The organism is Comamonas composti DSM 21721, from assembly GCF_000429845.1.
GTDB lineage: Bacteria > Pseudomonadota > Gammaproteobacteria > Burkholderiales > Burkholderiaceae_C > Comamonas > Comamonas composti.
On sequence record NZ_AUCQ01000003.1, the window covers coordinates 1 to 114,571 of the forward strand.

The window sequence follows — 114,571 nt, forward strand, 5'->3', positions numbered from 1 at the left end:
GCCCGATCTTGGCGTGCAGCTCCTTGAGATCCACCGTTGGGGCAGCAGGCCCAGGTGCTGGGCCAAACACGTCAGCCGCCCGCTCCAGCAGCAGCCGCTTCCAGTCTGCAATCTGGCTGGGGTGTACTTCGTACTGCTGAGCCAGTTCAGCGACGGTGCGCTCGCCGCGCACCGCCTCCAGCGCGACTTTGGCTTTGAAGGTAGCACTGTGCTTGCGTCTTGATTTGATGGTCATAGATTTCTCCAGATTCGGCCTGCTGTCAGGCCATTTTTACGGGAAGAAATCTCGCTTAGCCAACTGTTCAAAAAACCGGGGCCACTTCTACCCTCAGTCGCAGTCCTTCATGTGGCAATACTGCAGTGGCACGCATGCAGCACAACCACTCGCTATGTTTGAGTACCAGCCCACACGTGCTGGTGCCCATGCATTGAAATTTCTAACGGCACCTGACGGCAAGGTTTTCAATGGCTACCTGCAGGTTGATGGGTATGCGGGGTACAACACCATACAAGCAGCTTCGCGCGTAGGCTGTATGGCGCATGTGCGCAGAAAGTTTGTAGAGGTTCTGCAATCCATCCCCACTGCGAATGCAAAGGACTCGATTGCACAACAGCCTATCGGACTGATTCAAAAGCTGTACGTGATTGAAGCTCAGATGAAGACGGCAGCAGTCTCAGAGCGCAAGCGAGTGCGGCAAGCGCAAAGCATTCCAATCTTGGAGCAGCTCAAAGCGTGGCTGGACGAGCAAGTAAAGCTTGTTCTGCCCAAATCACTGCTGGGCAAAGCCATTCACTACGCACTGGGCCAGTGGTCCTACGTCATTCGCTATGTTGAAAGTGGACTTCTGAGCATTGACAACAACATCGCAGAGCGCAGCATCAAGAATCTTGTCATTGGCCGCAAGAACTGGCTGTTTTCAACCTCTGTTGATGGCGCATATGCAACGGCGGTGTTGACTACGATGGTCCGATCCGCTCTTTTGAACAAGCTCGATCCCTACCAGTACCTAGTACAGGTACTCAACAAGCTCCCGTACGCTGAGAGTGAAAAAGATTTCGAAGAAATGATGCCTTGGAATGTGAAGGCAGGAGTAGATGCGGCCGATTCACAGGGACGTCTTGCGGCTTAACCAAGAGCCACCCCGTACGTGTAGTTGTACAGCTGCTGTGCAGCGGAAGCCGTCCTTCATCACCGGCTCGCCAACGGCCGCTTGACGGCGGATCACCGGCATCGCCAGAATGGCAAGCGGTGACCGTCCGGGATACAGCTTTTCCGATCGGCCCCCAATTGCGCTTCCGGGTAAACGTAGTGACGTGACGTGGTCCTGCTCCACGTTCATCGGCGGCGTCATGGCTAAAGATCTGTGAGATGGGGTCGGCGATGTGGGTACACAGGCACGCCTATATTCACCACGTGCCGTTCAATTCAAAAGGCATCGCTTCGACGTGGATCTCTGGAAAAGTGCTCCTCCGACTTGTCCGGATCGACTCGTTCTTCCTCGGCCGGTGCAAGGGAATCCGTCAGGTTTAATGCGATTTAAATGCTGGCTCCGAAGCGGGCTGTTGCGTGGTAATTCATTCGACGATCGTCCATAAGTTGGGCTTCCACGGTTATGCCGTTAGTTCGTTCCCTGGCCGGTAGGCATGATCGCTGGTACCGGCTGCCTAGGCTGGTGTACCGTCGGCATCAGGGGTGCGATGGCCTGGAGCGCGTCGGCACGTAGCGGGTAGCGGCGGTCGTTCAGTTGGTGTAGGCGCTGCAGGTTCGCCACGCAAGCCCGCAGATCGATGCCTGCACCCCGAAGTTCGTCGCGCAGCATGGCAGCGTCGAACCGATTGGACGTACAAGCATGCAGGAGCGCGATCAGGTCGCCGGGGTCGGCCTGGAAATATTGCATGTAGGCCTGGATCAAGGTTTCGTCGCTAGGGGCGAACACTGCTGCACGGCTTGTGCCGGCAACCCGTTCATCCCCGTAGATCCGGCGCAGCGCCAGGTGCTGCAGGATGGTCTGCCAACGATCCCGGTGAAGCGTGTCATCCAACTGCGAGATCTCCATGGCGGCAGAAGTCAGGATCCGGTGCAGGCTGACCAGCTCGCCGGCCTCGACCTGATCATCCGTGCCCAACCGGCTGGCGGCTTGGTCAAAGCAGCCCAGGCCCATGCAGCCGAGCAGCAGCAGCAGGCTGCTTGCATCTGACCTGTCCGAGTAATCTTTCTCAACGGCGTCAAACGAACCGAATTCGAGCACCTCCCGCAAGTAGTGCGCGCTGTTCCAAAGCCTGAGCCACCCCGCCGCAAAGCCGGCCCGGGACGCGAGGGGAAAGACGAGAAGATGGGCGAACAGTCCGGGGATCTCGTCGCTAGGCAGCCTGGTCGATGCGCGCGCCAGCAGATCCCGCCCTTTTTGCTGGTGCCAGTCTTCGGGGGTGAGCTGCCACTGGTCGGCGAACGCCGCAAAGGGCGGTGGCTCGCCAATGCTTTCGTCAGCCAGCATGGACAGCACGCATTGGTAGCACCAGGCCTCCCAGGGCGCGGCGTCAGTGGGAGGTGCTGGTACCAGGTCCCGGTCGATCACGGCACGACCCAACCGGACCACCAGAGCCTTGTCGACATAGTCGCTCGATCGGATGTCGACTGGGTCCTCGTTACGCTGACGCAGTTGCTGGCGCATCAACCAGGTGCTCCAACGGACAAACACCCCGGGCGCGTCGGCCCGCCGGGCCAGCACATCAACAACCGCCTGCACCAGCGCATCGACCTCGCTGGTAAGAGACGCCACTTCCGCTTGTTTGGCATCGAAACGCGGGAGTTGCCTGCCTGGCTCCAGCAGCTCGTCGCGTGCGCGGAGCAGCAGCAACGGCATCAGCACGGAGCCGTTCCAGCTACCGTCCTCGGCGAACGCGTCGGGCGCGGTGCTCGCACATGCTTCCCATACGGCAAACCTGGGGGTGAACGCTCCCACGCCGGCGCTAAGGAGAGCCGCGTCCACGAGAAGCGGGTCCTGCGAGTTGCCGAGTAAACGCTGGAATACTGGTAAATCGATTTCGCTTAGAACGCCGAAGACTCGCATTTCCTCCTCGAAATTCATGAAATCGGAGCCGCGCATGCCCCACCAGATTTCCTCGAGGGATCTGTTCGCCCGCCAGTGCTCCCGGGCATTCTTCCGGTCTTGGTTCCTTCGCTCCGACGCAGCCTCGAGCTCGCCGCTCTCCAACGCTTCGAACAGCAGCACGGCAAGGGTCACGTAGGCCTGTCCAGCCGCAGCAGAGACGCGCTTATGGGCAGACATGGCCTCCCCCAGCCAGTGCTCGACCGGCCAGGAGTGGCGGGCGACCTGCCGCACCATGCGCCAGGTCGACAGGTCCGGCCTCTGGCTCAGCAGTATGGCGCATGCCATTGTCAGCACCATGTCGGCATCGAAGTCTGGCCCCCGCTGCGCGGCAAGGGTTCGCAGCGCCTCCACGCCGGCGCTGTCGTCCACCGGACCGATGGCCGCGGCTACCTCGTCGAGCAACTGCGGCTCGCGCGCATTGAGCTGAGGTACAAGCCCCAGGAAGTCATCGCACGACTTGAAACTACTATGTGTCCGAGACTCCTCGGACTCTCGCTTGAGTTCGCGAATCCAATGCGTTGTCATGTTTTTCCTTTGCTCATGGACCAGGCAAGCTCGAAGAACTCGATTGCGCCAGTGGCCCCTGCCGGCCATCCGCGGCTCGCAGCATTGACGCTGGCATGAAAGCCGCCCACGGTTGCCCCGAAATGCCAGAGCTCATCGTCAATCACCGCAAAGCGGTCGTGGATGTCGAACACACGTGACAGGTGTGTACTCACCGTGATACTGCAGAGAGGGCCACGACGGGTGAGTTTTTTGTTGATGTCGTTTTCGCGGTCTTTGAAGAGTCGCAGAGCGGCCGTCGATACTTCCTGATGGTCGCCCGTGAGAATCTTGATGTCGTTGGCAACGATATCGATATGCAACCAGTCAAGAATGGTCAATATCCGGTCGTCAGTAGAGCCTTTGTCCTTGTCCGACAGGAAGAGGTATCCGTCCAACATCCACACACGGGTCTGGGCTTCCCTGACCGCGACTCGAAAGGCATCCAGATGCCGTGGAAAAGGCGACTGGCGGCGGGCATAGATCGTGGCAATGTCTCCGGGAAAATGGGGCGTTCCGCCATTTTCGCAGGCCCACAGGATCTCGGCCGGAGGTCTTGGTGCCGGCGGTGCGAGGGCAACGGGTGAGCCGAAGCTGCTCATTCTGGGCTCTGGCCGGAAGCCGATCGATCGACCTCATCGATATAGTCCGCCAGGCTGGGCGCGTTGAGTCGCAACACATCAAGCCGCTCGATGACCTCATTCGGGTTGGGAAGCCTGACTATCATCGAAGCCTTCATCCCGAGGCTGTTGAGCGAATTCCCGACGAACCACACTTCGTCGTCCACCACCATGAAGCGGTCGTGCAGCTTCGATGCGGGCACTACCCGGACCTCGGGCTCAAGACGCTGAACATCCTTCAGGTTGGATAAGTACTTGGAAAAAATTTGCAGCTGGTCCTTCCTGGATTCCGAGGTGGTTGTCTCGAACGCCAGGGCCGTGGTCAACAGCGTAACGTTGACTTCACTGCCATAGATTACGTACAGGAACTGACCGAGCTGCAGCGCTCCGAGGTAAGGGTCGACGATCACGACCCTGAAGCGCGCCGCCCGCAGCAATCCCCGGACGAAATCAGCCGCTTCCTCTCGCGAGTTGTCGCGAAACCAGCGCTGCCCGTACTGCTTTGCAAGCGCGAGACGCTCCCGCCTCCGTGCTTCGGCTGCCACGCGCGCGCCGGGGCCAGGACTTGTGACTTCCCCCAGGATGGAGTGCGATGCCACCTCCTTTTCCACGGCCGCTTGGTATTCCATCGGTGGTGCATCCTTAGCGGAAGTGGAGGGCACACGTACTGTGACGCTCTTCCGCGGGGCCACCTGAACGCTGAAGTTCATCTGGCGGAGGAACCCGACGAAGGGCTGGTACGCAAGGACGCCTTGCTGCTCGTGCGTGACGACATACCCGTACTGGCCCGAACAGGTACCCTTGGCGACTTCCAGGATGCCGTCGGCAGGAACCTGGTGAGTGTCGAAACTTGTCAGTAGCCGCGCTTCCTTGTCGAAGGTGGTCAAGCGCAGGTGCTCGAGGTTTTGGCCCGGACGCGGTACGAAGCGGTAGATGATGCGTTCCCCACGGTCATCCTTGGCCGGCGCCATGAAATTGTCGATCTGTCGGATGATGGGGTCCGGGGCGATGTAAGCTGCGCTGCCCAGATATTCTTGGTACTCGGATAGGTTGACGTGCATGCGCCGCGCCACGAAAGCCTGAGCTGCGCGGTCCAGGAGAAATGCATCCAGGCCTTCGTGGTGGCCGAAGCGGCGGTGCACACGGCCCGGAACGCTGCCGATAAAAGGTGCAGCATCGAGCGCCTGCTGCCCGGGCCGGAAGAAAAGCTCCTCCGTGATGGGCAGACCCAGAGCAGGCCAGGGCTGGTCGTCCTGTAGCCTGGGCACCAGGAACGGTATGCCATCCGACCCTTCGCGGTCATCAAGACGAGAGGGAACCGGTGTGCACCTTTCACCCTCGCCCAGGGAGGTGTACCAAGCGACGGCATCTTCCTTGGTGAGAACTGTCCGTCGGAAGAACACCCGGTCGTCGCTGTTCGCCAGGCTGCATGCCTCGACGCCTACCATCTTGGGGGGGGCCGGCCGACTCTGCGCCAGCTCGGTCACCGTGGCGAAGAGGAGCCTTCCCTTGCATCCTCGCGTCTGGACGACCGCGAGCCGTATCACGGCCCATTCTTGAAGCGCGCTGGCAGCCATAAACCGGTTCCTGTGAGATGAGATTGCCGACGCAACTAGCGACTATTGCCTGCTAACCGGCGGTAGGGGGTGTAGTGGCCACCTGCGCCGGCTGCCTGCGCTGAGTCTGAACCCGCGCCATAACGATCCAGTGTAGCGCCAACGGAAGCGCTACCTGGGGCTGACCAAGAACACGGCCAAGTTGCACACGCTGTTCATGCAGGGCAACCTGTGGATGCTGCGCAAGCGGCCGCAGCTGTGCGGAGCATGAGTGCGTCCGCAGGCACTGAAATGGGCGTGAACGCGCCGCGGATTGACGCCGTAGGCTCCCCATATCAACTCCGCACACGAGATTCGCGGCCCTTTTGTTCGCATCGTTCAGCAAACTGGGGTTTTGAAGCGCGTCCTTAGGGAATGTCTGACTGCGTCGTGTCAGGAATCTATCCATGAACGACGGTTCACGGGCGAAGCAGCCCATCGCTAGAGGAGACGTGACCGGCAGCTCCCGGCCTGAAGCCGACAGCCACGCGTGGTTAGCCCAGCTAAGCATTTCTTCGTGAAATGGTCAGTGGCAGTTGGCATGCGCAATCTATACGTCTGGATTTTTCATTTTCATCAGGGGTGGAAATTGGCGCTTACTCAGAAATAGCATAGAAGCTCGCCAAGTCATCCTCGAACTTGCGCTGCCTAATCCATGTGCGCAACTCGCACTTGCGATCCTCCTCCACAGACAGGATGGCCTCGATGCGGGGCAGAATTCGTTTTGTTTCGTATTCGGTTGCTTTTCCCATAATTACTTCTAAGGTCTAGCTATAGAAACCTGCTATACAACTCCACGATGTACGGCAGGACAGAACTATTACTGGCTTGTATTGACTTAAAGGCCTTGGCTTCGGAGCTTATCGGGCTCCTTTTTTTGATTGCGTTGCTGCTCATCCCGAACGGCCTTATCCGAGCGCAACTTATCGCGTGCAATGCGGTTGCCTTGGAAGCCGTCGTCATTCCACTTCAAGCGCTGGACCTCGAAGTTGGCCAGTGAGAGGGCCTCCTCCTCCGTTGCCACCTTACCGCCTTGAATGAGTACCTTGGCCAAGCTGTTGGCATGTGCGATGGCGCCGAATTCGGCGATAGATTTCACGCCGTGGTAGTGGTTGTTGCCGGCCGTATACAAGCCCTTGTAGGCATTTTTTTGGGTAGTCATAGTGAACCCCTTGTTGATAAGGACCTCAGTTTCCTAGCTCTCTAATGCTTTGTGGGTCATACTCTCCCCGCTGTGCCCCAAACTACCCCTAGTTACATGAGCCGGCTAGTCCAGATTGTTGGCCGATAGGCCACTAAGCAGTGATAAGTGGCTGAAATGAATGAGCGCACACTGGCGGCATGGCATCTCTCAACGGGCTACCTACCGCTGCCGGGCGGGCGATCTCGTGGATTCGAACGACAGCAGCGGGTCGTTTGCTGCCGGTGGTCAGTACAAGCAAGCCAGTCATCGCGTATCGAAATGACGGTCAATCGAGGCCAGCGCCCGCAGTCTCATCTACCAAGATCCAAAAGCGCCGATAATTTTTGATAGATGAATTGGCCTTATCTCATCGAGATTCACCAATCTAGGAAATTTGCAACCCAATGAGAAATGTCCGCATCCAAAATCTCACGAACATCGCCAATAACAGCAGCAGACCGTCATCCGATTTGCAAGCATTTTGATAAACAACAGCGGCACGGCCCATGCATTCATGCCTCTGTCATCCGCATCCTCATGGCCCTGCCTTTTTCATGACCGCTCCTTTTTCGGCCATCCAGCCGGGTCTCAACCTCGCAGACCAGGTTGCCCAGCAACTGGAAGCACGCATCCGCTCTGGCAGCCTGCAGCCGGGCCAGAAACTGCCGACCGAGGCCGAGCTCGTACAGCAGTTCGAGGTCAGCCGCACCGTGGTGCGCGAGGCCATCTCCCGGCTCAAGTCACGCCACCTGGTCGAGTCGCGCCAGGGCAGCGGCATGTATGTCAAATCCTCCATCATCGAGCCGCTGGACTTCGAGGCGCTGCCCGCAGCCGGCAAGAATGCCGTGATACAGATCACCGAGGTGCGCCGCGCACTGGAAGCCGAGATGGCCGAGCTGGCAGCCAGGCGGCGCACGGATGAGGACTTGCAGCGCATACGCCAGGCTGTTGCCGACCTGGCCCAGGCCGTGCGCGCGGGCCATGACGGTGTCAAGGAAGACATGGCGTTTCACCGCAGCATCGCCCAGGCCGCTGGCAATCCCTTTTTGCTCAGCACACTGGACTATCTGGTGCAGTTCCTGCATGGCGCCATGCGCATCACACGCGCCAACGAGGCCAGGCGCGATGACTTCTCCAGGGCCGTCGAGCAGGAGCACGAGCGCATCGTGCAGGCCATCGAGGCCGGCGATGCCAAGGCCGCGCGGCGGGCCGCAGCCACCCACATGAAGAACGCCATAGGCCGCATACAGCGTGCCGATGCCAGCTTCTGGCAACAGGACGGCAAGCGCCTGGCCCAGGACATTCTGAGCTCAAGACCCTGACGCAACCCAGGTTCGACATGGCTGCCCGGCCCTGTACTGGCGGCTTTCGGGCCGACGCCGCGCCTCCATGCAGACCCTGGGCATTGAGCGCCCAGGGTTTTCCCTAGACGGGCAGTCTCTAGCAAATTTGTATGATGACAATATAACAAGCCAAGAATACGAGACCAACCACGGCCCGGCATTTCGCCGCTTTCTGCCAGAAAATCCGCCAGGGCCATCAGCACGACGCACCAACATGAGCGAAGAGACTCGAATCCGGGATGAAATCTGCACGGTGGGCGCCCATCTCTATGACAGGGGCTACACCGTGGGCACGGCCGGCAACATCAGTGCCCGGCTGGATGACGGCTGGCTCATCACCCCCACCGACGCCTGCCTGGGCCGGCTCGACCCCGCCGAGTTGTCCAAGGTCGATGGCAGCGGTCAATGGGTTTCTGGCGCCAAACCCTCCAAGACCCTGGCCCTGCACCGGGGCATATACAGCGGCGACGGCAAGGCACGCGGCATCATTCACACGCACTCCACCCATCTCGTGGCCCTCACGCTGGCCGGCGTCTGGCACGAGGACGAGGTCCTGCCGCCCATCACTCCCTACCAGGTGATGAAGGTCGGACGCATTCCGCTGATCCGCTACCGCCGCCCCGGCGATCCGCAATCCGCAGCCGAGGTCGCCGCACTCGCGGGCCAGGTGCGCGGCGCACTGTTCGAGCGGCTGGGGCCCGTACTCTGGGAGCGCTCCGTGGCCCATGCCAGCTATGCGCTCGAAGAGCTCGAAGAAACCGCCCGGCTCTGGTTGATGAGCGCAAAACGTCCGCAACCACTGGATGCCGCCGCCATCCAGGAGCTGCGCGATGTGTTTGACGCACGCTACTGATCACCGCCCGGCCGCTGCATCGCTGCCCATTCACCGCCGCGCCCCCGCACAGCAGAACTGCAAACGGCGCACCTTCAGGGAGACAGACCAATGACGACAAGCCAAATCGCGGCTGGTACATACCAGACGGAGTCACAGGAAACAGCTCTTGCCTATGCCAAGGTGTTCTGGCGCCTCGTGCCCTTTCTCATGCTGTGCTACGTGATCGCCTATCTGGACCGCGTCAACGTGGGGTTTGCCAAGCTGCAGATGTCCCAGGACCTGGGCTTCAGCGAAACCGTGTTCGGCCTGGGCGCGGGCGTGTTCTTCATCGGCTATTTTCTCTTCGAGGTTCCAAGCAACCTGCTGATGCACAAGCTGGGCGCGCGCATCTGGATCGCGCGCATCATGATCACCTGGGGCATCTTGTCGGCCATGTTCATGTTCGTCGAGACCCCGACGGGCTTTTACATCCTGCGCTTTCTGCTCGGCCTGGCCGAGGCAGGCTTCTACCCCGGCGTCATCCTTTACCTGACCTACTGGTATCCGGCCCACCGGCGCGCCAAGATCATCGCGCTGTTCATGTCGGCCATTCCCGTAGCCGGCATTTTCGGCAACCCGCTGTCGGGCTGGATCATGGAGGCCTTTCATGGCGACCACGGCCTTGCAGGCTGGCAGTGGATGTTTCTCATCGAGGCCATTCCTGCCGTGCTGATCGGCATCGTCACCATCATGTACCTGGACAACGGCATCTCCAGCGCCAAGTGGCTCAGCGATTCGGAAAAAAAGCTGCTGACACGCGAGATCGAGGCCGACCAGCGCCAGACGGGTGCCCAGCAGCACTCGCTCAAGGCCGTGTTCAGCGATCTGCGCGTGTGGTGGATGTGCCTGATCTACTTTGCCTTCGTCGCAGGCCAGTACGGCCTGACCTTCTGGATGCCCACGCTGATCAAGTCCACGGGCGTCACGGGCGCGCTCAATATCGGCCTGCTCAGCGCCATTCCCTTTTTGTGCGCCATCGTCGTCATGAACCTGCTGGGCCACAGCGCCGACAAGCACCGCGAGCGCCGCTGGCACCTGATCGTGCCCGCACTGATGGGGGCCGTGGGCTTTGCTATGGCCACCTTTTTCGCACACAACACCGTCCTTTCGCTGGTCTTTCTGTCGCTGGCGGCAGCCGGTGTGCTGACCTGCGCACCGCTGTTCTGGTCCCTGCCCACGGCCTTTCTGTCGGGCACGGCCGCAGCCGCAGGCATTGCCATCGTCAACTCGGTGGGCAACCTGGCCGGATTCGCCAGCCCCTACATGATCGGCGCCCTCAAGGACCTGACCCAGTCCACCCAGGCCGGCATGTTCGTGCTGGCCGGCATTCTCGTCATCGGCGCCATCGCCGTCTGGCTCACGCCGCCCAAGATGGTGAACAGATAAGCCTCTGAGCTACAGCACCTCGGCGGGCTGATTCCTAACGTGATGGAAAACAGAAAATGAAAGTACTGATCACCGGCGGCGCCGGCTTCCTGGGCCAGCGCCTGGCTCGCAAACTGCTCGAACTGGGCGCACTGACGCTCGAAGGCCGGCGCCAGCCCATCACCCACATCGACCTGCTGGACGTGGTGCGCAACGACAGCCTCGACGATCCGCGCGTGCACTGCCTGACCGGCGACATCGCCGACGTCCAGGTGCTGGGCCAGGCCCTGGACAGGGACACGGCCGTGGTCTTTCACCTGGCCGCCGTGGTCAGCGGCCAGGCCGAAGCCGACTTCGACCTGGGCATGCGCATCAACCTCGATGCTTCGCGCTCCCTGCTGGAATCCTGCCGCGCCCTGGGCCATGGTCCGCGCGTGGTCTTCACGAGCTCGGTCGCCGTCTACGGTGGCCGGTTGCCCGACAGCGTGCGCGACGACACGGCCCTCAACCCCCAGTCCTCCTACGGCACGCAAAAAGCGATTGCCGAGTTGCTGCTGGCGGACTACACGCGCCGCGGCTTCGTCGACGGACGCGTGCTGCGCCTGCCCACGATCAGCGTGCGCCCGGGCCGCCCGAATGCGGCCGCCTCGTCGTTCGCCAGCGGCATCATCCGCGAGCCCCTGGGCGGCGAAGCCGCCAACTGCCCCGTTGCTGCAGATACGCGCCTGTGGCTGCTGTCGCCGCGCCGCGCCGTCGAAGCCCTGGTCGCCGGATGCGAGCTCGATGCCAGCGCAGTTGCCGACCGCCGCCCCATCAACCTGCCAGGCATCTCCGTGAGCGCTGGCGAGATGGTCCAGGCCCTGCGCGAAGTGGCTGGCGACGCAGTCGCGGACCGCGTGAGCTGGCAGCCCGACGAGCGCATAGCGCGCATCGTGGGCAGCTGGCCCGGCCGCTGGGACTGTGCCCGCGCAGAGCGCCTGGGCCTGCAGGGCGATGGCGACTTCGCGGCCATCGTGCGCGCCTATATCGCCGACGACCTGGAGTGCACCAAACCATGAGCAGTGCCACCACTTCGCGCACCGTCGGCGTGATCGGCCTGGGCGCCATGGGCGCGGGCATGGCGCAAAGCCTGCGCCGCGCCGGCCACCAGGTTCATGCCTATGACCTGCGCCCTGAAGCCACTGCCGCCTTTGCAGCCGAAGGGGGCACGGCCTGCGCCACGCTGGCCGACATGGCCGCCGCCTGCACCATCATCGTCAGCGTGGTCGTCAACGCCGCGCAGACCGAGGCCCTGCTGTTCGGTGAAGGCGGCATCGCCGCAGCGCTGCGCCCGGGCGCAGTCTTCATCATGTGCTCCACCGTGGACCCCGCCTGGTCCATGGCGCTGGAGGAGCGCCTGCAGACCTTGGGCGTGCTCTACCTCGATGCCCCGATCTCGGGCGGTGCGGCCAAGGCCGCTGCCGGCCAGATGACCATGATGACCGCAGGCCGCCCCGAAGCCTACGCGGCCTGCGAAGGCCTGCTCGACGCCATGGCCGCCAAGGTCTACCGCCTGGGCGACAGCGCGGGCGCAGGCAGCAAGGTCAAGATCATCAACCAGCTGCTGGCCGGCGTGCACATTGCGGTGGCAGCCGAGGCCATGGCCCTGGGCCTGCGCGAAGGCGTGGCCGCCGAGGCACTTTACGAAGTCATCACGCACAGCGCCGGCAACAGCTGGATGTTCGAGAACCGCATGGCCCACGTGCTCGCGGGCGACTACCGCCCGCTGTCGGCCGTGGACATCTTCGTCAAGGACCTGGGCCTGGTGCTGGACACCGCACGCCACAGCAAGTTTCCGCTGCCCCTGGCCTCCACGGCCCACCAGATGTTCATGCAGGCATCGACCGCAGGCCATGGGCGCGAGGACGATAGCGCCGTCATCAAGATCTTCCCCGGCATCACGCTGCCGCAGGCCACACCGGAGTCTCCATGAGCATTGCACTGGGCTGCATAGCCGACGATTTCACGGGCGCCACCGATCTGGCCAACAACCTGGTGCGCGCAGGCATGCGCGTGGTGCAAAGCATTGGCCTGCCCGATGCCCCCGTCGACGATGGCGTGGATGCGGTCGTGATCGCACTCAAGTCACGCACCATCGCGCCCGAAGAGGCCGTTGCACAGTCGCTGCTGGCGCTGCAGTGGCTCAGATCCCAGGGGCCCTCAGGCCGTGCCCCGCAGATCTATTTCAAATACTGCTCCACCTTCGACAGCACGGCGCGCGGCAACATCGGCCCCGTGGCCGAGGCGCTGATGGACGCCCTGGGTTGCGGCTTCACCATCGCCACACCGGCCTTTCCCGATAACCAGCGCACCGTCTTCAAGGGCCATTTGTTCGTGGGCGATGTGCTGCTCAGCGACAGCGGCATGCGCCACCACCCGCTCACACCTATGACCGATGCCAACCTCGTGCGCGTGCTGCAGGCGCAGACGCGGCGCAGGGTCGGCCTCATCGAGCATGCCACCGTGGCCGCCGGCGAGGCGGCGGTGCGCGCGCGCATCGCCGCGCTCCAGGCCGAAGGCGTGAGCATGGCCATCGTTGATGCGGTCTCCAACGACGACCTGCTGCGCCTGGGCCCGGCCCTGAAAGACATGGCCCTGGTCACGGCGGGCTCGGGCGTGGCCATCGCCCTGCCTGCGAACTTCGGCATCCGGCCCACCCCACAGGCTGCCAGCCTGCCTGCGGCCTGCGGCCTGCAGGCCGTGGTCTCGGGCAGTTGCTCGGTCGCCACGAATGCCCAGGTCGCACATTTCATTGCCTCGGGCCGGCCGGCCCTGGCCGTGGATCCGCTGCGCATCGCGGCCGGCGAGGACGAGGTCGGCAAAGCCCTGGCCTGGGCCCGCCAGCATCTCGACAGCGGCCCCGTGCTGGTCTACTCCACGGCCGAGTCCTCGGCCGTCAAGGCCGTGCAAGGCCGCCTGGGCGCGGAGCAGGCCGGCGCACTGGTGGAGCAGACCATTGCAGCCATTGCCCGGGGACTGGTGGCGCTGGGCGTGCGCCAGCTCGTCGTGGCCGGCGGAGAGACCTCGGGCGCCTGCGTGCAGGCCCTGCAGATTGCGCAGATGCGCATAGGCCCGCAGATCGCCCCGGGCGTGCCCTGGTGCCATGCCATGCCGCCGACAGCGCCCGATGGCTTGCACATCACGCTCAAATCGGGCAACTTCGGCGCCGAGGATTTCTTCACCCAGGCCTTTGCCGCGCTAGCGCATTGAAGCAGCAGACAGGCTCCAGCCCCTTCCCGCAGACAGAAAGAGTTTCCATGCCCCGCTTCGCCGCCAACCTGTCCATGCTCTACAACGAGCTGGACTTTCTCGACCGCTTTGCCGCAGCCGCAGGCGACGGCTTTCAGGCCGTCGAATACCTGTTCCCCTACGACTTCGCACCCGAGCAACTGGCCGAGCGCCTGCATGCCAACGGCCTGCAGCAGGCGCTGTTCAACGCCCCGCCCGGCGACTGGGCTGCAGGGGAACGCGGCCTGGCCTGCATTCCGGGCCGCGAAGCGGAATTCGCCCAGGGCATGGAGCGCGCAATTGACTATGCGCGGGCCCTTGGCTGCCCGCGCATCCACGTCATGGCCGGGATCAGGCCTGCAGGCGCCAGCGAGGAGATGCTGCGCTCCACCTATGTGGCCAACATGCGGCGCGCCGCGCAACTGGCCGCACCCCACGGCATTGCCATCCTGCTGGAGCCCATCAACGGGCGCGACATGCCCGGCTTCTTTCTGAACCGCCAGGACCAGGCCCATGTTCTGGTCGCCGAGATCGCAAAACCCAATGTCCGGGTCCAGATGGACCTCTACCACTGCCAGATCGCCGAGGGCGACCTGGCCATGAAGATCCGCGCCTACCTGCCCACGGGACGCATCGGCCATATCCAGATCGCGGGCGTGCCCGAGCGCCACGAGCCCGACATCGGCGAAATCAACCACGGCTACCTGTTCCAGCTGCTGGACGAGCTGGGCTATGACGGCTGGATCGGCTGCGAATACCGCCCCGCGCGCGGCAGCGTCCCGCAGGGCACCAGCCAGGGCCTGGGCTGGCTCAAGCCCTGGTTGTGACTGCGTGTAGTTTTCCCGAAAGCTCGCAGGTCGTACTTGACGAAACGCCCGCTCATGCCCGGCGTTTCTTTTTTACTGAGATCAATGAAGAGGTCTCACGCCAGACAAGCAACGAGCAGCCGGCGATCCACGAAGATTCGTCCTGTTCGCAGAAACGTCCGGCAACTGGCGCCGATACTGCGTCGGAGAGCTGGACATGATTCTTTTGAACGCCGTGCTGAAGGAGCTCTCGGACTCGTACCCGAGCGAGAAGGCAATGGCGGCAACCGTCTCACGGCCCGAGCGCAGGCGGGAAGCTGCCACCAGCATGCGCCAGCGCGCGAGATAGTCCATCGCCGTGCTGCCCACCAGGGCCTTGAATCGTTGCGCAAACACGGTGCGCGAGATGCCGGCCACACGGGCCAACTCTTCCAATGTCCAGTTGCGAGAAGGTTCCGCGTGCATCGCACCGATCGCGGGGCTGATCTGCCGGTCGGCCAGTGCAAGAAACCACCCCTTGGGCAGCTCGCTGAAACTCTTCAGGAAAAGCCGCAGCACTTGCACCAGCATCAGATGCGCCAGATGCGTACACACCAGCATCGCGCCGGGCTGCGGGTTGCGTAGCTCGCCAGCCCATTGGTCGAGAGACCAGCGCAAGACGTCTGCCTGGCTCGACGCCTTGGGGATGTGGATGATGGGTGGGAGTGCGTCGAACAAAATGGCCGCATGGCTGTCTGCGAAAGTGAAGCGTCCGCTGATGAGAAACACCTCTCCTCCGCCGTTGTGAAGGGCAACCCCGTCACGGGAAATGGCCTCCAGAATGTCCTCGCCGCTTTGCACGGGCAGTGCCGGGTCGGAAGTCAGCACAACATGTCGCCCACTATTGAGCAAGAAGCAGTCCCCGGCATCGAAGCGAACCGGCTCGTCCAGCTCATCCGTCATGACCCAGCAAGAGCCCCGCATCACAGCTGTGAACTTGATGCCCTCATGGGGTGGAAAAGTAAATGACCAATCCCCGGCTGCGTCGAGGCCTGCATAGAACTGGCTGCGGGGCTGAAGCAGCGAGAGGATGTCGGAAAGAGGGTCCATCGCCAATCCGTACTCATGAAAAAGAAAAACGCACTTTAAAGCATGGATCGTTCGGACACCAAGGGTTAATCTCCATCCCATTCACAGAGTGCGCTGTGCCGCACTCCCCCTTGCCAATACTTTGGAGTCTGCTCATATGGTCAAGTCCGTCACCTTCAAGAACTACGGTTGGGACGTCACCGGCACTTTGCATCTGCCTGCCGATTTCGATCCCAGGCGCCCATACGCAGCCGTTGTGTGTGTCCATCCATCCGGCGGAGTCAAGGAGCAGGTCTCCGGTCTGTACGCCCAGCAACTGGCGGCGCAAGGCTTCGTCGCCCTGGCCTATGACGCAGCCTTCCAGGGCGAGAGCACAGGCGAGCCGCGTCACCTTGAAAACCCCTACCTGCGCGTGGAGGATGTCAGCGCCGCCATTGACTACCTGAGCACTCTTGCCTATGTGGACAGCGAGCGCATCGGCGCACTGGGGATCTGCGCCGGCGGCGGCTATGCCGTCCATGCGGCCATGATCGACACACGCATCAAGGCTCTTGGCACCGTGAGCGCCGTGAACTACGGCCAGCTTTATCGCAACGGCTGGGATGGCGCCGCCAATCCGCAAGACTGTCTGGCTCTGCGCGAGATGTCCGCCAGGGCGCGTACCACCGAAGCCCGCGGCGAGACCACTCAGTACCTGCCCACCGTGCCGCTCCACCGTGAGGACGCGGCCAGGATTCACCCCGACCTCGCCGAAGCGTTCGACTACTACCGCACGGACCGCGCCCAGCACGACAATGCGCCCAGCAGGTTCACCACGCGCAGTCTGGCGCAGTTGGTGACCTACGACCCCTTCCACAACGTGGAGCTGTTCCTCACTCAGCCCGTACAGATCATCGCAGGCAGCGATGCGGGCAGCCGCTGGGCCAGTGAGGAACTGCTCCGCCGCGCCGCAAGTCCCAAAAAGGACTTGTTCCTCGTCCCCGGCGCCACCCACATCGCGCTGTACGACCAGCCCGCCATGGTCGGAATGGCAGCGGACCGGCTGGCGGCCTTCTACAAGGCCCACCTGTAACCCCGGCACCGCCTCGAAAGGAGAATCCCATGACCACCATCCAATCCGTCACTTTCAAGAACCGCTCCTGGGACGTGGCCGCGACCCTGCGCTTGCCACATGGCTTCGATCCCGGCAAGAAATATGCAGCCGTCATCTGCGCCCACCCCATCAGCAGCTGCAAGGAGCAGACTGCGGGCAGCATCTACGGCGAAGGGCTGACCCAGGCAGGCTTCATCACCCTGGCTTTCGATGCTTCCACCCAAGGCGCCAGCGGCGGCACCCCGCGGTACAGCGAAGACCCGGGCACCCGTGTGGAGGACTTCCGCTGCGCGGTTGACTACCTGGTCACCCTGCCCTACGTCGATGAGGAGAAAATCGGCGTTTTAGGGGTCTGTGGCGGTGGCGGCTATGCGGCCAATGCGGCAATACCGAAAAACGCATCAAGGCCGTGGGCACGGTGGTTGCAGCCAACTACGGCCGCCTGCTGCGCGACGGTGACCAATCGCCCGATGCCGCATTGAAGACCCTGGAGCTCATCGCCCGGCAGCGCACCGCCGAAGCGCGTGGCACCGATCCCCTGATCGTGGGCTACATCCCCTTTGCCAGCCAGGCAGAGCGTGAGCAGGCCGGTGTCAGCGACATTGACCTCGAGCAGGCCATCGATTACTACCTGACACCACGCGGCCAAAAGCCAGGATCCCCCAACAAGCTGCGCCTGAGCAGCACTGGCGCGGCGCTGGGCTGGGATGCGTTTCACCTGGCCGAAGTGCTGCTGACACAGCCACTTCACGTGGTCTTCGGCAGTGTGCCTGGCGCCTTCGGCTCCTACAGCGATGGGCAAGACCTGTTCCGCCGCGCCCGCTCGGCACACAAGACAATGCAGATCGTGCCGGATGCCAGCCACTACGACCTGTACGACCAGCCCGAGGCCACCGGTCAGGCGCTGGCCCAGTTGGTTCCGTTCTTCAAAAAGCATCTGGGAGCCTGAGAACGTGTTCCAAGAGTGCGTGAGCGGTGCCACGCACACGCCCGCGCCTTGTGTCCAACCACCATTGCTCCAGGAGTTCCGATCTTGAGCCGTCGCATCATGCGCCCCCCGCCGCTTGGCGACTACACCTCATCGCCCCAATCGTTTGATGGACGCTTTCGCAACCCGTGCCCGCCGGGCCCCGGGGATATGCCTGAATCCACCCTGCGGGTCTGGTGGAATGTGTTCTTCAACAAGCCCAAGGGCACGGTGCCATCCGCGCCGATTCCGGTCCACAGGCTCGACCGCGCCGCGCTTGATCTGGCACCCGACCGCAGCCTGTACCGGCTGGGTCACTCCACGGTGCTAATGAAGCTGCGCGGCCAATGGTGGCTGACCGATCCCGTGTTCTCCGACAGGGCATCGCCACTGTCATTTGCCGGGCCCAAGCGCTTTCACGCACCGCCCATCACCATCGAGGAGCTGCCACCGCTTCGGGGCGTGATTCTTTCCCACGACCATTACGACCACCTCGACCATGCCGCCATCCGCGCACTGGATCACAAGGTCGGTCTGTTCCTCACGCCGCTGAGCGTGGGCGACCGGCTGGCCGGTTGGGGCATCGCCAGAAACAAGATCCGGCAATTCGACTGGTGGCAAGGCACCGAGGTGGATGGCCTGCGGCTGACAGCCACACCGGCGCAGCATTTCTCCGGGCGCAGCTTGCGCGATGGCAACCGCACGCTGTGGTCCTCCTGGGTTCTGGAAGACGGCGCGCTGCGCGTGTTCTTCAGCGGGGATACGGGCTACTTCGACGGATTTGCCGAGATCGGGAAACGCTTCGGCCCCTTCGATATCACGCTGATGGAAACCGGCGCCTACAACGCGCAATGGCCTTATGTGCACATGCATCCGCAGCAGACCGTGCAGGCGCACCAAGACCTGCGCGGGCGCTGGCTGCTGCCAATTCACAACGGCACCTTCGATCTGGCCATGCACACCTGGGAAGACCCGTTCGACCAAGTGCTGCAGTTTGCAGCCCGACAGGATGTGCAGGTCGCTACGCCCATGATGGGCGAACGCGTGGATATGGATGCGATGCAACCTGGCACCCGCTGGTGGCAAGCCTTGCGCACAGCGCCATCCCTGACATGACGGCTGCGGCCCAGCGGCTCGGATCGTCGCTGGCGCTAGTCACCGGGGCGCGAAGGCGCTAGCGGCCCTCAAAACGCGCCGGCAGATACGCCTGGGCCGGAACAAAGGTGGGCTCGCCATCGATTTGCTCGGCCAGCAACCGGGCCGATGCCGGGCCCAGGGTCAGGCCCTGGTGGCCATGGCCGAAGTTGAACCACAGACCCTTGTGGCGCACAGCCGGCCCTATGAGCGGCTTCATGTCGGCCACGCAGGGACGCGCTCCCAGCCACGGCATGTCCTCCACGGGCTCGCCCAGTTGCACCAGTTCACTGGCCAGCTCGGTGGAGCGCTGGATCTGCACGGGTGTTGCGGGTGCATCCAGCCGCGCGAATTCGGCCCCCGTGCAAATGCGCAGACCGGCTGTCATGGGCGCGAGCATGATGCCGTTTTCCGCGTCCAGCATGGAGATGCCGAAGTTCTGCGGCTTTCTGAAATGCCGGTGATAGCCCCGCTTGACGAATACCGGCAGCGCATAGCCGAGCTTGCGGACCGCATCGAAAGACCAGGCCCCGAGCGCCATCACGGCCTCCTGTGCGCTCACCTCAAGACCCGCGCCCCTGGCGCACCAGCCCGCACCACGCGGGCTCAGCTCAATCCCCTGGCCGGTTCGGAACTCGCCGCCGCGCTGCACGAACAGCTTCGCATAGAGATCCACCAGATCGCCGGGGCTGGCAACGCTCCAGGGGTCCTGCCACAGAATGGAGCCGGCCAGCGGCTTCTTGAGCGCAGGCTCCAGGGCGGCCAGCTCCTGCCCGCTCAATGCACGGCCCGCAAGCCCCCAGGCCGCGCGAATGCGCTCGGCATCCCTGGCGCCCTTGTCGAAGGCAGCAGCGCTGCGATAGACCTCGTGCCAGCCCTGCTTGCGGATCAGGTGGCCGGCGCCGGCCGCCTCGATCCAGGGAGCATGCTCGCTGGTGCTGTGAGCGATCAGGGCCGCGTATTCGGCCGCAATCTGCGGGTAGCGCGCAGGCGCCGAGTTGCGCCAGTACTGGAACAAGGGGCTGGCCAGCGCCGGCAGGGCCGAGAGGTGGTAGTGAATCGCGTTCTCGCGCCCCAGGGCCGCGCCCACCAGGGTGGCAAGATCGCGCGGAAAGCCATAGGGCTCGACCGCCTCGCGCTGTATCAGGCCTGCATTGCCGAACGATGCGCCGTCACGCCCAGGCTGCTGCCTGTCGAGCAGGATCACATGGTGGCCGCGCGCCTGCAGCGCCAGCGCCGTGCTCACGCCCACCATGCCGGCGCCCAGAACCATGATTTCTTTTTGCTTCATATGACTGCCAGTCGGACTGAACGAACAACTTTGTTCAACACCATAACAAAATTTCCCTCCATGGAAAAACCCATAAAAACTACAAAAACAATAGCTGCAAGCGCTTTATAGATAAGCGCTTCCAGCCATTTTCATCTCTATCTCAGCCCTCAAGCCGAGGCGGTGCAACATGGCCCCCTAGAATCCTTGCCATGCCCAGCCTGAGCCAGCAGCGAACCCAGAAATACATCCATGCCCGCCAGCAGCATCCGGCCTGGCTGCTGCTGGCCTCGCGGCGTGCGCCGCTCATGCTCAGCTGCCTCGATGCCTTGTTCGAGCACCAGCGCGATGGCGTGGCTTTCGATGCCGCCGTCCAGGCCCTGGCCGACATGCTGACCGAGCATGCCAACCAGCCCGATTTCGAGATCGATGCCTCGGACATCGCGGCCCAGGCCAGGCGCGATCTGCGCGAGTGGATTCGCCGCGGCCTGGTGGTGGAGCGCGAAGGCCGGGTGTTCGAGACCGATGCGCTCAAGACCGCCCTGCGCTTCGTGGCCCAGCTGGACCGGCGCATGATGACTTCCACGGCCTCGCGCCTGGCCGTGGTCCAGCGCGAGATCGACAATCTGGCGGCCGCGCTCAACCCCGATCCCCAGAGCCGGGCCGAGTATCTGCAGCGCCATATCGACGACCTGGGCCAGCAGCTCAGGGACGTGCAGGAAGGCCGCATGCCGCAGCTTGGCGACGACCAGGCCGTGGAAGGCATTCGCGAGGTCTATGCGCTGGCCACCAGCCTGCTGGCCGACTTTCGCCGTGTAGAAGACTCCTGGCGCGAAGCCGACCGCGCGCTGCGCCAGTCCATCATCAGCACCCAGCAGCATCGCGGCGCGGTCATGGACCAGTTGCTCGACGGCCATGCCAGCCTGCTGAGCACCCAGGAGGGCCGGGTCTTCGACAGCTTTCACCAGCAACTGGCCCACCAGAGTGAACTCGGCGAGATGCGGCAGCGCATTCTGCGCATACTCGAGCACCCCATGGCCGCACGCGCGCTGGACGATTTGCAGTACAGCGCACTGCGCCTGCTGGTGCAGCAGCTGCTCAAGGAAGCCAAGGTGGTGCAGGCCGTGCGCGCACGCAGCGAACGCGAGGTCAGCCAGTTCATGAAGACCGGCCAGGCCGCAGAAAACCAGCGCGTGGGCCAGTTGCTCAACGAGGTGCTGCAGCAGGCGCTGGAGCTTGACTGGCGGCGCCAGTCCCTGCGCCGCGAAAGCGCGCCTTTGCCGCCGCTGGGCCTGGCCCAGGGCGGGCTGCCGCTGATAGAGCGGCTGCGCATCAAGTCCCTGGAGGGCGATCCCGAGACCGAGCTGCTGTTGACCACGCAATACACGGACCTGGACCAGATGGACGAGGAATTCTGGCAGGCCTTCGAGGGCCTGGACCGCCAGGCCCTGATGGAGCAGACCCTGCAGACCCTGGCCAGCCACGGCAAGCCCATGACGCTGGCCGAACTCGCCCAGGCCCTGCCGCCCGGCACCCACGACCTCGAAACCCTGTCGCTCTGGCTGGCCATGGCCCGCGAGGCCGGGCTGGCACCGGGCGATGAATACGAGCACATAAATACCCAGGATCAGGAGCACAGCTGGCGCTTCACGGTGCCGCGCATTGCGCTGCAAGCCGACCTGCTCAAAACCCTGGACCAGGAGCTTTGATGCCACAGCGCAGCCCGCCGCCAACCGACCTTTTCGATCAATGGGCCAGCGCCCCTGCCGCGGGAGCTCCGCAGGATGCGCAGGACCAGGCCGCAGAACCTGCACCCGGCACGGAAGCTGGCGCCGAAGCCGCGCAGGCCACGCCCGCCGCCCTGCGCCGCGCCCTGCAGGAGCTGCTCAAGTTCGGCCTGCTGGAGCAGGCCGCCAAACCGCACCTGTTTCGCCAGCTCGCCACCGACCTGGAGCGCGTCAACCGCCTGCTGGAGCCGCTGGACCTGCAGGTCAAGCTCGACGATACGCGCGGCCTGATCTTCGTGGCCGTGGGCCCGGGCTACCAGCCCGAGGAGGACGAGGAAGACGAGTGGTCCCACCCCCTGGTGCGGCGCCAGCGGCTCACCCTGGAGCAGTCGCTGCTGCTGGCCATACTGCGGCGCGAATTCCTGCAGCGCGAGCAGGAAAGCGGCCTGGGCTCGCCCGTGCGCCTGCACCTGGACCAGTTGCTGCCTCAGCTGGAGATCTATCTGGGCAGCACGGGCAGCGACATGCAGGAGCGCAAGCGCCTTGTGAACCTGCTGGAGAATCTGCGCGGCCATGGCGTGGTCTCCGAGATCGACGCCCAGGACAGCTTTGGCGTGCGCCCCATGATCGTGCACCTGGCCAGCCCGCGAAATCTTGAGGCCTTGCTGCAGCGCCTGCGCGAGATCGCCGGCAACGCCCGCGACACGGGGGACGGCGCCATGCAGCAGGATGCCGAGGACCCGCAATGACCGCTCCCGTCAACTCCGGCGCCATCGCCACCCCGTCGAGCTATACGCTGCACGAGCTGCACCTCTACAACTGGGGCGCTTTCGGCGGCCGCCACCAGGCCGGCATGGACCCGGAGAACACGGCCATCATCGGCCCCACGGGCAGCGGCAAGACCACGCTGATCGATGCGCTCATGACCTTGCTGTGCGCCAACCCGCGCTACAACCTGGCCTCCACGGGCGGGCATGAAAGCGACCGCGACCTGATCTCCTATGTGCGCGGCGCCAGCGGCCCCGGCCATGCAGGCGACAGCAGCGACCACCTGGCGCGCAGCGGCCGCACCGTGACCGGCATTGCCGCGAGGCTGGGCCGGGGCGCTGACGAGTCGGTACTCATAGGGGCGCTGTTCTGGTTCGACGGCAGCTCATCCTCGGCCGGCGACATGCAGCGGCGCTGGTTTTTTGCCCAGGGCCGCGAGCACAACCTGGACCTGTGGCTGGAAGAGCAGCACAGCGGCGGCGCACGTGCCCTGGGCCGGCTGGAAAAAGGCAGCGAAGGCCTGCGCATCTTCACCAGCAAGAGCGCCTATCTTGCGCGGCTGCACAGCTTCTTCGAAGTTGGCGCCAATGCCTTCACCCTGCTCAACCGCGCAGCCGGCCTCAAACAGCTCAACAGCATCGACGAGATCTTTCGCGAGCTGGTGCTCGAGGACCAGTCCGCCTTCGACGAGGCCTTGCAGGTCGCGGCCAGCTTCGATCAACTGGCCTCCATCCATGCAGACCTGGAGCTGGCCAGCCGCCAGCACCTGTCCCTGCTGCCGCTGCGCGCACAAGGCCAGCAGCAGTCCCGGCAGCAGCAGCGCCTGGCACAGCTGCAGGAACTGCACCAGGCCCTGCCCCTGTGGTTTGCGCAGCAAGGTGCCCGCCTCTGGGGCGAGCGGGCCGCAGCCCAGCAGGCGCAGCTCACAGGCCAGCAGCAACTGATCGACGAGGCCGTACAGCGCCTGGGCCAGGCGCGCGCCGGTGAACAAAGCCTGCTCGAAACCTATCTGCGCAGCGGCGGCGGCGATATCGCGCTGCTGGAGCAAAGCCTTGCCAGAGAGCAAAAAGAGCTGGCCCACAAACAGGCCCAGGCCGTGAGCTATCTGCAGCTTGCGCGCAACCTGGGCCTGGACTGCAGCGCCGGCCTGGGCCCGCAACTGCTGGCCACCCATCAACAGCAGGCCGGCCCGGCCCTGGCCGATCTCGACGCCCAGGCCGCCGCGCTCCAGGCCCGTACCGAGGACGCCGTGGCCTACGAGCGCAACGCCCATGGCGAGCTCGCGGCCTTGAAAGCCGAGCATGACGCCGTGCAAAAGCGCCCGGGCAGCAATCTGCCCTACGAATTCCAGCAGTTTCGTGCGGACCTGGCCGAGCAGTTGCAGCTCACTGCCGAAGAACTGCCCTTCGTGGCCGAGCTCATGGAGGTGCAAAAGGCCCAGCAGGCCTGGCGCGGAGCCATCGAACGCGCCCTGGGCAGCCACAGGCTGCGCATCATGGTGCCGCCACAGTCCATGCAAGCCGCCCTGGACTGGGTCAACCAGCGCCACAACCGTCTGCATGTGCGCCTGCTGGAAGTGGCCAGCCCCCAGGCCAGGCCGCGTTTTTGGGACGATGGCTTTGCGCGCAAGCTCAACCTCAAGCCCCATGCGTATGCGGATGCGCTGGGCCAGTTGCTGTCCGAGCTGGACCGCCACTGCGTGGATGATGCCCGGGCCCTGCGCCAGACCCCGCATGCCATGACGGCCCAGGGCCTGATGTCGGGCAAGGCCTTGCACTTCGACAAGCAGGACCACAAGCGCCTGAACCAGGACTGGATGACGGGCTTCGACAACCGCGACCGTCTGGCCCAGCTGGAGCAGCAGATCCAGCAGTTGAGCGCGCAATGGCAGACGCTGGAGGCTCAAAAGCACGCAGCCCAAAACGCCCAGGCCGATGCGGCCCACCGGCGCAGCCTCTGGCAGGGCCTGCAGCAGCTGCGCTTTGAAGAGATCGACGTACAGACCGCAAGCGAGCAGCTCAAGCGGCTGCAGGAGCGCCTCGATGCCTTGCTCAACCCCGCATCCGACACGGCCCAGGCCAAGGCCCGCTGGCAGACCGCCCAGCAGGCCAGCCAGCAGGCGGAGCAGGCCTTGCTGCAGCTCAAGGAGGCGTTCTCCGCCCTGCGCGAGCGCCACCAGGCCAGCCAGGCACGCTGGCGCCAATACCAGGCCCGGCTCGATGCCCAGGCCCCGCCGCCGCTGGACGCGCAGCCGCTAGAAAGCCTGGCCAGGCTGCTGCCCCAAGGCCTGCCCGAGCCCGATTGCGAGCAGCTCGAAAACCAGGAGCGCATGCTGCTGGCCCAGGCCCAGCAACTGCTCGAGGCCCTGCGCGGCCAGCAGGCCGAACTGCACAAGGACATCATCCGCCAGATGGCCAGGGCCCAGAAGGAAGACAGCGGCGCCCTGACCGACCAGCCCCAGGAGGTCGAGGCCCTGGCCCACTACCTGGAGCGCCTGGATCTGCTGGAGCAGGAAGCCCTGCCCGACAAGCGCCAGCGCTTTCAGGACTATCTCAACGAGACCTCGGAGCAAGGCGTGAACACCTTGCTGCGCAACATAGAAACCCAGGTCACGGAAATCCTGGAGCGCATTGCCGAGCTCAACCGCACGCTGGCGCGCGTGGACTTCCAGCCCGGGCGCTATCTGCAACTGCACCCGCAAGGCGTGGTCCACCAGAGCCTGCAAAACCTGGGCAAGGCCCTGGCCGAGCTGCGCTCCGAGCGCCTGCGCGACGACGGTGGGCAAAGCCATTACAAGGCCTTGCGCGCCATGGTGGAGCTGCTGCGCGAGCACGCCACCAACCACCGCACCAAGCCGGCCCAGGCCTTGCTCGATGCACGCTACCGCCTGCAGTTCGCGGTGCATGTGATCGAGCGCGCAACCGGCCAGGTGCTGGAGCGGCGCACGGGCTCGCAGGGCGGCAGCGGCGGCGAGAAGGAAATCATCGCCAGCTATGTGCTCACGGCCTCGCTCAGCTATGCGCTGTGCCCCGCCGGCCGCAACCGGCCCGTGTTCGGCACCATCGTGCTCGACGAGGCCTTCTCCAAAAGCTCCCAGGCCGTGGCCTCGCGCATCATCCAGGCGCTGCGCGAATTCGGCCTGCATGCCTTGTTCGTCACGCCCAACAAGGAATTGCGCCTGCTGCGCAACCACACGCGCTCGGCCGTGCTCGTACACCGCCTGGGCCGCCAGGCCACGCTGGCTTCGCTGAGCTGGCAGGAACTCAACGAGCGCGCGAACAGCCGATGAAATCCCCCGCACAACTCGCCGCCCTGCTGGCCCGCCAATGGCTGCGCCCGGGCTGGCGCGAGCAGCAATTGCTGGGCGGTTCGGCCGCATGGCCGCTGCGCCTGTCCATAGGCCTGCCGGATACGGCCGTATTCCGCGAAGGCGGGGCCGAGCTGCGCGCGCATCTGCAGCGCTGGCAGCAAGTGCGCGACCAGGGCCTGGGCCAGGTGCAATGGCTGGATCGCCAATACCGCGACGGCGCCACGCCCGTGGCCCTGCCCTGCCACTGGCTGCTGCAGCGCCCATCCGACTATCTGGCGGCCATGACCGGCCTGCGCGTGCCCCAGCACGTCCAGATCGCGGCCGACTACCGTGCGCTGACCCAGGTGCTGGGCGCCGTCGATGCGCCATGGCACAGCCTGCTGGTGCGCCGGCTTGCGCTGTGGCGCCATCTGCAGCCCGCGCAGGTCATACAGGCCGTGCGCATGGCCGCCGAACTGAGTCCGGGCTGCGCCCAGGGCCGGCCGCTGCGCGCTCTGGCCATGGCCGGAGCCGACAGCAAGTTCTTCGAGCGCCACGAGGGCCTGCTCAAGGCCTTGCTCGACCTGCGCTTTGAAGGCCAGGCCAGCCGCCTGGGCCTGGCCGATTTTCTGGGCGCCAGCAGCGAGGGCGAACACTGGCTGCTGGTCGCGCCCCTGGCCCCGGGTCTGCTGCCTTTCGAGCGCCTGCGCGTCACGGCCGCGGAACTGGCCCGCACCGCCCTGCCCGCGCGCCGCATTCTGGTCATAGAAAACGAGCGCTGCCTGCACCTGCTGCCCCAGCCCCTGGCCGACACGGTGGCCATCCTGGGCGCCGGCCTCAACCTCGGCTGGCTGGCCGCGCCCTGGTTGCGCGAGTGCAGCGTGGCCTATTGGGGCGACATGGACAGCTGGGGCCTGGCCATGCTGGCCCAGGCCCGCAGCCATGTGCCGCATCTGCAGGCCCTGCTCATGGAGCGGGACTGCTTTGCCGCCCACCGGCATCTGGCCGTGGCCGAACCCCAGCGCGCCGAGCCCTTGGCCGACGCTGCGCTGGCCCCCGAGCAAGCCGCGCTGGACCAGTTGCTGCGCAGCCTGGAAAAGGGCCGGCTGGAGCAGGAGTTCTTGTCGCCCGGTCTCGTGGCCCAGGCCATTCGGGCATGGGCCCAGGCCTGCCCCCCAGCCTCCTGCCACTGACATCTATCAATTTGATAGCTGCAAGCGCTTGATGGACAAGCGCTCAAGGCCTTTTTCATGAAAATACCGGGGGCGACATCTAAAAGTCTATGGCCGTTCAGGGATTTGGGCGCAGGCGCAAAATCCGCCCCCCATGAAATCCTCTATACGCATTGTCGATGTCGACCGCCTGGAAACCTGGAGCAAGTACCGCGCCGGGCTTTGCGACAGCTGTGCAGCCAACTGCTGCACCATGCCGCTGGAGGTGGGGCTGGCCGACCTGGTGCGCCTGGGCCTGGTCGATGCCTTCGAAGTCGACAATGTGGAGCCCAAGCTCATCGCCAAACGGCTGCTCAAGCTGCGGCTGATCGACCACTACAACCCCAAGCACAACCTCTTCACCATGGCGCGGCGCGCCAGTGGGGACTGCCATTTTCTCGATGTGAAGACAAGGCGCTGCACGGTCTATGCCACCCGCCCCGAAACCTGCCGCCTGCATCCGGGAAAAGGCCCCAGGCCGGGTTTTTGTGCGTATGGGCAAAAGGGGCGTTGAGCAACAGACTTTTAATCCGCTGGCCATGAGCTCGAATTTCGCAATCAACGATGTGCTGTTGAATGCAGGACTGCCCCTCTGACTTGCCTGCTTTTAAAAATACAATTTATGCAGACAGCGATATATTTTCCAGGGATTCCTGGATTCAGGATCTATCCACATACAAAATCAGACTGACCTTTCCAGGAATCCCCTGTCACCGGGTTTTTAGGACTTCCTGGATATTCACAGGCTGCCACTTTATAACTTCCTTGAAACGGAACAATGGCAACCTTGGTGCCTGGTCTTATACCGGATATTCCCCATTCAACATAGCATCCACCAGAATGACAGTAGCGAGCAAAAATATTGAAGCTGCAGCCATTATGAATACCATCAATACCTTTGCTGTATTGAGTACGCCTTACCATGCTGACGCAACTCCCCGCAGTTCTGAACTTATTGCTTTGCGTGCTCCCACCCCTTAATTGAGATGGTTGAGAATTTTCTTGAGAAGTCAATTTTTTCCCCTGATCATTTATTCCTCCAGTAATAACTGGTTCTGCTGATACTCTTGTGGGAGCCTCAATCAGAGGAAGAGAGGATTGCCTAATTTCTGTACTTACAGACTCCGACTTGGGGACATAGGCTGGTTTGGCGCCTTGCGACTGCGATGCATTCTTGCTTTGTACATATGCATTTCCGGCTTCGCTCCAGACGGCTGAGCTTTGCTCCACATCCATGCTTCCACCAAGAGTGAAGACATCCATCAATGCCCCCATGGCAACGCCCATGGTGCCTATCCATAATCCCGATATAACGTTTCCTTCGGAAAACTCGCTGCCGGATTTCTCTATTGCCTTCATCGTGGTGCATCCAGTAATGAATAGCATGCAGACAGATATGGAGAGCACTCTTATCAGGCTTAGGCAGGATTTAATTTGTTTCATGGAAATGCTCGATCAGCAGGGTTTTCGGTAGAAATATTCAGTTACCGAAATTTTGCAGGAGCAAGTTTTCTTGTCCATCCCCCAAATAAGGGGGTCTATCTTTTCCAAGAATTTCCGCGCAGGACTTGGCGCCCTCGCCTCGGCTCAAACCACAGCTGGCATGCCCGGCAGCCAGATGCGGGCCTCCAGCCCCGGGTGCCGGTTTTCAAAGCTCAGCCGCCCCCCATGCAGATGGATGATGGCCTGCACGCTGGCCAGGCCCAGGCCGTAGCCGGGGCGGTCGGACCGGCCCCGGAAGAAGCGGGTGCTCATTTTTTCGCGGGTGCTCTCGTCCACCCCCGGGCCCTGGTCCAGGATCAGGATTTCCACGCCCCAGGCACCGCCCTGCGCGCCGAGCTCATGGGCCTGGCCTGCGCGCAGCAGTACATCAGCGCCATGGGCGCTGTGGCGTGCGCTGCCGTATTTGACGGCGTTGTCCACGAGATTGGCCACGGCGCTGGCCAGCAGATCGCCGTCGCCCAGGGCCATGGGCGCCTGCTGGACTTCGAGCTTGAGCTGGCCGCCCGCATCCTCGACCAGGGGCTCGTAGAACTCGACCACGTCGATGAGCAGGGCCTGCAGGTCCACGGGCGCGAAGTTCTTGCGCGTGGCGCCGCTTTCCACCTCGGCGATCTGCAGCAGCTTGTCGAAGACCACGCCCAGCTCGGCGACTTCCTCGGCCACCAGGGCCAGGGTTTCGTTCTTCTCTTCGGGCGTGGCCTGCTGGGCATTGCGCAGGCGCAGCAGGATGCGCGTGAGCGGCGTGCGCAGGTTGTGGGCAATGGTGTTGGAGACATGGCGTATGCCGTCCATGAGCAGCTCCAGCCGGTCGAGCATGGCGTTGATGTCGCGGTTGAGCAGCGTGAATTCGTCGTCGCGCCCGCTGACCGGGATGCGCTGGCTCAGATCGCCCGTGGCCACGCGCGCCATGGTGTTGCGTATGTCCGAGGCACGCGACTCGACCACGCGCCGGAAGGCGCCCGCGCCCAGCAAGGCCATGCCCAGGGCGACCATGGCGGCCAGCAGGCTGGCGCGGCCGAACAGCTCCTCCACATCGGCCTGGGCCTGCATGTCGCCGCCCACGGCCAGCAGCTTGCCGTCCGGCAGTTCGGCCACGGCCACGCGGCCCGAGATGATGCGCCCGCCGCGCCTGACCTTGAGGTCGCGCACGCCCAGCTGGGTGATTTTTCGCGCGGGGATCGGATCGGCATTGCCCAGAAGCGGGATGCCGGCGGCACTCATGAGGATCAGGATTTCGGTGTCGGTGTTGACGCCGTCGAGCAGGGTTTGCTGGATCTCGGATTCCAGCGCCTCCTGCCCGTATTTCTCGCGGTGCTCGACCAGGCGGCGCAGATGGTTCTCGGCCTGACGGTCCATGCGCATGCGCAGCACGCCCACGGTCTGCACATAGAACACCGACAGCACGATGGACATGGTCAGCACCAGAAAGGCCCCGTAGATCAGGGCCAGCCTGAAGGAGGTGGAGCTCCAGGGCTTGAAGAGCTTCATCAGGCGACCTGGGGCAGATCCTGAGGCCGGTCCGAGAGGCTGTAGCCCACGCCGCGCACGGTATGGATCAGCGCGGGCTCGAAACCCTTGTCCACCTTGCCGCGCAGCCGGCTGATGTGCACGTCGATGACATTCGTCTGGGGGTCGAACCGGTAGTCCCACACCGATTCCAGCAGCATGGTGCGGGTGACGATCTGGTGGGCGTGCTGCATCAGAAAGGCCAGCAGCCTGAACTCGCGCGGCTGCAGGGCCAGGGGCTGGCCTGCGCGCTCGGCGCTGCGCGTGAGCAGGTTCAGACGCAGATCGGCCAGGCGCATCTCGCGCTCGGGCGCGGGAATCTGGGCGCGGCGCACCAGGGCCTCGAGCCGCGCCGACAGTTCGGAGAAGGCAAAGGGTTTGGTCAGGTAGTCGTCGCAGCCGGCCTTGAGCCCGCGCACGCGCTCGTCCGTGGCCGACAAGGCGCTGAGCACCAGCACCGGCGTCTGCTTGCCCATGGAGCGCAGGGTCTGCAGGATCTGCAGGCCGTCAAAGCCGTTGGGCAGCATGCGGTCGAGGATGATCACATCCCAGCTCTCGCCCACGGCCATGGCAATGCCTTGCACGCCATCACCACAGACCGAGACCTGGGCCCCCTGCTGGCGCAGGCCTTCGGCTATGTAGCGCGCGTTGAGCGCATCGTCTTCGATGATGAGATAGCGGTACATCTAGGGTGGCAAAAGCAAAAAAATGAGCTGCTAGCGCTTTCCATTACTAGGTTTCAGATGTAAATCCACCTGAAACCCTTGATCAACCAGCGCTGGCAGCTCATTTTTTTATGCAAGCCAGCGCATGCAGCACCAACTATACGCAGTCCTGAGAACGTGTTTACGATCTCCTCGGTGCCGCGCCAGTGTCTTTGCGGGATGGGATACGAGGCGCGATACCGCAGCAATAGCCGTGCTATTGCGAGGATTCGCAACGCTGTAGACCGCCCGCAAAGGCACTGTCCCGAAGGGTTGGAGCGAAATCGGGCGATTTCTTCGCGCTGGCCCTTGCTTGCATCCCGGTGCAAGCTGCGGCCCATCGACTCGAACTCATCCCGATTGCACTCCAACGCGGCAGCGTAGAGATCGTAAACACGTTCTGAAATTCAGGGCCGCACCTCGGGCAGATCGCCGCTGGCCAGGCGCACCTGCCATTCGGCAAGCAGCATTTCCTTGACCAGATCCAGGTGCTCCAGCCGGTGCTCGTTGATCGAGCCCAGCGAGTCGATGAGCTCCAGAATGCTGCCCTGGCCCAGCTGGTAGGCATCCTGGGCCATTTGCTGCAGCGGCGTGATCTGGGTCAGGCCCTGCTTTTCATAGGCGAGCACGGCCTGGCGGCGCAGCTTGAGCTGCTTGAGCGCGCGCTGCAGTTCGCTGCGCGCCTCAAGCACGGCCGCATCGTAGTGCAGCCGGGCCTGCTCGGCCTCGACCTGGGCACGCTCTATCTCGCCCCGGCGGCGGTCGAACAAGGGCAGCTCCACGGAGACGCCGATCTGGTTGTACTTGCCATCCTGGGAGTTGCGCACGCGCGCCACGCCGACGCTGGGCGTGGGCAGGGCTTCGCGGCGCTCAAGGTCGATCTTGTGACGCAGCTGGTCAAGCTCGGCCTGGCTCGCGCGCACGGCCGGCAGGCGCAGGCGTGCCTCTTCCCACAGGGCTTCGAAGCGCGGCTGCGCGGCCTCGTTGGCGGCCTGCAGGCTGCCCACGGCACGCGGTTCCCATTGCGGCAAGGCCGCCAGCTGGGCGGCATGCGAGACCGCATCCTGCCAGTCGGATTCGGCCTGGCTGACCTGCATGGCCATCTGCGCGAGCTGCAAGTCCAGGCGCGCACCGTCGTAGCGGCTGCGCGCACCGGCCTGGATCTGGCCGCGCACGATGTGCCCGGCCTTTTCCAGCGACTGCTGGGCCTGCTGCCAGACCTCCAGGCGCTGCTGGGTCATGAGCAGCTCGATGAAGGCCTCGGCCGCATCGCCCAGGCTGCCGGCCACGGCCACATCGACCTGGGCACGGGCCGTGGTCTCGCCCTTGCGCGCGTTCTCCATGCGCATGCCGCGCTGGCCGAAGATGGGCAGCGGCTGCTCTATGCCCCACTCGCGCTCGCCGGGCTTGTTGCCATAGTTCACGGTGGGATTCGGAAACACCGCCGCGCTCTTGCTGTCGGCCTTGGCCAGATCCAGCAGCAGCCTGTCGGCCGCCAGCTGGGGCCGGTTCGCGACCACGAGCTGCAGATACTCCTGCATGCCCAGGGCCTGCTGGGGCATGGCTGGCGGCATCTGGGCCTCTGCGGCAACCGCGAAGGCCGTCTGCGCCGGCTGTGCGAGCACCGGGCTTGCGGCAAAGCCCAGCGCCAGCAAGGCCGTCAGTGTCCGGGCTTTGAAACTCCATCGATGGATGGGCGCGCCGTGCAAGGCGGCAAAGCCGTTCAGGGGGTGCTTATTCATTTTCTTCTTGCCTCACCAGATTCTTGGGCCCCAAAAATGCATACAGCACGGGCAGCAGCACCAGGGCCACCAGGGGCAGGACCAGCATGCCGCCCACGATGACCGAGGCAAAGGGCTTTTGCGTTTCGCTGCCCACGCCCGTGGACAGGGCCATGGGCAGCAGGCCCAGCAGCGCCAGCAGCGAGACCAGCAAAATGGAGCGCATGCGCTCGGCCGCGCCCTCGATCAAGGCCTGCAGCAGCGGCATGCCCTGGCGGCGCAGCTCTTCCACGGCCGAGATCACGAGCAGGCCCGCCAGCGCCACCTGGCCCAGCAGGGCGATGAAGCCGATGGCCGCGCTGATCGACAGCTCGATCCCCGCGAAATGCAGGGCCGCAATGCCACCCACCATGGCAAACGGCGCGCACAGCAAAATGATGCCCGCGCTGCGTGCCTGGCCCAGCGCGCTGAACAGCAGCGCATAGACGATGAGCAGAGACAGCGGCACGACGATCTTCAGGCGCTCCGCAGCACGCTGCTGGTTCTCCCATTCGCCGCCCCAGATGGCCTGATAGCCCTCGGGCATCTGTACGTTCTGCTTGAACGTGGCCAGCGTCTCCTTGACCACCGAGCCGATGTCGCGGCCTTCCACGTTGAACTTGAGCGCCATGTAGCGCGCATTGCCTTCGCGGAAGATGGAGGAGTTGCCGATCTTGATGCCCACCTGGCCCACGGAGTGCAGGGGCACGGAGCCGCCATCGGGCAGGGGAATGGCGATGGAGCGTATGCGCTCCTCGTCCATGCGGTCCACATAGGGCAGGCGCACGCGCACGGGCACGGGGTATTCGCCCTCCCACAGCGTGGTCGAGACGTTGCCGGCCAGCGCCGCTTCCAGCGTCTTCTGCGCGGTCTCCATGTCCACGCCCTGGCGCGCCAGCGCCTGGCGGTCGAACTCCACATGCACCTGGGGCGCGGGAGCGTCGCGGTACAGGCCCAGATCGACCACGCCCTCGATGCCCTTGACCAGATCCTGGGTCTGCTCCAGCAGGCTGCGCAGCTGGGGGATCTCGGGGCCGAAGACCTTGAGCACAACCTGGCCGCGCGCGCCCGAGGTGGACTCTTCCACGCTGTCGCGAATCGGCTGGGCAAAGTTGAAGGACACGCCCGGTATCTCGCTGAGCGAAGCGCGCATCTGCTCGATGAGCTGGGGCTTGTCCAGACCCTTGCGCCATTCGCCATGGCCCTTGAGACGCACCAGCACCTTGGCCAGGTTCAGCGTCTCGTTGTCCGTACCCGACTCGGGCCGGCCCTGCTCGGTGGTCACCGAGATCACTTCGGGGAAGGCATTGAGCAGCGAGCGCACATCGCGCAGCACTTCCTGGCCCTTTTCCAGCGAGATCGAGGCCGGCATCTCCACCAGCACATAGGCATCGCCTTCATCGAGTTCGGGCAGGAATTCCGTGCCCAGCCACAGCGCCGAGACCCCGGCTCCACCCAGCGCGGCCACGAACACCACGATCACCATGATGCGGCGCCGGCCCTCGCCAAGCATGCGCGTCACCCATTGCTGGTAGCCGTGATGCATGCGGTCGAAGACCTTGGGCTCCTCGACCATCGCATGCTTGGGCTTGAGCAGCAGCGCACACAGCGCCGGCACCAGACCCATGGCAAACACCAGCGCGCCCAGCAGCGCAAAGCTGTAGGTCATGGCCAGCGGACGGAAAATGCGGCCCTCGATGCTTTGCAGCGAGAACACGGGAATCAGCGCCGCGATCACGATCGCCATGGCAAACAGCGTGGGCTTGGCCACGGCCACGGCCGAATCGATGATGATCTGGCGCATGTCGGCCTGGGTCTGGGGCTTGCGCAGGCGCGCATTGCGCAGAATGTTCTCGGCCAGCACCACGGCGCCATCGACCATGATGCCGAAGTCGATGGCCCCCATGGAGATCAGGTTCGCGGGCATGCCCAGCCAGTGCAGGCCGATGAAGGCCACGAGCAGGGACAGCGGAATCACCGTGGCCACGATCAGCGAGCCGCGCACACTGCGCAGGAACAGCCACAGCACGCCGATGATCAGCGCAGCACCGAACAGCAGGTTGTGCTGCACCGTGCCCAGCGTATGGCTGACCAGGTCGGAGCGGTCGTAATTGGTCTCCATGCGCATGCCCTGGGGTAGGCCGCCGTCGTTGAGCTCGGCCACCTTGGCATGGATTTGATCGAGCACCACCGAAGGGTTGGCACCGCGCTTGAGCAGCACAATGCCCTGAACCACGTCGTCGGCATCGTCCATGCCCACCGAGCCCTGGCGCGGCGTATGCGACTGCACCACACGGGCCACATCGCCAATGGTCACCGGCGCGCTGCCGCGCATGGCCACGACCACGCCGCGAATCTCCTGCGGCGTGCGCAGCAGGCCAATGCCGCGGATGATCAGCGACTGCTCGCCACGGCGCATGAGGCCGCCGCCCACGTTGCGGTTGGACTTGGACAGGGCCTCGTTCACATCCTCCAGCGACAGGCCCAGCGCATACAGCTTTTCGGGATCGACCTCGACGTGGTACTCCTTGACGAAGCCGCCGATGCTGACCACGTCGGCCACGCCCTGCACCTGCTTGAGCACGCGCACCACATGCCATTCCTGCTCGGTGCGCAACTGCGCCAGCGTATGGCGCTCGCTGCGCAGGCTGTAGTAGAAGATCTTGCCCAGCGGCGTGTAGTCGGGCGCCATCTCGGGTGTGACGCCCTCGGGCAGATCGGCCTGGGGCAGGCGCTGGGAGACCTCGGCACGCGCATGAAAGCTCTCGGCCTCGTCATCGAAGACCAGGTTGATCATGGCCAGCCCGAAGTAGCTCTCCGAGCGCAGCGAGACCAGGCCCGGCGTGCCGTTGAGCTCGCGCTCCAGCGGCTGGGTGATCTGGCGCTCGACCTCCTCGGGCGCCAGGCCCGGGGCCTGCGCAATCACACCTACCTGCACATTGGTCACATCGGGATAGGCCTCGATGGCGGTCTGCAAATAGGAATACACGCCGTACACGGCAATCAGCAAGGTGGCGCACACGGCCACCATGCGCCTGTGCACCACAAACGCTATCAAAGAACGCAGCATCTATAGAACTCCTGCGCTCTCAGAGCAACTGGCTGGCCGCGCCATCGAGCAGCAGGCCGCCACGGATCACGATCTTCTCGCCCACCTTGAGGCCCGATATCACCGGCACCAGGCCGCGCCCCGGATGACCCAGGTTCACCGTGCGGGCCTCGAAGCGCTGCTCGCCGGTCTGCACGAAGACGATGGAGCGGCTCTCATCCTTGATGAGCACGGCCGTCACGGGAATCAGCATCTCGTGCTGGTTGGAGACCTGCACGCCCACGCGCGCCTGCATGCCGGCACGCAACACGGGGTTTTGCGCGTCGAGCTGCACGATCACGGCAGCACGGCGCGATTCCTTGTCCAGCGTGGCCCCCAGGTGACGCACCTTGCCCTGCAAGGGCTTGGCCAGCTGCGGCACCTCGACCTGAACCGCACTGCCCAGGCGTATGCCGGGCAGATCGCTTTCGAACACATCGGCCACCACGTTCATGGCTTCGGGATCACCGATCAGGAACAGCTCGGCTCCGGGCTCGAACGAAGAGCCGACCATGGCCTTGCGCTCGGCCACCACGCCGGCACGCGGTGCACGCAGGACCAGACGGTCGCCTCCGCCCTGGCCCAGCAGGGCCGCCGTGCCCTGGGCGCGGGCCAACTCCTGCGCGGTCTCGCGCAGCTTGGCCTGGGCGGCGCGCAAGTCCACATCCACGCCCACGCCCTTGTCCATCATGGTCTGGTGGCGCTTGACTTCGACAGCCGCCACATCATGGGCCGTGCGCGCCGCATCCACCTCGTAGCGCACACGCAAGGCCTCGGGGCTGACCAGGGTCGCGAGTTCATCGCCGGCCTTGACCATATCCCCCACATGGGCGCGCACCGACAGCACGCGTGCGGCCAGAGGTACGGTCACCGTGGCCACGCGATCCTCGGCAAAACCCACGCGCGCAGGCGCCCAGGCCATTTGCGTGCCCTGGGGTTCGGCCACCTCGGCAATATCCAGCATCTTCAGCGACTCGGGCTGCAGTTGCACCACGCCCTGAGGCAGAGGCTCCTGCTTGACAGCAGCAGCCTCTGCCTGAGCCTGCGAGGCATTGCAGCCCGCAAGCCCCCATACGACAGCGGCTGCACATGCGGCCACCGTGGAAAAACGAGTCATGTCTCGCAAGCCTTTGAATTTCTTGTTCATTGAGCACCCTTTCAACCGTGCCTGGGACAAAACTGCAGCCACCTTGAAGCCACCGTATCCCCTTGGAGCTCATGCTAGAAACCAAGGCCTCCGACGTGCGTGACGCATTCATTACCGTTTCGTAAGACTCCCAAGAGTCAGTCCAGCCCCCTGCCCTACCGCCTGAACCAGCCAGCAGTGAACCCAGCTTGTGGCAAGGCCTTTGGCCGCACCTCGCCAAACTGTGGATAAATCAGGAACAAGCAGCCCCACAGATCCACAGGAAAAGTTATCCACAGATTGAGAAATACCAATCAGGATCGCACACCGAAATTTTCAGGATCAACAAAAAAATCCAAGAAAATCAAATCACTGAAATGACAAAAGAACTTTCACAACAGGCAATCAACAGACTTGCACACAGGAAACGCCACGAAAAACCCTGTGGATAAGCTGATGAGGTCTGCGAATTGTCAAAGCAGACCCTATGGATACAAGCACTGAATATCTGCTGGACAAGCTGTTCATGCTGCAATCCCATGCGTATGAAAAATTCCCTGCCGTGAGACGTATGACATACGCAGAATCTGAATTTGTATGCCGTATTGCATAAGATTTCGCATCTTATTTAATACATATCACTGTACGAATATTTATAAAACACCTGCCCCAGAGGGGAAGACCAGCAAAAACAAGCACAAATGCATGAAAAAAAATGGGCTCAAGAAGCCCTGAATTCCTTCGATGCCGTGGTCGGCGCCATGGCCGGGTTCAGAAATCGGGATGGCCAGCGAAAAATGGCGGCCCAGATCGCTGAAACCCTGAGCCAGGCCCAGCTTGGAAAAGTCGATGAAGACGCCACCCCACCCCGGCGCGCCATTGCCGTGGTCCAGGCTGGCACGGGTGTGGGCAAGTCCCTGGCCTATAGCATTCCTGCGATCTCCATGGCCCTGGCGCGCGGAACGCGGGTACTGATATCCACAGCCACCGTGGCCCTGCAGGAGCAGTTGGTGAACAAGGATTTGCCGGCCCTGGCCGAGCAACTGGGCCAGCCGTTTCAATTCGCGCTGGCCAAGGGGCGCGGCCGTTTCGTCTGCAAGCTCAAGCTCGAGCGCCTGGCCAGCACGGGCGAAGCCCAGGATGAGGACGCCGACGACTTGTTCGCCGAAGAGCTGGCCCAGACGCGCACGGTCCGCCCGGCTCAGGAACTCGAAGCACGCATGCGCTTTTACAAGTCCATGGCCGATGCTCTGGCCACCCAGGCCTGGGACGGCGACCGGGACAGCCTGGAAGCCCCGCCGGAAGCCGAAGCCTGGAGCCCCGTGGCCGCCGAATCCTCGTCGTGCACGGGCCGCTACTGCCCGGCTTTTGCAGGCTGCGTCTATTACGAGCAGCGCAAGCAGTTGGTGGCCGCCCAGGTCATCGTCGCCAACCATGATCTGCTCTTGTCTTCTCTGGGCGCACGCCTGCTTCCCGAGCTGGACAATTGCCTGCTGGTGCTGGACGAGGCCCACCATCTGCCGGCCACGGCCCTGGATCAGTTCGCAGGGGACATGGACCTGAGCCGTCTGGGCTGGATAGACAAGCTCACCAGCCGGGCATTGCGCGTCAACGCCCTGGTCGAGGTCGAGGAGCTTGCGGATCTGCCCAGCCATGCAAGCCAGCTGCGCCAGCAATTGCAGGAGCTCGCGCGTCTGATCATGGAAACCCATGCCGACGAGCTCAAGGGTCAGAGCAGCAACTGGGGACCGGCGCGCGTGCGCGTGCCGCGCGGCATGCTGGCCGAGCCCCTGCTCGCGCCTTTGGGCCACATCGCCCACCATGCCGACGCCTATCTGGATGCCCTGCGCGCCATCTCCAAGGCCTTGCGTGCCGCCATCAAGGACAGGCCCGAGGAATCCCGCAGGCTTTCCACAGCTTACGCACAAGTAGGCGCCCTGGCCCCACGCCTCGAAGCCGTCTATGACACGGCCCAGCTGCTGATGCAGCAGCCAGCGCAGGATGACGACAGCAAGCCTGTTCCCAACGCCAAATGGTTCACGTTGGAGACCGATGGCGAGTACATCGTGGTCAGGGCCCATGCCAGCCCAATTCTTCCCGGAGCCACGCTGCGCCAGCATTTATGGGGTCATGTGCGCGGTGCCGTGCTCACATCGGCCACATTAACAAGCTGTGGGCAATTCGACTTCTTCCTGCGTGAAGCCGGGCTTCACGAAGACCAGGCGGTGACCACGCTGGAAGTCCCCAGCCCTTTCGACTATGAGCACCAAGGCAAGCTCATCGCCCATGAAACCCAGGCCGATCCGCGCCAGGCCGACAGCTTTACCCAGGAAATGGTCCAGGCCCTGTTGACCGATCTTTCAGCAGTCACCGCCGGAGCCCTGGTGCTGTTCACCTCACGCGAACAAATGCGTCAGGCCGTCGATGCCCTGTCCACCGCCATGCGCTCTCAGGTGCTGGTACAGACCACCCTGCCCCGGGCCTTGCTGCTCAAGCGCCACCGCGAAGCCGTCGAAATGGGCGAGCCTTCGATCATTTTCGGCATGCAGTCCTTTGGCGAAGGCCTGGATCTTCCCGGAGCCCTGTGCGAATCGCTGTTCATCACCAAGCTGCCGTTTGCACCGCCCGACGATCCCGTAGGCGAAGCCCGGGCCGAATGGCTGCGCAGCAGCGGCCGCAATCCGTTCAACGAGCTGGTCGTGCCTGCCACGGCCATCCGCCTCGCGCAATGGGTAGGCCGTGCCATACGCACCGAGGAAGACATGGCCCATGTCTACTGCTATGACAAGCGCCTGGTCGTGACCAGCTACGGGCAGCAATTGCTGAAAGGCCTGCCACCGTTTGCCCTGCAGCGGCGCAGCGCCCGCTGATCCAACGTCTTTGCTCCTTGCTGCAAAGGAGCTATCCACAGCCGGCCCCTGTGCCGCCGGAAAAACAGCAAAGCCAGAGACCTGGGGTACAGGCTTTGCCAGCAGCTGACCAAGAACGAATCCTGTGTGCCAGGGCCTTCAGGCGGCCCTGGCGCGCCTGAAATGGATTCCCCATCCCCCAAGAGGTCGGATGAATGCCAGGCCTTCTCAGCCCTGCATCGCGTGATATCTGCACTTGCCGCAGCTGGCAGTGGGCGGAATTGCGGTCCAGAGCACAGTTGAATTTTTTTGAACGCAATTTAACTCAGGTCTTTTTCATCAAACGCCGTTCTGCAGCACGTGAAGAAGTCCGGAATTCTTCCACAGCTGTGCAGAACATCCTGTGGATAAATTGCCTTGTTCAAAGCTAGGCCAGAGCATTTATCCCCAGAACCAGGATATTCCCCCAGTTTTCTGCCATCCATCCGAACAAAACAGACGCTTCAATTTCGCTGGAACGGTTTTTCATCGAGCGGACTTCTGTTTCAGAGCTTTCTGCCATCCAACTTTTGCGCCGGTGCTTGGCTTTTTTTGCAAAACAGGGCTTGTGCCTTGGTTGTTCTTTAGAAGCTTTATTAATGAATAGTCGTAGTAGTAGAAGCCAGATCTTTCTGTGGATAAGTCGTATTTTTTTTGTGAAATCAAAAACTTATGTGGATTGCAAGCTTGTTGGAAGATGGCTGGTGCTGCTGTCCTGCAAAAGTGGATAGATCAGCAGAGTTCTCTCCAACTGTGGATATCTATGTTTTTTCAAACCATCTATCCACAGCTTTTGAATTGATTTCTATTTTCTTTAAAACATCGTAAGTATTTGATTTTTAAAAGATTTATGGAAAATGGAAAATTTCTACGTTCATCCATGACGGAAATAAACACACGCATTGACCCTTTGTGGGGCGGTCTTCAGGCTCGGTTCAGGTGTTGAAACACTTTTTTTTTATCCAGATCCAGGTTCTGCATGTGAAAAAAGTTCTTTGGCAATTCTTTCTATAGGTCTTATTTCTAATTAGTAGTAGTAGTAAGTAACACACTTAATTGTTGATAAGTTTGAATTTTTATTTAAAATCAATGAGTTATGCGGTTGTGAAGTCTGTGGCTGAGATGATGCATGGAGCAGCATCGGTTTGGGAACAACTTTCTCATGCTTAGAATTTATGTGGATAAGTGTGAAATTACGCGGGTTTTATCACCATGTTTATTCACAGGCACTTTGGTCATCGATCTGCTTAAGAGCGTGCAATTGCCCGCATGTACTTCTTCAAGCTGCCGGACATGAAAAAAGCCCCTGCATGTGAGATCACATGCAGGGGCTTTTCAAAGAGGCCTGGGCCCGGGCAGGGTTGGGCCGGTCCGGGATGGCTATGTCAAAACCAGATCAAACGATGGCCTTGTCGGTTGCATTTGTCGTACTCCTGTACAGGCAGCGCACTCGATGGATAGGGAAGCGAACTTATTTGGCGGCTTCAGGCTTGGCCCGATGGCCGTGGTTGTGGCCTCCTCTGCGGTGCTTGCCCATGGCCTTCAAGGAAACCTTGTCAAAGGTTTTCTGTTGTTCTGCATTGAGCTGGGCATAAAACGCTTTGGTGGCTTCGCCACGACGCTCAGCCTCGGCCGCATGCTGGGTGCGCAGTTCACGCATCTTGTCTATGCGCTGGGGCGTGGTCAGCTGTGAAAATGCCTGACGCTCCATGCGCTGGCCGCGCTCGGCGGGCTTGAGTGCTGCCGCATAGGTGGACCAGGCATTTTCCTGGGCCGGCGTGAGCTTGAGTTCGGCCTTGACCTGGTCCAGGCGCTTTTGCATGCGCTCCTGGTGCTGGGCCTGCCACTTGGCTCGCTGCTCGGGCGCAGGGCTTGCGTGCTTGGCTGCCGCAGCAGGTGCGGGCGTTGCCGGAGTCTGCTGGGCAAACGAAGGCAGGCTGAAGGCTGCGAGCAAGGCGCTGGCAAGAATGGCGCGGGAGGCGGTGCGGCTCAGGCTTTGGCTCAGATATGTCATGGCGTAGTCCTTTCATGGATAAGAATGAAATCTCTCCGCAGAGCGCTTGAATGGGTTGCAGTGCGGCGATGGATTGAGTGTGGTTGGCCCATGTTTCGCTGAAATAAGGTTTTGCGCAGGCTGTGTAAAGTAATGACAAGCTTTGCCGTGCTGCTGTCCCTGGCTCTGGGCATGCCGCTTCATGCGATGCGGGTGGCGGATCGCGTCAGGGATGACTTATGAATAAAAGGCTGGCAACTGCTTGAAGGGTGGCTGTCTGCGATGGAAGAAAAAGGTTTTCGATGTTCAAGAACATGATCGTGTATCGCATTGCCGAGAGCTGGCAGGGCGACTTGCAGACTCTGGAAGATGCGCTGGGCAAGAGCCCGTTTGCCGAATGCGGTGCCACTCAGGAGCGCAGCGCGGGATGGGTACCGCCTCGCGGTGAGGCCCATGGCCCTTTGGCCGAGTCCGTGGGCGGCCAGTGGATTCTGCGTTTCATGGCCGAATCCAAGATGCTGCCGGCCAGCGTGCTCAACCGCCGTGTGAATGAGAAGGCCGCGCATATAGAGGCCTCCGAAGGGCGCAAGCCTGGCAAGAAAGAGAAGAAAGAGCTCAAGGACGAAGCCAAGCTCGATCTGCTGCCCATGGCCTTTACCAAGCAGGGCAGTATGTGGGTCTGGCTTGATCCCCAGGCGCGCACCCTGGTGCTGGACACGGGCACGCAGGCACGTGCCGACGAGGTGGTCAGCCTGCTGGTCGAGGGCTTGCCCGGGTTTGCGCTGGCCTTGCTCGATACCCAGACCAGCCCCCAGGCAGCCATGGCCCACTGGCTGTTGACCCAGGAGCCGCCGGCCGGTTTTTCCATAGATCGCGAATGCGAGCTCAAGGCGGCGGATGAGTCCAAGGCCGTGGTGCGCTATGCGCGCCATCCTCTGGACATCGACGAGGTGCGCCAGCACATAGAGCATGGCAAGCTGCCCACGCGATTGGCCATGAGCTGGGATGATCGCGTGAGCTTTGCGCTCACCGAGGGACTGCAGATCCGCAAGATTGCCTTGCTCGATGCCGTCATGGACGGCCAGTCCCAGGACGATGGCGGCTTTGATGCCGACGTGGCGATTGCCACGGGTGAACTGTCCAGGTTGATTCCCGACTTGATCGAAGCCCTGGGCGGGGAAGGGCGTTCGGCCCTGGGCCAGGGCCTGCCGGCTTCGTTGCAGGCAATCGAGACAGACACAAAGGCCAAGGGCCAGGGCACGGTGACGGGGCCGGCCGAGGCGCCCGTGGATAGTGCGCCCGGTGAATCGCCTTTTTAGATGGCAAGCAGGCTCTAATTGAACTGCAGTATGAAAGAGGCTGAGGACTCGACTTCGCCGGGCCTTGGCGCATTGCCGTAGCGGTAGTACTCGGCCTCGATGGGAATGATTTTTTGCCCTTTGGGCAAGCCGCCCAGAGAGACATATTCGTCGTGCACCAGGTGACCGTTCGCAAAGCCTGGTGCACTCAGAACAAAGCCAAAGCCCGTGGCATTGCTTTGCCAGCCTTCATCCATGGGCTTGAGCACGATGTTTCTGCCCTCGTGCGTGGTGGCACCGTGGTTGCCCTTCACAAGTATCGAGGCGGTCATCTCTCCGGTGCACTCCACGGTCAGGTTGTCCCGGCCACGAACCGGTTGCTGCGCAAAGCCGATATGGGGGAAGTTGCTGACCGAAATTCCGGGAAGGCGTATGCGCAGATCCTTGTTGAGGATCTTGCAGGACTTGGCAGTCTGAATATTCGGCGTCATGCGAAAGTGAAAGCCTACGTTGGTATAGCCGACTTCAAAGCGCCGGACCAGCAAGGCGCCCACGTGTGCGTTGGCCTTGGTCGGGGAGGGATTATCGGTCGCCGCATATAGGTGCAGTCTTGTCATGGGCGTGTTCAGCGGGCCTTCACGACCGGACATGGTGCCTTCGCGCGTGAAATAAACGCCCGTCTCCAGATCCTCGATGGCATAGGCATAGTTTGCTTCGCCGGCGGTATACAGATGGTAGGTGGGCCGGCCATCGATGTGTTTGTAATACCTGGAAAGCATGCTCACTCCTTCCCCATGAGTCGCATAGAGGGCCACTTCGGAACCTGGCGAGCATTGCGCAATGGGAGCCGTTCCCCCATCCCGTTTGAAATCGAAAGAGCCCAGATAGGTGTCGGCCGGTATATCTCCGGTCAGCTGCAGGGTTACTTTGGCTTCCATGGTTCCTGCGAGAGGAATGCCTTGGTTCACGCACTCGGACCAGGCACGCTGGGCCATGCCCGCAGCAAGCAGCATGGCAAAAAAAGCACAGCGTATGACAGTCATGACAGATCCTCGGGAGCGCGGCAATCGGATTGAATGAGGTAGAGGCCGCTCGCAGGACTTGCCTGCTGCAGATCGAAGTCCAGAACGCAGCGGTGGGCCTGGTCCTTTTGTTGCCAGCGCAACTCGACCTGACCCTGCCGGGCAGGCGCCACCAGGTAGAACTGGTTGAAGCCACTGACGGCAGAGAGCTTGTCGCTGCCCTTGAGCCTGACTTCCGCTCCCGTGGGGACATCGCGGTTTGCGACGGTGACGATCAGCTTGTAGCCCACACGCGTGTCGAAGCGCGAGACAATGAGCGCCCCCTTGGTGGGGAACAGGTCGGTGTTGATATTGCCCATGATGTCCACATCATCGGGAAAGCTCGAGGTGTCGAGGGCAAGCGTGTTCGCGCGGAACGAGGACAGGCCCGGAACAATGGCCAGACCGCTTGCATTGGTCTCAACGCTGGAATAGTTCTGCACGCGGACCTTGCCTGCATCTGGTGCTATGACCAGGGCATTGGATTCATGCAGCGGACGAGAAAGCACCGAGCCATATTCGGTTACCGTGACTGCGCCGCTCATGCCATAGCTGTAGTTTTGCTGGCCGTTTTTTGCATACGAGTAGCCGGCATTGAAACTGCCTACGCTGCTGTTGTAGGCGGCGTTCGCCCCGCCATAAGCACCTGCGCCGTGGTTGCCCCAGCCCTGATAGACGCCCCAGTCCAGACGGTTATCGAGTACCGAGCCGTTCAGTCTTGCGCTCAGGTTGCTATCGCCTTCGTCATTGCGGCTCATGTTGTAGTTGACCCAGGTCGTACCCCCCGACAGGAATGACAAGGGGATGCTCAGCGTCACAGAAATCTCGCTGGAACTGCGTTTTCCGGGTACAAAGCCCTGGTCGCTGTTGCGGAACTTGTTGAAATAAACCCCATAGGTAATGCCTTTGTGCGATCCGTTATAGCCAGCGCTATAGGAATAAACACTATTGCCCGAGCGATAGCGGTAATTCGAGGCTCTCAGGCTCAGACCGCCGAGGCTGTCGGGCAGCGCCTGGTTCACGGAGATGCTGAATTGGCTTTTCTCCCGGCCCAGAGGATCGGGGGGCAGGAGCGAGCTCCTGAACTTCACAAACCCGGGATCAAGAGCGCGTGAATACACGAGGGACAGGGTGGTATTGGTGGAAAAACCTTTACCGTAGTTCAGCCGCACTGCCTTGCCCGACTCCTTTTGGCCATTCGGCTGCTTGTGATGGCTTTGGGTCAGGTCGCCTGAAACAGCACCCCAGTTGCCCAGGTTGGAGCCCATCCCCAGGGCCAGCGCCTTGTAATCGGGCGAGGCCTGCAATCCGCCATAGATGGTGTTGTGCTGGGTCAGGCCATAAATCATCTCCAGCTGGTTCATGTACTGTCTGGAGGCATGGAGCACCTCCTCGATATGGCGGCCGCTGCTCAGGCTGTATTTGAATTTTCCCTGCTTTTCCATGATGGGAAGAGCGGAGAACGGCACGATGAAATTCTTGAGTGTTCCATCGGCCTCGCGCAGTGTCACATCGAGATCGCCACCAAAGCTCGCGGGATAGTAATCGCTAATCGAGTATGGACCGGCAGGAACATTGGCTTGGTAGATGGTGTTTCCGTTTTGTCTGACCGTAATTTGAGCATCGCTGCTGGCCACGCCATTAATTGACGGTACATAGCCTCGCTCATTGATGGGAAGCATTTGGTCGCTGCTGCGCAGGCTAATTCCTCGTAGCTTGAATGAATCAAAAATTGTGGATGAAGAGTAGCTGTCCCCGAGGGAAATTTCACTGCGTATGGAAGTCAGGCTTCTGGAAACCGTATTGCTGATCGTATTCCAGCGAGATCTTTTTTTATCTCTGGTCCATACAGAGTAGTTCCTATAGCGCCAGGCACCCAGGTTGACACTGGGCCTCAGATTCAAGTACTGGTTTGATCCATTGTTTCTGGTTTGATATGAAGAAAATGCATAATTCATGGAAAAATGGTCGATTCCATCATTCCAGAGCTTTTCCTGGGCCTTGAAGATCAGATTCTTATCCACATGGGTCTGTGGAATGGAAAGATGCAGGGATCTGTCATTCGATGCGAATATGAAGGAAATATATTCCAGGCTGCTGAAATTCAGGCAGGATATTCCACCGTTGTCGAAAGTCTCGGATGGGTCAAGTCTTATTCCCATGGATTCCAGCTCCGTCAAGCCAATGCAGGGCGTTATCTTTTTCTTGCCGCTGGAATCTTCACGCAGGATGAATTGTATTTCTCTTTCATCTACCAGTTGTTTGTTGACATAAAGGTTGACTTCATAGGTTCCCGGTAGAAAATCATTGTCTGCAAGAATGGAGATACTTTCATCGATTTCTGCCGATTCATTTCCAATTCTCAGAAGTCCTGGGTGATAGTAATCACCCGCAAGCACATGATTTTCTGTGAAAAGAAACATGAAAAAAATGGCCAGGTATTTGGTGTTTTTATTTCCTGGAAAGAGTTCACTCTTATTGCCGTATTTCTGTGGCATTGCATCAATTTTTTTATGAATCATAAGAGTGCGACTGGGTCTTTAATAACAGCTTGGCAAGCCAATATGGTGCGGCCCATTTCCGGTTGACTTAAATCATCGAACCGGATGAGAAGTCTTGCTGAAGTGGTAGAGGTGAATTTTCTGGTAGTGAATGCTCACGTATTTATTTGAGGCTGATAGGCCGATCTTTTAGATGGGAAAGCTCTGGAAAAAAGAGGCGCCGTAGTCATTGAGATAGTTGATCTGTATCTGGCTGCCTGATGCAGGACTTTCTTCTAAGGGAATCTTGACCGTGCTATAGGGCGGAAGATAGCCAGGATTTTCTAACTCCTTGTCCCCTAGAAGAAGCTTGTTCAGATTGATGTAGACAGCGCCGGGATTTTCCAGTATCAGCTCATGCTGGCTGGATGAGACCTTGATCTGCTTTGCCATCTCGGTCATGTCTATATCTTTCAAACTATCTGGCCGGTGAATCAGCTTGATGCGATTGGTGACTGAAAAACGCAGTACATTTTTTTCGTCCTTCGATGAAGGCTCAACGAACTTTATATTCAACCAATAAAGGGATTCCCTATCGCTTGGCTGCTGGCTGTTGCGTATGACTTGTATGGAGTTTTTTCTGTCTCCGGGAAGCTTGAAAAGAGGGGGGACGATGACAAAGTCCATGGTATGTTTTCCGGCGCTTGTCTCGACCCAGGACTGGACCAGGTAATTTTTATGGCCTTGGCTGGAAACAGTAACCTGAGCGCTTTTGTTTTTTTCTTCGTATATGAGACGAGTACTTTCCACGGAAAATGCGGCCATGGAATTTATGGAGATCAGGCCTAGAAATGCTGCCAGCAGAATAATTTTTTTCTTGATCATCGAGCTATCTTGCTTTTTTGCAATCCATGGAGCAAAGAGTGGCTGCCGATTTGAAAGGCGGCAGAGCCGCCTTTCAAATCAGTCGTAGGAAATGATGTAATTGACCGTGGAGTTGGCTTCGCCGGGCTCGACGGCATCGTCTGTGCTCACGTACTTGGCGACCAGATCAATATCGACCCTGTTGGATGCATCTATCGGATATTTGTGCGTCACTATCAGATTCAGAGGCTGGGACATGTCATTGGAGTCATAAATATATATGCCTATGTTTTTGGCCGTACTGCTGGATGTGTCGTTGTCCAGGCGCACGATATCGGTGCTGCCAGACTTCATAGCGGCATCTAGTTTGAGATGGACCCAATCCTTGTCCATAGGGCAGCGGCTCAGGTCAAACATGATTTTTCCATCCTTGCCACCACCTCCAACGATGGTGCCTGAGGAGGGAAAGGCCGAGGTTGGATAAGTGCCCATCTCGATGGTGGCATTTGGCGAACTGCTTCCGTTGATCTCCACCTGGCATGTAGAGGAAAATATACGGCCTGTCATATAGATATTGCCGGTATTGGTGGTCTGCGCTGATGCAGACCCCATGGCAATCAGCATGGAAAAATAAATGGCTTTGGACAGATGAGACTTCATAAAGATCTCCCATGATTGAAATGAAAAGTTTTATGTTGCAAAAATCATTGAGCAACAAAATATGAAAGCATATGAAATCTTAGTTTCAATGCTTTACAAATACTAACACTTGCCTTGAGGGCGAGTATGTAGGTGGTTTTCGCTCGTCTTGTAAGATGTTTTTGTAATTGTTTGTAGGAATATTTCGTTGAAATATCGGCCAGGAAAAATTTCATGATCTTGCTCATCTCATGCCGATTTAGATAATAAATTTTCGCTCAATTTAAATGAGATTCATCACTTGATTGTTGTAATATGAAATATTGATGTGCTCATCATCAATGATGATCCTGATTTCAAGGGATAAATTCATCACGCTATGCCTGCTGGGGCGTGAATAATCTTGATTTTTCCGAAATAAATAATCGATGAATAAATCTCGTTAATACCTTTGTGATGCTTATTGTCGCCATTTGGCTTTTTGAATGACTTTCTTCTAGGCACAAGCCGGGCATACCCCTGGGAATGACCAAGATAATCCGCAAAGATCAGAACCATCCTGCGATCCTGTGGCTTGATCAGTGTGCGGCTTCATGGGGCGGTCTCAAGCTTGAAGTGCAACACCTGAACCCCAGGCGGACTTATGTCGCGGCCATCGTCTGGGGACACCCGCCGGCGATTGCGGACGGAGCCAAAGACCCATGCTGTTCGCAGTTCCATTCCTGAACTGGATTGATGCGGGGCCTGCGCATCCAGGCTGAGGCAAACCAGTCCATGCGTTTGCCAAATCAGACAGTCAGCAAGCCCCGTGACGTAGGTGTTGCGTTGTGGCTGTGAGCCTGGAGGAGCGAGGCCCCTCTCATCCGAACCACTCTTGTCTCTCAGAACGTGTTTACGATTTCAGATGGCGGAGCGCAGAATGCGCGCGGCCTGCTCGCAGATTGGCCCGTCGATGAGCCTGCCGTCCAGTGACACGGCCCGGCCGTCGCTGGAGGCTGCAAGCACCTTGCGCGCCCAGGCCACTTGCTCGGGCCCGGGGCGAAAGCCCTGATCCACGGCCGGCACTTGTCGAGGGTGGATGCAGGCCTTGGCCGCAAAGCCAAAGCGCAATGCGCGGTCTATCTCGCGCGCGAGCAACTCGGGGTTGTCGAGAGCCAGACATACGCCATCTATGGGTGCGGCAAGGCCGGCCAACCGGGAATGCATGACGATCTGCGTGCGAAAGTAGTGCAGGGGTGCATCGTCGTCATGAATGGACAGCTCGGCCATCAGGTCGGCACAGCCCAGCATGAGTCGCTGTACGCCGGGCGCGCGCGACAGTTCGCCGATGCAGGCAAATGCATGCAAGGTTTCCATCAGCAGATGCAGGGGGCGCTGTCCCGTCCAATGCCAGATGCATTCGACATGGTCTGCGGATCGGGGCTTGGGCAGCAGCACGCCGTCCAGCGGCAGCTGGGCGCAGGCGCGGGCATCGTCCTCCTGCCATGGCGTGCCATGGGCGTTGATGCGCACGAACCAGGCGACTCCCAGCGCATTGCAGGCGCCGCGCAACTGGTCGGCCGCCTGAGCAATGGCCGAGCGGGCCGCGAGTTTGTCGGCCGGCGCCACGGCATCCTCGAGGTCGATGATGAGCGCGCCGGGAGCAGCCTGTATGGCTTTGAGAAAGCGCTCGGGACGATTGCCCGGCACAAAGAGCGTTGAGCGCAGGGCGGGCGGGCTTGAGCGGTTCATGGCCAGGCCTGCCTCATGCGGGAGTGATGTTGGCCGCACGAATGACTTGCGCGTACTTCTGATGCTCGGCCTTCACAAAGGCCGTCCAGGCCGGGCCGTCGCGCCTGTCCACGACCAGGCCGGCGCTGGTCATGCGCCTGGCCACCTCGGGGCGCCAGAGGACGGCGGACACATCGGCGGCAATCCTGTCGCTGATGGGCTTGGGCGTATCGGCGGGCAGCATGACGCCTCCCCAGGCCAGGGCCGTGAAATCTTCCAGGCCTTGTTCCGAGAAGGTGGGCACGTTGGGCAGTTGGGGCGCGCGCTCGGGCGCGGCCACGGCGATGGGATGTACGCGGCCGCCCCGGATCTGCGAGGTGACGCTGGCCATGCTGTCCATGAGCAGAGGTATCTGTCCGCCGATCAGGTCGGTCATTGCCGGTGCGCTGCCCTTGTAGGGGACCAGGGTGGCCTGCAGGCCTGCACGGCGTACCAGCATTTCGGCGGCAATGTGCTGGGTGGTTCCGGGCGTGCCGCCATAGCCTATGTTCAAAGGAATCTTGCTGGTTCTGGCCTGCTGCAGTACATCGGCCAGGGTCTTGTACGGCGATTGGGGATTGCTGACCAGGACCATGCCTACGGTGAACAGCCCGTGGAGCAACTGGTAGTCCTTGTGTACGTCGTAGCTGATGTTGGGAATCAGGGCCGGGTTGATGGCCAGAAAAGCCGAGGCGCCGATGAGAACCGTATAGCCATCGGGCGCTGCAGTCTTGGCCGCCATCATGCCCGGCACACCCATGCCACCGGGCCGGTTGTCCACAAAGATGCCATGCTTCCACAGCTCGCCCAGGTTGTCGGCCAGGATGCGGGCGCCGGCATCGAGCGCATTGCCCGCAGGCGTGGGCACGATGAAGCGCACGGCCTTGCTGGGAAAGGGGCTTGTGCCCTGGGCCCTGGCAAAAGAGGGGGCAACTGCGGCCGAACCTGCAATGGCAATGGCCTGGGTCAGAAAGTTTCGTCGTTGCATGGCTGTCTCCTGGGTCGTTATGGGGGAAATTTCAGCGTTGGGATGTGGTGAGCGCGGCAATTTCCTGCTCGCTCATCCCGAGCAGGTCGCGCAGGATTTCGGCGTGGTGGGAGCCGGGCTCCCGGCCCAGCCAATGGATGGCGCCAGGCGTGGCCGACAACTGAGGGATGACGGCCGGCACGGCCACGGGCCCTATGCGGCTGTCCACCTGCTGGATGCTGCCGCGCGCCGCGTATTGCGGGTCGGTGAACATGTCGGCCACGCTCAGCAGCTTGGCCGCAGGCACCTGGCCTGCATCGCACAACTGAAGCAATTGCGCGCAATCGTGCTGGCCTGTCCAGTCGGCCACGATGCCGTTGACCTCGGCGAGCCGGCGCACGCGCGCCGCCACCGTACCTAGGTCCTCGGGGTGGGCCAGTTCGGGGCGCTGCATGACATCGGCCAGCCGCGCGAACATGGCATCGGTGGTGCAGGCAATGGCAATCCAGTGCCCGTCGTGCGTGGGATAGTGGCTGTGAGGTGCGACATTCACGGTATCGGCCCCCATGCGTTCGCGCACAAAGCCGGTTTGCTGGTAGGCCGGAACCATCTCGTCGAGCATGCGAAACAGGGATTCGTACAAGGCCAGGTCCACGACCTGGCCCTGACCCGTGGCCTCGCGGGCGCGCAGGGCCAGCAGGGCGCCAAAGGCCGCATACAGGCCGGAGCTGTAGTCGGCCAGCGAGGTCGAGCCGGGCGTCACCGGAATACGCCCGGGCTCGCCCGCGAGAAACGACAGGCCTGCGAAGGCATGGGCCACGCGCGCAAAGCCCGGGCGGGATTTGTAAGGCCCTTGTTGCCCGTAGGCCGAGATGCGGACCAGGATGGCGCGCGGGTTGATGGCCCGTATGGCTTCGTAGTCCAGGCCCCACTTTTCCATGACGCCGGGGCGGAAGTTCTCCACGACGATGTCGGTCTTGGCGATCAGGCGCTTGAGCACATCGATGCCGGCGCTGCTGCGCAGATCCAGCGTCAGGCATTTCTTGTTGCGCGATTCGTTGAGCCAGACCAGGGTGTCGCCGCAATCGGTCATGGTGCCGAAGCGGCGCAGACCGTCCCCGCCCGGAGGTTCGACCTTGATGACTTCGGCGCCGAACTCGGCCAGCAGGGTGGCGCAGTAGGGGCCTGCGATGAACGTTCCAATATCCAGAACGCGTATGCCTTGCAAGGGATGCTTGATGTCAGTCGTGTCGTTCATGCTCAAAAGCTGCTTGTGCCTGTAATAGCGGATTTTTCATAAGAAAAATCGCTTTATTGCCCGGATATGTCTTGTGCTGAGATGCAGTGTGAATCTCGCGACAAGCTTGCACAATCGATGAATTTGGAAAATAGCGTTTGGTTTAACCTAACGCTCAAATTCTTTGGTCTTGAGCAAGGAGTCATGGCAATGCACTTGAGCCTCACCGATCTGCGCCTGTTCATGGCCGTGGCGCAGACCCAGAACCTGACCCAGGCCGCCCAGCTATGCCATCTGTCCACGGCGGCCGCGAGCGCGCGCATACGCGCGCTGGAGAGCCAGGCCGATTGCCTGCTGCTGCAGCGCATGGCCAGAGGCGTGCGGCTCACGCCCGCAGGAGAAGCCTTTGCCCAGCATGCAAGACTCATGCTGCGCGAGAGCCAGTTGCTGGCGCAGCAGCTCAGGCAGTACGCAGGAGGGCTGCAAGGCCATGTGAACATACTGGCCAATACCACGGCCTGCACCGAGCTCATGCCTTCGGTTCTGGCCCGGTTTCTGGCGGATCACCAGCAGGTCAGCGTGCGTCTCAAGGAGGGCGGGAATGCCGAGGTGGTGCGCGCCGTGCGCGAAGGGCGTGCGGATCTGGGCGTGCTGGCCGGAGATCTGGATTTTTCAGGTCTCAGGGCCTGGTGCTTTGCCGAGGAAAAAATCGTGGCCGTGGTGCCTGCGGCTCATGCCTGGGTGGGCCGCGCCGGCGTGAGCTTTCTCGAAGTCATGGAGCAGCCCTTTATCGCGCTGAACACAGGCGCTTCGTTGCGCGACTTTCTGTGGGAGAAGGCAGCCTCCATGGGGCTGTCGGCCGTGCAGCCCCGCGTGGAGGTGGGCAGCTTCGAAGCCATGAGCCTCATGGTCGAGGCTGGAATCGGTATGGCCATCGCGGGCGAATCGGTGATGCGCCGCTACATGCAGGGCCACCGCATAGCGCTGGTGCCGCTGACGGATGCCTGGAGCCTGCGCAGACGCTATGTGGTGATCCGCGACGCGAGAAACCACCCGGCCTATCTGGAGGACCTGGTGGGCAGCATCCACCAGGCCAAGGGCGATGGACAGGGCTTTAGCGGCCCAGCAGGCTGCGGGCCACAAGCTCTTTCATGATCTCCGAGGTACCGCCGTAGATGCGCAGCACGCGGGCATCGGTCCAGAAGCGTGAGATGGGGTATTCGGCCATATAGCCATAGCCGCCAAACAGCTGCAGGCAGGCGTCGGCCACGCGGCTGAAGAGTTCGGTGGTGTGCAGCTTGAGGGCGGAGACGGCCTCGGGCGTGAGCTGGCCCTGGGTATAGGCGTGCACACAGGCGTTGAGAAAGGCCTCGGCAGCGGCAATATCGGTGGCGCACTGGGCCAGGGTGAAGCGCGTGTTCTGAAACTGGGCAATGGCCTGGCCGAAAGCCTGGCGCTGCTGCACATATTCCAGCGTGGCATCCAGTGCACCGCGCGCGCCGTACAAGGCCTGTACACCGATGATGAGGCGCTCGCGCGGCAGCTCGCGCATCATCTGCACAAAACCCTGGCCTTCCACACCGCCCAGCAAGGCATCGGCGGGCACACGCATGTCCTCGAAGAACAGCTCCGAGGTATCGCCCGCGTGGTGGCCTATCTTGTCCAGATTGCGCCCGCGCGAAAAGCCGGGCGTGGTGGTGTCCACGAGGAACAGGCTCACGCCCTTGGCGCCGGCCGAGGCATCGGTCTTGGCGGCCAGCACCAGCAGATCGGCATGCTGGCCGTTGCTGATGAAGATCTTGCTGCCGTTGATGACATAACCATCGCCGTCCCTGCGCGCCGTCGTGCGCAAGGCCTTCAGGTCGCTGCCCGCACCGGGCTCGGTCATGCCGATGGCGGCCACGGCCTCACCGCTGGCCATGCGTGGCAGCCAGTAGGCGCGCTGGGCCTCGGTGCCGCAGTGCAGGAGATAGGGCGGAACAATGTCGTTGTGCACCTGCAGACCGCCCACAAAGCCCGCATAGCCACGGCGCGAGAGCACCTCGACCACGGCAAACGAAAACTGCACGGGGGCGCCCGGGCCGCCATGGGCATCGGGCACATCGGCGCACAGATAGCCTTGCTGGCCCATCTTCAGGAACAGCTCGCGCGGCACCTGCCCGGCCTTCTCCCAGGCCGCGTAGTGGGGCTCGATCTCTGCATCGCAAAAACGCTCCAGCGACTGCCTGAAAAGATCGAGATCGGCGCGCTCCTCGGCGCTCAAAAAGTGGTTGCTCAGCATGCTCTGTCTCCGTCATTTGGGGTTTGAAAAAAGGCCGGCGGCCAAAAGGCCCCGGCCTGTGCAAGCGGGTTGTGCAGTCCTGGTGCATGGGGCTTTGTGCGTTGCCGGGAGCCCCTCACCCCAGCCCTCTCCCCGAAGGGGCGAGGGAGTAAGGCACAGGGCGCAGCACACAAAACTGGCAGAGCCCAAGTCAGGGACAGCGAGCAAGGGCCGCCCTGCAGCGAGGCTGTCGCCCCCTGGGGGGGAGGTGCCGAAGGCGACTCAGGGGGGGAGTGGTTTACACCCGCTCGAAGATTGCGGCAATCCCCTGGCCGCCGCCAATGCACATGGTCACCAGCGCATAGCGGCCGCCCGTGCGGTGCAGCTCGGCAATGGCCTTGGTGGTGATGATGGCGCCGGTGGCACCCACGGGGTGGCCCAGGGAGATGCCCGAGCCATTGGGGTTGACCTTGGCCGGGTCCATGCCCAGCTCCTGGATCACGGCGCAGGCCTGGGCGGCAAAGGCTTCGTTGGCCTCGATCACATCCATGTCCTCGATCTTGAGGCCGGTGCGCGCCAGCACCTTTTGCGTGGCCGGCACGGGACCTATGCCCATGTAGGCCGGGTCCACGCCTGCATGTGCATAGCCCACCAGGCGGGCCAGGGGCTTGAGGCCCAGGGCGGCCACGCGCTCGCCCGAGGCCAGCACCACGGCGCCTGCGCCGTCGTTGATGCCCGAGGCATTGCCTGCGGTGACCGTGCCGCCTTCCTTCTTGAAGGCCGGCTTCATGCCGCTCAGGGTCTCGATCGTGGTGCTGGCGCGCACATGCTCGTCGGTATCGAACAGCACCACGCCCTTGCGCGTGGCGATCTCGACGGGAACGATCTGCTCCTTGAAGTAGCCTGCGGCAATGGCTGCTGCCGCGCGCTGCTGACTGACCACGGCCAGCTCGTCCTGCATGGTGCGGCTGATCTTGTAGCGCTCGGCCACGTTCTCGGCGGTAATGCCCATGTGCATCTTCTGCCAGGGGTCGTGCAGGATGCCCAGCATGTAGTCGATGCTCTTGGCATCGCCCATGCGTGCGCCCCAGCGCGAGGCCTGGTCGAAGTAGGGGCCGCGGCTCATGGATTCCGAGCCGCCGCCCACGGCCACATCGCAGTCGCCCAGCGCAATCGCCTGGGCCGCCGAGACAATGGCCTGCAGGCCGGAGCCGCACAGGCGGTTGACGTTGAAGGCCGGGGTCTCGATGGGGCAGCCCGCATCGACCGCGGCCACGCGCGACAGGTAGGCGTCCTTGGTGTCGGTGGGAATCACATTGCCCATGACCACATGGCCGACGGCATCGGCCTCGATGCCTGCACGTGCAATGGCCGCCTTGACCACGGTGGTGGCCAGCTGGGTGTTGGCCACGTCCTTGAGGCTGCCGCCAAAGGTGCCTATGGCCGTGCGGGCCGTGCCGAGGACGAAGATGTCGCGTGTTGTCATGAATGATCTCCTTGAATGGGTGAATCCGCCATTGTGCTGATGCTCTGGCCGCAAGCGCTGCCGCCTGCGCGTCAGCCTCCCTCAGCGGCCTTGAAAAACAGGATTTTGCCTAGTCTGGAAGGCGGCAATGCCGTCGCGTATGTCCTGGGTGCGCGCGCAGGCGCCAAAGGCCAGGGCCTCTGCCTGCAGTTGCGTGGGCAAATCCTGCTCCAGACCCGCGCGCATGAGGCGGCGCATATGGCCGAGGGCAATCGTCGGGCCGTTGGCCAGGCGCTGGGCGAGCTGCTCCACGCCGGCCGAGAGCAGCTCGGCTGCCAGCACCTTGTTGACCAGGCCCAGACGCGCGGCCTCGGCGCAGTCCAGGGTCTCGCCCAGCATGGCGATCTCCAGCGCACGGCTGAGGCCTACGCGGCGCGGCAGCGCCCAGGAGGCGCCCACGTCGCAGCTGGTGCCCAGGTTGATGTAGGCCAGGTTGAAGCGCGTGCCTTCGGCCGCATAGATGAAGTCGGCCTGCAGCATCAGCGACAGGCCAGCGCCTGCCACGGCGCCATGCACCTGGGCGATCACGGGCGCGTTGAGCTGCGCCAGCAGTTCCACGGCCTGGTTCAGCGGGCCCAGCAGATCGGCCGCGCCTTGCACGGGGTCGGCGGCCAGCGTGGCCAGATCGCCACCAGCCATGAAGCCCCGGCCCGCACCGCGCAGCACCAGGCAGCGCAGCGTGGCGTCGGCAGCGAGCTGCTGCATGGCCTGCAAAAAGGCCTGGGCCATGGGCACGTCGATGGCGTTCAAGGACTCGGGGCGGTGGAAGGTGAGGGTGGCGATGGCGCCATCACGCTCTACGAGCAAAGGCGTTTTTTCGGGGGGCATTGATGCTCCTTGTATGAGAGCTGGTAGCGCTCTTTGATCAACGGTTTCAGATACTTTTCTATCTGAAATCCTTTGTCATAAAGCGCTACCAGCTCATTTTTTAATGATCAGCTCTCCCCCCTTTCGGGGAGACTTGGGAGGGAGACCTGCGGTCTAGGCGACTTCAATAGGGTTGGTGTCGTACATGCTGCGGCCCCCATCCCAACCTTCCCCCGGCGGGGGAAGGAGCCATACCGGAGCCTATTGGTACAACGCGTCAATTTCGACGGCGTAGGTCTTGTAGATGCTGGAGCGTTTGACCTTCATGGTGGCCGTGACCTCGCCGTCATCGTGGTCCAGCTCCTTGGTCAGCAAATGGAATTTGCGTATGCGCGAGACCTGGGCCAGGCGCTCATTGCCCTGGGCGATCTCGCTGTTGATGAGCTCGCGCACCTCGGGCGTTTCCACCAGGGAGCGGAAATGGGTGAAGGGAAGGCGCCGCGCCTCGGCCCATTTGCCCACGGTTTCCAGGTCGATCTGCACCAGGGCGCTCACGAACTTGCGGCCCTCGGCCACGATGATGCATTCCTTGATGTAGGGGCTGCCCTTCATGGTGTTCTCGATCTCGGAGGGCGTGAGGTTTTTGCCGCCGGCCGTGATCATGATGTCCTTGAGCCGGTCCACGATCTTGAGCTGGCCCTGTTCCTCGCGCACCACATCGCCGGTGTGCAGCCAGCCGTTCTGTATGGACTGGGCCGTGGCCTCGGGGTTTTTGTAATAGCCGGCAAACACCATCTCGCCCTTGATCTGGAATTCGCCATTGGCGCCTATGCGCCAGTCCACGCCGTCTATGGGCGTACCCACCGTGCCCACCACCACCTTGTGCAGTTCATGGCCGGTGACCATGCCCGAAGATTCGGTGAGGCCGTAGACCTCGATCAGCGGCACGCCAAGCGTGCGGAAGTAGCGCACCACATCGGGCGGGATCGGGGCTGCGCCCGTGAGAGCCACCTGCACATCGCGCAGGCCGATGAAGTTTTGCAGCGCGCGAAACACCAGCCAGTAGCTCGCGGCCTGGGCCAGGCGCTCCGCCAGGCTCCAGCTGCTGCGCGGCTTTTCGGCCAGCGGCGCGCAGTAGCTAAGCGCGCGGCGGTACAGGGCCTGGCGCAGGCTGCCGGTTTCCTGCATCTTGATGTTGATGGAGGCGTGCAGCTTTTCCCAGATGCGGGGCACGCCCAAAAACATATTCGGCGCGACTTCGCGCAGGTCTTCCTGCACCGTGCGAATCGATTCGCCAAAGTGGACTTGTGCGCCCAGGTAGATGGGGCAGAAGGTGGTCAGCATCTGCTCGGCCACATGGCACAGCGGCAGATAGGACAGGTGGCGTGAATCGCGCGACAGGCCCAGGCGCCGGGCAATGCCGGGCACCACGCCGCGGATGTTGCGCCAGGAAATCATGGCGCCCTTGGGCGCGCCCGTGGAGCCCGAGGTGTAGATCATCAGACCGATGTCATCCAGCGTCTGGCGCGCCAGGGCCTCGTCAATGGGGGCCTGGCTGGCGGCCTGGGCGCCCAGCTTTTCCACCTCGTCAAAACTGGCGATCAGCGCGCGTTGCTCGGGGGCAAAGCTGCGCAGACCCTTGGTCTCCATGACGATGATTTTTTTCAGGCGCGGCAACTGCTCCAGCGCCTCCAGCACCTTGTCGGTCTGCTCCTGGTCTTCGCAGACCATGATTTCGATGTCGGCATGGCCCACCACATAGGCCACCTCGGGTGTGGGGCTGGTGGGGTAGACGCCCACGGTGACCGCGCCCACCAGGCCGGCGCCCATCTGGGCAATCACCCACTCGATGCGGTTTTCGGCAATCACCCCCATATGGCCGCCGCGAGGCAGGCCCAGCGCCAACAGACCCAGGCCGAAGTGGCTGGCACGCAGGTCAAAACCGGCCCAGCTCGTGGGCTTCCAGATGCCAAAGTCCTTTTGCCGTATGGCCACGCGATCGCCGTCGGCCTGCGCACGCTGGCGCAGCATCTGGGGCAGGGTGAGTTCGGGGATGTTCATATCGTCTGTGATTCGTGGCGCCTTGTGATGGGCGCAATCTTGAAAGCAGGCACTGCCTTGATCAGCAAACACCAAGCAAGGGCCTACGCCGGTCGCACTGTCCCGCAACAAAGGCCATCGTTCCCCTGTGTCCTTATTTCAGGGGAAGGCGCGTAGCGCCTCAGGGGGATGTGGCTCATGAGAGCCAGCGCTTTCTACGTTTGTAGTGCTTGATGTCCTTGAAGCTCTTGGCTTCGCCGCCGCCGCCCATGCCCAGGTAGAACTCGCGCACATCGGCGTCTTGCGAGAGGCGCTCGGCCGAGCCGTCGATGACGATTTTTCCGTTTTCCATGATGTAGCCGCTGTGAGCCACGGCCAGGGCCACGGTGGCGTTTTGCTCCACCAGCAGCATGGAGGTGCCGCGCTCGGCATTGATGCGCGCGATGATGGCGAAGATGTCTTCGGTGAGCTTGGGGGAAAGGCCCAGTGAGGGCTCGTCCAGCAAGATGAGTTCGGGTTGGGCAATCAACGCCCGGCCTATGGCCAGCATCTGCTGCTCACCGCCCGAGAGATAGCCCGCCAGCCCCTTGCGACGCTCGAACAGGCGCGGGAAGTAGCTGTAGACCAGGTCAAAGTCGGGCTTGGCCTGGCCGCCTTGCGTGTTGCGGCCCGTGAGCGCGTAGGTGGAGGCGATCAGGTTCTCCTCCACCGTGAGGTCTTCAAACACGCGCCGGCCTTCCATGACATGGGACAGGCCCAGGCGCACCAGCTGCTGAGGCGCGTATTGCGCGGTGGACTGGCCGTTGTAGCGCACGCTGCCGCTGGCCAGCAACCCGTCCTCCAGCGCGAGCAGGCCGGAGACCGCCTTGAGCGTGGTGCTCTTGCCCGCGCCATTGCTGCCCAGCAGGGCCACGATCTGCCCGCGCGGCACGCTGAGGGACAGGCCGCGCAGGGCCTGCACCACCTTGTTGTAGATGACCTCGATATTGTTGATTTCGAGGACGAAATCCGTGGCTTGTTGGTTCATGGTTTCTAGCAAGAGGGCTTGCAAAGTTCATGGCCGCAATTACTGGCGCACCCTAGCGCCAGAGACAGCGAGCAAGGGCCGCCCCGCAGCGAGGCTGTCGTCCCCCTCCGGGGGAAGGCGCGTAGCGCCTCAGGGGGTCAAAGCTTTATCCAGTCAGAAGCCGCCACCATCTTCTGCGCCTTCATATCGGCGCGGTAGACGCGGCCCACGGGAATGGAGTTGCCGGCAATGGTGATGGGCACGCCGATCAGGCCGCCGGTGTCGAAATCCTTGAGGCTGTTGAGCCCGGCCTTGAGATTGGCGCCCGTCAAAGGCTTGCCCGCATCCAGGCAGCGCTTGGCCGATTCCAGGAACAGCATGGCGGCCAGAAAGCCCTGGATATAGGCCGTGCTCTGGTACTCGGGGCGCATGGCACGGATCTTCTCCAGCATGGGCGCTTTTTCCGTGTCGTAGTAGTAGCGGAAAGGCATGACCCCCATGAAGCCGTCGCCGGCCTCGCCCATCTTCATCACGGTGGAGCTGTCCATGGTCCAGAAGGTACCCATCCATTTGGACTTCATGCCCTGCTGCTTGCCCTGGCTGATGAACTCGGGAATGGGCGCCAGGATGTAGCCGTGGAAGATGGTGTAGTCGGGCGCGGCACGGCGCAGCTTGATGACCTCGGTGGACACGTCCACGCTGCCCGCAGGCGTCATGATCTTGATGGCCACGGACAGGCCCAGCTTCTTGGCCTCGGCCTCGCTGCGCTCGATGGGGTCGCGGCCGAACTCGGAGTCCGAATAGACGAAGGCCACCTTGGCGCCCGGCTTTTCCTTGGCGATGTGCTTGAGCAGAATGCCGAACATCTCCGTGTAGTCGGGGCCGACCAGAAACTGGTTGGGAAACTTCTTGGGGTCGTTGAGTTCGGAGGCGAACGAGGCACCCGCCATCAGGATATTGCCGTTGCGCTCCAGCTCGGGGTTGATGGTCTTGGCAAAGCCCGTGGAGTCGCCGTAGTAGAGGTTGACCTTGTTCTGGCTGGTGATCTTCTTGAACGTGGCCACCGAGACATCGACCTTGTAGCCCGTGTCCTCGCCCACGTACTTGACCTTGCGGCCCTTGATGCCGCCTGCGTCGTTGACGATCTTCACGTAGTCGGCAATGCCGGCATTGATGCCCACGCCGGCAAACGCAAACACGCCGGTCATGGGAATCGAGCCGCCGATCACGATGTCTTCACCTGCAGCTTGCGCATGGGCTGTCAGCGGAATGCCCAGCGGTGCGGCCATGGATGCGCCGGCTGCAAGCAGCAGCGAGCGGCGGCGGGGGGAAGTCGGTTGGTTTTGCATGCTTGTCTCCTCGTTTTTTATGTCACGCTCAAAGCCTGTGCAGCCGCCTCAATTGCGGAAGGGCCACAGGTGGAAGAAGCGACGTGTGCGCCGCCACATTTCTGCGAGCCCCAGCGGCTCGAACACCAGAAAACCAATGATCAACAGCCCGAACACCATGGTGCGCACAGGCGAGAGAAACACCGTCAGCTCGCTGCCGCCGGGCAGCAGATCGACGATGAGCTTGAGCAGCTCGGGCACCATGGTCATGAAGACCGCGCCCAGAATGCCGCCCAGGATGGAGCCCATGCCGCCCACGATGATGGCCGCGAGAAAGAAGATGGACATCAACAGCGGAAAGCTCTCGGGCGTGACCACGCGAAAGAAATAGGCCCACAGCCCGCCGGCCACGCCCGCATAAAACGAGGACAGGCCGAAGGACAGCAGCTTGTAGCGCAGCAGCGGTATGCCCAGCACCTCGGCCGAGATGTCGCGGTCGCGGATGGCGATGAAGGCCCGGCCTATGCGGGTGCGAAACAGATTGGCCGCACCGATGAGCATGACGATGGTGACGGGCACGATCAGCCAATACAGGCGGAACGAGGTGTCCAGCTCCATGCCAAAGAGCTGGGCCGGCGGCATCGAGATGCCCGCTGTGCCACCCGTGATCGCCAGGTTGGCAAACAGAAAGTGGGCAATGAAGGAGGCCGCAATCGTGGCAATCGCCAGGTACAGGCCTTTGACCCGCAGCGATGGTATGCCCACCACAATGCCGCCGACCATGGCTACAAAGCCACCCGCCAGCAGGTTGACGGCAAAAGGCAGATTCCAGCGGGTCTGCAAAATGGCCACCGTGTAGGCACCCAGCCCCATGAAGGCCGCCTGGCCCAGGCTGACCAGGCCGGTGTAGCCGGTCAGGATGTTGAGCCCCGTGGCGCTGGCCACGTTGATGGCGACCAGGCAGGCCAGGTAGAGCCAGTAATCGCTGGCCACAAAGGGAAACAGCAGCAGCAGGGCGCCGGCAATGGCCAGCCACATTTTCTGCGTGCGGGAGTCGAACAGCGTTGCGTCGGCAACGTAGCTTTCCTTGAAGGTTCCTATGCGCATGGCGGGTTTCCTAGAGACGCTCGATTTCGCGGGTGCCGAACAGGCCGTAGGGGCGCAGCATGAGGATGAGCACCAGTACGATGAAGGTGGCCAGCAGCTTGTATTCGCCGCCCAGATAAGAGCCGGCCAGGGCTTCGACCAGGCCGATGAGCAGGCCGCCGATGAGTGCGCCCAGCACGCTGTCCAGCCCGCCGACGATGACCACCACGAGCACGGACAGACCGAACACGCCCATGGACGATGAGATGCCGCCTATGGAGCCGACGATGATTCCCGAGACCGCGGCAATCATGGCCGAGACCACCCAGGACAGAGAGAACACGCGCGGCACGTTAATGCCCACCGAATAGGCCGCTGCCTGGTCGCTGGCCGTGGCGCGCAAGGCCACCCCGCCGCGCCAGAAGCGAAACAGCAGCAGCACGGCGGCAATGAACACGCCCGCCACCACGGCGCCCCAGGCCACCTTGGGGGCGAGAAAGGCTTCGCCGATGACGATGGGATCGCTGGGCATGAACTCGATCAGGCGGCGCTGGTCGGCCGTCCAGATCATCTCCACCAGACCCACCAGCACCGAGGCCAGGCCCACGGTGACCATGAACACCGAGATCGGTGGCTCGCCCAGCAGCGGGCGGATCATGGTGCGCTCTATCACCGCGCCCAGCAGGCCTGTGCCCAGCACGGCGGCGGGAATGGCCAGCCACAGCGGCAGCGCGAACATGGAGGCAAAGGTGAAGAACAGATAGGCCCCCACCATGAGCAGCTCACCGATGGCGATATTCACCACGCGCGTGGCCTTGTAAACCATCACAAAGGCCAGGGCCGCCAGGGCGTACAAGCCACCGCTGGCCAGGCCCGTGAGGCTGATTTCAAACAGATAAGCCCAGTCCATCACGCGACTCCTTGTGCCGTAGCGGCCGCTTGCAGTTTGCGGCGCAGCTCGCCTACATCGCCCGAGCCCAGATAGGCCCGCCCCACCTCGGGATCGGCCTGCACCTGGGCCGGCAGGCCCTGGGCTATGACCTGGCCGAAGTTGAGCACCACCACGTGGTCGGACAGGTCCATGACCATGCCCATGTCGTGCTCGACCATGAGCACGGTCACGCCCCATTCGGCACGCACATCGAGGATGAAGCGCGCCATGTCCTCGGTCTCTTCGCGGTTCATGCCGGCCACGGGCTCGTCGAGCATGAGGATCTCGGGCTGCATGGCCAGGGCGCGCGCCATTTCCACGCGCTTTTGCAGGCCGTAGGACAGTGCGGCCACGGGGGCGTGGCGGATATGGTCGATCTCCAGGAAATCGATGATGCGCTCCTCGATGTCGCGGCGCAGCTCGGCTTCTTCACGGCGCGCACGGCCCATGTAGAGCAATGCATCGAAGACATTGGTCTTGAGGTGGGCGTGGCGGCCCAGCTTGATGTTGTCCAGCACCGTCATGCCGCGAAACAGCGCAATGTTCTGAAAGCTGCGCCCCAGACCCAGGCGTGCACGCTGCGGCGCGGGCACCCGGGTGATGTCCTGGCCGCGAAAGCGTATGGAGCCCCCCGTGGGTTTGTAAAAGCCCGAGATGGTGTTGAACAGCGAGGTCTTGCCTGCGCCATTGGGCCCGATCACGGCGGTGATGGAGCCGGACTGGACATCGAAGCCCACTCCCGACAGGGCCTTGACACCGCCAAAGGCCAGCGTGACGCCGTCCACTTGTAGCAAAGGGGGAGATGCCCCCGGGATTGGTTTTGTCTCCATCGGTCTTCTGCTGCCATTTGTTTTTGTTGGAACAGGAATCTACTAATGCGTAGACTATTTACTCTGGAGTAGATTCTGGTGGTAACACTCCACTTGGAGCATTGGTGATTTCCCCGGTGTAATACGAGCTATGAACAAGTTGACCGTCGAAACCAAGACCCGTCGGAAAAAAAGCACCCCGTCCACGATGGACTCGCCCTGGGCCAGCTCTGCGGACCGCCAGCGCCAGCGCGAAGCCAAGCGCAATGCCGTGCTGCAGGCTGCGGCCCAGCTGTTCAATGAGCGCGGTTTTCATGCCACCTCGCTGGATGACATCGCGGCCCGGCTGAACGTGAGCAAGCCCACGCTGTACTACTACGTGAAGAACAAGGACGAGATCCTGTTGCAGTGCGTGAACAAGGGCCTGACCATGACCCTGGAAGGCATAGAGGCCTCGCGCAAGGCAGGGGGCAAGGCCATAGACCAGTTGCGTGCCTGCATGGAGGTGTATGCGCGCATCGTGACGCTGGACTTCGGCATGTGTCTGATCCGCGTGGGTGACGAGCAGGTGCCGCCCGAAAGCCGCAAGGAGCTGCGGCGCCAGAAATCCGCCATAGACCAGGCCTTCAGGCGCCTGGTGGCCGAGGGCGTGAAGGAGGGCACGGTTGCTCCCTGCGATCCCAAGATGACGGCCTTTGTGATTGCCGGTGCCTTGAGCTGGATAGGGCGCTGGTACCAGCCCGGGGGCGAGTACCCGGCCGAGGAGGTCGCCAGGCGTTGCATAGACACGCTGTTGGCGGGCGTGCAACTGCGTGAGGATTTGCCTGCCGCCGTGGTGCAGGCTGCGGCGGCCAAAACGCCTGGCAAGGCGGTCAAGGTGCCGCAGAAAGCTGCGCTGCGCAAGCCTGCTGCGGCCCGAAAAACTGCAGCTGTTGCGGCGGCTGTTGCGCCGCAAAAAGCCGTGACGCAGAAGAGCTCGGTGTCAAAGGCCTCCGTTGCCCAGAAGGCTGCGCGCAAAAGCCCGGCCAGCGCCTGAATCAGCGCTGGTCAGGGCCTGGTTTCGCAGGCCTGGCGTCGGCTGGCTGGGCTGCCAGATCGTCCAGGATCGGGCAGTCGGGCCGGTCGTCACCGTGGCAGCAATGCACCAGGGTTTGCAGCGTGCGCTGCATGGCCTGCATGGCCGCGATGCGCTCGCCGAGTTCGGCCACATGCCGTTGGGCAATGCGCTTGACCTGGCTGCTGGCGCGGCCCTGGTCCTGCCACAGGCCCAGCAGCGTGGCGATTTCCTCCATGGAAAAGCCCAGATCGCGGCCCCGGCGTATGAAGCGCAGCGCGTGCACGTCGGCCTCGCTGTATTGGCGGTAGCCGCTGTCCGTGCGGTGCACGCAGGCGAGCAGGCCCAGGGTTTCGTAGTGGCGCACCATGCGCGCCGAAACATCGGCCAGGCGTGCGGCTTCGCCTATGGAAACAGGCCATTGCTGGCGGGCAGGGCGGGGGCTGTCAGGCATGGTGCGCACTCTGGTTTCAGGTCTCAGGCGACCTGATAGCCTTCCTCGGCAATCGCTGCACTCAGGGCCTCGCGGCTGGCCGAGCTCTGTACTTCCACCCGGTTGGCGCCACGGTCGATCTCTACCTGGGCCTGGGCATCCACGGACTGCAAGGCCTGGGTGACCGCGCGTTCGCAGTGGCCGCAGGTCATGCCTTGTACGTTGAAAACATGGTTCATCTGATGACTCCTGGTTGTTCTGCGCCAAAGGCGACGCATGCGCATATCTTGAACCTTGACATCATGACAAGGTAAAGCCTGGGGATTTGAGGGGCGTTTCGCGGCCTGTTCGGGCCATAGAGGCGCCTTGACAGGCTTCGCGAATCCAAGCCAAGGTGCAACAATTTGTCCTCACCGCACAAGACGGCAATTCAAGCTGAAGGCAAGAACCATGAACCTGTTGGGAATGATGCGGCGCTTCACGATACGCACACGCATGCTGGGTGCGATTGCCGTGGTTCTGGGCTTGCTGGGTCTGCTGGGTGGTGTGGGCATGCTGGGCATGTTCCGCATTCAGCAGATGAGCCAGCAGCTCATGGACAGCGCCTATGCGAAGCTGGATCACATGACGCGGCTGCGCGCAGAGCTCGGGGGCGTGCGCCTGCACGAAAAGAACATGCTCATCGAGCATGAAAACGCCGAGCGCGTAAAGCAGGGCCAGGAGCTGTGGCTGCGCGCGCTGGAGCGGGCCAGGACGCAGGCCGCGCACCTGGAGGCCGGAGCCCGGGGCAGGGAGGCGGAGCTCGTGGCCTCGCTGCAGCAGCGCATGCACGCGTATCGCCAGCAGCTCGCGCCTGTGCTGCAGCTGGTCGAGACCGGCAGTCTGGTCTCTGGCGCCGAGGCCCTGGCCATGAGCGACAAGGCCAATGCCGAGATGAAGCGGCTCGAAGGGGTGCTCGTCGAGCTCGATGCGCTGCAAAGCGACGAAGTGGCCGCCATGCGGGCCCGCGAGCATGCGGTGGCCGAGCAGACGCAATGGGCGTTTGCGGGCGCCGTGGTCCTGACCCTGCTGCTGGTGGCACCGCTGACCTGGCTGAACATGCTGTCGATCTGCAGGCCTCTGGCACAGGCCAGGCAGAAGGCGCTGACGATTGCCGAGGGCGATCTGTCGCAAGCCCATGCGGTATCCGGGCGTGATGAGATCGCCGATCTGCAGCATGCGCTCAATCAGATGCAGCAGGGTCTGGGCAGCCTGGTGGTGCGGGTGCGCGATGCGAGCGCGAGCATTGCGACGGTGAGCCGCGAGATCGCCCAGGGCAATCAGGAGCTGTCCTCGCGCACCGAGCATACGGCCGGCAATGTGCAGCAGACCCTGGCGTCCTTGAGCGAGCTCACGGGCTCGGTGCAGCAGACGGCATCCTCTTCCCAGCTGGCAAACCGGCTGGCGGCCTCGGCCCTGTCCACGGCCACGCATGGCGAAAGCGTGGTCTCGGAGGCCACGGCCAGCATGCACGAGATCGTGGCCAGCAGCAGCAGGATAGGAGACATCGTCGGCCTCATCGATTCGATTGCCTTCCAGACCAATATCCTGGCCCTGAATGCAGCCGTGGAGGCCGCGCGCGCAGGCGAGCAAGGCAAGGGCTTTGCGGTGGTGGCCGGCGAGGTGCGCCGCCTTGCCCAGAGCTCGGCCCAGGCCGCAAGCGAGATCAAGGCCTTGATCGAGGCCAGCGTCAAGGTCGTGGATGGCGGTGTGCTCAAGGTGGAGCAGGCGGGCCGGGCCATGCAGGAAATCATGGATGGCGCGCAAAGCGTGGGCCGCATCGTGGGGGAGATCAGCGAAGCCGCGACCGAGCAGTCGGCCGGCATAGGCCAGGTCAACCAGGCCGTGGCCGACATCGACAGCATGACCCAGCAGAACGCCGCCCTGGTCGAGCAGTCGGCGGCCGGGGCGCAGTCGCTGAGCGAGCAGGCCGACCGCCTGGCCGAGGTCGTGGGCCAGTTCCGCGTGGAGCCCCAGGCCAGCCAGCGGACTGCCCGCAAGCCGGGACTGGCACCGGCAGAGCCTGCGGGCGTCCAGGCCCGGCTGTCCGCGCCCGGGCTTCATGCGGGGCCTGGAAAAACAGCCTGAGCCCGCGGATGGCGTGTCCCGCCGGTTGCTTCTAAATCAATAGCTGGTTGCGCTTGTCAGATAAGCCCTTGAGGCCTATTTTGTTCAAAATTCACCTGGCGCAGACCTGCAGTTTCAGCCGGCATCTGCGAGCGCATAGTCGGTATAGCCTTGTGCGCCGCCGCCGTAGAAGCGCCGGCTGTCCCAGGCGTTGAACGGCAGATCCTCGCGCAGCCTGCGCACCAGGTCCGGGTTGGAGATGAAGGCTCTGCCGAAGGCCACGAGATCGGCTTGACCGCTCTCCACGGCGGCCAGGGCCAGCGCGCGGTCATAGCCGTTGTTGACCATCCAGGCGCCCTTGCCGCCGGCCTCGCGGTAGGCATTCTTGAGGGCGGCGTAGTCGAAAGGCCGCTCGGCGATCTCGCGCGGCCCGCCCGTGGAGCCTTCGATTACATGCACATAGGCGAGGTCCAGGGTTGCGAGCTGGCGCAGCAAGTGCTCGAACAGCGGCTGCGGATCGGTGTCGTGGATGTCGTTGGCCGGGGTCACGGGCGAGAGGCGTATGCCGGTGCGCCCGCCGCCAATCGCCTTGGCCACGGCGCGTGTGCACTCCAGCGCCAGGCGACAGCGGTTGGCGATGCTGCCGCCCCATTCATCGTCGCGCTGGTTGGCACCGGTCTTGAGAAACTGGTCAAGCAGATAGCCATTGGCCGCATGCAGCTCCACGCCGTCAAAGCCGGCATGGTCCACGGCATTGCGCGCAGCCTCGGCAAAGTCGTGTGCGATGCCGGGCAGCTCGGCGGCATCCAGGGCGCGCGGCAGGGTGGTGGCAGAGAACTGGCCCTGGCCCGTGGCTTCGTCGATCAAATAGGTCTTGGACTTGGCGGCCATGGCCGAAGGCGCGACCGGGGGCTGGCCGTCGGGCTGCAGCGAATCGTGGGAGATGCGGCCCACATGCCATAGCTGGGTCACGATGCGCCCGCCGGCGGCGTGCACGGCATCGGTAACCTGCTTCCAGCCCTGGAGCTGGTCCTCGCCGTACAGGCCGGGAACATGGGCGTAGCCCTGGCCCTGCTGGGTAATGGCCGTGCCCTCGCTGATGAGCAGGCCTGCGCTGGCGCGCTGGGCGTAGTACTCGGCCATGAGTGCATTGGGGACGGCCCCGGGCGCGCGGTTGCGCGTCAGCGGTGCCATGACCACGCGGTTGGACAAGGCCAGCTGGCCGGCTTCAAGGGAATCAAACAAGCTGCTCATAGGAATCGGGGGACGGGATGAACAAAGGCCTGCAAGAGTTGAGCTCCTGCAGGCCTTAAAGAGTTGGGGCTTCAGCGGCTTATTCAATGCGCGGGCCGGATGCCGGCCCTGGCGGCTTACTTGATCAGGCCCTCGGCCTTCATGGCGGCCTGCACGGCGGGGCGGGCCAGGATGCGCTCGCGGTAGGCCACGATATGGTCCAGGCCCGAGATGTCCAGGCCCACAAACTGGGCCCAGCCTGTCACGGTGAACAGATAGGCATCGGCGACGGTGAATTGCGCGCCCATCAAAAAGGGCTTTTCGCCGAGCTCCTGGTTGACCCAGGTCAGGCGCTTGAGCACTTGCTGGCGAACCTGGGGTTTGTAGTCTTCCGGTGTGTCGGGCTTGAACAGCGGGGCAAAGCCCTTGTGCAGCTCGGTGGCGATGAAGTTGAGCCAGGACTGGAGCTGGTAGCGTGCCAGCGTGCCATTGGCCGGTGCGAGGCTCTTCTCCGGAGCCTGGTCTGCAAGGTATTGGACGATGGCCGGGCCCTCATGCAGGGTGTCGCCGTTGTCCAGCACCAGAAACGGCACATAGCCCAGAGGGTTGATGGCGTAGTAGTCCGTGCCGTCTTGCAGCTGATGCGTCTTGGTGCTGGCCAGAATGGCTTCATGCTGCAGGCCGGCTTCGTGCAGCACGATATGCGGGGACAGGGAGCAGGCGCCGGGGCTGTAGTAGAGCTTCATGATCAAAGGTATCCGATCAAATGAAAAGACAAGCGGCCATGCTAACGCCGATTGCTCCGACCCATGTGACAGCTTGGTTTTGTGCGACCTGCGCGATGGGCGCGGTTTCGCTGGACCCAGCCAACCCTGGCACCGGGCATCAGGGGTGCACAGGAAGTGTGTCGAGCGTTAGAGCGTGTTCACGACCTCCTCGCGGCGCACCAGTTCCAACGCGCCTGCGTAGAGATCGTGAACACGCTTTAGGCCCCAAGCCGCTGCGTTGCCCACAGGGTCTGTTCGAGCAGGGCGCGCATGCCGTCCAGATGCCTGCCGCTCTTGAGGCGGCCGGCTTCGTCGAATGCTTCGTGGGCCTGGCCTACGGCATGGCTGCGTGGAACGACCCAGCAGCCCAGGTTGAGCAGCAGGGCTGCGAGATGGGCTTGCGAGCGCAGTCCTCCCAGGCCGCCTGGAGAGGCACTGGCCGTGGCCACGACCTTGCCGCGAAACGCCAGCGTGCCATCCGCCCACTGCGCATGACCGGCCACGGGGCTGGAGGCCCAGTCCAGCGTATTCTTGAGCAAGGCCGTATAGCTGCCGTTGTACTCGGGTGAGCAGATCAGCCAGGCGGGATGGCTGTGCATTTCCTCCTTGAGTCGCAGCACGTCCGCAGGTGTACCCCGGGCTTCAAGGTCGGCGTTGTACATGGGGATATCGAATTGCGACAGTTCCAGCAGCGTGGGCTGGGCGCTGAATTCGCGCGCGATTTCCGTGGCTGCAGCCGCCAGGCGGCGGTTGTGCGATTGCTGGCGAGTACTGCCCGCGAAGATCAGGATTTTCATGGCCGCCATTGCAGCACACAAGCCGCACATGATTCGTGCAAGCCCCTGGCTTGCAGCCGGAAACGCTTGCTTTTCGCCTGGCAAGACATGCTCTGGAAGCGTGTTTCACGTGAAACATGGCTGCGGCCCATCGACTCGAACTCATCCCGATTGCGCTCCAACGCGCCTGCGTAGAGATCGTGAACACGCTCTGAGAGATGGGCCCACAACCCTTTGCAAGGCATTGTTCGGGTAAAGATGGGAAAATCGCAGGTTCCCCGCAGGGCCACGGACTACGCAAACGTCGGCCTGCCAGGAGAGCCGGAGCATCAGCGCTTCGTGTGGGGGAGCCAGGGCCGGGCAGGCCCCCGGAGTTGAATACATGTTGTACCCACAGGAATTTGATGTGATCGTGGTCGGAGGCGGCCATGCGGGCACGGAGGCCGCCTTGGCCGCTGCGCGCATGGGCTGCAAGACCTTGCTGCTAACCCACAACATCGAAACCCTGGGGCAGATGAGCTGCAATCCCAGCATAGGCGGTATCGGCAAGGGGCATCTGGTCAAGGAGGTCGATGCGCTGGGCGGCGCCATGGCCCTGGCCACGGACAAGGCCGGCATACAGTTTCGCATTCTCAACAGCTCCAAGGGCCCGGCCGTGCGCGCCACGCGTGCCCAGGCGGACCGCATTCTCTACAAGGCCGCGATTCGTGATGTGCTTGAAAACCAGCCCAACCTCTGGCTGTTCCAGCAGGCCGTGGATGACCTGATGGTCGAAGGCGACCGCGTGGTGGGGGCCGTGACCCAGGTGGGCCTGCGCTTTCGCAGCCGTGCCGTGGTGCTCACGGCGGGGACCTTCCTCGACGGCAAGATCCATGTGGGCCTGAACAACTACGCTGCCGGCCGGGCCGGTGACCCTCCGGCGGTAAGCCTCTCGGCCCGCCTCAAGGAGCTGCAGCTGCCCCAGGGTCGGCTCAAAACCGGTACGCCGCCGCGCATCGATGGGCGCAGCATCGATTTTTCGAAGTGCCACGAGCAGCCCGGGGACGGCATGGTCGGTGGCGTGAACGAAGGGCATTTGCCCGTCTTCAGTTTCATGGCCCATGCCCACGGTGGTGCAGCCATGCACCCGCGCCAGGTGCCTTGCTGGATTACCTATACGAATGGGCGCACGCACGACATCATTCGCAGCGGCTTTGACCGCAGCCCGATGTTCACGGGCAAGATCGAGGGCGTGGGCCCGCGCTACTGTCCCAGCGTGGAGGACAAGATCAACCGCTTCGCTGACAAGGACAGTCACCAGATCTTTCTCGAACCCGAAGGTCTGACGACTAACGAGTTCTACCCCAACGGCATCTCCACCAGCCTGCCTTTCGATATCCAGTACGCGCTGGTGCGCTCCATGGTCGGGCTGGAGAACGCCCACATCCTGCGCCCCGGCTATGCCATCGAGTACGACTACTTCGATCCGCGTTCGCTCAAGAGCAGCTTTGAGACCCGCCAGATCCAGGGCCTGTTCTTTGCAGGCCAGATCAACGGCACCACGGGCTACGAGGAAGCCGCCGCCCAGGGGTTGTTTGCCGGCATGAACGCGGCTCTGCAGTGCCGTGGCGAGCAGCCCTGGCTGCCACGCCGTGACGAAGCCTATCTGGGCGTGCTGGTGGATGACCTGATCACCAAGGGCGTGACCGAGCCCTACCGCATGTTCACCAGCCGTGCCGAGTTCCGTCTGCAGTTGCGCGAAGACAATGCCGACATGCGGTTGACCGAAGTCGGGCGCCGTCTGGGGCTGGTCGACGATGCGCGCTGGGATGCATTCAGCCGCAAGCGTGATGCTGTTTCACGTGAAACAGAGCGCCTCAAGTCCACCTGGGTGAATCCGCGTCTCGTCTCGGCCGAGGAGTCCGAGCGTGTGCTGGGCAAGACCATGGAGCGCGAATACAAGCTGTTCGACCTGCTGCGCAGGCCTGATGTGGGCTATGCCAAGCTCATGACTCTCAACGAAGGCCGCTGGGCCGGCAACGAGGTCTCGCCGGAAACCCTTGGCGATCTGAGCGAGGCCGTGATCGAGCAGGTGGAGATTGCCGCCAAGTATTCGGGCTATATCGACAGGCAAAAGGATGAGGTGCAGCGTGCCGCACATTACGAAAACCTGCGCCTGCCCGAAGAGCTCGACTATATGCAGGTGCCGGCGCTGTCGTTCGAGGTGCGCCAGACACTGCAAAAGCACAGGCCCGAAACCCTGGGTCAGGCATCGCGCATCTCGGGCGTGACACCAGCCGCCATATCGCTGCTCCTGGTGCACTTGAAGAAGGGCGGCTTTCGCGGCTTTGCTTCGCAGGAAGCCGCAGCATGAGCGCAGATCAGGATTTGCGTTCCCCGCTGGAAGCCGGACTGCAGGCCCTGGGTCTGGATCTGTCGCTGGCCCAGGTCGACTCCCTCATGGACTTCATGGGCCTGCTGCAGAAGTGGAACAAGGTCTACAACCTCACGGCCGTGCGCGACCCGCAGGAAATGCTCACCCACCACCTGCTGGACAGTCTGGCCGCCGTGCCTGCCTTGAGGCGCCGTCTGGCCCAGATGGCCGAACAGGGCCAGGCCATGCGCTTGCTCGATGTGGGCTCTGGCGGGGGGCTGCCCGGGGTAGTCTTTGCGATCTGCTGCCCCGAGCTTGAGGTGAGCTGCGTGGACACCGTGGGCAAGAAGGCAGCCTTTATCCAGCAAGCTGCGGCGACGCTGCGGCTGAGCAACCTCAAAGGCTTGCACAGCCGTGTGGAGCAGCTCAAGACCTGCTATCCGCTGATCAGCTGCCGCGCCTTTGCCTCGCTGCCCGACTTCACGGCCTGGTCACGCCAGGCCCTGGAAGAGGGCGGGGCCTGGCTGGCCATGAAGGGCCGTCACCCCGAGGAAGAGATTGCCGCCCTGCCCGAAGACATCCAGGTGTTTCACGTGGAACCCTTGCAGGTGCCCGGCCTGGATGCCGAGCGTTGCATTATCTGGATGCATGAACACGCGCTGACATAGATTGCCAGCATGCCGCTGGCTGGGCATGAGGATGGGGATGGGTGGAATGGGCGCCTGGCTTGCAAAGGCCGCCGGCATTCTTCTTTCTCTCATGCCAGTGCATGCATGAGCTGCACCACCTCTATCTGACGGCGGCAGCCGGTTTTGGCCAGCAGGTTCTTGAGGTGGTCGCGGGCCGTGTGCACGCTGCAGTTTTGCGTGGCTGCGAACTGGTTGACGGTCTGACCTTGTGCCAGGGCTTGTGCAAGCAGGGTTTCCTTGGGGGTAATGCCGAGGATTTCTCCTATGGCCCCCAGGGGCAGGGTACTGGCCTGAAAAGGACTGCTGAGTATCACCAGCGCCTGGCGGCCAGTGGGGTGAAGGTCCGCCAGATCATTTCTGAAACTCAGAGGCAGAACACGCAAGATGGCCGCTCCGTGCTCCGGCAGGGTGGTCCGCACCATGCTGGCCTGGGGCAGGGCCTGGCAGGCCAGGCGCAAAGCCTGCTCCAGGCGCTGCTGGGCTTCATGGTCACGAAGCTGCAGTCTTCCGTGCAATGCATGGCACCACCGGGCTTCCTGCAGGCTGCGCTCGGCTTTCTGGTTGAGTTGCTGTATGCGGCCCGCTCCATCGCTGACGATGATGCCGTGCTGCAAATGATCCAGGGCCGTGGCGCCGATGCCGGCGAGCCGTTGCAGCTGCCCGGCCTGGGCACGCAAGCGTGCTGCCCGGCTCATATGCGGGGCGAGTTGCTCCATCAAGGCTTGCTCGTAGTCTCCATAGGCTTTCTGGTCATCGGCCCGCAAGACAGCCATGTAGTCATGGCTTTGTGCGTTGCGCTGCAAGACCATGCCCAAGGCGTGGCGCATGCCTATGGGGCGCAGGAAGTCGGCGTAAATCGCCGAGCGCGACATATGCCGGTCATCGAAATGGTGGTGATCGAACATGAACTGTCCATCGGGCATGCCGGAGATCAGGGCGATGCGCTCATCGCTGTCTGCATGATGGAGCTCGTATTCCTCGGCCTTGCCTTCGGGTATGACATCACAGGTCACGGAGTCGATGACGGCCATGCTTTGCGTGGCTAGTGTGACCTGGTGGAAGGAGACGCCTTGCAGCTTCTGCCGCAGCGCGTCCAGGGCTGCATACCACTGCTCCGAATCCAGTATCCCTTCATAGAACAGGGCGGCAACTTCTGCTGCCGCAGTCTGTGTATTGCTTTGCATGACCGTCTCTCCCGCCTTGGGCCCATCTCATCTGGGCGCATTGTCTCGGGACGGCGGCTTATATTCAAGCGCGCAGACCCGGCAAAGGGCGATGTTTCACGTGAAACCGCAGGCGCACCGAGTGCAATGTGCGGATTTGCGAGGGCTGGGGAGAATGCCGGCACTCCCCTGGAATACACTCGATGCTTTGAGTCAGGCAGTGCCGCATGTGCCACTCGGGCACCAAATCTGCCCATCCAGCCCTGACAGCATATGGCCCCTGCCTGGCCATGACCTATTGAAGCGGAAATTTCATGGCCAAAATCTTTTGTGTTGCCAATCAAAAAGGTGGAGTGGGCAAGACCACCACCACGGTCAATCTTGCGGCGGGGCTGGCCAGGATCGGTCAGCGCGTGCTGCTCATAGACCTGGACCCTCAGGGCAATGCGACCATGGGATCGGGTGTGGACAAGCGCGCGCTGGAGCTGTCCGTGTATGACGTGCTGCTGGAGAACGCCTCGGTCAAGGAAGCGGCGGTATTTTCCGAAGCCGTGGGCTACCACGTGCTGGGCGCCAACCGCGAACTCAGCGGCGCCGAGATCGAGCTCGTCACGCTGGAGCGCCGCAACGACAGGCTCAAGGGCGCACTCCAGGCTGCCGATGCGGACTACGACTTCGTGCTCGTGGACTGTCCTCCCAGCCTGTCCATGCTGACCCTCAACGGCCTGTGCGCCGCCCATGGCGTGGTCGTGCCCATGCAGTGTGAATACTTTGCGCTCGAAGGGCTGACCGACCTGGTCAACACCATCAAGCAAGTGCATGCCAACATGAACCCCGATCTGCAGGTCATAGGTCTGCTGCGCGTGATGTTCGACCCGCGCACCACGCTGCAGCAGCAGGTCAGCGACCAGCTCAAGGAGCACTTCGGCGAGAAGGTGTTCGACACCGTGATCCCGCGCAATGTGCGCCTGGCCGAGGCGCCAAGCTATGGCGTGCCCGGTGTGGTGTTCGACCCCTCGGCCAAGGGCAGCAAGGCTTTTGTGGAATTTGCACGCGAGATGGTGCGCCGCATCAAAAAAATGTAGTTCAGGCATGAAAAACGCATGCAGCCCATGTGTGGCAAGCGCTGGCAGCTATGAATCTTGATGCTTTTCGGGCCGAGGATGTGTGGTTGCTGCCCGGCTGGCAGAAGTCCGGCTTCGATGCCTGGATGGGCCGCTGGCAGCAGCGCCATGGCTACCAGCTGCTGGAGCAGAACGACTGGCAGCGCCCGCTGCGCGGCGACTGGAGTGCGCGGCTGCAGGAGACGGTGGTGGATGCCCCGCGTCCTGTACTGCTGGTGGCCCACGGGCTGGCCTGCGCCCTGGTCGCATGGTGGGCTGCGCATTCGCCGCTGGCCGCCAGCAGGCTGCGCGGGGCCTTGCTGGTCGAGCCAGTGGATCTCGACCAGCCTGGGCTGCGTGCCCGGCTGCCGGGCTGGAGCCCGCTGATGCTGCAGCGCCTGCCGTTTGCCAGCACCCTCGTGGCTGGCCCGGGCGAAGAGGCGAGCAGCCTGGAGAGAAGCCGCGCCATGGCCCAGGCCTGGGGTGCGTGCCGGGTTCAGGATCTGGGTCTGCAGGCCATGAGCAAGGCCGCAGAGCCACAGGATTCGCAGGATTGGGACAGCGGCCATGCGCTGCTGAAACCCTTTGAGCAAGGATGGAAACCATGGTGACTAAGAAACCCAAGGGCCTGGGACGCGGGCTGGAAGCCCTGCTGGGCCCCAAGGTCAGCGACAAGGCCGAGGTCCGGCCAGCCGAGGCTGATGGCCTGCCCCATGCGCTGGCCCTGGACGAGATGGTGGCCGGCCAGTACCAGCCGCGCACGCGCATGGATGAGGGCGCGCTCTACGAGCTGGCCGAAAGCATCAAGGCCCAGGGCATCATGCAGCCCATTCTGGTGCGCAAGCTGGCCAGCGGGAGCAATGCAGGCAAGTACGAAATCATTGCGGGCGAGCGCCGTTTCCGTGCAGCCCGTCTGGCGGGCCTGGATCAGGTGCCGGTACTGGTTCGCGATGTGCCCGACGAGGCCGCTGCGGCCATGGCCTTGATAGAGAACATCCAGCGCGAGGACCTCAATCCGCTGGAAGAGGCCCAGGGCCTGTCACGCCTGGTCAAGGAGTTCGGTCTCACGCATGAGCAGGCAGCCCAGGCCGTGGGCCGCTCGCGCAGTGCGGCCACGAACATGCTGCGCCTGCTCAATCTGGCCGAGCCCGTGCAGACCATGCTCATGGCCGGCGACATCGACATGGGTCACGCGCGTGCCTTGCTGGCCCTGGACCGGGCCACGCAGATCACGGCGGGCAATCAGATCGCGGCCAAGAAGATGTCGGTGCGCGAGGCCGAGGCCCTGGTCAAGAAGGTGGGGGCGGAGTTCAGCCTGGTGCGCCAAAAGGCCAAGAAGGACGGCAAGTCGCGCGATCTCAAGCGTGTCGAGGAAGAGCTGTCCGACCTGCTCATGGCCGATGTGGAGGTGCGCATCAAAAAGAGCGTGCGCCGGGGCGGCAAGCTCCAGGAAATGGGCGAGCTGGCAATCCAGTTCGGCTCGCTGGACGAGCTCAACGGCTTGATAGAAAAGCTGTCACCCGCGGGCTCGCGCTGAGGCCGCATCTTGCGGCGGCCTGGGGCGCGTCGCTGGCCCTTCTGGAAGCCCTCGATCACGGTGCGGAAAGGGCAGGGCGCGTCGCCCTTTGGGCGCACGTTCTCAGGCCTCGGCCGTATAGAACAGCTTGCGCGTGGGCGTGGCCTGCACGGCGCGTGCAATGGCGCCTATGTGGTCGGGCGTGGTGCCGCAGCAGCCGCCCACGATGTTGACCAGGCCTTCGGCCGCGAACTCGTGCACCAGGCGGCTCGTGACCTCGGGCGTCTCGTCAAAGCCGGTGTCGCTCATGGGGTTGGGCAGGCCGGCGTTCGGGTAGCAGCTGATGAAGGTATCGGGCGCGGCCTTGTTGAGCTCCTGCACATAGGGGCGCATCAGCGCTGCGCCCAGCGCGCAGTTCAGTCCTATGGACAGGGGATTCGCATGGCGCACGCTGTGCCAGAAGGCCGTCACGGTCTGGCCCGACAGAATGCGGCCCGAGGCATCGGTGACCGTGCCACTGATCAGAATCGGCAAGATCTCGCCAGTCTGCTCAAAGGCCTCATCCACGGCAAACAGCGCGGCCTTGGCGTTCAAGGTGTCGAAGATCGTCTCCACCAGGATCACGTCGGCGCCACCTTCCATGAGGGCCAGCGTCTGCTCCAGATAGGCGGCGCGCAGCTGCTCGAAGCTCACGTTGCGCGCACCGGGGTCGTTCACATCGGGGCTGATGGAGGCCGTCTTGGGCGTGGGGCCCAGGGCGCCGGCCACATAGCGCGGGTGCCCGGGCGTGCTGTACTTGTCGCAGGCCGCGCGTGCAAGCCGGGCGCTCTTGAGGTTCATCTCATAGGCCAGATCGGCCATGTGGTAGTCATCCTGGGCAATCGTGGTCGCGCCAAAGGTATTCGTCTCTATGAGATCGGCACCGGCGGCCAGGTATTTCTCGTGGATGTCGCGGATCACATCGGGCCTGGTGATCGACAGCAACTCGTTGTTGCCCTTCACATCGCGGGGAAAGTCCGCAAAGCGCTGGCCTGCGCCATCCGGGCCGCCATAGCCCTCGCCCCGGTACTGGGCCTCGCCCAGCTTGAAACGCTGGATCATGGTGCCCATGGCGCCGTCCAGAATGACCAGGCGCTTGGCAAGAGTGGCAGGGAGTTCTTTGGCTCGGGTGTAGTGGGGCAGGCTCATGGGCTGCGATTGTAGAAAGTCTGGCCGGTCTTCGCCGGCCTGGGTGAACCTTCGCAGGCTACTTGCTGCTGGCCACCGCTGCCGCCGTCGATACCTGCTGCGGCTGCCACCCTCCCGCCAGTGCCTGGTACAGGCCCACGGCCGCACGCAGGCCACGCGTGCGGCTGTCGGCGGCTGCATCCTGGGCCGCATACAGGTCGCGCTGGGCATCCAGCAACTCATACAAACCGATGGTGCCGGCCTGGTAGCGGCGCTGGGCCAGTTGCTCGGCCAGTTCGCGCTGCGCCGCAGCCTGGGCCAGATGCTGGTCTTCCTCACGCGTGCGCTGCAGGCGCACCAGGGCGTTTTCCGTGTCTTCCAGCGCCAGCAGAACGGTCTGCTGGTAGCCGGCCAGCGCGGCCGCGCCACCGGCCTCGCTGGCAGCAATGCGGGCCCGCACCCGGCCCACATCCAGAAACGACCAGTCCACACCCAGGAACACACGGCTGGTGGCGCTGGCGCCTTCGAACAGGCTGCCACTGCCCAGGGCCGTGCTGCCCAGCAGCCCGCCCAGGGACAGGCGCGGGAACAAATCGGCCGTGGCCACGCCTATGCGCGCCGTGGCCGCATGCAGCCTGGCTTCGGCTGCGGCCACATCGGGGCGGCGGCGCAGCAGATCGGCCGGTGTGCCGGCATCGATCACGGCCGGCAGCGCGGGCAAGGGAGCCGCCATATCCAGCTGTGCCACCAGGGCACCGGGCTGCTGGCCCGTGAGCACGGCCAAGCGGTGCTGGGCCACGGCGATCTGGGCCTGCAGCGCGGGAATGCGCGCGCGTGTGGCCTCCAGCAGGGCCTGTGTCCGCGCCAGATCGAGATGGGTGTCACGCCCCAGCGCCAGCCGCAGCTGCACCAGTTGCAGGGTCTGCTCCTGGCTGTCCGCATTCGCATGGGCCAGTGCCAGCCTTTGCTGCCAGCCACGCAGATCCGCATAGCTGGCCGTGACCTGGGCGGCAATCGCCAGCTGCAGTGCTGCCAGGTCTGCCGCTTCGGCTTGCAGATCGGCACCATGGGCCTCGATATTGCGGCGCACGCGGCCAAAGACATCGATCTCCCAACTGGCCTGCAAGCCTGCGCTGTAGCTGCGCTGGCTGCGCGGCCCACTGGCCCCAGAAGGCCCGACCTCGCTTTCGCTGCGCTTTTGCTGCGTCCCCGCCGCCGATGCGGTCAGCGTGGGGATCTGGTCAAAACGTGCCTGGCGCAGCAAGGCCTGGGCGCCATCCAGCCGGGCCATGGCCTGGCGCAGATCCTGGTTGGCCTGCAAGGCCTGCTCCACCAGCCGCGTCAGTTCAGCATCGTGAAACTGGCGCCAGAAAGCCGGGTCTGCAACGGCATGGCGAAGCTCTGGCTGCGACGCATCGCGCACAAAATGCGCACCGGTCTCCGGCAATGCCGGAGCCTGGAAATCCGGGCCCACGGCGCAGCCCGCGATCAGGCTGGCACAGGCCATGCTCACGGCATGGCGGGAAAGAAGTCGACGTATCTCAGCCATGCTGGACCTCCGAAACAACAGCGGGCACAGCTGCCTTGTGGACCACGAGTGGACGGCCCGACAGCTTGCGCAGCGCCACATAAAACACCGGCGTGAGGAACAGGCCGAACAAGGTCACACCCAACATGCCGGAGAACACCGTCACGCCCGTGGCGGCTCGCACCTCGCTGCCAGCGCCGCTGCCCATCAGCAGCGGCACGGCGCCGGCAATAAAGGCGATGGAGGTCATGACAATGGGACGCAGCCGCAGGCGGCAGGCATGCAAGGCGGCGGTGACCATGTCCGTGCCCTGCATCTCCAGCTCGCGGGCAAATTCCACGATCAAGATCGCGTTCTTGCAGGCCAGGCCCATCAGCACCACCAGGCCCACCTGGACGAAGACGTTGTTGTCCCCCCCGGCCAGCCAGACGCCGAACAGCGCCGCGCAGATACACACCGGCACGATGAGGATCACGGCCAGCGGCAGCGTCCAGCTCTCGTACAGCGCAGCCAGCACCAGAAACACCAGCATCACGGCGATCACAAAGACCACAGCCGCGGCATTGCTCTGCTCCACCTGCTGGTAGCTCAGATCGGTCCAGGCCAGCTCGATGCCGCGCGGCAGCGTGCGGTCGGCAATCTCCTGCAGCCGGGTCAGCACCTCGGCCGAGGACAGCAGACGCGGATCGGAGTCACCGATCAAGTCGGCGGCCGCAAAGCCGTTGTAGCGCAGCACGGGGTCGGGGCCAAAGCTGGGCTCCACGGTGACCATGGAGCCGATGGCCACCATCTCGCCCCTGGCATTGCGCGTGCGCAGCTGGGCAATGTCTTCCACGGTCTGGCGGTAGTCGGCATCGGCCTGCAGCATCACGCGCCAGACGCGGCCGAAGGCATTGAAGTCATTGACATAGACCGAGCCCAGATAGGCCTGCAGCGTCTGGAACAGATCGGTCAAGGCCACGCCCTGGGCCTTGGCCTTGGTGCGGTCCACCTTGACTTCCAGCTGCGGGATATTGGACTGGTAGCTGCTGACCGGGTAAGTCATGCCCGGCGTCTTGGCCACCTCGGCCTGGAAGGCCGAGAGTGCCTGCTGCAGGGCGGCATAGCCCAGGCCGGCCTTGTCCTGCAGGAACAGCGAATAGCCCGAACCATTGCCCAGGCCCTGTATGGGCGGCGGCATCAGCGCATAGGCAAAGCCACCCTCGATCTGCGCAAACTTGGCCGAGAGCTCGGCATTGATGTCCTGGGCGCTGCGCGTGCGCTCGCCAAAGGGCTTGAGCATGATGTAGGAGCTGGTGAGGTTGGACGTGGTCGTGGCCTGCAGGGCATTGAAGCCCGCGAATGCCGCGATCTTGTCCACGCCCTCGACACTCTTGGCGGCCTCCACCATCTGGCGCGTGACCGCATCGGTGCGGGCCAGCGAAGCACCCTCGGGCAGCTTGGCGCCGCCGAAGAGATAGAGCTTGTCCTGCAGCGGAATAAAGCCCCCGGGCACGGCCTGGAACAGCAGCGCCGTGCCGGCCAGCAGGCCTGCATAGACCACAAACACCAGGCCGCGCCGGCGCAGCGAACGGCCTACCGTGGTCTGGTAGCCCTGGGCACTGCGGTCAAAAAAGCGGTTGAAGGGGCGGAAGAACCAGCCCAGGGCCTTGTCCAGGCCACGCGCCAGCGCATCGCGGGGGGCACCATGGGGCTGCAGCAGCTTGGCGGCCAGGGCCGGCGACAGCGTCAGCGAGTTGATGGTGGAGATCACGGTGGAGATCGCAATCGTCACCGCGAACTGCTTGTAGAACTGCCCGGTGACACCGCTCAGGAACGCCATGGGCACAAAGACCGCGCACAGCACCAGGCCGATGGCAATGATGGGGCCCGATACCTCGCGCATGGCCAGGTGGGCGGCCTCGCGCGGGGTGTGGCCGGCGGCGATGAAGCGCTCCACGTTCTCCACCACCACGATGGCGTCGTCCACCACAATGCCTATGGCCAGCACCATGCCGAACAGCGTGAGGGTGTTGATGGAGTAATCCAGCAGATACAGCCCCGCAAAGGTGCCGATGATGGACACCGGCACGGCCAGCAGCGGAATGATGGAGGCGCGCCAGGTCTGCAGAAAGACGATGACCACCAGCACCACCAGAATCACGGCCTCGATCAGCGTGGTCTGCACGGCCTTGATGGAGTCGCGCACAAACACCGTGGGGTCCCAGACCGACTCGAAGACCACGCCCTCGGGCAGGTCGGCCGAGAAGCGCTCCATGGCTGCATACACCTGCTCGGCCACGGCCAGGGCATTGGCACCGGGCGAGAGGTAAATGCCCAGGGCCACCATGTTTTTGTCATCGCTCCAGGAGCGCAGCGTGTAGTCGCTGGCGCCCAGCTCCACACGCGCCACATCGGCCAGGCGCACCACCTGGCCGTCGGCACCGCTTTTGAGCACGATGTCGCCAAACTCCTCGGGCGTCTTCAAACGGCCGCGCACATGGATGGACTGCAGCTTGTCCGCCCCCTGGGGATTGGGCTCGGCCCCCAGTTGGCCGGCCGAGACCTGGATGTTCTGCTCGCGAATGGCGGCAATCACCTCGGAAGCAGAAAGCTGGCGTGCCGCCACCTTGTGCGGGTCCAGCCAGACGCGCATGGCGTAGTCGCCCGCGCCATACACGCCCACATCGCCAATGCCGGGAATGCGGGCCAGCTGGTCTTTGACCTTGAGCGTCACATAGTTGCGCAGGTACAGGGCGTCGTGCTTGCCGTCCTTGGAGGTCAGGCCCACAAACATCAGCGGTGTGGACGACTGCTTTTGCGTGGTCACACCGTACTGGCGCACTTCCTCGGGCAAGCGGCTTTGCGCCTGGCTCACACGGTTTTGCACGCGCACGGCGGCGGTGTCCGGGTCCACGCCGGGGCGGAAGGTGGCCACCACCTGCAAGCTGCCATCGGCTGCGGCCACGGACTTCATGTACATCAGCCCTTCCACGCCGTTGATGGCCTCTTCCAGCGGCACGGCCACCGACTCGGCCACATCCTTGGGATTGGCGCCGGGGTAGGTGGCGCGCACCACCACACTGGGTGGAACGACCTCGGGATACTCACCCACGGGCAGTTGCGGAATCGCCACCAGGCCCACGGAGAACAAGATGATGGACAGCACGATCGCAAAGATCGGCCGGTCTATGAAAAATTTGGAGAAATCCATCGCTTTGCTCCGCTTCACTGGGCCTGTGCCTGAACCTGGGCTGCTGCCGAGGGCTCAGACTGGCCTTGTGGGGCCGCAGGCGCCACGGCCTTGGGGCTGACCGCCATGCCGGGGTAGTAAATACGTTGCAGGCCGCCCACCACCAGTTGCTCGCCCGCGTTCAGGCCTTGCTCCACCACGCGCTTGCCGTCCACCATGCGGCCCAGCTTCAGCTCGCGCCGCTGGGCCACATGGCCCTTGCCCTCCACCGCCTCGACCACATAGGCGTATTGGCGGCTCTGGTCGGTGAGCACGGCCTTGTCGTCAATCAGCAGCAGCTCCTCCTGGCCTGCACTGCCCTGCAGCTGCACGCGCGCAAAAAGACCCGGTGTCAGCCGGCGCTCGGGATTGGCCAGGCGGGCACGCAGGCGCATGCTGCCGGTGTCGGCGTTGAGCTGGTTGTCGGTGAAGTCCAGCACGCCCTCATGCGCAAAGCCGTCCTCTCCGGCCAGGCCCACGCGCACGGCACGCACCGCATCACGCTTGCGGCTTTCGTGGCTTAGCTTTTGATAGCGCAGATAGCTGTGCTCATCGACATCGAAGTACACATAGACCGGGTCTTGCGAGACCAGGCTGGTCAGCAGGCTCTGGTCGGCCTGGGCCATATTGCCTGCAGTCAATAAAGCCCGGCCCGCACGCCCGGCGACCGGGGCACGGACCTCGGTGAACTCCAGATTCAACCGCGCCGTCTCCAAAGCCGCCTCGGCCGTGCGCACTTGGGCCGCTGCCTGGGCCAGCTCGGCCGCGCGGGTCTCGGCCTCTTCGCGCGAGATGGCATGGCCGGCCACCAGCGAGCGTGCGCGCTCGTCCTGGTTGCGTGCCAGGCCGGCGGCCGCACGGGCGCGTTCCAGCTGTGCCTGTGCGCTGGCCAGGGCCGCGCGATAGGGGCGCTGGTCGATGACGAACAGCAGCTGGCCCTTGCCCACTTCCTGGCCTTCGCTGAAGGCCACGCGTTCGATATAGCCCGAGACGCGCGGGCGCAGCTGCACGGCCTGCACCGCTTCTACACGGCCGTTGAAGGCATCCCACACACGTGTGTGGCTGGCGGTGACCTGGGCCACCAAGACCTCGGGCGCGGCTGGCGCAGCAGCGGCCGCATGGGCCTGCTCCACTCCCTGACGTCCACATCCTGCCAATAGCGCTGCAGCGGCCAGCGCCGCTGCCAGCATGGTGTGCCTGAGCGGCACGTGCAAAACCCTCATCTCAAACTCCTCGAAGAAATCCTTGGCCACCGCAGCACTGCGGCAAACACCTGCGCGAATTCTTCAAGTTCAAGTAAACTTTAAGTCAAACCAGCAAAGGAATACCGCTATGAAAATTGAGGATGATCCTTTGATCGCCATTGGCGAAGTCGCCCAGCGCAGCGGCGTCAAGGCTTCGGCCCTGCGTTTTTACGAGTCACTGGGCTTGATCGAGGCCGTGCGCAGCAGCAGCGGCCACCGGCGCTACCACCGCTCTTGTTTGCGGCGCATTGCCTTCATTGTGTTTGCCCAGCGCGTGGGCTTTACGCTGGAGGAAATTGCCGGGCAGCTGTCCAGCCTGCCCAACCGCCATGTGCCCACGGGCGGGGACTGGCAGAAGATGTCGCGCCTGTGGCAAAAACGGCTGGATGAGCGCATTGCCGAGCTGCAGCGCCTGCGCCACGGCCTCAACCAGTGCATAGGCTGCGGCTGCCTGTCGATGAAGACCTGCATGTTCGCCAACCCCGGCGACCTCTGCGCCCAGAACGGGCCGGGCCCCAGGCGCTGGCTGGGCGATGAGATGCCTGTGGCGCAGTGAGCGCGGCCTGGGGACTCAGGCGCCGCCCTCGCTGTGCGGCATGCCCTTGAGCCGTCCATCTCTGAGCGGCATGCGGCCGCGGCGGCGCTCGGCCTTGGGAAAGTCGCCTTGCTGCTGCATGGCCCGGCCTCGTTCGCGTATGCGTGCGAACAGCTGGGACAGCAGCTCCAGCTCGGCATCGCTGACATCGCCCAGCAGTTCCTGGTTGATGCGCTGTATCTGCGGGAACAGGGCCGCATGCAAGGCCCGGCCTTCTGCGGTCAGGCTCAGCAAGGCCTGGCGCCGGTCGCCTGCAATGCCCTGTTTTTGCACCAGGCCCTTGGCACGCAGCGCGGAGATGGTGCGCGAGGTGCGCGTGCGGTCCAACTGCGCCAGATCGGCGAGCTGCGAGGGCTGCATGGCCCCCTTGTCGGCCAGCAGGGCCAGCATCAGCCATTCGCGCCGCGTGATGCCGAAGCCGCCTTCGCACAGGCGCACGACCATGCTGCCCGTGGATCGCACGAGGCGGGCCAACTGGTAGAGGAACAAGTCGTTGAGCTCGCATGGCTGGCGCCACGGATGGCTACGGCTCTGGGGCATGGCTCTGGGTTTTCTCTAGGGATGATGGATTAGATCCATTATCAGGACTGTGCTTACAGTCGCTGCCACAACCATCATGGGAGGCAGCATGAAGAAAAGAATCCTGGGCAGACTGCTCGCTGCCGCCGGGCTTGCGGCCGGTCTGCTCGGCACGGGTCTGGCCCAGACGCAGGCACCCAGTGCTGCGCCGCTGTTTCCCGGCAAGACGGCCTTGCGCATCGTGGTCGGCTACCCGCCCGGCGGCGCCACGGACCGCGTGGCCCGCATCGTGGCTGACAAGCTGCAGGCCAGGATGGGCAGCCCCGTCATCGTGGAGAACAAGCCCGGCGCCGGCGGCCGTCTGTCGGCGCAGTTCGTGAAGCATGCCGCTGCGGGCCAGCCCACGCTGCTGATGGCCAATCCCGCTGTCATGGTGGTCGCGCCGCTGGTGTTTCCGGATTCGGGCTACGACCCCGACAAGGACTTTGCGCCCGTGAGCGAGGTCAACCGCTACGAGTTCGGCCTGGCCGTCTCCGACGCCGTGCCCGTCAGGCAGTTGTCGCATTTGTTCGCCTGGCTCAAGGCCAACCCGGAGCAGGCGAACTTCGGTGTGCCGGCCACGGGCAGCCTGCCGCACTTTTTTGCGCTGATGCTGGGCGAGGCGGCCAGGGTTCCGGTCCAGGTCGTGGGCTACAAGGGCTCGGGGCAGTTGCTCACCGACCTCATGGGGGGCCAGGTGCCTCTTGCCGTGGACACCCTGGACACGCAGCTTGCGCAGCACGAGGCCGGCAAGCTGCGCGTGCTGGCCGTCTCGGGCGGGCAGCGCAGCCCCATGGCGCCCGATATTCCCACGCTCAGGGAACTGGGCGTGAACCTGGTCGGCACCGGCTGGAACACCTTGTTTGCGCCGCAAAGCATGGCACCTGCGACCGTGCAGCGCCTGGCCGAGCTGGTGCAGGAAGTCATGCAGGACCCGGATACGCAGCAGAAGTTCATCGCCTCCAGGCTTCAGCCCGTGGTCAGCAGCGCCGAGGACACGGCGCGCACGCTCAAGGCCTACCGCGCGCAGTGGGCGCCGGTGATTCAGCGCTCGGGCTTCAAGGTCAGCCCCTGAGGCCGCATCCGGCACAGTGCTGCATCGATTTCAATAGCTGCAAGCGCTTGACCCTATTGGTTTATGCAAAGAAAACACATTAAAACCTATATGCAGCAAGCGCTATCAGCTCCTGTTTCTGCATATTCTGCGGATTCCTCCAGGAGCTCTGAGCGCCCGAATCTGATCTTCATCCTGGCCGACGACCTCGGCTATGCGGACCTGGGCTGCACCGGCGCGCGCGATGCGCACAACAACGCCTGCGATGTCTCGCCCCGGCTGGATGCCCTGGCCGCCCAGGGCATGCGCTTCACGCGCGGCTATTCGAATTCGGCCGTGTGCTCGCCCACGCGCTTTGCGCTGGCCACGGGCCGCTGGCAATACCGGCTGCGCGGCGCGGCCGAGGAGCCGATTGCCAGCGCCCATGGAGACAAGGTGCTGGGCCTGCCGCCCGAGCATCCCACCGTGGCCTCGCTGCTGCGCGATGCGGGCTATGCCACGGCCCTGGTCGGCAAATGGCATCTGGGCTATCCGCCCCATTTCGGTCCGCGACAGTCCGGCTACCAGGAGTTCTACGGCTTTCATGCGGGCGGCGCCGACTACTTTGCCCACTGCGACCCGCGCGGGCGGCCCGACTTCTGGATCAACGAAGAGCCGCACGCGGAAGACGGCTACCTGACCGATCTGCTGAGTCGCCGCGCCGTGGACTTCGTCAGGAGCCAGTCGGCGCAGCGGCCGTTCTTCCTGTCGCTGCACTACAGCGCGCCGCACTGGCCCTGGCTCACGCGCCAAGACCGTGCCGAATCCGAACGCCTCAAGGGCATGGGCAAGCATGTGGACGGCGGCTCCATCGACACCTACCAGCGCATGATCCACCACATGGACGAAGGCATCGGCTGGCTGCTCGACGCGCTGGAGGAGCAAGGCATGAGCCAGAACACGCTCCTCGTCTTCACCAGCGACAACGGTGGCGAGCGCTTCTCCAACAACTGGCCCTTCGTGGGCCAGAAGATGGACCTGCTCGAAGGCGGCATACGCGTGCCCCTGCTCGCGCGCTGGCCCGCGCGCATGGCCGCCGGCACGGTCTGCGACACGCCCAATCTCACCATGGACTGGGCTGCCAGCTTTCTGGCGGCCGCAGGCGTCCAGGCCCATGCCGACTATCCGCTGGACGGCATCAGCCTGCTGCCCCTGATGCAGGACCCGGCCTGGAGCCCTGAACGCGACCTGGCCTGGCGCATGAAGCACCGCGAGCAAAAAGCGCTGGTGCGCGGCGACTGGAAATACCTGCAGATCGAAGGCATCGAATACCTGTTCAACCTCGCCGCCGATCCGCGCGAGCGCGCCAACCTGCGCGAGCGCGAACCGAAGAAACTGGCCGAGCTGCGCAGCGCCTGGCAGCAATGGAATGCGGGTCTGCCACCGATTCCAGATGCCGCCCGGGTCTCCCTGGTGTTCAGCAAGACCGACCTGCCCCAGGCCAGCTACTGAGCCTGCGGGGCGGGGCTTTGGGCCACGGCTTCAGGCGCGCGGATAGCGGGCTCTGGCCATGCGGAAAGTCAGATTCCAGCGCTCGGCGCCCAGCAGATGATGCTGTCCGCTTTTCAGCGCATTCACGCCGTGATGGACCAGGCGCGTGGCCCCGCCCCAGACCAGTACATCGCCATGCTGCAAGAGCAGGCGGCGCACCGCATCCTGACGGCGCAGCCCGCCCCATAGAAAAGTGCAGGGCAGGCCCAGCGAAACCGAGACGATGGGCGCGCCCCGGTCCGCCTCGTCCTCGTCGCGGTGCAAGCCCATTTTTGCGCCCACCGCATAGCGGTTGATCAGGCAGGCATCGGGCGCAAAGCCTGCATAGCCTGCGGTCTCGGCCGCCAGCACGGCCTGGGCGCGCAAAAAATCCGGCATGACCGGCCAAGGCTGGCCCGACAGCGGATCGGTCCGGCGATAGCCATAACCGGCCGCACTTGCGACCCAGCCCCAGTCCCCGCAATTGCTCATGGCCACCGACATGGCCCCGCGCGGCGTCTGCATGCAGCGAAATGGCGCCTGCGCCACCGCGGCCTGCACGGCCGCCACCCACCATTGCTCCTGACCGGCAGCAAAGCCGCGCAACAGCATGGCGCCATCGTCCAGAGGCTCGGGTGGCTGGGGGGCGGGGTCGAACAGGGGGAGGGTCATGGACGGGCAAGTACCGTGATCGTATGGTCGATGCGGGATCAGTGCTCCCCCAAGCTCTCCTTCAAGGCTTCAATGGCCCGTGCTGCGGCGGGGCTGAGATAGCCGCCGTTGCGCCTGACGATGCCCAGTCGGCGCGAGGATTGCCAGCCGCCTTCTGGCTTGACGGTGGTCAGCTGCTCCTTGAACTGGCCCTCTCTCAAAACCGAATGCGGCACAAGCATCAGCGCACCCAAGGCATGCATGAGCATGACTTCGCGCTGTGACGAGCGCGAGGTGAGCACGGGTTGCGGCACCTCCAATCCATGCGCCTGGAAGTTGGCTTCGAACTCCGTGCGCGTTGAGGTGCCGCGTGCCATGGCGATCCAACGGGCCTGGGCCAGGTGCTCCCAGGCGGCCTCGCCTCCTGTCTTCACCAGGGGATGGTTGGCCGGAGCGATCGGAACCATGGGGTCGTCGATCAAGGCCTCCCAGCTCAGAGCGCGCTCCGGCGCGCGGCGCAGGCCGATCAAGGCAAACTCCAGCTCTCCTGCCGCAACGGCGCGTGTCAGTGAGTCTGTCATGCCTCCAGACAAGTCGAGGCTGACGCCGCGCTCTGTCAGGCTCAGCGTCATGGCGCGCACCCACCGGTGGGGAACTCCGTCTCCGATGCCGCAGCGCAGCACCCCGGTACGGGTCTGGCGCAGATCGCGCAGTTCCGCGTAGAGGTCGCTTGCGTCCAGGTCAATGCGCTGGGCGCGTTTCAAAAAGGCATGGCCAAACTCGGTAGGGCGCATGCCACGCGGCAGCCGCTCAAAGAGCCTGACCTTGGTCACGCGCTCCAGCCTCGTCACGGCCTTGCTGAGGGTTGCCGGCGTCATGCCGAGGCGGGCGGATGCTCCGGTGAGCCCTCCTTCCTGAGCGATCACCAGGGCCAAGTGCAGGTCATCAAGATTCATGGTTTTCCAAAGTGGAAAAGGTCGCCATGAAATGTAGCTTGCTGTAGCGGGGGCGGCAACCTATCGTCCCTGCATCCAAAAAACATTCAGGAGACGGTCGTTACCATGAAGCGCAGAGCCATTTTGTTCGGGGTCTTGCTTGCCTGCGGGGCAAGCGCCGCCTGGGCGCAAGCGTCCTACCCATCACGCCCGATTACCCTGGTCGTGCCGTTTGCTGCTGGCAGCGGCACCGACATCGGCGCAAGGGTTCTGGCCAAGGACATGGGCGATATCCTGAAGATCCCGGTCATTGTCGAGAACAAGCCCGGAGCGAATGGCGCCCTGGGCTCTGCCGCCGTCGCCCGCGCCAGGCCGGATGGCTACACGCTGCTGGTCGGCTCGGCCACCACCAATGCGGTGAACTTCTCGTTTTTTCCAGGCAAGCTCGGTTATGAGCCCCGCTCGTTCGAGGTTGTCGCAGGGATTGGCACCAGCCCAGTTTCCATGTACATCGCCACCGATGCCAAATGGCGCAACCTGCCCGAGCTGCTCGCCTATGGCAAGGCGCATCCCGGCCAGCTCAGGTGCGGCAGCGGAAATGCCGTGACCCAGGTCGGCTGCGAAATCTTCTACAAGATGACGGGCATCGACGCCACCACCATCCCCTACAAATCCAACCCCCAGTCTTTGGCGGACCTCGCTGGCGGGCATATCGATTTTGCGTTTTCGGATGCTTCGGTGGCCAAGACCTTCATGGACGCCAAGAAGATTGGCCCGGTCGCCGTTGCCGCCTCCAAGCGCTATCCCGCGACACCGGAAGTTCCAAGCCTTCTGGAGCAAGGCATTGCGGGCTTCGAAATCACGGCCTGGACGGCCGTGTTTGCGCCGGCCGGCACGCCTGCGCCTGTGATCGAGAGATTGCATGCCGCCATTCTCAAATCCTCGCATTCGCGGGAGGCGGTGCAGTTGCGCGCCAGCAGCGGTACGCAGCCGCTGGAGCTCGGCCTTGAGGAAAGCCGCCACTTCGTGCAAGAGGAAATCAGGCGCTGGGCGGCCTACGTGAAGAGCAGTGGCGTCAAACCGGAGTAATGCAATGCAACAGGCACAAGCGCCCCTCGCAGGTCTGCGCGTCATCGACTGGACGCATGTACTGGCCGGACCATTCGCCGGCTACCAATTAAGTCTTCTGGGGGCCGAAGTCATTCGCATAGAGCGAGCCGATGGAGATGACATGATCCGCGTCAAAGGCGCGGATCCCGAACTGGCCGCCCTGGGGCTCGGAGAAGCCTTTGTGGCACAGGGAGCAGGCAAGCTCTCGCTGGCCCTCGATGCCCGCGATCCTCGCGCCAAACAGGCGCTGGCCGCACTGATCGGCAGTGCCGATGTCCTGCTGGAGAACTTCCGGCCGGGCAAGCTCGCGGCCCTGGGGTTTGATCCCCGGGAGCTGATCGAGCGCCATCCCCGGCTGGTCGTCTGCTCCATCACGGGCTTCGGGCCTGCATCCGACCGACGCGCATACGACCATGTCATGCAGGCGGCAAGTGGCCTGATGGCCGCCAATGCCGGCGATGATGGCGTGCCGCGGCGCGTGGGCTTTCCGCTGATCGACTATTCGGTCGGCCAGCAGGCCGCCCTGGCCGTGATGAGCGCCCTGTACCGCCGCGAGCGCCAGACAGCGCAGACCCGTGCCAAAGGCGAATGGCTGCAGGTCTCGATGATGGGCGCCGCCCTGACGCTGCTGGCTCCGACCTATGCTGCACCGCTGATCAGCGGGATCGAGGTGCCGCGCAGCGCCTCAACGGCCTTCTCGGGCAATCCGTTGTCCGGCACGTTTGCGACGGCACAAGGCCAGTTGGCCGTTGTCTGCAACTCGCTGGAGCAATCGCAGGCCTTGCTTGCGGCACTGCAAGCAGCAGCGGGGGAAGCCGCGCCTGTGCTGGAGCTGCGCGAGGCTGCCGAGCTCGGCGATGTACCGCGCACGCACCAATTGCTGGCGGCAATGCTGAGCCGGCGCACGGCCGCCGATTGGGAAGCGCTGCTGATCCGCCATGGCGTTCCCGCAACGGCTGTCATGCTTCCCGCACAGGCGGCAGCCGAGGCCGCCAAGGACTGGCCCCATGTCGAACTAGAGCACCCCGGAAAGTCGAAGCGCGTATGCGTGCCGGGGATAGGCTTTACATCCAGCGAGCTGTTGACGCCGCGACTGCGTGCGCCCGTACGCCGTGGAGCGGACACGCGTGCGCTGCTTGCCCGGGCCGGCATGGCGCAGACCGTCATCGAGGCGATGTTTGCTGACGGCGTGGCCAGCGAACCAGAGCGCTTGACCGGCCCCGGCCGCGCCGCATAACGGCTCCGCGCGGCGCAGGCTGCACAGCCGCCATTGCAAGGGCTCCTGGACGTCTTCGAGAGCCGCTTTCAACGCATCACAGCAATCCCCAGGAGCCACGGTGGGGCAGGGACTGTCGTTCCTGCGGCCAAGCCATCGCCGGCGTCATGGCTTGGCGGATTGCCCGGACCTTCTACCAACAACTGAAAAAAGAGAGACAACACAATGACCGATTCATTCGTGAAAACAGCCATGGCAGCCATGTTGCTGGGCACAACTGCATCCATGGCTGCGGCGCAAGGCAGCGTACAGCTCTATGGCCTCGTGGATGCGGCCGTACGCGTAACCGGCAACCATGGAAAGACCCAGATGGTCGGCGGTGGCATGTCCCAGAGCCGCTGGGGCATCAACGTCACAGAGGACCTGGGCGCAGGGCTGTCGGCCATCGCGAATTTCGAAAATCGCTTTCTGACGGATACCGGCAACACGGCTGCCGTGAACTATTTCCAGCAGGCCTGGATAGGCATGCGCAGCGAGGATTGGGGCCAGCTCACGATGGGCCGCCAATTCAATGTGCTGCTGGAGGTCGCGGCATCGACCTATGCGTCTTTTCCATCCGGCCCTTTCATGGAGGTCTACAAGCCCGAGATCGGCGTTGCCATGGGCACGCGCACCAACAACATGCTCAAGTACGCAGCACATCGGGGCCCCTGGCGCGCGGGGCTGCAATACTCCTTCGACGAAGGAAACACCGTTGCCAGAAAAGGAAGCGAGGTTGAGCTGACGGGCGGCCTGGCCATGAAGACGGCCGGTGGCTATCTGCGCTATGCGGCCGGCTCAGGCCTGGCCATCGGCGGCGCCTACATGAACACCAAGATGCCCGCAGGCACGCAGTTCGACGCCTACACGCTGGGAGGCTCTTATCGCTCGGGCCCCTGGTATTTCAGCACCGGCTATGGGATGAACAAGCGCCAGAACCGCTTGGCGGCGGAAGATGCCCGCCTGATCAACGCCTACTGGGGCTCCGAAGTCAACGGCGGCTTCCAGCCGGGCGATGCTGACAAGCGTCAGCTGCTCCAGCTGGGCATGGGCTACCAGGTCACACCGCAGCTGAATATGGGAGTGCATTACTACCACGTCAAACAGAGCGGGTCGTCCTCAGGCGCTTTCAACAACCAGGCCAACTTCATCGTGGCGGTTGCCGACTATGCGTTCAGCAAGCGCACGGATGCCTATGTGGGCGTTGACTACACCCGCATCAGCGGTGGTGCGGGCTCATATATCGAAAAGACGGCAACTGGTGACCTGGTGCGCAACCGTGCCGGCCTCACCATAGGCCTGCGCCATCGATTCTGAACCGCAGTCACCCAAGGTCCGCGAAGATGATGTGCGAGGGCGGGCGTGCGGAATCACCGAGCCGCGCCGCGCGTGAGGCCAGATGCCAATCCATGCCCGCCCGCTTGGCCAAACTCCAGCACCGTCTCTAACAAGCGCTTCAGCGTGGGCTGTATCTGCGCTGCGCGTTCGGGCAGGTAGTCGAAGGGCAGGGCTTCCTGCATATAGCTGCACTGGGTCAGTTCCAGCTGCACTGCGTGCACGCCTTGCTCGGGCTGGCCGTAGTGGCGCGTGATGTAGCCGCCCTTGAATCTGCCGTTGAGCACGCTGCTGTGGTTCGGGGCCTGGCCTGCGATTTCCAGAAGGCGCTGGGCCAGGGCCGGGTCGCAGCTTTTGCCGTCGGCCGTGCCCAGGTTGAAGTCGGGCAGCCTGCCTTCAAAGAAGCGCGGCAGTACCGAGCGTATGGAGTGGGCATCCCACAGCACGGCCCGGCCGTATTCGGCCTTGAGGCGCGCGAGCTCGGAGCCCAGCCTGTCGTGATAGGGCTGCCAGTAGGCCTGGCGGCGTCTGGCGATCTCGGCATCGCTGGGCGTGTGGCCGTTGTCGGCATACAGGGGCTGCTCATCGAACATGTCCACGGGGCACAGCCCGGTCACGTTCTGGCCCGGGTAGAGGCTGGCTCCATCGGGCGGACGGTTGAGGTCCACCACATAGCGCGAATGCGTGGCCATGAGGATGGAGGCCCCCATGTCGCGTGCAAACGCGTAAAGCCGCTCCAGGTGCCAGTCGGTGTCCGGCACCTGGAGCGCGCCTGCGGTCAGGCGCTCGGCAATCGCCGGCGGCAGATGCGTGCCCACGTGGGGCATGGAGATCAGCAGCGGAGCACTTCCCTGGTGGAACAGATAGCTGGGGCAGGCGTGGTTCCCGTTGGCTTGGTGCATGGCAAGGAGTTTGGACAGGGGTCAGGAAAATTCGGCAATCTTCGCACGCGCGGCGACAAAGTCGCGGGCCGCCACGTCGTGCAGTGCATGGCGACCTGCCTGCACGCGCAGCACCCCGTCCACCCAGAGGCTGTGCACGGCGCTGGTGCGCTGGCTGGCGAACACATGGGCCGATACCAGGGCCTGTACGGGCAGGCCGTTCAGGGCCGGGTGTTCAGTATCCAGGCTCAGAAAATCGGCTTGCTGACCTGGCGCAAGACCTGCGCAGGAACGGCCTGCGGCCTGGGCCCCGCCCTGCACGGCGGCCAGCCACAGGGCGGTGCCGACCTGGGGCTGGGCGGTCGTGGCCAGCACGTTGCGCTGGCGCAGGAACAGGCGCTGGCTGTATTCGAGCATCAGCAGCTCCTCGGCCGCGTTCACGCAGGCATGGCTGTCCGAGCCCAGGCCCCAGGCGCCGCCATGGGCCAGCCATTGGCGCATGTCGAAGATGCCGTCGCCGAGGTTGGCTTCGGTCGTGGGGCAGATGCCGGCCACGGCGCCGCTGTGGGCTGCGCCCGCGTATTCGCGTGCGTCCATGTGCGTGGCGTGGACCAGGCACCAGCGCCGGTCCACGGGCAGGTGGTCCAGCAGCCATTGCACGGGGCGCTGGCCGTAAAAGGCCAGGCAGTCCTCGACTTCCTGGGTCTGCTCGGCGATGTGGATGTGGATGGGCGCGCCGGGGGCCAGGGCCGTGAGGCCTTGCACGGCCTCGGCAAGACTGTCGGCGGGCACGGCACGCAGCGAGTGCGGGGCCAGGCCCAGAACGGCCTGCTGCGCTTGGCAGGCGGGCGCCAGGCGCTCCAATAGCGATAGCATGCTGGCCGTGCTGCGGATGAAGCGTGCCTGGTCGGAGCGTGGCGGCCTGGGGCCGAAGCCGCTGCTCTGGTAGAGCACGGGCAGCAGCGTCATGGCCAGGCCCGTGCGCCGGGCAGCGCGCAGCAGGGCCAGGGACAGCTCGGCATCGTCGGCATAGGCGCGGCCGCTGCGGTCATGGTGTACGTAGTGGAATTCGCAGACCGAGCCGTAGCCGGCCTCGAGCATTTCCACATACAGCCAGGTCGCAATAGCCTCCAGCGATTCGGGTGTGATGCGAGCCGCAAAGCGGTACATGAGGTCGCGCCAGCTCCAGAAGCTGTCCTGGTCCTGGCCGCGAAACTCGGTCAGGCCCGCAAACGCGCGCTGGAACGCATGGGAGTGCAGATTGGGCATGGCCGGCAGCAGGGGGCCGGGCGCGTGCGCCACGCCCTGGGGCGGCTCGGCCCCGGCTTGCACGGCGTGCAGGCGCCCGCTTTCATCCCAGCGCAGCAGCACATTGCGCGCCCAGCCCGAGGGCAGCAGCGCATGCCCGGCAAACAAGGCGCCGGCGCTGCGCGTGCTGCAGGGCGTGGCGTGTTCATGGTGGTGCGGGTTCATGCGGGTCATGGACGGGGGTGTGGGCTGGGTCATGGGCTTGCATGGCGTGCTCTGGGGACGGGGCTCAGTCCAGAATCTTGCCGGGGTTGAGAAGCTGCAAGGGGTCTAGTGCCTGCTTGATGGCGCGCATGGCAGCCAGCTCGGCGGGCGTGCGGCTGGCTGCGAGAAACGGTTTCTTGTGCAGGCCTATGCCGTGTTCGGCCGAGATGCTGCCGCCGAACTCGGCAACCAGGCGGTAGAGCTCGGCCTCCACGGCCTCGCATTCACCGTTCACCGTGGCGCCGTCGGTGGAGACATGCAGGTTGCCGTCGCCCACATGGCCGAAGAACAGGCTGTGCTGGCCCGGCCAGCGCGCGTCGAACGCGGTCTGCACCGCATCGGCAAAGCGGCCGATGTCGGCCTGGGGCAGGCTGACGTCGAAGTTGATCGCCGGATGCATGTTCTTGTTGAGCTCGGCCGGGGCTTCGCGCAGCTGCCACAGCCGGCGTGCCTGGGCCACGGACTGGGCGATCACGGCATCGCCGACTTCGCCGGCCTGCATGGCCTCGCCCAGAAGCTCCTGCACGGCCGTGCGCAGGTCGGCTTCATCCCTGCCGTCCACATCGATCAGGGCGAGCAGCGCATGCGCCTGTGCAAACGGCGGCGCAAGCTTTTGCCAGTCCACGGAGGCGCGCACAAAGCTGTCCCACATGAGCTCGAAAGCCGCCACGCCGTTGCCAAAGCGCTGCTGCATGCGCGCGAGCACGGCCAGGGCCGCATCGAAGCCGGGCATGGCCACCAGGGCCGTGGTCCTGGCCTGGGGCGCGGGCCGCAGGCGCAGCAGGGCGCGCGTGACAATGCCCAGCGTGCCTTCGGCGCCGATGAAGAACTGCTTGAGGTCATAGCCGGTGTTGTTCTTGAGCATGGGGCGCAGCATGGGCAGCAGGCTGCCGTCGGCCAGCACCACCTCCAGGCCCAGCACCTGCTCGCGCATCATGCCGTGCTGCAGCACGCCGTTGCCGCCCGCATTGGTGGCGATGTTGCCGCCTATCTGGCAGCTGCCGCGCGCGCCCAGGTCCACGCCGAACACCAGGCCTGCGGCCTGGGCCGCCTGCTGCACGGCCTGCAGCGTGGCGCCGGCCTGCACGCGCATCACGGCCGTGCGCGGGTCCACGCTTTCTATGGCCTGCATGCGTTCCAGCGACAGGGCCACGGTGTGCGCGCCGGGCACGGCCGCGCCCGCCAGGCCCGTGAGCCCGCCCTGGGGCACGACGGGGATGCGGTGCCGGCTGCACAGGCGCATCAGCGCGCAGACCTCTTCCGTGCTGCGCGCGCGTACCAGGGCCAGCGGCTGTTGGGGCGGGGTGCCGCTCCAGTCGGTGCGGTAGCGTTCGGGCGCGCCGCGCTGGGCCACATCGGTGCCCAGCGTGGCGATGAGTTCCTGCAGAAAGCGTTCTTGGGTGGTTTCAGGCATGGGCGTAGAGGTCTTCAGGAGTTGCTCGGGTGCATCCCCTCATGCCCCGGGTCATTGCCCGACTGGACCACGCCGCGTACCACGCGGCCCTGGCGGACTATGGTGCAGTCGGGCTTTTGCCCGAACCAGTAGGCCAGTTCGGCCGCATGCTGCACGGGCCACAGCACGAAGTTCGCGGGCCGGCCCGCAGCGAGCAGGCCGTGTTCGTGTTCGAGGCCCAGGGCGCGCGCTGCATGGCGGGTGATGCCGGCCAGGGCCTCGGGCACGGTGAGCCGGAACAGGGTGCAGGCCATGTTGGTCATGAGCAGCAGACTCAGGGCAGGAGAGGTGCCTGGATTGTGATCGGTGGCCACCGCCATGGGAACCCCGGCCGCGCGCAAGTCTGCAATGGGTGGCACCTGGGTGTCGCGCAGCGTGTAGAAGGCGCCGGGCAGAAGCACGGCCACGGTGCCTGCGCTGGCCATGGCCTCGATGCCGCGTGCGGACAGGTGTTCGATATGGTCGCAGGACAGCGCCCTGTGGCGCGCGGCCAGCGCCGCGCCTTCCATGTTGGACAACTGCTCGGCATGCAGCTTGACGCGCAGGCCCAGCCGGTGCGCGGCCTCGAAGACCTGTTCGGTCTGGGCCAGGGAGAAGGCGATGCGCTCGCAGAACACGTCCACGGCATCGACCAGGCCTTCGGCGGCCAGCGCGGGCAGCATCTCTTCGCAGACCCGGTCGATGTAGTCCTGGCTGCGCCCGGCATATTCGGGCGGCAGCGCATGCGCGCCCAGAAAGCTGGTGCGCACGGTCACGCCGCAGGCCTGGCCCAGCCTGCGCGCCACGCGCAGCTGCTTGCGCTCGTGCGCCAGCGCCAGGCCGTAGCCCGACTTGATCTCTATGGCGCACACGCCTTCGTCCAGCAATTGCTGCAGGCGCGGCAGGGCCTGCGCGAACAGTTCGTCCTCGCTGGCGGCGCGCGTGGCCCGGACGCTGGAGACGATGCCGCCACCGGCCCGGGCGATTTCCTCATAGCTGGCGCCGGCCAGCCGCATCGCGAACTCGCCCGCGCGCTCGCCGCCGTAGACCAGGTGGGTGTGGCAGTCCACCAGGCCCGGCGTGACCAGGCGGCCAGCGCCATCGTGCACGGCCAGGCCCTGGTAGGCCGCTGGCATGGCGTCCTGCGGGCCCAGCCAGACCATGCGCGCCTGCTGCACCACGATGCAGGCCGGGGCCGCGTCGGCCAGAGGCGCATCGGCCTCGAACAGGCCGGGCGCGAGGCGCAGATTGCGCCAGCAACCGTCGGCAGACGGGGCATGGGCTGGCGTCATGGCCGGGTCTCCTTTGTGCATGAATTGAATTTGATAGCGGCTACCACGCTTCACACAATCATTTCACTATGAAAGTGGCTTGAATTGTCCATATGGCAAGTGGTGGCAGCTCTTGTTTGCATAGCGATACTTGGGGGCTACAGCTGTTGGAGGCGAACCAGCAGCAGGCGGCTGTCCGCGTCCCCGGGTTGCAGCTGCATGGCGGGCCAGGGCCTGCTCCAGTGCCGGCCCTGGCCTGGCTGCAGCCGTGCGCCCCGGGGGCCACGCAGGGCAAAGCTGCCCTGCAGCACCAGGCACAGGCCGGCATCCGCGCAGCCCGCCGTTACGGGCGTTTCGCACACCTGCAGCCTGGCCGTCCACTGGCCGCGCCGCACCATGACGTTGAAGTCCTCGCTGGCCGCGCCCGGCAGCGCACAGTCCAGCGGCGTCTCGCCCGCAAACGCAAACGGCTGCCAGCGCTGATCGAGCCGCTGGTCCACGCCCGGGCCGCGCAGGTGCACGCCGTCGCCGGCGAGCAGCAGAATGTGCCGGTCCACGCCCGCAAAGCGCGAGAACGGCCCGGGCCGCGCAATCTCGGCCACGCTGATGCGCCAGCCGAAATCGTCAAGGCCCGCGCCCGGCGGCCAGCACACGATCTCGCGCGTGCTGCCGCCGCCGTTCTTCCAGGGGCTGGGTGCGATCTGGCTCAGGTCAAAGTCTTGCATGAGCTGTTTCCCTAGGAGCGTGTTCGTCCAGGGCGGTGCTCATTTCACCATCGGCAAGTTCAACCCATGGCGCTTGGAGGCTTGCACGGCCATGTCATAGCCCGCATCCGCATGGCGCATCACGCCCGTGGCCGGGTCGTTCCACAGCACACGGCCCAGGCGGGCGGCGGCTTCAGGGGTGCCGTCGGCCACGATGACCACGCCTGCATGCTGGGAGTAGCCCATGCCCACGCCGCCGCCATGGTGCAGGCTGACCCAGGTGGCGCCGCCTGCGGTGTTGAGCAGGGCGTTCAAGAGCGGCCAGTCGGAGACCGCATCGGTGCCGTCCTTCATGGCCTCGGTCTCGCGGTTGGGGCTGGCCACGGAGCCGCAGTCCAGGTGGTCGCGGCCGATGACGATGGGCGCCTTGAGCTCGCCGCTTCTGGCCATCTCGTTGAAGGCCAGCGCGGCCTGGTGGCGCTCGCCCAGGCCCAGCCAGCAGATGCGCGCGGGCAGGCCCTGGAAGGCGATGCGCTCGCGCGCCATGTCCAGCCAGCGGTGGGTGTGGCGGTTGTCGGGGAACAGCTCCTTGATCTTGGCATCGGTCCTGTAGATGTCCTCGGGATCGCCTGAAAGCGCGACCCAGCGAAACGGCCCCTTGCCTTCGCAGAACAGCGGGCGGATATAGGCGGGCACAAAGCCGGGGAAGTCGAAGGCGTTTTTCACGCCCTCGTCCAGGGCCACCTGGCGGATGTTGTTGCCGTAGTCCACCGTGGGCACGCCCATGGCCTGGAAGTCCAGCATGGCCTGCACATGCCGGGCACAGCTCTGGGCTGCAGCCTTTCTGAGTCTGGCGTGCTGGGCAGGATCGGCCGCTGCGGCCTGCCATTGCGCCACGGACCAGCCCATGGGCAGATAGCCGTTGACCAAATCGTGGGCCGAGGTCTGGTCGGTCACGATGTCGGGCTTGGGGCCGCCGGCCCTGGCACGCTTGACCAGCTCGGGCAGCACCTCGGCCGCATTGCCCAGCAGGGCGATGGAGACGGCTTCGCCCCGGGCCGTGTGGTGCTTGATGAGGGCCAGCGCGTCATCGATGTCCCTGGCCTGCTTGTCCACATAGCGGGTGCGCAGGCGAAAGTCGATGCTGGCCTGCTTGCACTCGATATTCAGCGAGCAGGCGCCGGCCAGCGTGGCCGCCAGCGGCTGGGCGCCGCCCATGCCGCCCAGGCCGGCGGTGAGAATCCATTTGCCTGTGAGATCGTTGCCGTAGTGCTGGCGTCCGGCTTCGACAAAGGTCTCGAACGTGCCTTGCACAATGCCCTGGCTGCCGATGTAGATCCAGCTGCCGGCCGTCATCTGGCCGTACATGAACAGGCCTTTTTGATCGAGCTCGTTGAACTTCTCCCAGCTGGCCCACTTGGGCACCAGGTTGGAGTTGGCCAGCAGCACGCGCGGTGCATCGCGGTGGGTCTTGAACACGCCCACGGGCTTGCCCGACTGGATCAGCAGGGACTCGTCGGCCTCCAGCTGCTTGAGCGATTCCAGGATCTGGTCATAGCACTCCCAGTTGCGCGCCGCGCGGCCTATGCCGCCGTAGACCACCAGGGCCTGGGGGTTCTCGGCCACGTCGGGGTCCAGATTGTTCTGCAGCATGCGGTAGGCGGCCTCGGCCAGCCAGTTTCTGCAGTGCAGGGCGCTGCCATGCGGGGCGCGGATGATGCGGCTGGCGTCGTGGCGCGGGTCTGCGGGCTGGAGCATGGAATCAGGGGCGTTCATGGCGGTCTCCTGGAAATGCGGTGGTGGACGGGCGGGCATTCATGCGCCCGCATGGCTGGGCAGGTGGCGTGCAACGGCCTGGGGCCAGGTCGTCTCCAGCGCCCAGCGGCTCATGGCCTCGATGTCCGGGGCCAGGTAGCGGTCGCGGTCCAGGTGGGGCACCTGGCTGCGGATCAGCGCATGCTGGGCCTCGATCAGCGGCGAGCTCTTGAGGCTGCGGTCGAAGTCCATGCCCTGGGCTGCGGCCATGGCTTCCACGCCCACGATGACCGAGGTGTTGCGCGCCATGTCGGCCAGGCGGCGCGCGCCATAGGTGGCCATGGACACATGGTCTTCCTGGTTGGCCGAGGTCGGCAGGCTGGTCACGCTGCTGGGATTGGCCAGGCACTGGTTCTCGGCGGCCAGGGCTGCGGCCGTGACCTGGGCGATCATGAAGCCCGAGTTCACGCCGCTGTCGGCAATGAGAAAGGCCGGCAGGCCGGACAGGCCCGTGTCCAGCAGCAAGGCCATGCGGCGCTCGGAGATGGCGCCGATCTCGGCCAGGGCCAGGGCGATGATGTCGGCCGCGAAGGCCACGGGCTCGGCATGGAAGTTGCCGCCCGAGATCACATCGCCGTTGTCGAAGACCAGCGGATTGTCCGAGGCCGCATTGGCCTCGATGGTCAGCACGCGCGCCGCATGCGCCAGATTGTCCAGGCAGGCGCCCATGACCTGGGGCACGCAGCGGATCGAATACGGGTCCTGCACGCGGCCGCAATCGGGGTGGGAGGGATCGATGGCGCTGCCGTCCAGCAGCTCGCGCACGGCCGCAGCCACGGCAATCTGGCCGGGCTGGCCGCGCGCTTCGTGGATGCGCGCATCGAAAGGCTTGACCGAGCCCTTGATGGCCTCCAGCGTGAGGCAGCCTGCGACGAGGCCGGCCGCGAGCACGCTCTCGGCCTGGAACAGCCCGGCCAGCGCCAGGGCCGTGGAGACCTGGGTGCCGTTGAGCAGGGCCAGGCCTTCCTTGGGGCCGAGCACAAAGGGTTCTAGCCCTATATGGGCCATGGCCTCACGGCCCGGCACCAGCCGGCCGCCTATTCTGGCCTGGCCCTCGCCGATCAGCACGCAGGCCAGATGGGACAGCGGCGCCAGATCGCCCGAGGCGCCCACCGAGCCCTTGGACGGAATCACGGGCAGCACATCCGCATTGGCCAGCGCCAGCAGCGCATCCACGATCGCAGGCCGCACGCCCGAATGGCCGCGCGCGAGGCTGATGGCCTTGGTCGCCAGCACCAGGCGCACCACGGCATCGCTCAGGGGCTCGCCCGTGCCCACGCTGTGCGAGAGCACGAGATTGCGCTGCAGCTCGGCCAGGCGCTCATGGGCGATCCTGGTCGAGGCCAGCTTGCCAAAGCCGGTGTTGATGCCGTAGACCACCTGATCCTCATCGACGATGTGCTGCACATGGGCCTGGGCCGCGCGCATGCGCTCATAGGCCCGGGCGGCGAGCGCCAGGCGCGGCGCCTGGCCGTAGATGGCGCGCAGCTGGGCCAGGCCCACGGCTGCGGGCTCCAGCATGAGGGTGGCGGTGCGGGGGCAGGGGCGCTGCAGAGATGTGATGGTGTTCATGGCTATACCTGTCTATACATGAGTGGTCGAGCAAAGGGCGGTGCGGCAGCGGCAGGGCAGGGGCTCAGCCCTCCTGCTGCGATCCGTCGGTACGGAAGCGGCTGCCGAGCCGGTAGCGCATGCCCGGGTGCAGGCAGTGCACCCAGGTCACGGGAGTGCCGCGCAGCCAGGTGCGGCGGGTCAGCATCAGGCAGGGCTGCCCGGCCTGCATCTGCAGCCAGCGCGCCTGCTCGGCCGTGGGCAGTATGGCGTCGACCACATGCTCGATCTGGTCGAAGGCCACATTGCGAACCAGATAAACCGAGGGCTGTATCAGCGAGAAATCCTGCTCCATGAAGGCCGGCGCCATGCGCGGGTTCACATAGCGGTTTTCGAGCTGCACGGGCACTTCGTTCTCGAAGTGCACGCCCTGCAGGTGAAAGACCGAGGCGCCTATGGGCAAGTCCAGTGCCGTGGCCACCTCGGGCGAGGCCGAGATGCGGCTCACGCCCAGCAGCTCGAAGCGGTGGTCGTGGCCGCGCTGCTCTATCTCCTCGGCGATGTTCGCAATGCGCAGCAGCGTGGATTGGGGCTTTTCCTCGGCCACGAACGAGCCCACGCCGGCCACGCGCACGATCACGCCCTGGCCGGCGAGCTCGCGCAGCGCGCGGTTGGCCGTCATGCGTGCCACGCCGAACTCCTGCACCAGCTCCTGCTCCGAGGGCACGCGCTCGCCGGCGGCCAGGGAGCCATCGGCGATCTTGCGCAGCACATGGTCCTTGACCTGCTGGTAGAGCGCCACCGAGGCGGCGGGGCTGGCTGTGGGCTTGCGGGAAGAGGCGGTGCGAGAGGACATGGAAGGCTGAGGCAATTGCAAAGGCCCTAGTGTGCGACAGCCGCAATGGCCTCGGCACGAATCTCCTCGGTGAGCCTGGCCTTGAACTCCATGAACGCAGGCGTGGTCTTGACCGTGTAATGGCGCGGGTGGGGCAGGTTCACGGGGATATCGGACTTGATGCGCCCGGGCCGGGCGCTGAACACGGCCACGCGGCTGGCCATGAAGATGGCCTCGTCGATATCGTGGGTCACGAACAGCACGGTCTTGCGCTCGGCCTCCCAGATGCCCAGCAGCAGCTCCTGCATGAGCACGCGCGTCTGGTTGTCCAGCGCGCCAAAGGGCTCGTCCATGAGCAGTATCTTGGGGTCGTTGGCCAGGGCGCGCGCAATCGCTACGCGCTGCTGCATGCCGCCCGAGAGCTGCTTGGGGTAATGGTTCTCGAAGCCGCGCAGCCCCACCTTGGCGATGAAGTAGTCGCAGCGCTCCTTTTGCAAGGCCGCGGTCACGCCCTTCTCGCGCAGGCCGAAGCGGATGTTTTGCTCCACATCGAGCCAGGGAAACAGCGTATAGCTCTGGAACACCATGCCGCGGTCCGCGCCCGGCCCGGTGACCGCGCGGCCGTCGAGCAGCACCTGGCCGGTGCTCGGAAAATCCAGCCCCGCAACGATGCGCAGCATGGTGGACTTGCCGCAGCCCGAGGGCCCGAGAATGGTCACGAAGTCGTTTTCCCCGACCTCGAAGTCCACGGGCAGCAAGGCCTGGGTGCTTTTGCCGCCAGGGCCGGCGAAGCTGCGCGAGACGGCTTGAATGGACAGCTGGTTCATCACAAGGTGCTCCACTTGAACAGGCGCTGATTGATGGTCTTGAACAGGAAGTCGGACACCAGGCCGATCAGGCCGATGACGATGATGCCGAAGATGATCTGCCCGGTATTGAGCAAGGCCTGGCTGTCCACGATCATGTGGCCTATGCCCGAGGACGAGCCGATCAGTTCGGCCACGATCACATAGGTCCAGGCCCAGCCCAGCACCAGGCGCAGGGTCTCGGCAATGCCGGGCGCGGCGCCCGGGATCAGCACGCTGCGCACCACGCCGGTGTCCGTGGCGCCCAGCGTATAGGCGGCTTCGACCAGATCCTTGCGCGCGCTGCCCACGGTCACGGCCACCATGAGAGCGATCTGGAACACCGAGCCTATGAAGATCACCAGCAGCTTCTGGGTCTCGCCCACGCCGGCCCACAGAATCAGCAAGGGAATGAAGGCCGAGGCCGGCAGATAGCGGCAAAACGAGACAAAGGGCTCGAAGAACGCCTCCACGGGCTTCCAGGCCCCCATGGCAATGCCCAGGGGCACGGCCACGGCGCTGGCCAGGATGAAGCCGCCCATGACGCGCCAGACCGTCATGCCTATGTCGTGCGCAAAACCGTATTCGGTAAACAGCAGATAGCCTTCGCGCAGCATGGTGATGGGGCTGGCCAGAAAGGTGGGCGAGACAAAGCCGCCCAGCGTGAACGCCGCCCACACGGCCACGAAGACCATGAAGAAGGCCAGGCCCAGCATCCAGCGGGCTCTGGAGCCCACGGGCTCCAGCGGCGCCAGGGTGCGCCGCCGGGGGGCGGTCGGCAGATGGGCCGCGCCCTGGGCGCCGGCGCTGGGGCGGGTGATGGTTGCGGTGGCCGCGTGCATGTGGGGTCCTCCGGGCTTACTGGATGAAGCTGGCGTCATACATTGCGCCATAGTTCTCGGGCAGGGCGCGTATGACGCCGGCCTCCTTGAGGATCTGGGCCGACTCCTTCATGAAGGGCAGCAGCTCGCTGGCAAAGAACTTCTGGTTGTCCGCGCGGTTCGCCCATTGGAGAAAGGCCGCGGACTTGCCGAACTGCTCGCCGCTTTGCTTGACGGCTGCGCCCATGATCTCGTAGCTTTTTGTCTTGTCCGCCTCGATCAGGGCCACGGCATCGAAGTAGGACTGGGCCAGGGCCCGGGCTGCGGCGCCGTTGGCCTTGAGCCACTTTGGATCGCAGCCCACGGTGTCCATGACCATGGGATAGTCGATGGTGGTTGCGAGAATCTTGCCCGCGCCGGGGTTGGCGCGCACCGTGGACAGATAGGGCTCGTAGCTCATGGCCGCATCGTTTTGCCCGGCGACAAAGGCCTGGGCCGCAGGCTGGGGTTCGAGCGAGACGGTCTTCACATCCTTGATGGACATGCCGTTCTTGCTCAGCATCCAGGCCAGGCCGAAAAAGGGCGCCGTGCCCGGCGCGCTCACGGCCACGGTTCTGCCGCGGAGATCGGCAAAGCTGTTGATGCCGTTGCGCACCGCAATGCCGTCGGCGCCGAAGGACTTGTCCATCTGGAAGATCTGGACGATGGGCACGCCATTCGTGTTCCAGGCCACATGGGTCTCGATGGTCGTGACCGCGCACTGGATGGCGCCCGAGGCCAGGGCCAGATGCCTGTCCTTTTGCGGGATCAGGCGCAGATCCACATCCAGCCCGTTTTTCTTGAACAGGCCTGCCTTGTCGGCCAGGCTCAAGGGGCCGAAACCGGTCCAGCCCGACATGCCCAGCGTGATCCGGGTCTCGGCGGCAGCGGCATTTTGCAGGGGTGAGGCCAAAGACAAGGCCAGTGCGGCCAGAGGCCACAAGAGGGAGAGACGGGACGCGGGTGCTGGCTTCACGAGAACCTCCTGGATCAGGACATGAGAGGGGAAAGCGCTGCAGGGGCTGGGCTTTTTCAACTTTCGGGCCACAGTTTGCGATGCATTGAGTAGTCATGTATATACAGTATTACCCCTGCAAGTATTTATACAAAAATTTCCATTTAAATCATTGCCTTGAATTGGAAAAATGCTTTTGAAAGGCACGGTAAAAAGCGTATTGAAAAGCTTGGTTATGCGCAGTATTGGAATCCTGTATAGATGAAGTCCGGGCGCAGTTCCGGGATGCCTGCCGCTCGCGCCCGGGTGGGGCGGCACGGTGTGCGTAGGCAGGCGGTTATTCGCATTCGCGGGCAAGCCCCGCGTGCCGGGCGCACAATCGGGGGTTCTCGCCGCCGGCCTGGCCGGCGCTGCGTGCCTCTTCGCCATCCGGGTCCCGCCGTCCCGGCACTCGCCGCTCTTCATAGGAAAAAAATATCTTGTCCGCCGCGCATTCCGTCCTGCACGCCGTCTTTGGCTACGCGCAATTTCGCGGCCCGCAGCAAGCCATCGTCAGCCATGTCATTGGCGGCGGCGATGCGCTGGTGCTCATGCCCACGGGCGGTGGCAAAAGCCTGTGCTATCAGGTGCCGGCCATCGTGCGCCAGCAGGCCGGCCACGGCGTGGCCGTGGTGGTCTCGCCGCTGATCGCGCTCATGCACGACCAGGTGGGAGCGCTGCACGAGGCCGGGGTCAGCGCGGCCTATCTCAACTCCACCCTCTCCTATGAGGAGACTCAGGAGGTCGAGTGGCGGCTGCAGGGCGGCGACATCACCCTGCTCTATGCGGCGCCCGAGCGCCTGAACACGCCGCGCTTTCTGGGCCTGCTCGACGACCTGCATGCCCAGGGCAAGCTGTCGCTGTTCGCGATCGACGAGGCGCACTGCGTGAGCCAGTGGGGCCATGATTTCCGGCCCGAGTACCGCGCGCTCACGCTGCTGCACGAGCGCTATGCGGGTGTGCCGCGCATTGCGCTCACGGCCACGGCCGACGCGCTCACGCGCGCCGATATCGTCGAGCGCCTGCAGCTGGAGGAGGCGCGCCACTTCATCAGCAGCTTCGATCGGCCCAACATCCGCTACAAGATCGCCGAGAAAAAGGATGTGAGCAACCAGTTGCTGCGCTTCATAGAGCGCGAGCACGAGGGCGAGGCCGGCGTGGTCTATTGCCAGTCGCGCAAGCGCGTGGAGGAGCTGGCTCAGACGCTGAGCCAGGCCGGCATCGCGGCCCTGCCCTACCACGCAGGCCTGCCCGCCGAGATGCGCCAGCAGCACCAGGACCGCTTTTTGCGCGAGGACGGCATCGTCATGGTGGCCACCATCGCCTTCGGCATGGGCATCAACAAGCCCGATGTGCGCTTTGTGGCGCATGTGGACATGCCCAAGAACATCGAAGGCTACTACCAGGAAACGGGCCGTGCGGGCCGCGACGGCCTGCCCGCCGATGCCTGGATGGCCTATGGCCTGTCGGACGTGGTCAACCAGCGACGCATGATCGACGAAAGCCCGGCCGAGGAAGAGTTCAAGCAGGTCATGCGCGGCAAGCTCGACGCCTTGCTGAGCCTGGCCGAGGCCACGGACTGCCGCCGCGTGCGCCTGCTTTCCTACTTTGGCGAGCAGTACGGCCAGCCCCCGGACGAGGACGGCCGGCCCCTGCAAAGCGCGGCCAGAAGCACCTGTGGCAATTGCGACAACTGTCTTGCGCCGCCTGCGCTGTGGGACGGCACGGATGCGGCGCGCAAGCTCCTGTCCACCATCTACCGCGTGCACGAGATGAGCCAGCTGACCTTTGGCGCAGGCCACATCATGGATGTGCTGCGCGGCAAGGACACGGACAAGGTGCGCCAGTACGGGCATGAAAAGCTCTCCACCTTCGGCATAGGCAAGGAGTACAGCGAGCCCCAACTGCGTGCCGTGATGCGTCAGCTGCTGGCCACGGGGGCCCTGGGCCTGCACAAGATCACCAGCGAGAACAGCGGCTACAGCTTCGACACGCTGAGCCTGGCCGAAGGCTCGCGCGCCGTGCTGCGCGGCGAGGTCGAGGTGCAGCTGCGCGAGGCCGTGGCCGCATCGCGCAGCAAGAGCTCCAAGCGCGCAGCCAAGCCCAATGTGGCCGCCGCCAGCCTGGGGCCCGATGCCCAGGTGCGCTTCATCAACCTCAAGGCCTGGCGCGCCGAGGTCGCACGCGAACACAACCTGCCCGCGTATGTGATCTTCCACGACGCCACGCTGGCCGCGATCGCCGAGCGCAACCCCGCCACGCTGGCCGACCTGCAGGGCATCAACGGCATGGGCGCGAAGAAGCTCGAAGCCTATGGAGCCGAGGTGCTGCGCGTGGTCGGCGGATGAGCTACAAAAAAAGAAGCGACTTGCGCGCTTCCCGCCTAGGTTTCAGATAGAAATATGGCTGAATTGCGCTAAATAAAGGCGCTATCAGCTATCAAAAAATCAGGCCAGCGTGATCAGCCGCTGCAGGGCCTGGGTGAACTGGTCTATGTCGCAGCCCTGCAAGGCCGCGTGCAGCTGGGCCTCGTGCTCCTGCACCATTCGCCTGAGCTTGGTCCTGAGCTTGCGCCCCTCGGGCGTGAGCTTGATCATCACGGCCCTGCGGTCCTCGGGCAGGCGCACGCGCTCCACCAGGCCGCGCTCCACGAGCTTGTCCACCAGCGGCACCATGGATGAGCGCGTCAGCCCCAGGCCCTGGGCGAGCACGCCCTGGGCCACGGTGGGGTTGTGGCTGAGTATCTCCAGTGCGCCGTGCATGGCCGTGGTCAGCTGCATGCGCGCCAGCTTCTGATCCAGGTCGCGCAGCGCGGCCGCATGCGCGCGGCGCAGGTGGTAGCCCACCATGGAGGGCAGCTCGCCCAGGCAGATGGAGTCGGCGCAGTTCGCGGCTTGGGAGGTTTTGGCAGTGCTTGGCATGTTTGAAGGCCGAGCATACCAGCGCGCAACGCCTTTTGCGGCTTCCGTGGAATCTGGTTGATGCTGGAATGTTCGATATCAAATTGTTTGACATCAAACAATATAGATCCTAGACTTCGAGCAGCCTTCAAAGCTGCTGCCAGCTGTCGTGCAGCACCACAACACACGGAGACCTCACGCCATGTTCGTCGTCGACAACCACATCCACCTGGGCCAGCCCGGAGTCCATGTCTCGGACTACATCTACAAGCAGCTTCGCAAGAACTGGACCGAGCGCGGCTTTCGCTATCACAGCGCCGACGTGGCCACCGAGCGGCGCGACGGCGCCCTGCTGGTCAATGTCATGGATGAGGTCGGCATCGACGTGTGCTGCGTGCTTGCGGGCAACTGGAACCGCGTGCTGCCGCCCGAGCAGCGCCCCTACAACGTGCCCAATGCCTTCGTGGCCGACCAGGTGGCCTCGTCGGGCGGGCGGCTGATCGGCATCTGCAGCGTGGACCCGATCCTCGATCCCTGGGGCGCGGCCGACGAGCTCGAGCGCTGCGTGCGCGATCTCGACTTTCGCGGCTGCAAGCTCTATCCCACCTATGCGCATTTCGATCCACGCGACAAGGTCTGCGATCCGCTGTACGAGGCTGCCTCGGCCCTGGGCGTGCCCATTCACTTTCACATGGGCTTCACGCCCGTCTGCGGCGCCGACATGAAGATGCAGCAGCCCTGGCTGCTCGACGAGGTGGGCCAGCGCTTCCCGAATCTCAAGGTCGTGATCTGCCACATGGGCTATCCCTATGCGGAGGAGGCCATGGGCGTGGTCGCGCGCAATCCCAACTTCCATGCCGACCTCAGCGCCCTGGGCTTTTACCATCCGCGCAAGGTCTATCAGCTGATCCACGACTTCGGTTGCGTCAACCCCTGGGAGCGTCTGCTCTACGGCTCGGAAAATCCCTTCATGTGGACGTTTCACAAGACCGTCATGGGCATCAACGATGTGGCCAGGGAGATCGGCATGCCCGAGCTGCCCCAGCAGGCCATCGAGCTGATCCTGGGCGGCAACGCCGCGCGCCTGTACCGCATCGACACGCAGCGCCAGCGCCGCCCTGAGGCGGTCGCCGTGAACACGCCCTGAGCCTGCCCTCGCCAGCCTGCATACCAAGACATAAAGAGGAGACAAATCCATGCAGACGAAGAAGAAACGCCATCTGCTGCACGCGGCGGCAGCCCTTGCCCTGGCCCTGTGCGGTCTGGGCGCTGCGGCCCAGCCCAAGCCCTATCCGCACAAGCTGATCTCCATGGTCGTGCCGTTCACGGCCGGCGGCCCGGCCGATGCCGATGCGCGCGTGGCCCAGCCGCTGCTGCAAAAGCAGTTGGCACAGAACCTGATCGTCGAGAACTATGCGGGCGCGGGCGGCTCCATTGGCGTGGCGCGCGTGCTGGCCCAGCCGGCCGACGGCTACACCCTGCTCATGGCCACGGTCAGCGAGCCCATACTGCCGCCGCTGACCCTGCCGTCCATCAAGTACAAGGCCGAAGACCTGCGCCTGGTCTCCCAGGTCTCCTACACCTATCTGGCCCTGGTCACGCGGCCCGGCCTGGGCGTCAAGAACCTCGACGAGCTGCTGGCCCATGCGCGCAATCCCGCGAACAAGGAGCTGAGCTATGCCACGCCGGGCAACGGCTCGCTGTTCCACCTGGTCAGTGAGCATTTCAAGCAGCAAAGCGGAGCGCGCATGGTGCATGTGCCCTACAAGGGGCTGGCGCCGGCGCTCAACGATCTCATGGGCAACCAGGTGGACGTGGCCTTTTTGCCGCTGGCCGGCAATGTGCCGGGCCTGATCGCCAGCGGCAAGGTCAAGGCCCTGGGAACGACCAGCCCTGCGGGCGCGGCGCCCATGCTGGGCCTGGCCTCGCTCAACGGTTCGGGCGCGGCCAGCCTCAAGGACTTCGTCTATACGGTGTGGACCGGCATCTTCGTGCCCCGCAAGACGCCCGAGGACGTGGTCCAGCAACTGCATGGCGCCGTCAACGCCTTGCTCAAGGGCCCCGAGTACCGCAGCTTCATCCAGGAAAGCGGCGGCATTGCACGCGACGCGGCCCAGCCGCTGGACGAGGCCGCGCGCTTTTTTGCGGCCGAGACGCAAAGACTGCGATCCGTGTTCCAGCTCGTCAAGCTGGAAGTGCATTGACGGGCCCGGATCGGGCGCTGCCGGCTGCAGGCGGGATATCTGGTCATATCGGCCTGTAGCGCTTGTCCAGCAAGCGCTACCTGCTATCAAAAGCAGAGATGCTTATTGCGCCAGCACCCTGAATGTCAAGGTGTAGTTGTTGCCGTACTGCGGTGCCTTGGCGCCTGCCGGGGCATCGCTGCGATAGCGCACCAGGGCCAGGTAGACGCCGGGCTTGGCCGGGGTGTAGGCGATGCGGCCCCGGGCATCGGTCTGCAGGCGCTCCACGCTGTGCTGGCTGGCCATGTCCATGGGGGAGCGGAAGATCTCCACCTTCTGGTCGGCCAGCGGCTGGCCCTGATAGTGCACCAGGAACTCGAACGCCTCGCCCGCGAACAGGTCGCTGGGATGGGTCACGGGCACGATCTCCAGCCCCTCGCCCGAGGCCTTGAGCGCGGCTCTGGTGGGCGAGCCGGCCGTGATGTAGGCCTCGGAAACGGACAGCGACTGGTAGTGGCTCAGCAGCTTGGCGCCTTCAGGCACGGGCGTTGCGGGATCGCGCGCGACCTCGACCTTGCCTGCGCGCTCCCAGGAGCGAAAGATCGCGCCCAGGCGCGGCCCGGTGCTGATGCGGTAGGTACCCTTTTCCTGGGGCAGCTTTTGCTCGGCCACGGTGCGGGTCCTGAACTGGCGCACATCGCCAATCGGGCTGACCGAGCCGTCGGGCGCAGTCAGCGTGAAGCGCGTGTCGCCGAAAGCCACATCGGAGAGAAAGAACTTCTCGGTAAAGCCCGCGTCCATGCTGACCGTGGCGCCGGGCTGGGCCTCGAAGCTCGTGGGCAGCAGATAAGGCGTGTGCGCCTGGGCGGAGAAACAGGCCGCCAGCAGCAGCGGCAGGAGAGGGAGTTTCATGGTGTTCCAATTTCGGTGATCGATGTCGCTGCGCGCCATCCGCATCGTGCTGCGGCCAGCACCGATGCGGCAGAGGCTCAGCGAATGTCCTTTTTCTCGCGCACGTCCCTGTCATCCACGACACCATCGCCGTTCACATCGGCTTCCTTGAAGGTCTTGTCGGCCATGGCCATTTCCTCGTCCAGCGTGAAGCGGCCGTCGCGGTTTTTGTCGACGACGCCGAAGCGCACATGGGCCTGCCTGATGGAGGCTGCATAGCGCGCATCGGGCTCGCGGCCCTGGTATTGCTGCTTGAGGCGGCCTTCGAATTCGGCCACGTATTCCTCTTCGCTGAGCCAGCCGTCGCCGTTCGTGTCGCCGGCCAGAAAACGCTGCTTGCGCACTTCATCGTATTCCTCGCGCGTGACCTTGCCGTCGCGGTTGACGTCGTAGCCGCCGATGAAGGCTGTGGGGCCGTGGCCGCCGGCCGGCTTTGCGGGCCCGTTGGCGGGCGCCGATCCGTTGGCCGCACAGGCCGAGAGCAGGGCGGCGAGGCCGGCAGCAGCCAGCAGGCGGTGGGCGGTGGAAAATTTCTTCATCACAGAAGACTCCTTGGGTTGAGGGCTCACAACAGGGGACGAAAAGGCTGCGGCCGGGCCTCGCGGGGGCTGGCCGCAGCGCTCAGAACGTATTCACGTTCCTAGAACACGACGTTCATGGAGACCGCGAACGTGCGGCCCGGATTGCTCAGCAGCTCGATGTCGCGCTGGTCCTTGGCCACGGCGGGCTGAAGGTTGCGCGTGCTCGAGTAATCCCAGTAGCGCCTGTCGCCGAGGTTGTAGATGCCGGCATTCAGGCGCACGTTCTTCGCCAGCTGCCAGTAGCCGACCAGGTCGAAGATCGCATAGCCGGGGACGCGGAACAGCTGCGTCGTGGATTCGGTGATGGCCTGGCCCGCGTTCATATAGGAGTCGCGGTTGGTCGCCACGGCCTGCTTGCCGGCGACGAAGGTGCCGGTCAGGTTGACGCCCCAGCGCTTGGCCGGTGCGTCATAGCCGGCACCAATGATGGCCTTGCGTGGAAGCACGCTGTCCAGCGGCTGGCTCTTGTCGCCGTCGTAGCGCGACTTGGAGGTGCCCCGGCTGAGGCCCATGGCCCAGTGCGTGTACAGGCCCTGCAGGGCAGGCGTCCACTGGCCATGCTCAAGGCGTGCGCTGAGCTCCATGCCGTAGATCCTGGCGCTGTCGCGGTTCTCGGCCTGGTAGATGGTGCCTATGTGATTCGGTACGTTGCCGAACAGGTCGGGCCGGCCCGTGCGCGTGTAGCGCGTGTAGGCGATGAAGTCCGAATACTTGGTGTGGAAGATGGAGCCGTTGAAGACCACGCCCGGCATGGGCGAGCCCTTGAGGCCCAGGTCGAAGGCGTTGCTGGTTTCCTGCTTGAGGCCGGCATTGCCGATCAGCGCATACTGGTTGCCGGTGTTGTAGTTGCTGGCCATGTTCCAGGAGCCGAAGATCTCGCCGGCCGAAGGCGCGCGTCCGCTGCGCTTGAACTGGGCGTAGGCGCTGAACTGGGGCGTGAGCTCATAGACCAGGCTCAGGCTGGGGCTGGCGATGTTGTTGCCATGCGTGCCGCCATAGAGCTTGTCCACATCGGCCGGTGTGAGCGCGCCCGTGGCAAAGCCATCCAGGTTGCGCGGCTTGATCTCCACGCGATCCACACGCAGCGCAGGAATCAGAGCCAGGCGTCGCCCGCCGGCCTGCCAGGAAATCTCGTCCTGCAGGAAGGCGCCATAACGCGTGGTCTTGGTATCGGGCTGGGGCTGCATGAAGCCGCTCACGTTCCAGGGGCGCTCCATGTCTTCCGTGGACGCGTTGATGCCGAAGCTCAGGCGATGGTTGTCCAGGCGCTTGTCGCCGGTGCTCGAAAAGCCCCAGCCGCTGGTCTTGGTGCCCGAGATGTTGTGCACCGTGGCACCCGTGGACAGCGTGGTGGTGTCGGTGGCGTCGTCGGTCTTGGTGTTCTGCAGGAACAGGCGCGAGTCCAGTTGGTCCACCCAGGCGCTTTGCGGCGTCCACAGATGCTGCAGCTGAAGCGTGTTGCGGCTGGTGTCGCTGGCCTGCTGGGAGTTCTCGGTGATCAGCGAGTTGGTGCTGTCCCAGCCGTTGAACAGCGTGTTGTTCTTGCGGCGGTACAGGTCGGCCGAGAGCACGAGGCGCTGGGCGCTGTCTATGCGCAGGCCGCCCTTGAGCAGCAGGGCGTTCGAATGCCAGCTGTCGGGCGAGCTGCTCACGATGTCGCTGTTGTTGCGCGTCTCATGGCCGTCGCGGCGCGAGAAGGCGATCAGGCCGTCGAGGTCGCCCGAGCGGCCAGCGGCCGTGACGCTCTCGTTCCAGGAGCGGTTGACCGAGTCATAGCCGACCTTGCCGGCGATGTACGAGCTCTTGCCGTCGCGCAGAAAGTCTTCCACGGACTTGGTGCGAAAGCCCACCGAGCCGCCGATGCCGCCGGCCGTGCGCCGTGCGGTCGTCGTGCCCGAGTCGATGCTCACCGAAGAGAACATCTCGGGGTCTATGAAGTCGCGCCCCACGCCGAAGGTGTTGCTGCCTGCGCGGCTTGCATAGGGGCGGGTGGCTGCATTGGGCAGCTCTATGCCGTCCA

At 63.8% G+C, this 114,571-nt stretch carries 94 protein-coding genes and 1 pseudogene (1 of these 95 cut by a window edge); 36 read left to right on the forward strand and 59 right to left on the reverse strand.

Going from position 1 to position 114,571, the window contains the following annotated elements:
- Positions 1-235 (reverse strand): transposase (locus G486_RS0103345; RefSeq protein ID WP_027014255.1); only part of this gene is annotated, 235 nt, incomplete at its 3' end.
- Between G486_RS0103345 and tnpC the strand changes: the two genes are divergently transcribed.
- Complete coding sequence (gene tnpC, locus G486_RS21425) at positions 228-1,130, forward strand: IS66 family transposase (protein WP_084455013.1); 903 nt, start codon at positions 228-230, stop codon at positions 1,128-1,130. The genes G486_RS0103345 and tnpC overlap by 8 nt on opposite strands.
- Positions 1,131-1,619: 489 nt before the next feature.
- On the opposite strand, the gene G486_RS0103355 is transcribed toward tnpC, so the two are convergent.
- From G486_RS0103355 to G486_RS0103375, 4 genes are all read right to left on the reverse strand, one after another.
- Positions 1,620-3,638 carry a hypothetical protein gene (locus G486_RS0103355; RefSeq protein WP_027014256.1) on the reverse strand — a complete coding sequence of 673 codons (2,019 nt, stop codon included), beginning with the start codon at positions 3,636-3,638 and terminating at the stop codon, positions 1,620-1,622.
- A complete protein-coding gene (locus G486_RS0103360; protein ID WP_027014257.1) occupies positions 3,635-4,258 on the reverse strand; it encodes a hypothetical protein in 624 nt (207 codons plus the stop codon). Before G486_RS0103360 ends, G486_RS0103355 begins: the two co-directional genes overlap by 4 nt.
- Positions 4,255-5,853 carry a VPA1262 family N-terminal domain-containing protein gene (locus G486_RS21430; RefSeq protein WP_051303087.1) on the reverse strand — a complete coding sequence of 533 codons (1,599 nt, stop codon included), beginning with the start codon at positions 5,851-5,853 and terminating at the stop codon, positions 4,255-4,257. Before G486_RS21430 ends, G486_RS0103360 begins: the two co-directional genes overlap by 4 nt.
- 856 nt (positions 5,854-6,709) lie before the next feature.
- Positions 6,710-7,033, reverse strand: a complete 324-nt coding sequence (locus G486_RS0103375; protein WP_027014258.1) for a hypothetical protein — start codon at positions 7,031-7,033, stop codon at positions 6,710-6,712.
- Positions 7,034-7,608: 575 nt separating this feature from the next.
- Here G486_RS0103375 and G486_RS0103380 point away from each other — a divergent pair.
- The 7 genes from G486_RS0103380 (at position 7,609) to otnI (ending at position 14,730) form a co-directional block, all read left to right on the forward strand.
- Positions 7,609-8,376 carry a FadR/GntR family transcriptional regulator gene (locus G486_RS0103380; RefSeq protein WP_027014259.1) on the forward strand — a complete coding sequence of 256 codons (768 nt, stop codon included), beginning with the start codon at positions 7,609-7,611 and terminating at the stop codon, positions 8,374-8,376.
- A gap of 235 nt (positions 8,377-8,611) precedes the next feature.
- Positions 8,612-9,250: a 3-oxo-tetronate 4-phosphate decarboxylase gene (gene otnC / locus G486_RS0103385; protein ID WP_027014260.1), complete on the forward strand. Its 639-nt coding sequence runs from the start codon at positions 8,612-8,614 to the stop codon at positions 9,248-9,250.
- A 90-nt stretch (positions 9,251-9,340) separates the two neighbouring features.
- Positions 9,341-10,657: an MFS transporter gene (locus G486_RS0103390; protein ID WP_034386556.1), complete on the forward strand. Its 1,317-nt coding sequence runs from the start codon at positions 9,341-9,343 to the stop codon at positions 10,655-10,657.
- A 56-nt stretch (positions 10,658-10,713) separates the two neighbouring features.
- Complete coding sequence (denD, locus tag G486_RS0103395; RefSeq protein WP_027014262.1) at positions 10,714-11,694, forward strand: D-erythronate dehydrogenase; 981 nt, start codon at positions 10,714-10,716, stop codon at positions 11,692-11,694.
- Positions 11,691-12,608 carry an L-threonate dehydrogenase gene (gene ltnD / locus G486_RS0103400; RefSeq protein WP_027014263.1) on the forward strand — a complete coding sequence of 306 codons (918 nt, stop codon included), beginning with the start codon at positions 11,691-11,693 and terminating at the stop codon, positions 12,606-12,608. Before denD ends, ltnD begins: the two co-directional genes overlap by 4 nt.
- Positions 12,605-13,885, forward strand: a complete 1,281-nt coding sequence (gene otnK, locus G486_RS0103405) for a 3-oxo-tetronate kinase (protein WP_027014264.1) — start codon at positions 12,605-12,607, stop codon at positions 13,883-13,885. Before ltnD ends, otnK begins: the two co-directional genes overlap by 4 nt.
- A 47-nt stretch (positions 13,886-13,932) precedes the next feature.
- On the forward strand, positions 13,933-14,730 hold the full coding sequence (otnI, locus tag G486_RS0103410) for a 2-oxo-tetronate isomerase (protein ID WP_027014265.1): 798 nt from the start codon (positions 13,933-13,935) through the stop codon (positions 14,728-14,730).
- Positions 14,731-14,811: 81 nt separating this feature from the next.
- Here the strand turns inward: otnI and G486_RS0103415 are convergent, their stop codons facing one another.
- Positions 14,812-15,798: an AraC family transcriptional regulator gene (locus tag G486_RS0103415; RefSeq protein ID WP_027014266.1), complete on the reverse strand. Its 987-nt coding sequence runs from the start codon at positions 15,796-15,798 to the stop codon at positions 14,812-14,814.
- 136 nt (positions 15,799-15,934) lie between these two features.
- Between G486_RS0103415 and G486_RS0103420 the strand changes: the two genes are divergently transcribed.
- The 4 genes from G486_RS0103420 (at position 15,935) to G486_RS0103430 (ending at position 18,953) form a co-directional block, all read left to right on the forward strand.
- Positions 15,935-16,849, forward strand: a complete 915-nt coding sequence (locus G486_RS0103420; protein ID WP_027014267.1) for an alpha/beta hydrolase — start codon at positions 15,935-15,937, stop codon at positions 16,847-16,849.
- 29 nt (positions 16,850-16,878) lie between these two features.
- Positions 16,879-17,352, forward strand: coding sequence for an alpha/beta hydrolase (locus G486_RS24475; protein WP_245587231.1), 474 nt, complete (start codon positions 16,879-16,881; stop codon positions 17,350-17,352).
- Complete coding sequence (locus G486_RS24480) at positions 17,289-17,819, forward strand: alpha/beta hydrolase family protein (protein ID WP_245587232.1); 531 nt, start codon at positions 17,289-17,291, stop codon at positions 17,817-17,819. The genes G486_RS24475 and G486_RS24480 overlap by 64 nt, the downstream gene beginning before the upstream one ends.
- 99 nt (positions 17,820-17,918) lie before the next feature.
- Complete coding sequence (locus G486_RS0103430) at positions 17,919-18,953, forward strand: MBL fold metallo-hydrolase (RefSeq protein WP_211233749.1); 1,035 nt, start codon at positions 17,919-17,921, stop codon at positions 18,951-18,953.
- 58 nt (positions 18,954-19,011) lie between these two features.
- On the opposite strand, the gene G486_RS0103435 is transcribed toward G486_RS0103430, so the two are convergent.
- A complete protein-coding gene (locus G486_RS0103435) occupies positions 19,012-20,262 on the reverse strand; it encodes an NAD(P)/FAD-dependent oxidoreductase (protein ID WP_027014269.1) in 1,251 nt (416 codons plus the stop codon).
- Positions 20,263-20,453: 191 nt separating this feature from the next.
- Between G486_RS0103435 and G486_RS0103440 the strand changes: the two genes are divergently transcribed.
- The 5 genes from G486_RS0103440 to G486_RS0103460 all read left to right on the forward strand — a co-directional run bounded on the left by G486_RS0103440 (position 20,454) and on the right by G486_RS0103460 (position 27,750).
- Positions 20,454-21,950: a DUF3375 domain-containing protein gene (locus tag G486_RS0103440; RefSeq protein ID WP_027014270.1), complete on the forward strand. Its 1,497-nt coding sequence runs from the start codon at positions 20,454-20,456 to the stop codon at positions 21,948-21,950.
- Positions 21,950-22,717, forward strand: a complete 768-nt coding sequence (locus tag G486_RS21440) for a DUF4194 domain-containing protein (protein ID WP_051303089.1) — start codon at positions 21,950-21,952, stop codon at positions 22,715-22,717. The genes G486_RS0103440 and G486_RS21440 overlap by 1 nt, the downstream gene beginning before the upstream one ends.
- Positions 22,714-26,025 (forward strand): ATP-binding protein, encoded by a 3,312-nt coding sequence (locus tag G486_RS0103450; protein ID WP_051303091.1) that lies wholly within the window; start codon positions 22,714-22,716, stop codon positions 26,023-26,025. Before G486_RS21440 ends, G486_RS0103450 begins: the two co-directional genes overlap by 4 nt.
- Positions 26,022-27,218, forward strand: a complete 1,197-nt coding sequence (locus G486_RS0103455; protein ID WP_027014272.1) for a Wadjet anti-phage system protein JetD domain-containing protein — start codon at positions 26,022-26,024, stop codon at positions 27,216-27,218. The genes G486_RS0103450 and G486_RS0103455 overlap by 4 nt, the downstream gene beginning before the upstream one ends.
- 133 nt (positions 27,219-27,351) lie before the next feature.
- The gene (locus G486_RS0103460; RefSeq protein WP_027014273.1) at positions 27,352-27,750 is read left to right on the forward strand and encodes a YkgJ family cysteine cluster protein; all 399 of its coding nucleotides are present in this window, start codon (positions 27,352-27,354) and stop codon (positions 27,748-27,750) included.
- Positions 27,751-27,902: 152 nt separating this feature from the next.
- Here the strand turns inward: G486_RS0103460 and G486_RS23910 are convergent, their stop codons facing one another.
- From G486_RS23910 to G486_RS0103490, 6 genes are all read right to left on the reverse strand, one after another.
- Positions 27,903-28,679, reverse strand: coding sequence for a hypothetical protein (locus tag G486_RS23910; protein WP_156919872.1), 777 nt, complete (start codon positions 28,677-28,679; stop codon positions 27,903-27,905).
- Positions 28,680-28,823: 144 nt separating this feature from the next.
- Positions 28,824-30,227 carry a HAMP domain-containing sensor histidine kinase gene (locus G486_RS0103470; protein WP_027014275.1) on the reverse strand — a complete coding sequence of 468 codons (1,404 nt, stop codon included), beginning with the start codon at positions 30,225-30,227 and terminating at the stop codon, positions 28,824-28,826.
- A complete protein-coding gene (locus tag G486_RS0103475) occupies positions 30,227-30,931 on the reverse strand; it encodes a response regulator transcription factor (protein WP_027014276.1) in 705 nt (234 codons plus the stop codon). The genes G486_RS0103470 and G486_RS0103475 overlap by 1 nt, the downstream gene beginning before the upstream one ends.
- A 425-nt stretch (positions 30,932-31,356) precedes the next feature.
- Positions 31,357-32,691, reverse strand: coding sequence for a TolC family protein (locus G486_RS21445; protein ID WP_084455014.1), 1,335 nt, complete (start codon positions 32,689-32,691; stop codon positions 31,357-31,359).
- Positions 32,684-35,779 (reverse strand): efflux RND transporter permease subunit, encoded by a 3,096-nt coding sequence (locus G486_RS0103485; protein WP_027014277.1) that lies wholly within the window; start codon positions 35,777-35,779, stop codon positions 32,684-32,686. The genes G486_RS21445 and G486_RS0103485 overlap by 8 nt, the downstream gene beginning before the upstream one ends.
- A 19-nt stretch (positions 35,780-35,798) precedes the next feature.
- On the reverse strand, positions 35,799-36,944 hold the full coding sequence (locus G486_RS0103490; protein WP_027014278.1) for an efflux RND transporter periplasmic adaptor subunit: 1,146 nt from the start codon (positions 36,942-36,944) through the stop codon (positions 35,799-35,801).
- Positions 36,945-37,624: 680 nt separating this feature from the next.
- On the opposite strand from G486_RS0103490, the gene dinG reads away from it, so the two are divergent.
- Positions 37,625-39,793 carry an ATP-dependent DNA helicase DinG gene (gene dinG / locus G486_RS0103495; protein WP_027014279.1) on the forward strand — a complete coding sequence of 723 codons (2,169 nt, stop codon included), beginning with the start codon at positions 37,625-37,627 and terminating at the stop codon, positions 39,791-39,793.
- Between the two features lie 1,489 nt (positions 39,794-41,282).
- Here the strand turns inward: dinG and G486_RS0103500 are convergent.
- Positions 41,283-41,825: a Spy/CpxP family protein refolding chaperone gene (locus G486_RS0103500; RefSeq protein WP_051303093.1), complete on the reverse strand. Its 543-nt coding sequence runs from the start codon at positions 41,823-41,825 to the stop codon at positions 41,283-41,285.
- A 281-nt stretch (positions 41,826-42,106) separates the two neighbouring features.
- Here G486_RS0103500 and G486_RS0103505 point away from each other — a divergent pair, with 281 nt between their 5' ends.
- Complete coding sequence (locus G486_RS0103505) at positions 42,107-43,123, forward strand: recombination-associated protein RdgC (RefSeq protein ID WP_027014281.1); 1,017 nt, start codon at positions 42,107-42,109, stop codon at positions 43,121-43,123.
- Between the two features lie 14 nt (positions 43,124-43,137).
- Here the strand turns inward: G486_RS0103505 and G486_RS0103510 are convergent, their stop codons facing one another.
- The 8 genes from G486_RS0103510 to G486_RS0103550 form a co-directional block, all read right to left on the reverse strand.
- Positions 43,138-44,145 carry a fimbrial protein gene (locus G486_RS0103510; RefSeq protein WP_027014282.1) on the reverse strand — a complete coding sequence of 336 codons (1,008 nt, stop codon included), beginning with the start codon at positions 44,143-44,145 and terminating at the stop codon, positions 43,138-43,140.
- Positions 44,142-46,685, reverse strand: a complete 2,544-nt coding sequence (locus G486_RS0103515; protein WP_084455016.1) for a fimbria/pilus outer membrane usher protein — start codon at positions 46,683-46,685, stop codon at positions 44,142-44,144. Before G486_RS0103515 ends, G486_RS0103510 begins: the two co-directional genes overlap by 4 nt.
- A gap of 168 nt (positions 46,686-46,853) precedes the next feature.
- The gene (locus G486_RS0103525) at positions 46,854-47,528 is read right to left on the reverse strand and encodes a fimbrial biogenesis chaperone (RefSeq protein WP_027014285.1); all 675 of its coding nucleotides are present in this window, start codon (positions 47,526-47,528) and stop codon (positions 46,854-46,856) included.
- Positions 47,529-47,606: 78 nt separating this feature from the next.
- The gene (locus G486_RS23085) at positions 47,607-48,167 is read right to left on the reverse strand and encodes a fimbrial protein (RefSeq protein ID WP_027014286.1); all 561 of its coding nucleotides are present in this window, start codon (positions 48,165-48,167) and stop codon (positions 47,607-47,609) included.
- A 351-nt stretch (positions 48,168-48,518) separates the two neighbouring features.
- Positions 48,519-48,704: a hypothetical protein gene (locus tag G486_RS23915; RefSeq protein ID WP_156919874.1), complete on the reverse strand. Its 186-nt coding sequence runs from the start codon at positions 48,702-48,704 to the stop codon at positions 48,519-48,521.
- 342 nt (positions 48,705-49,046) lie between these two features.
- Positions 49,047-49,877, reverse strand: a complete 831-nt coding sequence (locus G486_RS0103540; protein WP_027014287.1) for an HpcH/HpaI aldolase/citrate lyase family protein — start codon at positions 49,875-49,877, stop codon at positions 49,047-49,049.
- 13 nt (positions 49,878-49,890) lie between these two features.
- Positions 49,891-50,883: a Bug family tripartite tricarboxylate transporter substrate binding protein gene (locus tag G486_RS0103545; RefSeq protein ID WP_027014288.1), complete on the reverse strand. Its 993-nt coding sequence runs from the start codon at positions 50,881-50,883 to the stop codon at positions 49,891-49,893.
- A gap of 31 nt (positions 50,884-50,914) precedes the next feature.
- The gene (locus G486_RS0103550) at positions 50,915-52,120 is read right to left on the reverse strand and encodes a CaiB/BaiF CoA transferase family protein (protein ID WP_027014289.1); all 1,206 of its coding nucleotides are present in this window, start codon (positions 52,118-52,120) and stop codon (positions 50,915-50,917) included.
- A 189-nt stretch (positions 52,121-52,309) separates the two neighbouring features.
- Between G486_RS0103550 and G486_RS0103555 the strand changes: the two genes are divergently transcribed.
- The gene (locus tag G486_RS0103555) at positions 52,310-53,254 is read left to right on the forward strand and encodes a LysR substrate-binding domain-containing protein (protein WP_027014290.1); all 945 of its coding nucleotides are present in this window, start codon (positions 52,310-52,312) and stop codon (positions 53,252-53,254) included.
- Here the strand turns inward: G486_RS0103555 and G486_RS0103560 are convergent.
- The 9 genes from G486_RS0103560 to G486_RS0103600 all read right to left on the reverse strand — a co-directional run bounded on the left by G486_RS0103560 (position 53,214) and on the right by G486_RS0103600 (position 63,912).
- Positions 53,214-54,380: an acyl-CoA dehydrogenase family protein gene (locus G486_RS0103560; protein ID WP_034386561.1), complete on the reverse strand. Its 1,167-nt coding sequence runs from the start codon at positions 54,378-54,380 to the stop codon at positions 53,214-53,216. The genes G486_RS0103555 and G486_RS0103560 overlap by 41 nt on opposite strands.
- 277 nt (positions 54,381-54,657) lie before the next feature.
- Positions 54,658-55,845 (reverse strand): acetyl-CoA C-acyltransferase family protein, encoded by a 1,188-nt coding sequence (locus G486_RS0103565; RefSeq protein ID WP_027014292.1) that lies wholly within the window; start codon positions 55,843-55,845, stop codon positions 54,658-54,660.
- A gap of 81 nt (positions 55,846-55,926) precedes the next feature.
- Positions 55,927-56,712: an enoyl-CoA hydratase/isomerase family protein gene (locus tag G486_RS0103570; RefSeq protein ID WP_027014293.1), complete on the reverse strand. Its 786-nt coding sequence runs from the start codon at positions 56,710-56,712 to the stop codon at positions 55,927-55,929.
- Positions 56,713-56,952: 240 nt separating this feature from the next.
- Positions 56,953-58,752, reverse strand: a complete 1,800-nt coding sequence (locus G486_RS0103575) for an AMP-dependent synthetase/ligase (RefSeq protein WP_027014294.1) — start codon at positions 58,750-58,752, stop codon at positions 56,953-56,955.
- Between the two features lie 175 nt (positions 58,753-58,927).
- Positions 58,928-59,758, reverse strand: coding sequence for an ABC transporter ATP-binding protein (locus tag G486_RS0103580; protein WP_027014295.1), 831 nt, complete (start codon positions 59,756-59,758; stop codon positions 58,928-58,930).
- A 137-nt stretch (positions 59,759-59,895) separates the two neighbouring features.
- A complete protein-coding gene (locus G486_RS0103585; protein ID WP_027014296.1) occupies positions 59,896-61,086 on the reverse strand; it encodes an ABC transporter substrate-binding protein in 1,191 nt (396 codons plus the stop codon).
- 48 nt (positions 61,087-61,134) lie between these two features.
- On the reverse strand, positions 61,135-62,172 hold the full coding sequence (locus tag G486_RS0103590) for a branched-chain amino acid ABC transporter permease (RefSeq protein ID WP_027014297.1): 1,038 nt from the start codon (positions 62,170-62,172) through the stop codon (positions 61,135-61,137).
- Positions 62,173-62,182: 10 nt separating this feature from the next.
- On the reverse strand, positions 62,183-63,061 hold the full coding sequence (locus G486_RS0103595; RefSeq protein WP_027014298.1) for a branched-chain amino acid ABC transporter permease: 879 nt from the start codon (positions 63,059-63,061) through the stop codon (positions 62,183-62,185).
- Positions 63,061-63,912: an ABC transporter ATP-binding protein gene (locus G486_RS0103600; RefSeq protein WP_027014299.1), complete on the reverse strand. Its 852-nt coding sequence runs from the start codon at positions 63,910-63,912 to the stop codon at positions 63,061-63,063. Before G486_RS0103600 ends, G486_RS0103595 begins: the two co-directional genes overlap by 1 nt.
- Before the next feature lie 130 nt (positions 63,913-64,042).
- Here G486_RS0103600 and G486_RS21455 point away from each other — a divergent pair.
- Positions 64,043-64,759: pseudogene (locus tag G486_RS21455) on the forward strand (TetR/AcrR family transcriptional regulator); the annotation flags it as partial.
- Between the two features lie 169 nt (positions 64,760-64,928).
- On the opposite strand, the gene cueR reads toward G486_RS21455, so the two are convergent.
- A complete protein-coding gene (cueR, locus tag G486_RS0103610; RefSeq protein WP_027014300.1) occupies positions 64,929-65,399 on the reverse strand; it encodes a Cu(I)-responsive transcriptional regulator in 471 nt (156 codons plus the stop codon).
- A 23-nt stretch (positions 65,400-65,422) separates the two neighbouring features.
- The gene (locus G486_RS0103615) at positions 65,423-65,617 is read right to left on the reverse strand and encodes a heavy-metal-associated domain-containing protein (protein ID WP_027014301.1); all 195 of its coding nucleotides are present in this window, start codon (positions 65,615-65,617) and stop codon (positions 65,423-65,425) included.
- A 211-nt stretch (positions 65,618-65,828) separates the two neighbouring features.
- On the opposite strand from G486_RS0103615, the gene G486_RS0103620 reads away from it, so the two are divergent.
- Positions 65,829-67,505, forward strand: a complete 1,677-nt coding sequence (locus G486_RS0103620) for a methyl-accepting chemotaxis protein (protein WP_027014302.1) — start codon at positions 65,829-65,831, stop codon at positions 67,503-67,505.
- 114 nt (positions 67,506-67,619) lie between these two features.
- Here G486_RS0103620 and G486_RS0103625 read toward each other — a convergent pair whose 3' ends face one another.
- The 3 genes from G486_RS0103625 to G486_RS0103635 form a co-directional block, all read right to left on the reverse strand.
- Positions 67,620-68,738 carry an alkene reductase gene (locus G486_RS0103625; RefSeq protein WP_027014303.1) on the reverse strand — a complete coding sequence of 373 codons (1,119 nt, stop codon included), beginning with the start codon at positions 68,736-68,738 and terminating at the stop codon, positions 67,620-67,622.
- Positions 68,739-68,854: 116 nt separating this feature from the next.
- A complete protein-coding gene (gene gstA, locus G486_RS0103630) occupies positions 68,855-69,463 on the reverse strand; it encodes a glutathione transferase GstA (protein WP_027014304.1) in 609 nt (202 codons plus the stop codon).
- 239 nt (positions 69,464-69,702) lie between these two features.
- Entirely contained in the window at positions 69,703-70,290 is a 588-nt protein-coding gene (locus tag G486_RS0103635) for an NADPH-dependent FMN reductase (RefSeq protein ID WP_027014305.1), read from the reverse strand.
- 352 nt (positions 70,291-70,642) lie between these two features.
- Between G486_RS0103635 and mnmG the strand changes: the two genes are divergently transcribed.
- Together mnmG and rsmG are read left to right on the forward strand one after the other, a co-directional pair.
- Positions 70,643-72,613 (forward strand): tRNA uridine-5-carboxymethylaminomethyl(34) synthesis enzyme MnmG, encoded by a 1,971-nt coding sequence (gene mnmG / locus G486_RS0103640; protein ID WP_027014306.1) that lies wholly within the window; start codon positions 70,643-70,645, stop codon positions 72,611-72,613.
- A complete protein-coding gene (rsmG, locus tag G486_RS0103645; RefSeq protein WP_034386565.1) occupies positions 72,610-73,281 on the forward strand; it encodes a 16S rRNA (guanine(527)-N(7))-methyltransferase RsmG in 672 nt (223 codons plus the stop codon). Before mnmG ends, rsmG begins: the two co-directional genes overlap by 4 nt.
- Positions 73,282-73,370: 89 nt before the next feature.
- Here the strand turns inward: rsmG and G486_RS21460 are convergent, their stop codons facing one another.
- Complete coding sequence (locus G486_RS21460) at positions 73,371-74,486, reverse strand: helix-turn-helix transcriptional regulator (protein ID WP_034386568.1); 1,116 nt, start codon at positions 74,484-74,486, stop codon at positions 73,371-73,373.
- 293 nt (positions 74,487-74,779) lie between these two features.
- Between G486_RS21460 and G486_RS0103655 the strand changes: the two genes are divergently transcribed.
- Genes G486_RS0103655 through G486_RS0103665 form a run of 3 tightly spaced genes read left to right on the forward strand, consistent with a single transcriptional unit; the run spans position 74,780 to position 77,105 of the window.
- A complete protein-coding gene (locus G486_RS0103655) occupies positions 74,780-75,550 on the forward strand; it encodes a ParA family protein (RefSeq protein ID WP_027014308.1) in 771 nt (256 codons plus the stop codon).
- 50 nt (positions 75,551-75,600) lie between these two features.
- Entirely contained in the window at positions 75,601-76,179 is a 579-nt protein-coding gene (locus G486_RS0103660; RefSeq protein WP_027014309.1) for an RBBP9/YdeN family alpha/beta hydrolase, read from the forward strand.
- Positions 76,173-77,105: a ParB/RepB/Spo0J family partition protein gene (locus G486_RS0103665; protein ID WP_027014310.1), complete on the forward strand. Its 933-nt coding sequence runs from the start codon at positions 76,173-76,175 to the stop codon at positions 77,103-77,105. The genes G486_RS0103660 and G486_RS0103665 overlap by 7 nt, the downstream gene beginning before the upstream one ends.
- Before the next feature lie 102 nt (positions 77,106-77,207).
- On the opposite strand, the gene G486_RS0103670 is transcribed toward G486_RS0103665, so the two are convergent.
- The 4 genes from G486_RS0103670 to G486_RS0103685 are packed head-to-tail and all read right to left on the reverse strand — an operon-like array spanning position 77,208 to position 84,213.
- Positions 77,208-78,272, reverse strand: coding sequence for a homocysteine S-methyltransferase family protein (locus G486_RS0103670; RefSeq protein WP_027014311.1), 1,065 nt, complete (start codon positions 78,270-78,272; stop codon positions 77,208-77,210).
- A 58-nt stretch (positions 78,273-78,330) separates the two neighbouring features.
- Positions 78,331-79,800 (reverse strand): efflux transporter outer membrane subunit, encoded by a 1,470-nt coding sequence (locus G486_RS21465; protein ID WP_051303095.1) that lies wholly within the window; start codon positions 79,798-79,800, stop codon positions 78,331-78,333.
- A complete protein-coding gene (locus tag G486_RS0103680; RefSeq protein WP_027014312.1) occupies positions 79,793-82,972 on the reverse strand; it encodes an efflux RND transporter permease subunit in 3,180 nt (1,059 codons plus the stop codon). The genes G486_RS21465 and G486_RS0103680 overlap by 8 nt, the downstream gene beginning before the upstream one ends.
- A 14-nt stretch (positions 82,973-82,986) precedes the next feature.
- Positions 82,987-84,213, reverse strand: a complete 1,227-nt coding sequence (locus G486_RS0103685; protein ID WP_027014313.1) for an efflux RND transporter periplasmic adaptor subunit — start codon at positions 84,211-84,213, stop codon at positions 82,987-82,989.
- A 109-nt stretch (positions 84,214-84,322) separates the two neighbouring features.
- Here G486_RS0103685 and soxR point away from each other — a divergent pair, with 109 nt between their 5' ends.
- Complete coding sequence (gene soxR, locus G486_RS0103690) at positions 84,323-84,790, forward strand: redox-sensitive transcriptional activator SoxR (RefSeq protein WP_027014314.1); 468 nt, start codon at positions 84,323-84,325, stop codon at positions 84,788-84,790.
- Between the two features lie 15 nt (positions 84,791-84,805).
- On the opposite strand, the gene G486_RS21470 is transcribed toward soxR, so the two are convergent.
- The gene (locus G486_RS21470; protein WP_051303097.1) at positions 84,806-85,369 is read right to left on the reverse strand and encodes a MarR family winged helix-turn-helix transcriptional regulator; all 564 of its coding nucleotides are present in this window, start codon (positions 85,367-85,369) and stop codon (positions 84,806-84,808) included.
- An 88-nt stretch (positions 85,370-85,457) separates the two neighbouring features.
- Between G486_RS21470 and G486_RS0103700 the strand changes: the two genes are divergently transcribed.
- Positions 85,458-86,462 (forward strand): Bug family tripartite tricarboxylate transporter substrate binding protein, encoded by a 1,005-nt coding sequence (locus G486_RS0103700; RefSeq protein WP_027014315.1) that lies wholly within the window; start codon positions 85,458-85,460, stop codon positions 86,460-86,462.
- Between the two features lie 90 nt (positions 86,463-86,552).
- Entirely contained in the window at positions 86,553-87,932 is a 1,380-nt protein-coding gene (locus G486_RS0103705; protein ID WP_051303099.1) for a sulfatase family protein, read from the forward strand.
- 30 nt (positions 87,933-87,962) lie between these two features.
- Here G486_RS0103705 and alkB read toward each other — a convergent pair whose 3' ends face one another.
- Positions 87,963-88,622, reverse strand: a complete 660-nt coding sequence (alkB, locus tag G486_RS0103710) for a DNA oxidative demethylase AlkB (RefSeq protein ID WP_027014317.1) — start codon at positions 88,620-88,622, stop codon at positions 87,963-87,965.
- A 38-nt stretch (positions 88,623-88,660) separates the two neighbouring features.
- The gene (locus G486_RS0103715) at positions 88,661-89,557 is read right to left on the reverse strand and encodes a LysR family transcriptional regulator (RefSeq protein WP_027014318.1); all 897 of its coding nucleotides are present in this window, start codon (positions 89,555-89,557) and stop codon (positions 88,661-88,663) included.
- 105 nt (positions 89,558-89,662) lie between these two features.
- On the opposite strand from G486_RS0103715, the gene G486_RS0103720 reads away from it, so the two are divergent.
- The 3 genes from G486_RS0103720 to G486_RS0103730 all read left to right on the forward strand — a co-directional run bounded on the left by G486_RS0103720 (position 89,663) and on the right by G486_RS0103730 (position 93,218).
- Positions 89,663-90,625: a Bug family tripartite tricarboxylate transporter substrate binding protein gene (locus G486_RS0103720; protein ID WP_027014319.1), complete on the forward strand. Its 963-nt coding sequence runs from the start codon at positions 89,663-89,665 to the stop codon at positions 90,623-90,625.
- 4 nt (positions 90,626-90,629) lie between these two features.
- Positions 90,630-91,883: a CaiB/BaiF CoA transferase family protein gene (locus G486_RS0103725; protein ID WP_027014320.1), complete on the forward strand. Its 1,254-nt coding sequence runs from the start codon at positions 90,630-90,632 to the stop codon at positions 91,881-91,883.
- A 204-nt stretch (positions 91,884-92,087) separates the two neighbouring features.
- Positions 92,088-93,218, forward strand: a complete 1,131-nt coding sequence (locus tag G486_RS0103730; protein ID WP_027014321.1) for a porin — start codon at positions 92,088-92,090, stop codon at positions 93,216-93,218.
- 53 nt (positions 93,219-93,271) lie between these two features.
- On the opposite strand, the gene hutG is transcribed toward G486_RS0103730, so the two are convergent.
- The 11 genes from hutG to G486_RS0103785 form a co-directional block, all read right to left on the reverse strand.
- Positions 93,272-94,138 carry an N-formylglutamate deformylase gene (gene hutG / locus G486_RS21475; RefSeq protein WP_051303101.1) on the reverse strand — a complete coding sequence of 289 codons (867 nt, stop codon included), beginning with the start codon at positions 94,136-94,138 and terminating at the stop codon, positions 93,272-93,274.
- Positions 94,139-94,159: 21 nt separating this feature from the next.
- Complete coding sequence (locus tag G486_RS0103740) at positions 94,160-95,590, reverse strand: formimidoylglutamate deiminase (protein WP_051303145.1); 1,431 nt, start codon at positions 95,588-95,590, stop codon at positions 94,160-94,162.
- Between the two features lie 64 nt (positions 95,591-95,654).
- On the reverse strand, positions 95,655-97,043 hold the full coding sequence (locus G486_RS0103745) for an FAD-binding oxidoreductase (protein ID WP_027014323.1): 1,389 nt from the start codon (positions 97,041-97,043) through the stop codon (positions 95,655-95,657).
- 14 nt (positions 97,044-97,057) lie between these two features.
- Positions 97,058-98,353: an imidazolonepropionase gene (hutI, locus tag G486_RS21480; RefSeq protein ID WP_051303104.1), complete on the reverse strand. Its 1,296-nt coding sequence runs from the start codon at positions 98,351-98,353 to the stop codon at positions 97,058-97,060.
- Positions 98,354-98,490: 137 nt separating this feature from the next.
- Positions 98,491-99,057 (reverse strand): HutD/Ves family protein, encoded by a 567-nt coding sequence (locus G486_RS0103755; RefSeq protein ID WP_027014324.1) that lies wholly within the window; start codon positions 99,055-99,057, stop codon positions 98,491-98,493.
- A gap of 39 nt (positions 99,058-99,096) precedes the next feature.
- The gene (gene hutU / locus G486_RS0103760; protein WP_027014325.1) at positions 99,097-100,812 is read right to left on the reverse strand and encodes a urocanate hydratase; all 1,716 of its coding nucleotides are present in this window, start codon (positions 100,810-100,812) and stop codon (positions 99,097-99,099) included.
- 39 nt (positions 100,813-100,851) lie between these two features.
- The gene (gene hutH, locus G486_RS0103765; protein ID WP_027014326.1) at positions 100,852-102,423 is read right to left on the reverse strand and encodes a histidine ammonia-lyase; all 1,572 of its coding nucleotides are present in this window, start codon (positions 102,421-102,423) and stop codon (positions 100,852-100,854) included.
- 64 nt (positions 102,424-102,487) lie between these two features.
- The gene (gene hutC / locus G486_RS0103770) at positions 102,488-103,258 is read right to left on the reverse strand and encodes a histidine utilization repressor (RefSeq protein ID WP_027014327.1); all 771 of its coding nucleotides are present in this window, start codon (positions 103,256-103,258) and stop codon (positions 102,488-102,490) included.
- 26 nt (positions 103,259-103,284) lie between these two features.
- Complete coding sequence (locus tag G486_RS0103775; protein ID WP_027014328.1) at positions 103,285-104,064, reverse strand: ABC transporter ATP-binding protein; 780 nt, start codon at positions 104,062-104,064, stop codon at positions 103,285-103,287.
- Positions 104,064-104,924 (reverse strand): ABC transporter permease, encoded by an 861-nt coding sequence (locus G486_RS0103780; protein WP_407059785.1) that lies wholly within the window; start codon positions 104,922-104,924, stop codon positions 104,064-104,066. Before G486_RS0103780 ends, G486_RS0103775 begins: the two co-directional genes overlap by 1 nt.
- A gap of 16 nt (positions 104,925-104,940) precedes the next feature.
- Positions 104,941-105,885: an ABC transporter substrate-binding protein gene (locus G486_RS0103785; RefSeq protein ID WP_027014330.1), complete on the reverse strand. Its 945-nt coding sequence runs from the start codon at positions 105,883-105,885 to the stop codon at positions 104,941-104,943.
- A gap of 491 nt (positions 105,886-106,376) precedes the next feature.
- On the opposite strand from G486_RS0103785, the gene recQ reads away from it, so the two are divergent.
- Complete coding sequence (gene recQ, locus G486_RS0103790) at positions 106,377-108,284, forward strand: DNA helicase RecQ (protein WP_027014331.1); 1,908 nt, start codon at positions 106,377-106,379, stop codon at positions 108,282-108,284.
- A gap of 99 nt (positions 108,285-108,383) precedes the next feature.
- Here recQ and G486_RS21485 read toward each other — a convergent pair whose 3' ends face one another.
- Positions 108,384-108,857, reverse strand: a complete 474-nt coding sequence (locus G486_RS21485) for a MarR family winged helix-turn-helix transcriptional regulator (protein WP_051303106.1) — start codon at positions 108,855-108,857, stop codon at positions 108,384-108,386.
- A 181-nt stretch (positions 108,858-109,038) separates the two neighbouring features.
- Between G486_RS21485 and G486_RS0103800 the strand changes: the two genes are divergently transcribed.
- A complete protein-coding gene (locus G486_RS0103800) occupies positions 109,039-109,983 on the forward strand; it encodes an amidohydrolase family protein (RefSeq protein WP_027014332.1) in 945 nt (314 codons plus the stop codon).
- A gap of 49 nt (positions 109,984-110,032) precedes the next feature.
- Positions 110,033-111,040: a tripartite tricarboxylate transporter substrate binding protein gene (locus G486_RS0103805; protein ID WP_034386580.1), complete on the forward strand. Its 1,008-nt coding sequence runs from the start codon at positions 110,033-110,035 to the stop codon at positions 111,038-111,040.
- Between the two features lie 102 nt (positions 111,041-111,142).
- Here the strand turns inward: G486_RS0103805 and G486_RS0103810 are convergent, their stop codons facing one another.
- The 3 genes from G486_RS0103810 to G486_RS0103820 all read right to left on the reverse strand — a co-directional run.
- Positions 111,143-111,931 carry a DUF4198 domain-containing protein gene (locus G486_RS0103810; protein WP_027014334.1) on the reverse strand — a complete coding sequence of 263 codons (789 nt, stop codon included), beginning with the start codon at positions 111,929-111,931 and terminating at the stop codon, positions 111,143-111,145.
- 77 nt (positions 111,932-112,008) lie between these two features.
- Positions 112,009-112,509, reverse strand: a complete 501-nt coding sequence (locus tag G486_RS0103815) for an EF-hand domain-containing protein (protein WP_027014335.1) — start codon at positions 112,507-112,509, stop codon at positions 112,009-112,011.
- Between the two features lie 101 nt (positions 112,510-112,610).
- Positions 112,611-114,571, reverse strand: partial view of a TonB-dependent hemoglobin/transferrin/lactoferrin family receptor gene (locus G486_RS0103820; RefSeq protein ID WP_027014336.1) — the 3' portion only. It continues 406 nt past the right edge of the window; 1,961 of the gene's 2,367 nt are visible here — the last part of the coding sequence; the start codon falls outside the window, past its right edge; the stop codon is at positions 112,611-112,613.

What these genes read in the sequence shown, in the direction of transcription:
- G486_RS0103355 (WP_027014256.1), bottom strand. Translation starts at nt 3,638, where the DNA reads ATGACAACGCATTGGATTCGCGAACTCAAGCGAGAGTCCGAGGAGTCT.
- G486_RS0103810 (WP_027014334.1), bottom strand. Translation starts at nt 111,931, where the DNA reads ATGAAACTCCCTCTCCTGCCGCTGCTGCTGGCGGCCTGTTTCTCCGCC.
- G486_RS0103755 (WP_027014324.1), bottom strand. Translation starts at nt 99,057, where the DNA reads ATGCAAGACTTTGACCTGAGCCAGATCGCACCCAGCCCCTGGAAGAAC.
- G486_RS0103620 (WP_027014302.1), top strand. Translation starts at nt 65,829, where the DNA reads ATGAACCTGTTGGGAATGATGCGGCGCTTCACGATACGCACACGCATG.
- G486_RS23910 (WP_156919872.1), bottom strand. Translation starts at nt 28,679, where the DNA reads ATGAAACAAATTAAATCCTGCCTAAGCCTGATAAGAGTGCTCTCCATA.
- G486_RS0103580 (WP_027014295.1), bottom strand. Translation starts at nt 59,758, where the DNA reads ATGAACCAACAAGCCACGGATTTCGTCCTCGAAATCAACAATATCGAG.
- G486_RS23915 (WP_156919874.1), bottom strand. Translation starts at nt 48,704, where the DNA reads ATGGTTCTGATCTTTGCGGATTATCTTGGTCATTCCCAGGGGTATGCC.
- G486_RS0103780 (WP_407059785.1), bottom strand. Translation starts at nt 104,924, where the DNA reads ATGCACGCGGCCACCGCAACCATCACCCGCCCCAGCGCCGGCGCCCAG.
- G486_RS0103700 (WP_027014315.1), top strand. Translation starts at nt 85,458, where the DNA reads ATGAAGAAAAGAATCCTGGGCAGACTGCTCGCTGCCGCCGGGCTTGCG.
- G486_RS0103390 (WP_034386556.1), top strand. Translation starts at nt 9,341, where the DNA reads ATGACGACAAGCCAAATCGCGGCTGGTACATACCAGACGGAGTCACAG.
- rsmG (WP_034386565.1), top strand. Translation starts at nt 72,610, where the DNA reads ATGAGCGCAGATCAGGATTTGCGTTCCCCGCTGGAAGCCGGACTGCAG.
- G486_RS21470 (WP_051303097.1), bottom strand. Translation starts at nt 85,369, where the DNA reads ATGCCCCAGAGCCGTAGCCATCCGTGGCGCCAGCCATGCGAGCTCAAC.
- gstA (WP_027014304.1), bottom strand. Translation starts at nt 69,463, where the DNA reads ATGAAGCTCTACTACAGCCCCGGCGCCTGCTCCCTGTCCCCGCATATC.
- G486_RS0103485 (WP_027014277.1), bottom strand. Translation starts at nt 35,779, where the DNA reads ATGCTGCGTTCTTTGATAGCGTTTGTGGTGCACAGGCGCATGGTGGCC.
- G486_RS0103550 (WP_027014289.1), bottom strand. Translation starts at nt 52,120, where the DNA reads ATGAACGACACGACTGACATCAAGCATCCCTTGCAAGGCATACGCGTT.
- G486_RS21440 (WP_051303089.1), top strand. Translation starts at nt 21,950, where the DNA reads ATGCCACAGCGCAGCCCGCCGCCAACCGACCTTTTCGATCAATGGGCC.
- G486_RS0103730 (WP_027014321.1), top strand. Translation starts at nt 92,088, where the DNA reads ATGACCGATTCATTCGTGAAAACAGCCATGGCAGCCATGTTGCTGGGC.
- ltnD (WP_027014263.1), top strand. Translation starts at nt 11,691, where the DNA reads ATGAGCAGTGCCACCACTTCGCGCACCGTCGGCGTGATCGGCCTGGGC.
- G486_RS0103725 (WP_027014320.1), top strand. Translation starts at nt 90,630, where the DNA reads ATGCAACAGGCACAAGCGCCCCTCGCAGGTCTGCGCGTCATCGACTGG.
- G486_RS0103585 (WP_027014296.1), bottom strand. Translation starts at nt 61,086, where the DNA reads ATGCAAAACCAACCGACTTCCCCCCGCCGCCGCTCGCTGCTGCTTGCA.
- soxR (WP_027014314.1), top strand. Translation starts at nt 84,323, where the DNA reads ATGAAAATTGAGGATGATCCTTTGATCGCCATTGGCGAAGTCGCCCAG.
- alkB (WP_027014317.1), bottom strand. Translation starts at nt 88,622, where the DNA reads ATGACCCTCCCCCTGTTCGACCCCGCCCCCCAGCCACCCGAGCCTCTG.
- G486_RS0103380 (WP_027014259.1), top strand. Translation starts at nt 7,609, where the DNA reads ATGACCGCTCCTTTTTCGGCCATCCAGCCGGGTCTCAACCTCGCAGAC.
- G486_RS21445 (WP_084455014.1), bottom strand. Translation starts at nt 32,691, where the DNA reads ATGAATAAGCACCCCCTGAACGGCTTTGCCGCCTTGCACGGCGCGCCC.
- G486_RS0103540 (WP_027014287.1), bottom strand. Translation starts at nt 49,877, where the DNA reads ATGAACCGCTCAAGCCCGCCCGCCCTGCGCTCAACGCTCTTTGTGCCG.
- G486_RS0103565 (WP_027014292.1), bottom strand. Translation starts at nt 55,845, where the DNA reads ATGACAACACGCGACATCTTCGTCCTCGGCACGGCCCGCACGGCCATA.
- G486_RS0103500 (WP_051303093.1), bottom strand. Translation starts at nt 41,825, where the DNA reads ATGACATATCTGAGCCAAAGCCTGAGCCGCACCGCCTCCCGCGCCATT.
- G486_RS21465 (WP_051303095.1), bottom strand. Translation starts at nt 79,800, where the DNA reads ATGGCTGAGATACGTCGACTTCTTTCCCGCCATGCCGTGAGCATGGCC.
- G486_RS0103720 (WP_027014319.1), top strand. Translation starts at nt 89,663, where the DNA reads ATGAAGCGCAGAGCCATTTTGTTCGGGGTCTTGCTTGCCTGCGGGGCA.
- mnmG (WP_027014306.1), top strand. Translation starts at nt 70,643, where the DNA reads ATGTTGTACCCACAGGAATTTGATGTGATCGTGGTCGGAGGCGGCCAT.
- G486_RS0103685 (WP_027014313.1), bottom strand. Translation starts at nt 84,213, where the DNA reads ATGAGGGTTTTGCACGTGCCGCTCAGGCACACCATGCTGGCAGCGGCG.
- G486_RS0103590 (WP_027014297.1), bottom strand. Translation starts at nt 62,172, where the DNA reads ATGCGCATAGGAACCTTCAAGGAAAGCTACGTTGCCGACGCAACGCTG.
- hutU (WP_027014325.1), bottom strand. Translation starts at nt 100,812, where the DNA reads ATGAACGCCCCTGATTCCATGCTCCAGCCCGCAGACCCGCGCCACGAC.
- G486_RS0103660 (WP_027014309.1), top strand. Translation starts at nt 75,601, where the DNA reads ATGAATCTTGATGCTTTTCGGGCCGAGGATGTGTGGTTGCTGCCCGGC.
- G486_RS0103740 (WP_051303145.1), bottom strand. Translation starts at nt 95,590, where the DNA reads ATGAACCCGCACCACCATGAACACGCCACGCCCTGCAGCACGCGCAGC.
- G486_RS0103665 (WP_027014310.1), top strand. Translation starts at nt 76,173, where the DNA reads ATGGTGACTAAGAAACCCAAGGGCCTGGGACGCGGGCTGGAAGCCCTG.
- otnC (WP_027014260.1), top strand. Translation starts at nt 8,612, where the DNA reads ATGAGCGAAGAGACTCGAATCCGGGATGAAATCTGCACGGTGGGCGCC.
- G486_RS0103360 (WP_027014257.1), bottom strand. Translation starts at nt 4,258, where the DNA reads ATGAGCAGCTTCGGCTCACCCGTTGCCCTCGCACCGCCGGCACCAAGA.
- G486_RS21430 (WP_051303087.1), bottom strand. Translation starts at nt 5,853, where the DNA reads ATGGCTGCCAGCGCGCTTCAAGAATGGGCCGTGATACGGCTCGCGGTC.
- G486_RS21460 (WP_034386568.1), bottom strand. Translation starts at nt 74,486, where the DNA reads ATGCAAAGCAATACACAGACTGCGGCAGCAGAAGTTGCCGCCCTGTTC.
- hutC (WP_027014327.1), bottom strand. Translation starts at nt 103,258, where the DNA reads ATGTCCTCTCGCACCGCCTCTTCCCGCAAGCCCACAGCCAGCCCCGCC.
- G486_RS0103615 (WP_027014301.1), bottom strand. Translation starts at nt 65,617, where the DNA reads ATGAACCATGTTTTCAACGTACAAGGCATGACCTGCGGCCACTGCGAA.
- G486_RS0103815 (WP_027014335.1), bottom strand. Translation starts at nt 112,509, where the DNA reads ATGAAGAAATTTTCCACCGCCCACCGCCTGCTGGCTGCTGCCGGCCTC.
- G486_RS0103655 (WP_027014308.1), top strand. Translation starts at nt 74,780, where the DNA reads ATGGCCAAAATCTTTTGTGTTGCCAATCAAAAAGGTGGAGTGGGCAAG.
- G486_RS0103625 (WP_027014303.1), bottom strand. Translation starts at nt 68,738, where the DNA reads ATGAGCAGCTTGTTTGATTCCCTTGAAGCCGGCCAGCTGGCCTTGTCC.
- G486_RS0103475 (WP_027014276.1), bottom strand. Translation starts at nt 30,931, where the DNA reads ATGTACCGCTATCTCATCATCGAAGACGATGCGCTCAACGCGCGCTAC.
- G486_RS0103415 (WP_027014266.1), bottom strand. Translation starts at nt 15,798, where the DNA reads ATGGACCCTCTTTCCGACATCCTCTCGCTGCTTCAGCCCCGCAGCCAG.
- G486_RS0103635 (WP_027014305.1), bottom strand. Translation starts at nt 70,290, where the DNA reads ATGGCGGCCATGAAAATCCTGATCTTCGCGGGCAGTACTCGCCAGCAA.
- cueR (WP_027014300.1), bottom strand. Translation starts at nt 65,399, where the DNA reads ATGCCTGACAGCCCCCGCCCTGCCCGCCAGCAATGGCCTGTTTCCATA.
- G486_RS0103715 (WP_027014318.1), bottom strand. Translation starts at nt 89,557, where the DNA reads ATGAATCTTGATGACCTGCACTTGGCCCTGGTGATCGCTCAGGAAGGA.
- tnpC (WP_084455013.1), top strand. Translation starts at nt 228, where the DNA reads ATGGTCATAGATTTCTCCAGATTCGGCCTGCTGTCAGGCCATTTTTAC.
- G486_RS0103455 (WP_027014272.1), top strand. Translation starts at nt 26,022, where the DNA reads ATGAAATCCCCCGCACAACTCGCCGCCCTGCTGGCCCGCCAATGGCTG.
- G486_RS0103560 (WP_034386561.1), bottom strand. Translation starts at nt 54,380, where the DNA reads ATGCTGAGCAACCACTTTTTGAGCGCCGAGGAGCGCGCCGATCTCGAT.
- G486_RS0103595 (WP_027014298.1), bottom strand. Translation starts at nt 63,061, where the DNA reads ATGGACTGGGCTTATCTGTTTGAAATCAGCCTCACGGGCCTGGCCAGC.
- hutG (WP_051303101.1), bottom strand. Translation starts at nt 94,138, where the DNA reads ATGCACCAAGCCAACGGGAACCACGCCTGCCCCAGCTATCTGTTCCAC.
- G486_RS0103375 (WP_027014258.1), bottom strand. Translation starts at nt 7,033, where the DNA reads ATGACTACCCAAAAAAATGCCTACAAGGGCTTGTATACGGCCGGCAAC.
- G486_RS0103800 (WP_027014332.1), top strand. Translation starts at nt 109,039, where the DNA reads ATGTTCGTCGTCGACAACCACATCCACCTGGGCCAGCCCGGAGTCCAT.
- G486_RS0103435 (WP_027014269.1), bottom strand. Translation starts at nt 20,262, where the DNA reads ATGAAGCAAAAAGAAATCATGGTTCTGGGCGCCGGCATGGTGGGCGTG.
- hutH (WP_027014326.1), bottom strand. Translation starts at nt 102,423, where the DNA reads ATGAACACCATCACATCTCTGCAGCGCCCCTGCCCCCGCACCGCCACC.
- G486_RS0103775 (WP_027014328.1), bottom strand. Translation starts at nt 104,064, where the DNA reads ATGAACCAGCTGTCCATTCAAGCCGTCTCGCGCAGCTTCGCCGGCCCT.
- G486_RS0103505 (WP_027014281.1), top strand. Translation starts at nt 42,107, where the DNA reads ATGTTCAAGAACATGATCGTGTATCGCATTGCCGAGAGCTGGCAGGGC.
- G486_RS21485 (WP_051303106.1), bottom strand. Translation starts at nt 108,857, where the DNA reads ATGCCAAGCACTGCCAAAACCTCCCAAGCCGCGAACTGCGCCGACTCC.
- otnI (WP_027014265.1), top strand. Translation starts at nt 13,933, where the DNA reads ATGCCCCGCTTCGCCGCCAACCTGTCCATGCTCTACAACGAGCTGGAC.
- G486_RS0103705 (WP_051303099.1), top strand. Translation starts at nt 86,553, where the DNA reads ATGCAGCAAGCGCTATCAGCTCCTGTTTCTGCATATTCTGCGGATTCC.
- G486_RS24475 (WP_245587231.1), top strand. Translation starts at nt 16,879, where the DNA reads ATGACCACCATCCAATCCGTCACTTTCAAGAACCGCTCCTGGGACGTG.
- G486_RS0103545 (WP_027014288.1), bottom strand. Translation starts at nt 50,883, where the DNA reads ATGCAACGACGAAACTTTCTGACCCAGGCCATTGCCATTGCAGGTTCG.
- G486_RS0103470 (WP_027014275.1), bottom strand. Translation starts at nt 30,227, where the DNA reads ATGAAGCTCTTCAAGCCCTGGAGCTCCACCTCCTTCAGGCTGGCCCTG.
- G486_RS0103745 (WP_027014323.1), bottom strand. Translation starts at nt 97,043, where the DNA reads ATGCCTGAAACCACCCAAGAACGCTTTCTGCAGGAACTCATCGCCACG.
- G486_RS0103490 (WP_027014278.1), bottom strand. Translation starts at nt 36,944, where the DNA reads ATGAACAAGAAATTCAAAGGCTTGCGAGACATGACTCGTTTTTCCACG.
- G486_RS0103680 (WP_027014312.1), bottom strand. Translation starts at nt 82,972, where the DNA reads ATGGATTTCTCCAAATTTTTCATAGACCGGCCGATCTTTGCGATCGTG.
- G486_RS0103440 (WP_027014270.1), top strand. Translation starts at nt 20,454, where the DNA reads ATGCCCAGCCTGAGCCAGCAGCGAACCCAGAAATACATCCATGCCCGC.
- G486_RS0103510 (WP_027014282.1), bottom strand. Translation starts at nt 44,145, where the DNA reads ATGACTGTCATACGCTGTGCTTTTTTTGCCATGCTGCTTGCTGCGGGC.
- G486_RS0103430 (WP_211233749.1), top strand. Translation starts at nt 17,919, where the DNA reads ATGCGCCCCCCGCCGCTTGGCGACTACACCTCATCGCCCCAATCGTTT.
- dinG (WP_027014279.1), top strand. Translation starts at nt 37,625, where the DNA reads ATGCATGAAAAAAAATGGGCTCAAGAAGCCCTGAATTCCTTCGATGCC.
- hutI (WP_051303104.1), bottom strand. Translation starts at nt 98,353, where the DNA reads ATGACGCCAGCCCATGCCCCGTCTGCCGACGGTTGCTGGCGCAATCTG.
- G486_RS0103600 (WP_027014299.1), bottom strand. Translation starts at nt 63,912, where the DNA reads ATGGAGACAAAACCAATCCCGGGGGCATCTCCCCCTTTGCTACAAGTG.
- G486_RS0103555 (WP_027014290.1), top strand. Translation starts at nt 52,310, where the DNA reads ATGCACTTGAGCCTCACCGATCTGCGCCTGTTCATGGCCGTGGCGCAG.
- G486_RS0103575 (WP_027014294.1), bottom strand. Translation starts at nt 58,752, where the DNA reads ATGAACATCCCCGAACTCACCCTGCCCCAGATGCTGCGCCAGCGTGCG.
- G486_RS0103525 (WP_027014285.1), bottom strand. Translation starts at nt 47,528, where the DNA reads ATGATCAAGAAAAAAATTATTCTGCTGGCAGCATTTCTAGGCCTGATC.
- G486_RS0103515 (WP_084455016.1), bottom strand. Translation starts at nt 46,685, where the DNA reads ATGATTCATAAAAAAATTGATGCAATGCCACAGAAATACGGCAATAAG.
- G486_RS0103420 (WP_027014267.1), top strand. Translation starts at nt 15,935, where the DNA reads ATGGTCAAGTCCGTCACCTTCAAGAACTACGGTTGGGACGTCACCGGC.
- denD (WP_027014262.1), top strand. Translation starts at nt 10,714, where the DNA reads ATGAAAGTACTGATCACCGGCGGCGCCGGCTTCCTGGGCCAGCGCCTG.
- G486_RS0103805 (WP_034386580.1), top strand. Translation starts at nt 110,033, where the DNA reads ATGCAGACGAAGAAGAAACGCCATCTGCTGCACGCGGCGGCAGCCCTT.
- otnK (WP_027014264.1), top strand. Translation starts at nt 12,605, where the DNA reads ATGAGCATTGCACTGGGCTGCATAGCCGACGATTTCACGGGCGCCACC.
- G486_RS23085 (WP_027014286.1), bottom strand. Translation starts at nt 48,167, where the DNA reads ATGAAGTCTCATCTGTCCAAAGCCATTTATTTTTCCATGCTGATTGCC.
- G486_RS0103570 (WP_027014293.1), bottom strand. Translation starts at nt 56,712, where the DNA reads ATGCCCCCCGAAAAAACGCCTTTGCTCGTAGAGCGTGATGGCGCCATC.
- G486_RS0103460 (WP_027014273.1), top strand. Translation starts at nt 27,352, where the DNA reads ATGAAATCCTCTATACGCATTGTCGATGTCGACCGCCTGGAAACCTGG.
- G486_RS0103450 (WP_051303091.1), top strand. Translation starts at nt 22,714, where the DNA reads ATGACCGCTCCCGTCAACTCCGGCGCCATCGCCACCCCGTCGAGCTAT.
- G486_RS0103670 (WP_027014311.1), bottom strand. Translation starts at nt 78,272, where the DNA reads ATGAGCCTGCCCCACTACACCCGAGCCAAAGAACTCCCTGCCACTCTT.